At 66.0% G+C, this 94,936-nt stretch carries 72 protein-coding genes, 5 tRNA genes, 1 other RNA gene and 1 pseudogene (1 of these 79 running past the window's edge); 36 read left to right on the top strand and 43 right to left on the bottom strand.

Going from position 1 to position 94,936, the window contains the following annotated elements:
- The 3 genes from BKH32_RS01445 to BKH32_RS13845 form a co-directional block, all read right to left on the bottom strand.
- Positions 1-414, bottom strand: a 414-nt coding sequence (locus BKH32_RS01445) for a hypothetical protein (RefSeq protein ID WP_143222651.1), incomplete at its 3' end; no start/stop codon positions are given.
- Between the two features lie 311 nt (positions 415-725).
- On the bottom strand, positions 726-1,007 hold the full coding sequence (locus BKH32_RS13850; RefSeq protein ID WP_081376649.1) for a ribbon-helix-helix protein, CopG family: 282 nt from the start codon (positions 1,005-1,007) through the stop codon (positions 726-728).
- Positions 1,008-1,062: 55 nt separating this feature from the next.
- Positions 1,063-1,305 (bottom strand): hypothetical protein, encoded by a 243-nt coding sequence (locus tag BKH32_RS13845; RefSeq protein WP_081376648.1) that lies wholly within the window; start codon positions 1,303-1,305, stop codon positions 1,063-1,065.
- A gap of 153 nt (positions 1,306-1,458) precedes the next feature.
- Here BKH32_RS13845 and def point away from each other — a divergent pair, with 153 nt between their 5' ends.
- Positions 1,459-1,950, top strand: a complete 492-nt coding sequence (gene def, locus BKH32_RS01430) for a peptide deformylase (protein ID WP_075248285.1) — start codon at positions 1,459-1,461, stop codon at positions 1,948-1,950.
- Between the two features lie 99 nt (positions 1,951-2,049).
- Here the strand turns inward: def and BKH32_RS01425 are convergent, their stop codons facing one another.
- From BKH32_RS01425 to BKH32_RS01410, 4 genes are all read right to left on the bottom strand, one after another.
- Positions 2,050-2,550, bottom strand: a complete 501-nt coding sequence (locus BKH32_RS01425) for a DUF3145 domain-containing protein (protein ID WP_003783893.1) — start codon at positions 2,548-2,550, stop codon at positions 2,050-2,052.
- Positions 2,551-2,724: 174 nt separating this feature from the next.
- On the bottom strand, positions 2,725-3,978 hold the full coding sequence (locus BKH32_RS01420) for a beta-ketoacyl-[acyl-carrier-protein] synthase family protein (protein ID WP_075248284.1): 1,254 nt from the start codon (positions 3,976-3,978) through the stop codon (positions 2,725-2,727).
- Positions 3,979-3,986: 8 nt separating this feature from the next.
- The gene (locus tag BKH32_RS01415) at positions 3,987-4,238 is read right to left on the bottom strand and encodes an acyl carrier protein (RefSeq protein ID WP_075248283.1); all 252 of its coding nucleotides are present in this window, start codon (positions 4,236-4,238) and stop codon (positions 3,987-3,989) included.
- A gap of 261 nt (positions 4,239-4,499) precedes the next feature.
- Positions 4,500-5,702 carry a PucR family transcriptional regulator gene (locus BKH32_RS01410; protein WP_178384520.1) on the bottom strand — a complete coding sequence of 401 codons (1,203 nt, stop codon included), beginning with the start codon at positions 5,700-5,702 and terminating at the stop codon, positions 4,500-4,502.
- A 264-nt stretch (positions 5,703-5,966) separates the two neighbouring features.
- Here BKH32_RS01410 and aspA point away from each other — a divergent pair, with 264 nt between their 5' ends.
- The gene (aspA, locus tag BKH32_RS01405; protein ID WP_075248281.1) at positions 5,967-7,445 is read left to right on the top strand and encodes an aspartate ammonia-lyase; all 1,479 of its coding nucleotides are present in this window, start codon (positions 5,967-5,969) and stop codon (positions 7,443-7,445) included.
- A gap of 99 nt (positions 7,446-7,544) precedes the next feature.
- Here the strand turns inward: aspA and BKH32_RS01400 are convergent, their stop codons facing one another.
- Together BKH32_RS01400 and aceE are read right to left on the bottom strand one after the other, a co-directional pair.
- Complete coding sequence (locus tag BKH32_RS01400; RefSeq protein WP_075248280.1) at positions 7,545-8,189, bottom strand: DUF3060 domain-containing protein; 645 nt, start codon at positions 8,187-8,189, stop codon at positions 7,545-7,547.
- 108 nt (positions 8,190-8,297) lie between these two features.
- Positions 8,298-11,051: a pyruvate dehydrogenase (acetyl-transferring), homodimeric type gene (gene aceE, locus BKH32_RS01395; RefSeq protein ID WP_075248279.1), complete on the bottom strand. Its 2,754-nt coding sequence runs from the start codon at positions 11,049-11,051 to the stop codon at positions 8,298-8,300.
- Between the two features lie 397 nt (positions 11,052-11,448).
- Here aceE and BKH32_RS01390 point away from each other — a divergent pair, with 397 nt between their 5' ends.
- Positions 11,449-11,853 carry a DUF3052 domain-containing protein gene (locus tag BKH32_RS01390; protein WP_075248278.1) on the top strand — a complete coding sequence of 135 codons (405 nt, stop codon included), beginning with the start codon at positions 11,449-11,451 and terminating at the stop codon, positions 11,851-11,853.
- Positions 11,854-12,015: 162 nt separating this feature from the next.
- Positions 12,016-12,091 (top strand) — tRNA-Val (locus tag BKH32_RS01385).
- Between the two features lie 48 nt (positions 12,092-12,139).
- Here the strand turns inward: BKH32_RS01385 and BKH32_RS01380 are convergent.
- The 3 genes from BKH32_RS01380 to BKH32_RS01370 all read right to left on the bottom strand — a co-directional run bounded on the left by BKH32_RS01380 (position 12,140) and on the right by BKH32_RS01370 (position 14,651).
- Positions 12,140-13,180, bottom strand: a complete 1,041-nt coding sequence (locus BKH32_RS01380) for a DUF1266 domain-containing protein (protein ID WP_075248277.1) — start codon at positions 13,178-13,180, stop codon at positions 12,140-12,142.
- Positions 13,181-13,268: 88 nt separating this feature from the next.
- Positions 13,269-14,441: an aminotransferase class I/II-fold pyridoxal phosphate-dependent enzyme gene (locus BKH32_RS01375; protein ID WP_075248276.1), complete on the bottom strand. Its 1,173-nt coding sequence runs from the start codon at positions 14,439-14,441 to the stop codon at positions 13,269-13,271.
- A 125-nt stretch (positions 14,442-14,566) separates the two neighbouring features.
- Positions 14,567-14,651, bottom strand: a tRNA-Leu gene (locus BKH32_RS01370).
- 167 nt (positions 14,652-14,818) lie between these two features.
- Between BKH32_RS01370 and BKH32_RS01365 the strand changes: the two genes are divergently transcribed.
- Positions 14,819-15,277, top strand: a complete 459-nt coding sequence (locus BKH32_RS01365) for a helix-turn-helix domain-containing protein (protein ID WP_256690338.1) — start codon at positions 14,819-14,821, stop codon at positions 15,275-15,277.
- Positions 15,278-15,649: 372 nt separating this feature from the next.
- Here the strand turns inward: BKH32_RS01365 and BKH32_RS01360 are convergent, their stop codons facing one another.
- On the bottom strand, positions 15,650-16,066 hold the full coding sequence (locus BKH32_RS01360) for a hypothetical protein (RefSeq protein WP_075248274.1): 417 nt from the start codon (positions 16,064-16,066) through the stop codon (positions 15,650-15,652).
- A 237-nt stretch (positions 16,067-16,303) separates the two neighbouring features.
- Between BKH32_RS01360 and BKH32_RS13430 the strand changes: the two genes are divergently transcribed.
- Positions 16,304-20,074 (top strand): hypothetical protein, encoded by a 3,771-nt coding sequence (locus tag BKH32_RS13430; RefSeq protein ID WP_143222649.1) that lies wholly within the window; start codon positions 16,304-16,306, stop codon positions 20,072-20,074.
- Positions 20,075-20,140: 66 nt separating this feature from the next.
- Here the strand turns inward: BKH32_RS13430 and BKH32_RS01350 are convergent, their stop codons facing one another.
- Together BKH32_RS01350 and BKH32_RS01345 are read right to left on the bottom strand one after the other, a co-directional pair.
- On the bottom strand, positions 20,141-20,383 hold the full coding sequence (locus tag BKH32_RS01350; RefSeq protein ID WP_009233135.1) for a helix-turn-helix domain-containing protein: 243 nt from the start codon (positions 20,381-20,383) through the stop codon (positions 20,141-20,143).
- A 131-nt stretch (positions 20,384-20,514) separates the two neighbouring features.
- The gene (locus BKH32_RS01345; RefSeq protein ID WP_075248272.1) at positions 20,515-21,669 is read right to left on the bottom strand and encodes a hypothetical protein; all 1,155 of its coding nucleotides are present in this window, start codon (positions 21,667-21,669) and stop codon (positions 20,515-20,517) included.
- A 220-nt stretch (positions 21,670-21,889) separates the two neighbouring features.
- On the opposite strand from BKH32_RS01345, the gene BKH32_RS13425 reads away from it, so the two are divergent.
- Both BKH32_RS13425 and BKH32_RS13420 read left to right on the top strand, forming a co-directional pair.
- Positions 21,890-23,041, top strand: coding sequence for a helix-turn-helix domain-containing protein (locus BKH32_RS13425; protein ID WP_143222647.1), 1,152 nt, complete (start codon positions 21,890-21,892; stop codon positions 23,039-23,041).
- A gap of 75 nt (positions 23,042-23,116) precedes the next feature.
- The gene (locus BKH32_RS13420; protein ID WP_143222646.1) at positions 23,117-23,839 is read left to right on the top strand and encodes a hypothetical protein; all 723 of its coding nucleotides are present in this window, start codon (positions 23,117-23,119) and stop codon (positions 23,837-23,839) included.
- Between the two features lie 126 nt (positions 23,840-23,965).
- On the opposite strand, the gene BKH32_RS01335 is transcribed toward BKH32_RS13420, so the two are convergent.
- The 4 genes from BKH32_RS01335 to BKH32_RS01330 all read right to left on the bottom strand — a co-directional run bounded on the left by BKH32_RS01335 (position 23,966) and on the right by BKH32_RS01330 (position 30,723).
- Positions 23,966-25,450, bottom strand: coding sequence for a serine/threonine-protein kinase (locus BKH32_RS01335; protein WP_075248270.1), 1,485 nt, complete (start codon positions 25,448-25,450; stop codon positions 23,966-23,968).
- A 509-nt stretch (positions 25,451-25,959) separates the two neighbouring features.
- The gene (locus tag BKH32_RS13415; protein WP_143222644.1) at positions 25,960-26,196 is read right to left on the bottom strand and encodes a hypothetical protein; all 237 of its coding nucleotides are present in this window, start codon (positions 26,194-26,196) and stop codon (positions 25,960-25,962) included.
- A gap of 278 nt (positions 26,197-26,474) precedes the next feature.
- On the bottom strand, positions 26,475-28,457 hold the full coding sequence (locus BKH32_RS13410; protein WP_143222642.1) for a hypothetical protein: 1,983 nt from the start codon (positions 28,455-28,457) through the stop codon (positions 26,475-26,477).
- Positions 28,458-29,727: 1,270 nt separating this feature from the next.
- Positions 29,728-30,723, bottom strand: coding sequence for a hypothetical protein (locus BKH32_RS01330; RefSeq protein WP_075248269.1), 996 nt, complete (start codon positions 30,721-30,723; stop codon positions 29,728-29,730).
- Positions 30,724-31,291: 568 nt separating this feature from the next.
- On the opposite strand from BKH32_RS01330, the gene BKH32_RS01325 reads away from it, so the two are divergent.
- From BKH32_RS01325 to BKH32_RS14190, 8 genes and pseudogenes are all read left to right on the top strand, one after another.
- The gene (locus BKH32_RS01325) at positions 31,292-31,591 is read left to right on the top strand and encodes a hypothetical protein (protein WP_009233120.1); all 300 of its coding nucleotides are present in this window, start codon (positions 31,292-31,294) and stop codon (positions 31,589-31,591) included.
- Between the two features lie 89 nt (positions 31,592-31,680).
- Positions 31,681-32,319 (top strand): PepSY domain-containing protein, encoded by a 639-nt coding sequence (locus tag BKH32_RS01320; protein WP_256690316.1) that lies wholly within the window; start codon positions 31,681-31,683, stop codon positions 32,317-32,319.
- A 416-nt stretch (positions 32,320-32,735) separates the two neighbouring features.
- Complete coding sequence (locus BKH32_RS01315; protein ID WP_075248267.1) at positions 32,736-33,455, top strand: MT-A70 family methyltransferase; 720 nt, start codon at positions 32,736-32,738, stop codon at positions 33,453-33,455.
- A 54-nt stretch (positions 33,456-33,509) separates the two neighbouring features.
- Complete coding sequence (locus tag BKH32_RS01310) at positions 33,510-33,701, top strand: hypothetical protein (RefSeq protein WP_256690314.1); 192 nt, start codon at positions 33,510-33,512, stop codon at positions 33,699-33,701.
- Between the two features lie 387 nt (positions 33,702-34,088).
- Complete coding sequence (locus BKH32_RS01305; RefSeq protein ID WP_178384519.1) at positions 34,089-36,398, top strand: type IV secretory system conjugative DNA transfer family protein; 2,310 nt, start codon at positions 34,089-34,091, stop codon at positions 36,396-36,398.
- A 303-nt stretch (positions 36,399-36,701) separates the two neighbouring features.
- On the top strand, positions 36,702-37,679 hold the full coding sequence (locus tag BKH32_RS01300; protein ID WP_256690311.1) for a replication-relaxation family protein: 978 nt from the start codon (positions 36,702-36,704) through the stop codon (positions 37,677-37,679).
- A gap of 259 nt (positions 37,680-37,938) precedes the next feature.
- Positions 37,939-38,619 carry a hypothetical protein gene (locus BKH32_RS01295; protein WP_256690309.1) on the top strand — a complete coding sequence of 227 codons (681 nt, stop codon included), beginning with the start codon at positions 37,939-37,941 and terminating at the stop codon, positions 38,617-38,619.
- Positions 38,519-39,433, top strand: a pseudogene (locus BKH32_RS14190) (recombinase family protein); the annotation flags it as partial. The gene BKH32_RS01295 and the pseudogene BKH32_RS14190, both read left to right, overlap by 101 nt.
- 381 nt (positions 39,434-39,814) lie before the next feature.
- On the opposite strand, the gene BKH32_RS14185 reads toward BKH32_RS14190, so the two are convergent.
- Both BKH32_RS14185 and BKH32_RS01285 read right to left on the bottom strand, forming a co-directional pair.
- Complete coding sequence (locus tag BKH32_RS14185; RefSeq protein ID WP_256690307.1) at positions 39,815-40,399, bottom strand: hypothetical protein; 585 nt, start codon at positions 40,397-40,399, stop codon at positions 39,815-39,817.
- Between the two features lie 127 nt (positions 40,400-40,526).
- Positions 40,527-40,621, bottom strand: a tRNA-Ile gene (locus tag BKH32_RS01285).
- 205 nt (positions 40,622-40,826) lie between these two features.
- Between BKH32_RS01285 and BKH32_RS01280 the strand changes: the two genes are divergently transcribed.
- Together BKH32_RS01280 and BKH32_RS01275 are read left to right on the top strand one after the other, a co-directional pair.
- Positions 40,827-41,729, top strand: coding sequence for a Nif3-like dinuclear metal center hexameric protein (locus BKH32_RS01280; RefSeq protein WP_075248264.1), 903 nt, complete (start codon positions 40,827-40,829; stop codon positions 41,727-41,729).
- A 46-nt stretch (positions 41,730-41,775) separates the two neighbouring features.
- Positions 41,776-42,510 carry a zinc ribbon domain-containing protein gene (locus BKH32_RS01275; RefSeq protein WP_075248263.1) on the top strand — a complete coding sequence of 245 codons (735 nt, stop codon included), beginning with the start codon at positions 41,776-41,778 and terminating at the stop codon, positions 42,508-42,510.
- Between the two features lie 31 nt (positions 42,511-42,541).
- Here the strand turns inward: BKH32_RS01275 and BKH32_RS01270 are convergent, their stop codons facing one another.
- Complete coding sequence (locus tag BKH32_RS01270; protein ID WP_075248262.1) at positions 42,542-43,351, bottom strand: YaaA family protein; 810 nt, start codon at positions 43,349-43,351, stop codon at positions 42,542-42,544.
- A 94-nt stretch (positions 43,352-43,445) separates the two neighbouring features.
- Here BKH32_RS01270 and rnpB point away from each other — a divergent pair.
- Positions 43,446-43,837: RNase P RNA component class A (rnpB, locus tag BKH32_RS01265), an RNA gene on the top strand.
- 88 nt (positions 43,838-43,925) lie between these two features.
- Here the strand turns inward: rnpB and BKH32_RS01260 are convergent.
- From BKH32_RS01260 to panB, 3 genes are all read right to left on the bottom strand, one after another.
- A complete protein-coding gene (locus BKH32_RS01260) occupies positions 43,926-45,119 on the bottom strand; it encodes a hypothetical protein (protein WP_075248261.1) in 1,194 nt (397 codons plus the stop codon).
- 164 nt (positions 45,120-45,283) lie between these two features.
- The gene (gene map / locus BKH32_RS01255) at positions 45,284-46,189 is read right to left on the bottom strand and encodes a type I methionyl aminopeptidase (RefSeq protein WP_075248296.1); all 906 of its coding nucleotides are present in this window, start codon (positions 46,187-46,189) and stop codon (positions 45,284-45,286) included.
- Positions 46,190-46,293: 104 nt separating this feature from the next.
- Positions 46,294-47,139 (bottom strand): 3-methyl-2-oxobutanoate hydroxymethyltransferase, encoded by an 846-nt coding sequence (panB, locus tag BKH32_RS01250; protein WP_075248260.1) that lies wholly within the window; start codon positions 47,137-47,139, stop codon positions 46,294-46,296.
- Positions 47,140-47,342: 203 nt separating this feature from the next.
- Here panB and BKH32_RS01245 point away from each other — a divergent pair, with 203 nt between their 5' ends.
- The 3 genes from BKH32_RS01245 (at position 47,343) to BKH32_RS01235 (ending at position 53,041) form a co-directional block, all read left to right on the top strand.
- On the top strand, positions 47,343-48,674 hold the full coding sequence (locus tag BKH32_RS01245; protein WP_075248259.1) for a glutamine synthetase family protein: 1,332 nt from the start codon (positions 47,343-47,345) through the stop codon (positions 48,672-48,674).
- A gap of 18 nt (positions 48,675-48,692) precedes the next feature.
- On the top strand, positions 48,693-52,292 hold the full coding sequence (locus tag BKH32_RS01240; protein ID WP_075248258.1) for a bifunctional [glutamine synthetase] adenylyltransferase/[glutamine synthetase]-adenylyl-L-tyrosine phosphorylase: 3,600 nt from the start codon (positions 48,693-48,695) through the stop codon (positions 52,290-52,292).
- Between the two features lie 95 nt (positions 52,293-52,387).
- Positions 52,388-53,041, top strand: coding sequence for a histidine phosphatase family protein (locus BKH32_RS01235; protein WP_075248257.1), 654 nt, complete (start codon positions 52,388-52,390; stop codon positions 53,039-53,041).
- 10 nt (positions 53,042-53,051) lie between these two features.
- Here the strand turns inward: BKH32_RS01235 and BKH32_RS01230 are convergent, their stop codons facing one another.
- The 7 genes from BKH32_RS01230 to lipB all read right to left on the bottom strand — a co-directional run bounded on the left by BKH32_RS01230 (position 53,052) and on the right by lipB (position 60,162).
- Positions 53,052-53,852, bottom strand: coding sequence for an amino acid ABC transporter ATP-binding protein (locus BKH32_RS01230; protein ID WP_075248256.1), 801 nt, complete (start codon positions 53,850-53,852; stop codon positions 53,052-53,054).
- Positions 53,849-54,814, bottom strand: a complete 966-nt coding sequence (locus BKH32_RS01225; RefSeq protein WP_075248255.1) for an amino acid ABC transporter permease — start codon at positions 54,812-54,814, stop codon at positions 53,849-53,851. Before BKH32_RS01225 ends, BKH32_RS01230 begins: the two co-directional genes overlap by 4 nt.
- Before the next feature lie 3 nt (positions 54,815-54,817).
- Positions 54,818-55,738 (bottom strand): ABC transporter substrate-binding protein, encoded by a 921-nt coding sequence (locus BKH32_RS01220; RefSeq protein WP_075248254.1) that lies wholly within the window; start codon positions 55,736-55,738, stop codon positions 54,818-54,820.
- 155 nt (positions 55,739-55,893) lie between these two features.
- On the bottom strand, positions 55,894-57,318 hold the full coding sequence (gene glnA, locus BKH32_RS01215) for a type I glutamate--ammonia ligase (protein ID WP_075248253.1): 1,425 nt from the start codon (positions 57,316-57,318) through the stop codon (positions 55,894-55,896).
- A 191-nt stretch (positions 57,319-57,509) separates the two neighbouring features.
- A complete protein-coding gene (locus BKH32_RS01210; RefSeq protein ID WP_081376646.1) occupies positions 57,510-58,265 on the bottom strand; it encodes a DUF4191 domain-containing protein in 756 nt (251 codons plus the stop codon).
- A gap of 83 nt (positions 58,266-58,348) precedes the next feature.
- On the bottom strand, positions 58,349-59,380 hold the full coding sequence (locus BKH32_RS01205; protein WP_075248251.1) for a lipoyl synthase: 1,032 nt from the start codon (positions 59,378-59,380) through the stop codon (positions 58,349-58,351).
- Positions 59,381-59,460: 80 nt separating this feature from the next.
- Positions 59,461-60,162, bottom strand: coding sequence for a lipoyl(octanoyl) transferase LipB (gene lipB / locus BKH32_RS01200; protein WP_075248250.1), 702 nt, complete (start codon positions 60,160-60,162; stop codon positions 59,461-59,463).
- Between the two features lie 102 nt (positions 60,163-60,264).
- On the opposite strand from lipB, the gene BKH32_RS01195 reads away from it, so the two are divergent.
- Positions 60,265-61,995, top strand: coding sequence for a serine/threonine-protein kinase (locus BKH32_RS01195; protein ID WP_256690296.1), 1,731 nt, complete (start codon positions 60,265-60,267; stop codon positions 61,993-61,995).
- A 63-nt stretch (positions 61,996-62,058) separates the two neighbouring features.
- Here the strand turns inward: BKH32_RS01195 and BKH32_RS01190 are convergent, their stop codons facing one another.
- Positions 62,059-64,326 (bottom strand): FAD-dependent oxidoreductase, encoded by a 2,268-nt coding sequence (locus BKH32_RS01190; protein ID WP_075248248.1) that lies wholly within the window; start codon positions 64,324-64,326, stop codon positions 62,059-62,061.
- An 87-nt stretch (positions 64,327-64,413) separates the two neighbouring features.
- On the opposite strand from BKH32_RS01190, the gene BKH32_RS01185 reads away from it, so the two are divergent.
- The 3 genes from BKH32_RS01185 (at position 64,414) to BKH32_RS01175 (ending at position 66,388) form a co-directional block, all read left to right on the top strand.
- Entirely contained in the window at positions 64,414-65,034 is a 621-nt protein-coding gene (locus BKH32_RS01185; protein ID WP_075248247.1) for a TetR/AcrR family transcriptional regulator, read from the top strand.
- Positions 65,035-65,168: 134 nt separating this feature from the next.
- Positions 65,169-65,411: a hypothetical protein gene (locus tag BKH32_RS01180; protein WP_075248246.1), complete on the top strand. Its 243-nt coding sequence runs from the start codon at positions 65,169-65,171 to the stop codon at positions 65,409-65,411.
- A gap of 2 nt (positions 65,412-65,413) precedes the next feature.
- Positions 65,414-66,388, top strand: coding sequence for a Clp protease N-terminal domain-containing protein (locus tag BKH32_RS01175; RefSeq protein WP_075248245.1), 975 nt, complete (start codon positions 65,414-65,416; stop codon positions 66,386-66,388).
- Positions 66,389-66,523: 135 nt separating this feature from the next.
- Here BKH32_RS01175 and sucB read toward each other — a convergent pair whose 3' ends face one another.
- The 3 genes from sucB to BKH32_RS01160 form a co-directional block, all read right to left on the bottom strand.
- Positions 66,524-67,843, bottom strand: coding sequence for a 2-oxoglutarate dehydrogenase, E2 component, dihydrolipoamide succinyltransferase (sucB, locus tag BKH32_RS01170; protein WP_075248244.1), 1,320 nt, complete (start codon positions 67,841-67,843; stop codon positions 66,524-66,526).
- A gap of 30 nt (positions 67,844-67,873) precedes the next feature.
- Positions 67,874-69,247, bottom strand: a complete 1,374-nt coding sequence (gene lpdA / locus BKH32_RS01165; RefSeq protein WP_075248243.1) for a dihydrolipoyl dehydrogenase — start codon at positions 69,245-69,247, stop codon at positions 67,874-67,876.
- 237 nt (positions 69,248-69,484) lie between these two features.
- Positions 69,485-71,503: a leucyl aminopeptidase gene (locus tag BKH32_RS01160; RefSeq protein WP_081376645.1), complete on the bottom strand. Its 2,019-nt coding sequence runs from the start codon at positions 71,501-71,503 to the stop codon at positions 69,485-69,487.
- Positions 71,504-71,524: 21 nt separating this feature from the next.
- Here BKH32_RS01160 and BKH32_RS01155 point away from each other — a divergent pair, with 21 nt between their 5' ends.
- Positions 71,525-72,079, top strand: coding sequence for a hypothetical protein (locus tag BKH32_RS01155; RefSeq protein ID WP_075248242.1), 555 nt, complete (start codon positions 71,525-71,527; stop codon positions 72,077-72,079).
- Between the two features lie 58 nt (positions 72,080-72,137).
- Here the strand turns inward: BKH32_RS01155 and BKH32_RS01150 are convergent, their stop codons facing one another.
- Both BKH32_RS01150 and BKH32_RS01145 read right to left on the bottom strand, forming a co-directional pair.
- The gene (locus tag BKH32_RS01150; RefSeq protein WP_075248241.1) at positions 72,138-74,087 is read right to left on the bottom strand and encodes a chloride channel protein; all 1,950 of its coding nucleotides are present in this window, start codon (positions 74,085-74,087) and stop codon (positions 72,138-72,140) included.
- The gene (locus tag BKH32_RS01145; protein ID WP_075248240.1) at positions 74,087-76,114 is read right to left on the bottom strand and encodes an alpha/beta hydrolase family protein; all 2,028 of its coding nucleotides are present in this window, start codon (positions 76,112-76,114) and stop codon (positions 74,087-74,089) included. Before BKH32_RS01145 ends, BKH32_RS01150 begins: the two co-directional genes overlap by 1 nt.
- A gap of 351 nt (positions 76,115-76,465) precedes the next feature.
- Here BKH32_RS01145 and dxs point away from each other — a divergent pair, with 351 nt between their 5' ends.
- The 4 genes from dxs to pflA all read left to right on the top strand — a co-directional run bounded on the left by dxs (position 76,466) and on the right by pflA (position 82,235).
- Entirely contained in the window at positions 76,466-78,526 is a 2,061-nt protein-coding gene (gene dxs, locus BKH32_RS01140) for a 1-deoxy-D-xylulose-5-phosphate synthase (protein WP_075248239.1), read from the top strand.
- A 374-nt stretch (positions 78,527-78,900) separates the two neighbouring features.
- Complete coding sequence (gene pflB / locus BKH32_RS01135) at positions 78,901-81,015, top strand: formate C-acetyltransferase (RefSeq protein WP_075248238.1); 2,115 nt, start codon at positions 78,901-78,903, stop codon at positions 81,013-81,015.
- A gap of 75 nt (positions 81,016-81,090) precedes the next feature.
- The gene (gene grcA2 / locus BKH32_RS01130; RefSeq protein WP_003785767.1) at positions 81,091-81,336 is read left to right on the top strand and encodes an autonomous glycyl radical cofactor GrcA2; all 246 of its coding nucleotides are present in this window, start codon (positions 81,091-81,093) and stop codon (positions 81,334-81,336) included.
- A 23-nt stretch (positions 81,337-81,359) separates the two neighbouring features.
- On the top strand, positions 81,360-82,235 hold the full coding sequence (pflA, locus tag BKH32_RS01125) for a pyruvate formate-lyase-activating protein (protein WP_075248237.1): 876 nt from the start codon (positions 81,360-81,362) through the stop codon (positions 82,233-82,235).
- A gap of 108 nt (positions 82,236-82,343) precedes the next feature.
- On the opposite strand, the gene BKH32_RS01120 is transcribed toward pflA, so the two are convergent.
- From BKH32_RS01120 to glgX, 5 genes are all read right to left on the bottom strand, one after another.
- Entirely contained in the window at positions 82,344-83,618 is a 1,275-nt protein-coding gene (locus BKH32_RS01120) for an HRDC domain-containing protein (protein ID WP_178384523.1), read from the bottom strand.
- 44 nt (positions 83,619-83,662) lie between these two features.
- Positions 83,663-84,268 carry a DUF3000 domain-containing protein gene (locus BKH32_RS01115; RefSeq protein WP_430383778.1) on the bottom strand — a complete coding sequence of 202 codons (606 nt, stop codon included), beginning with the start codon at positions 84,266-84,268 and terminating at the stop codon, positions 83,663-83,665.
- A 151-nt stretch (positions 84,269-84,419) separates the two neighbouring features.
- Complete coding sequence (gene treZ / locus BKH32_RS01110) at positions 84,420-86,222, bottom strand: malto-oligosyltrehalose trehalohydrolase (protein WP_075248236.1); 1,803 nt, start codon at positions 86,220-86,222, stop codon at positions 84,420-84,422.
- Positions 86,219-88,846: a malto-oligosyltrehalose synthase gene (gene treY, locus BKH32_RS01105; RefSeq protein ID WP_075248235.1), complete on the bottom strand. Its 2,628-nt coding sequence runs from the start codon at positions 88,844-88,846 to the stop codon at positions 86,219-86,221. Before treY ends, treZ begins: the two co-directional genes overlap by 4 nt.
- Before the next feature lie 90 nt (positions 88,847-88,936).
- A complete protein-coding gene (glgX, locus tag BKH32_RS01100; RefSeq protein ID WP_075248234.1) occupies positions 88,937-91,144 on the bottom strand; it encodes a glycogen debranching protein GlgX in 2,208 nt (735 codons plus the stop codon).
- A 215-nt stretch (positions 91,145-91,359) separates the two neighbouring features.
- On the opposite strand from glgX, the gene BKH32_RS01095 reads away from it, so the two are divergent.
- The 5 genes from BKH32_RS01095 to thrS form a co-directional block, all read left to right on the top strand.
- Positions 91,360-91,432: transfer RNA gene (locus BKH32_RS01095), tRNA-Gly, on the top strand.
- 1 nt (position 91,433) lies between these two features.
- A tRNA-Val gene (locus BKH32_RS01090) sits at positions 91,434-91,508 on the top strand.
- A gap of 287 nt (positions 91,509-91,795) precedes the next feature.
- A complete protein-coding gene (locus tag BKH32_RS01080) occupies positions 91,796-93,037 on the top strand; it encodes a carboxylate--amine ligase (RefSeq protein WP_081376644.1) in 1,242 nt (413 codons plus the stop codon).
- Positions 93,038-94,351, top strand: a complete 1,314-nt coding sequence (locus BKH32_RS01075) for a lipid II:glycine glycyltransferase FemX (protein ID WP_075248232.1) — start codon at positions 93,038-93,040, stop codon at positions 94,349-94,351.
- A gap of 87 nt (positions 94,352-94,438) precedes the next feature.
- On the top strand, positions 94,439-94,936 hold the 5' end (the start) of the coding sequence (gene thrS, locus BKH32_RS01070) for a threonine--tRNA ligase (RefSeq protein WP_143222641.1). Its footprint extends 1,554 nt past the window's final position; only the first 498 of its 2,052 coding nucleotides appear in the window; the start codon lies at positions 94,439-94,441; its stop codon lies off the right edge, out of view.

Here is a 94,936-nt window from a genome sequence, read left to right as displayed (position 1 = left end):
ACCTACTGACGCGACCTCTAAGATGCCGGGGCCTGCGGTTGGTGCCGGTGCGGCAGGAGCGACCATTTCGCCGCGTTGGAGGCGCAGGATGGTATCGATGACACGGTCGGCGTCTCCGTGGTGGACCCGCATTGCGACATCGCCGCCGCTGGTGGTCAGGACGACCACGGTGTTCAGGCCCTTGCCTCGGCGCTTGGCCACGTGAGAGATCGAGCTGATTGGAATGATCTCACCGTCCTCATGACGGCGGATCCCCGTGGCGGCTAGGGACATGCCCATGGTCATGACTGCTAGGCCGGCCTTGGTTCCGGTGCCGATCCAACCTTTGCGTGACCACTCCACCCGGTCGGGGAAGATGGCCACGGTGGCGTTTTTGCCGGCGATGTGGGACTTGAACTGCAGAAGGGGTTCCATATCTGCTCCAGGATGGGTAGTTGGGGTGTGGTGCACAGTTTCGTCCCCAGTTTTGGAGCCTGTGTGGGCCGTTGGTCAGGTGAGTTTGCCCTGTCACCCGTACTGCCGTGGGGTGCATCGTGGGTGAGGTGGAAGTACCGCAACAAATCGGCTGTCGAATTCCTCTTGCAGGTCTTGTCTCCGGGAGCTTTTCGGCCACATAAGGAGACTTCCAACTAAGGTCGGGTGCACTGGCCCCCTCACACCATCAGGTGTGAGGGGGCCCAATCTTGTCAGCGTTGCCAGGCTCTGAGCGCGGTACGCTCGCGGGCTCAGGCGGTCGCGAGGATGTCGCGGACGTACTGGGATCGTGTCTTGCCGGCTGATGCCGCGTGCTGGTCGAGTGCCTTCAGGGTGGAGCGGGGCACCCGTACGTGGAGGTCGGTCATGGTCTCGTCGTACAGGCTCGGCCGTCCGCGCACGTGGTGGACGAGAGGTCCTTCCCAGGAGCCGTCCTCGTACTCGGCGGCCTTGGCGTCGAGCTCCTCGGTGGTGGTGCCGAAAAGGGCGTTGATCTCGTCCTCGCTCATCTGGCTGGGGGTGTAGGTGGTCATTGTGTCCTCCTTCGTACCGCCCTGATCTCGGTGGTGGTCTTCCTGGTCGGTGGTGTCATGCGTGGTAGATGAGCCACCCCTGGGGGAGGCTCTCAGCGACCATCTCGACCATGCGCCCGTCGGGCGCCGGGCCGATGGCGACCCACTGGTCCGTGCCTGGACGTTGGGCGGCATCGGTCGCGTGGTGCCAGGCGGCCAGGACGTCGCGCTCGGTCAGGTCCGGGTGCCTGCGGGTGACGCGAGAGTGAACCAGGACCCTGACCGGGCTTGTGCTGCTCGCAGGATTATTGTGACACATATGTTCTCCGTGCTTTGTCACGCGGTGGGCGATGGCGGCGCGCAGGGACCGGGCCGTCCGGCCTGCGCCGGATGTCGCCGGTGGCGGGCGAGCACCAGATCGCGCCATGGGCCGAACATGACCTCGTCGGTCCGGTCGTGGGAGGATGACGCCATGGCATACCGCGACATCCGCATCATTGGCGACCCGATCCTGCGCACCGAGTGCGACTGGATCACTGACATCGACGACTCCGTCAAGGCCCTGGTCGAGGACCTGCTCGAGACGGTCGACGAGGACGGCCGGGCCGGCCTGGCCGCCAATCAGATCGGGGTCGGTCTGCGCGCCTTCTCCTGGAACATCGACGGCGGGATCGGCTACGTCCTCAACCCCAAGATCGTTGAGGTCTCCAAGGACGAGTACCAGGATGGGGAGGAGGGCTGCCTGTCAGTGCCGGGCCTGTGGTTCCCCACGGAGCGGGCCTGGTACGCCCGGGCCGAGGGCGTGGACCTGGACGGCAAGGAGGTCGTCGTTGAGGGGGAGGAGCTGATGGCCCGCTGCATCCAGCACGAGTGCGACCACCTGGAGGGCCACCTCTACCTCGATCGCCTCGACCGGAAGAACCGGGCCAAGGCGATGAAGGAGCTGCGCGCGCAGGGACTCTAACGGCCCAAGGATGCAGGCCGGGTGGGGCAACAGGTCGCGAAACCTGTTGCCCCACCCGGTTTCCAGGAGGCGATGAGGTGTCCAGCGCGCGGCGTGCTCCTAGCCGACGCGGTGCAGCCACCGCACGGGCGCGCCGGCTCCGGCGTAGCGGAAGGGCTCGAGCTCGTCGTCCCAGGCCTGCCCCAGAGCCAGGTCGAGCTCGCGGCGCATCCTCTCAGGATCGGCCGCGTAGACGAGCGCGGCACGGATTCGGTCCTCAGGGACGACGACGTTGCCGTGAACATCCGTCTGGGCGTGGAAGATGCCCAGGTCGGGGGTGTGAGACCAGCGGCCGCCGTCGGTGCCGACGCTCGCCTCCTCAGTGACCTCATAGCGCAGGTTCGCCCAGCCGCGCAGGGCCGAGGCAAGGCTGGCTCCCGTTCCAGCGGGCCCCACCCAGCTGGTCTCGGCCCGCATCATGCCCCGAGCCGCAGGCTGCTCGGTCCAGTCCAGGTGGACACGCGAACCGAGCACCTCGGCCGCTGCCCACTCGATGTGGGGGCAGAGCGCCCGAGGTGCTGAATGCACGAAAAGTACACCGCGGGTGTAGGCACCGATCATGAGTATCGCCTCCTGGTTGGTTTCGAGATTCGCCTTCCCCAACGGTCTCGACCCGCAACCGGGCTCATGTCATGACGTACGCGGCATGCACGGCTATTGTGCCTGACCACACCGGCCGGGTCCAGCGCGGTGGGTCACAGGTGAGGCCTCGCGGCACCGCCTACCCGAGCACGACTACTGGCGGGTGAAGACCAGGGCGACGTTGTGCCCTCCGAAGCCGAAGGAGGTGCTGGCCGCCGCCGCCAGCCGGGGCAGGTCCCGGCCCCGTGGCCCAACGACGTCCAGGCCGAGCCGCACCAGCTCCGGATCCACCCCGGCCGGCAGCAGCGTGGGCGGGGCCCAGCGCTCCTGCAGCGCCATCACGGTCAGCACCGCCTCCAGCCCCCCGGCCCCGCCCAGGAGGTGACCGGTGGCGGACTTCGTGGCGCTGACGGCCGCATTCGGAACCGTCCTGGCCAGGACACCGGCCTCGACGACGTCGCCGGCCGGTGTCGAGGTGGCGTGGGCATTGACGTGCCCGACGGCACCGGCGTCAAGGCCCGCGCGCTCCAGAGCCAGCCTCAGGGCGCGTTCCTGCTCCGCGCCCGATGGCTCCGGTCGTGCGACGTCGTAGGCGTCGGCAGTGACCCCGGAGCCCGCCAGCGCGGCCAGGACCCGTGCGCCACGGGCGATGGCGTGCTCGGCGCGCTCCAGGACGAGGAGCCCGGCGCCCTCACCCAGGACGAAGCCGTCACGGTCCGGGGCGAAGGGGCGTGAGGCGGCCCGCGGGTCGGCGTTGCGCGTCGACAGGGCCCTCATGGCGCCGAAGGCGGCCACAGTCATCGGGTGGAGGGCCGCATCCGTGCCCCCGGCCACGACGACGTCGGCCCGCCCCAGAGCGATGAGGTCCGCGCCGTAGGAGATGGCCTCAGCCCCCGAGGCGCAGGCGGAGGCCGGAGCATGGATGCCGCCGTGCGCCCCCAGCTCGATCCCGACGGCCGCCGCCGGGGCGTTGGGCATGAGCGCGGGGACCGCCGTCGGCAGAACCTGCCGAGGTCCCTTGTCCCTCAGGGTGTCCCACGCCTCCATGACCGACAGGACCGGCCCCATGCCGGGGGAGACGGATACCGCCAGACGCTGAGAGGCGACCTGCGGGGCCCCTGCCTGCTCCCAGGCCTGGCGGGCGGCCAGCAGCGCGCACTGACTGGCTCGGTCGAGGCGGCGCAGCCGGCGGGGCGGGAGCATCTCGGCAGGATCGACTGCCAGGGGAGCGCCGATCCGCACGGGCAGGTCATGGTGGGCGACCCACTCGTGCTCAAGGGCGCGAACCGCGCAGGTGCCCTCGTGCAGGGCGCTCCAGGTGGACCCAACGTCTGCGCCCAGAGGATTGACGGTTCCCAGGCCGGTGACGACGACGTCGTCAGGGCGGCACGCGGCTTCCGGGCTCATGAGTGTCGTCAGGCCTTCTTGGAGGTCACCAGGTCGACCAGCGCCCCGACAGTGGGCAGGGTCGGGATGAGGGAGTCGTCAAGGGCCACGCCGAAGCGCTCCTCGACCTGGGTGGCGATGGTCAGCAGGCCCAGGGAGTCGACGTCGAGGTCCTGGGCGAAGGTGGTGTCCCGGGTGATGTCCTTGGCGGCGACGCCGGACTCCTCACTGACGATCTGGGTGATGACGGACAGGACGTCGTCGTTGCTCTGCTCGGCCATGGTGGCTCCTTCTGACGCGGTGACGGATCATCCAGGATCCGTCGCGGCGCAGTGACTCGATGATGGTTGTGGTTCACCGGCGGCGGCGCCGCAGGTCAGGCCATTGTCCCAGATGAGAAGGGGTGCTTCGGAACCGTGCGCCACCGGGGTCGGCTCACGGTCGCGGCGCGGTCATAGCGCCGCGACCGGACCAGTCCGAAGATGGCGGACGGTCCGGTCGCATAGGAGGGGGACGTGGACGCTCATCACGTCCGCGGTGCGTCAGGCCTCTCGGCTGACGGCCAGTCGGCCCACGATGATCGCCATGTGCAGCATGAGGCCGTCACGGGCGTTCGTCGCGTCCCAGCCGACCTGTTCACTGACCCGGCCCAGGCGGTAGCGCACCGTGTTGGCGTGCACGAACAGGTTGCGGGCAGTGGCCTCCAGGCTCCCGCCCAGGGCCAGGTAGGTGGCCACCGTGCTCTCGAAGGGGTCGCCCATCTCGTGGAGGGGGGCGTGCACCAGGCTGAGGATCTGCTCGCCGGCGAGCTCGTCGCCGGCCAGGAGCCGCTCGGGGAGGAGATCATCGGCGTGAACCGGGTTGGGCGCCTCGGCCCAGCCGGGCAGGGCGCGCAGCCCGGCCAGGGCTGAGCGCAGCGAACGGCCCGCGTGCGAGATCCCTGAAACCACCGGGCCGACGACGGCCGATCCTCCCAGGCCGCCGGCCACCTGCATGGCCGCCTGGTCCACCAGCTGCTCAGCAGTGGCTTCCCGAGCGGAGTGCTTGGACAGTGCCGGGCCCTGAGCGGCCGGGTTGTCGCCCAGGACGATGAGGACGGAGTCGCCGCGTACGGATACCAGGCAGTCACTGGCCAGGTTGCGGCACTCGTGGCGCAGCCTGGAGATGCCGAGCGCATCGAGAGTGGTCTTGGCTGCGATGGCCGCCACCGGCCCGGTTCCGTTCCAGCCGGCAGTTCCGGCCCGGGTCGCGGCGTCCTCGGGGGCGTCGTGAAGCATCGCGTCGACCGCTACGGACTCCAGCCGGGCGTCCCAGGCCCCTCGGGCCTCAGCCGCCCGGGCGTACACCTCGGCCGCGGCGAAGCCGACGTCACGCCCGAAGGTCAGGACGAGGATACGGACGGTGTCATGGTCCTCCTCCGGAACGGCGCGAGGAGCCTCGTCCACAACGACGTCGAGGACCGTGCGCACCAGAGCCAGGGTCTGCTCCAGCGTGATGACACCGGTCAGGGCCGCAGGGGCCACGGAGAAGATCTGGGAGGGGACCAGCGGGGTCGAGGGGTTCTCCGCCGAGTCGACGAACATGGTGACGCCCAGGCGGGCCACCGCTGCGATCTGGTCCCGCGAGCCTTCCGGAAGGGTTCGGTAGAAATCGTGGGCCGAACTGATGCGGTCCAGTGAGTGTTCAATAATTGTGTCCTGCGCCTGTCGCAGTGCAGACACTCCCGGAGCGCTCAACTCATCCATGCTGTGGATGCTACCGACTGGAATATCCTGAGGACAGTAGGTTCTCGATTGGCGCGGCGTGTGGTCCGACACGAGTTTGTGTTGAAAATACGGGGATAACTGAGGGTGGTGTGTCGCGGAGACGGAGCGGATTGCGCAGGTTACAATAGCGTAACCATTGTGGAAGCCACGGTATGTGAATCTGCAATGACTTGAATGTCTGTGTCGTATGCCAGCATGGACTCGCACGGGCAGGTGCCTAGCTAGACAACTCGGAGGCTCAGGATGACGAAGGCAACCCGCACAGAGGAAGATCTTCTTGGTGCACGGGAAGTTCCATTGGAAGCCTATTGGGGAATCCATACGCTACGTGCGATGGAGAACTTCCAGATCTCTGGATCTGTGGTCGGTGATGAAGAGGCCTTCGTCCGCGGCATGGTGCAGGTCAAGAAGGCGTCAGCGTTAGCGAACAGTGATCTGGGGGCTATTGACCCGGAGGTTGCTGGTGCGATTGTGTGGGCGTGTGACCAGGTACTGGTTGCCGAGCGCTGCCTTGACCAGTTCCCGGTCGACCAGTTCCAGGGGGGTGCCGGGACCAGTGTCAACATGAATACCAACGAGGTGATCGCCAACCTCGCGCTGGAGTACCTGGGATATGCCAAGGGCCGTTATGACATCATCAACCCCAATGATCATGTCAACAAGTCCCAGTCGACGAACGATGCCTACCCGACTGGATTCCGTTTAGGGCTGTTCGCCCTTGTCGGCTCGCTCATCGAGGAGCTCGAGCGACTCATCGCGTCCATGCGTGCTAAAGGACTGGAGTTCGTCAATGTTCTGAAGATGGGACGTACTCAGCTTCAGGATGCTGTTCCTATGAGCCTGGGGAAGGAGTTCGAGGCCTTCGCCGTTCTGCTGGAGGAGGAGGTCAGCCGGCTTCACAACAATGCCGCGCTGCTTCTGGAGGTGAACCTCGGGGCCACGGCGATCGGCACGGGGCTCAACACCCCGCCGGACTATCAGAGCACTGTTGTCGGGTATCTGCGGGAGATCACCGGTTTGGACGTTCGAGGAGCGCATGACCTGCTGGAAGCCACGAGTGACACGGGCGCCTACGTCTCGATGCACGCGGCGATCAAGCGCTTGGCGGTGAAGCTGTCCAAGATCTGCAACGACCTGCGACTGCTGTCCTCCGGGCCTCGTGCCGGGCTGGGGGAGATCAGGCTGCCTGAGCGCCAGGCCGGTTCCTCCATCATGCCGGCCAAGGTCAATCCGGTGATCCCGGAGGTGGTGAACCAGGTCTGCTTCAAGGTCATTGGAAACGATGTTGCGCTGACCTTCGCCGCGGAGGCGGGACAGCTCCAGCTCAATGTCATGGAACCGGTGATCGCCCAGGCCATCTTCGAGTCCATCAATCTGCTCACCCGCGGGATGTCGACCCTTCGGGAGCTGTGCGTCGTGGGGATCGAGGCCAATGAGGAGGTGTGTCGCCGCAACGTGCTGGACTCGATCGGAATCGTTACCTATCTCAACCCGGTGATCGGTCATCACAACGGCGACCTGGTGGGCCGTGAGTGCGCCCGTTCAGGACGCAGCGTGCGAGAGGTGGTTCTGGAGATGGGGCTGCTCGAGGAGTCTGTTCTTGACGAGATTCTCAGCCCCGAGAACCTTCTGCGTCCCCATTTCCGTGACTTGAAGGTCTACTCAGGATCCGATCCGTCAACTCCACCGGTTGTGTCCACGGCGCCTGACTCGCAGGAGTAGGGAGGGAATCGGCCTTCCGTGGGGTCGGCGGGCGGTCGGCGGCTTGCCGCATCGCCTGCCGACGTCGGAAGACCGAATCCAGTTCTGTCGCGAACGGCCTCAGGAGAAGGATCGGCAGGAACGGACAACAGGGGCGTGAACGTCCTTGCCGATGATGTTGAGACCTTGCGGATCCACCTTCGCCTGCGGAGGCCTGGAGTGCCAGAAGACGTAATTCTGGTTGTCTCCGTCGTTGGAACCGAATGTGACTTTGTTGGAGGCGTCGATCCAGACCGTGTTGTCAAAGCCGTTGACGGTCAGTGAATCGATCTCCCCTTCGATGATGACCACGAGACTTTGTGCGGTGATTGTTACGTCTCGTGCGCCCGCCGAGACCTTGACCACCTGATCGGCGGAGAGCTCGTTGGAGGTGACACTGACCTGGTCGGAGGCCGGCATCACCTTGGTGACCTGGGCCTCCGCCTGGGCCCGGGTGTCCTCCGCGTCGTTGTCGGTCAGCTCGTCGTCGTAGTCGCGGATGTCGGAGGACGTGCAGTTGCCGTACTCCAGCGGATCCATGGGGTTGGTGTCCTCCGGCTTCCCAGTGGGCTCCTCCTCGGCCTCCTGAGCGGCAGCATCGTGAGCCTGCTCCGGCGGAGCCGAGGACGTCCCCCTGGCGCCGGTCCAGCCGGCTGAGCAGCCGGACAGGGCCAGCAGGCACGCGGCTATGAAGGAGGTGGAGCACAGGAGCGGGGAGCGGGACAAGGGAGGACCTCATTCGGCAGACACGGTGGTGCCGGTGGAACACGGTCTTCCGTGTTCCACCGGCACCACAATTGGTCAGTGCGTCCAACTATAGGCGCACAGGGCGGATCAGGACTCCCCTCCCTGGGAGCCGGAGGTGCCTGCGTTGACGTTGGTCAGGTCGTAGCGGGCAACGGCCTGGGCCAGGACGGAGTGGGCGAGGCGCCCCTGCTCCACCAGCGCCTGGAGGGCACGGACCACCACTGACTGGGCGTCGATGAGGTAGTGGCGCCTGGCGGCGGCACGGGTGTCGGAGAATCCGAAGCCGTCGGCACCCAGGGTGTAGTAGTCGCCGGGGACCCAGGCCCGGATCTGGTCGGGGACCAGGTGGTCGTAGTCGCTGGTGGCGATGAAGGGGCCGGTGCTCTCGGAGAGCTTCTGCGTCAGGTAGGGGACCTGCCGCTGGGCGTCGGGAGCCAGGAAGCTGGCCTTCTCCACCTCCAGGGCCTGGCGCCGCAGCTCGTTCCAGCTGGTGACGGACCACGTGGCGGCACGCACGCCCCACTCCTCGGCCAGGATGCGGCGGGCCTCCTCGATCCAGGGCACTGCGACACCGGAGGCCAGGAGCTGGACCTCGGGGCCCTGGCCGTCGGGAGCCGTGCTGATGCGGTGAATACCGCGCAGGATCCCCTCGACGTCGACGCCGTCGGGCTCGGCGGGCTGGTGGATCGGCTCGTTGTAGACGGTCAGGTAGTACATGACGTCCCGGTTGCGGCCCGAGTCCGGTCCGTACCAGCGCTCCAGGGCGTCGCGCACGATGTGCCGGATCTCGTAGGCGTAGGCCGGGTCGTAGCTGATGACGGCGTCGTTGGTGGCCGCGATGATGGGGGAGTGGCCGTCCATGTGTTGGGTGCCCTCACCGGTCAGGGTGGTGCGCCCGGCGGTGGCCCCGATGATGAAGCCGCGCGTCAGCTGGTCCCCGGCGGCCCAGAACTGGTCGCCGGTGCGCTGGAAGCCGAACATCGAGTAGAAGATGTAGACCGGGATCATGGGCTCGCCGTGGGTGGCGTAGCTCGTGCCGGCCACCTGGAACAGGGAGACCGAACCGGCCTCGTTGATGCCTGTGTGCATGAGCTGACCGGAGGTGGACTCCCGGTAGGACAGCATCATGTCGGCGTCGACCGGCGTGTAGTTCTGGCCCTGGGTGTTGAAGATCTTCTTGGTGGGGAAGAGCGACTCCAGCCCGAAGGTGCGCGACTCATCCGGGATGATCGGGACGATGCGACGGCCGATGCCCTTGTCCTTGATGAGCTCCTTGAGCAGGCGGACGAAGGCCATCGTGGAGGCGACCTCCTGCTTGCCCGAACCGCCCTTGAGGATGTCGTAGGTCTTGTCATCGGGCAGCTCGAGCTCGACGCCCGCATCGCGGCGCTCGGGGATGAAGCCGCCGAGCTGGCGGCGCCGGTCCAGCATGTAGAGCAGCGAGGGGTCGTCGGCGGCCGGCCGGTAGTACGGCGGCATCTTCGGGTTGGCCTCGAGCTGCTCGTCGGTGATCGGGATGTGGAGCCGGTCGCGCAGGGCCTTGAGGTCGTCCAGCGTCAGCTTCTTCATCTGGTGGGTGGCGTTACGGCCGGCGAAGTGGCCGCCCAGGAGGTAGCCCTTGACCGTGTGCGCCAGGATGACGGTGGGCTGGCCCTTGTGCTCCATGGCCGCCTTGTAAGCGGCGTACATCTTGCGGTAGTCGTTGCCGCCGCGTTGCAGGGCCCAGATCTCGTCGTCGGTCCAGTCCTTGACGAGCTCGGCGGTGCGCGGGTCGCGGCCGAAGAAGTGCTCGCGGATGTAGGCGCCGTCGTTGGCCTTGAAGGTCTGGTAGTCGCCGTCGAGCGTCTCCATCATGAGGTGCTCGAGGGCGTGGTCCTTGTCCGCGGCGAGAAGCTGGTCCCAGCCACGGCCCCAGATCACCTTGATGACGTTCCAGCCCGCGCCCTTGAAGAAGGCCTCGAGCTCCTGGATGATCTTGCCGTTTCCGCGCACCGGGCCGTCGAGGCGCTGCAGGTTGCAGTTGACGACGAAGGTGAGGTTGTCCAGCTGCTGGCCGGCCGCCAGCTGCAGCATGCCGCGCGACTCGGGCTCGTCCATCTCGCCGTCACCCAGGAAGGCCCAGGTGTGCTGCTGAGAGGTGTCCTTGATGCCGGCGCCCTGAAGGTACTTGTCGAACCAGGCCTGGTAGATGGCCTCGGACGGGCCAAGTCCCATGGAGACGGTGGGGTACTCCCAGAAGTCCTCCATGCGACGCGGGTGGGGGTAGGAGGGCAGGCCGCGGCCACCGGCCGGGCGGGACTCCTCCTGACGGAAGCCGTCCAGGTCCGCCTCGGTGAGGCGGCCCTCGATGAAGGCGCGGGCGTAGTTGCCCGGTGAGGCGTGGCCCTGGAAGAAGACGTGGTCACCGCCGCCGGGGTGGTCCTTGCCGCGGAAGAAGTGGTTGAAACCGACCTCGTAGAGGGTCGCGGTCGAGGCGTAGGAGGAGATGTGTCCGCCGACCCCGACCCCGGGGCGCTGGGCGCGGGTGACCATGACGGCGGCGTTCCAGCGCAGCCAGCGCCGGTAGGTGCGCTCGGCGCTCTCGTCACCGGGGAAGTAGGGCTCGTTGGCGACGTCGATGGTGTTGATGTACGGCGTCGTCGTCTCGGTGGGAACCGTGACGTTCTTCTGCCGGGCCTGAGCCAGCATGCTCAGCAGGATGTAACGCGCCCGCTTGGCGCCCTTGTCCGCGATGAGGGCATCGAGGGACTCGTGCCACTCCTTGGTCTCCTCTGGGTCGTTGTCGGTCACCTTCGTCAGGAGGCCGTCAATGAGCGGCGTGGAGTCACTGGTGGGGCTCACGGAATCCTCTTTCCTCGCGTCTGTGCGGTCGGCCCGAGCCTCGTTGCGTGCCGTGGTGCCGATGGCGGCGTCGGCGTGCGCCTGAAGTCAGGCCGCTGTGGATGACGGCCCTAATCTACGACCTGCGACGGGGCGAACGCTGCACCAGGCGGGAAGAAAGTCCTACTTCACGTGTGATGTGGATGACATGTGATGGGGTGGTGTCGCTGCCGAGCGCTGACGGGTGTGGAGCCTCAAGGGGGTGGTCGCGTCAGAATCGATCTTCAAAGGAAAGTCCAAGGTAATCTGACATGCGTGTTCACTTGCGCGGCTGGTGCCGGGTGCGGTGGGCTAGTACCTGTCGCCCAGCAGCGGGCGAATGGTAGACGGGCCAGGCCCAGAAGGACGGTGTAAGGACGTGGCGAGTACAGCGGGTGGGGCTTTCGGCTTCGCCTCCGGTCTCATCATTCAGGAGTTCGGCTACGACGACGACGTCGACGAGACCTTGCGACAGGCCGCTGAGGCGGAGACCGGAACCACTCTGGTGGACGAGGACTACGAGGACGTGGCCGACTCGGCCATCGTGTGGTGGCGTGACGAAGACGGCGACGTCGACGACCTCACCGACCTCCTCGTGGACGCTCAGGCCAACCTCGACGGCGCAGGGCTCATCTGGGTGCTGACGCCCAAGGCGCGTACTACCGGCGCCGTCCAGGCCGCCGAGGTGGAGGAGGCCGCCGCAACAGCCGGCATGCACGCGACCTCCGCCGCCTCCATGGGGCAGCACTGGAGCGGCATCAGGGTCTCCAGCCGGGGACGCTGAGGCGACCCGATGGCTGCGCGGCGTGCTACGCCCTCAGCGGCGGAGATGATTGGTGGCCCGTCCGGTGGAGGCGGTAAAGTCTCCGGCTGAGGCGGCTCGCGCCGTCAGTCGCGTGTGCAGGCACCCGGCTCGGGCAATGTGCTCCCGGCAGCGTCAGCACCAGGACCTGTAGCTCAGTTGGTAGAGCAACGCGTTTACACCGCGTCGGTCGTCGGTTCGAGTCCGGCCGGGTCCACCACGAGCTCTCCATACCCGCCCTGTCGCGGAGCGCTGTTGGTGCGATTCCTCAGGCGCGCTTGGCGAACCGGTGGTGCTGGTCGGCGTGGGTGCCGAAGTGCTGAGGGCGGTGCTGCCCGCGGACAATGACCTGATCGTCGACCCAGCGCTCCCACCGTGTGGCGCGCTTCCTCTCGCCCGCACCCAGTGGCATGGCCGCACCGGCGTCGAGGAGGTCGTCGAGAATGAGGAAGGAGGGCTCGGGAGTCTCGACGTCCCAGCCGATGAGCCCCCATGGCCCGTCGGCGCTGAGGAGAACCAGCGAACGGTTGAGGTCGTGCAGGTCGTTGAAGTGCTCGTCCTTGCCGCTCGTGGAGTTCCAGTACCAGCGTGCCAGCCGGAACGATTCCGATACCTGCGTCCAGCTCCGATAACGCTCTCGCAGCCCCCGATCCAGGATCGCGAGCGTGTCCCAGGTCTCGTCCTCGGTCAGCCAGCCCAGCGCGAATCCGCAGCGTGTCAGCATGCCGGCACGGATCAGGTCCCAGGCGGAGAAGTCCACGTTACGGATGTCCCGATCATTGTTGAGCATGCGCTCGAGGCGCCACAGTGTCTCGGCCGCGTCTGAGGAGGACTCGGCAGTTTCTCGCAGCTCGTGGCGTTCGGCCTCCGCCAGGGAGGTGTCGACCCAGCGGGCGCGCTCGGCATCGAAACCGGTGCGGTGTCCGGAGGTGATGAGCCAGTGGACTCGGGAGAGGAGATCGGTGCGCGAGCACACTCCCCAGTCGAGGGAGAGCATGGTGCGCGTGCCGTCAAGATCGGCGCAGGTGAGCCGGTCCCACGGGTCCCTGCGGCACAGGGAGTACGGCGCGCAGATCGCCAGGAGCCGCTCATGCGGGCCGGCGGTGAACTTCTGGGGCTCGGAGTGTCTGATGGGCCGATGATGCTCAGTGAGCTCATTCCATGTGGACTCCTCACCCCGGTGCGGGGCGGAGGATGTCTTATCGCGGCGCAAGCGTATTTTCTGATGGATTGATTTGGAGATCTCGACGGTGGCGATCACTCCAAAAACTACTAGCGCGGCGGAGAGGAGCAGGGTCTGCATGGACATAACGAGAATTGTGCAACATGTGAACAGGTGAGCGCCACATTGATGCGCGCGACTCGATGCCGGAATATTGAGTTGAATGCCTGTTTATTTACAAACTGTTAATGAAAGTTTCGAGACGCTTCATTCCTTCGTGCAGCTCGTCGCGGGAGGCGGCGTAGGACAGTCGCACGTGGGAGTGGGCCGTGGTCGTGGAGAAGTCCTGCCCCGGCGTGAGCGCCACATGAGCCTCCTCCAGGGCGCGGTGACAGAACGTCTGGGCGTCAATCCCCGTGGAGGAGACGTCGAAGTAGACGTAGAAGGCGCCGTCGGGCAGGACCGGAACCGGGAGGCCGATGCGTTCCAGCCCGTCGAGCACGATGCTCCTGCGGGCGAGGAGCTCTTGGCGGCGCTGCTCGCACACGGAGACGGATTCGGGGGAGAAGGCTGCCAGCGCGGCGTGCTGGATGGGCGTCGAAGCGCACAGGAAGTAGTTGACCGCCAGGTTCTCCGCGGGGGCCACAAGCTCCTCGGGAAGGATCGCCCAGCCCAGCCGCCATCCCGTCATCCCGAAGTACTTGGAGAAGGAGCTGATCACGATCGCCTCAGGATCGGCCTCCAGGACGGTGCGCGCCGGCGTGCCGTCCTCGCCTGGATCAGCCAGACCCAGGTAGATCTCGTCGACGATCCGCCAAGCGCTGCGTTCACGGGCCAGCGCGCAGATCGACGCCAGCTCCTCGAAGGGGATGGACGTGCCCGTGGGGTTGGATGGGGTCGCCAGCATCACCGCGCTCGTCTGAGGAGTCCACGCCGCCTCGGCTGCGGCCCGGTCCATCTGGTATCGGCTGGCAGGACTGGTGGGTGCCAGAACGATCCGGCCGCCGTAGGTCTCCACCAGCTGCCGGTTGCAGGGGTAGGACGGATCGGCGATGACGACGTCGTCGCCGGGCTGTGTGGTGGCGGCGGCCACCAGCAGGAGCGCCGATGACGCACCCGTGGTCACGACGATCCGGGCAGGGTCGACCTCGACGCCGTGCCTGTCCCGGTAGAAGCCGGCAATGGCCTCACGCAGTGCGAGCAGGCCCAGGGTGGGGGAGTAGGGCAGAGGCCGGCCGTCCATGACGCGGCACATCTCCTCGCGGACCGCGGGAGGGGCGCCGAAGTCGGGCTCACCCAGGCTGAGCTTGGCGATCGAGTGGCCCTCCGCCTGGAGGATTCCAGCGCGTTCACCAATGCTCATCGCATAGAAGGGCTGAGCGGCTTTGGCCCGGGCGGCGATCTTCATGACGGCTCCTTGACTTGAGGCAGAACAGGGCCAGTGTCCCCCTTCCCGTAGCGGGAGGGCAAAGGTGTGTTGACGGGACGCCGACGTTTTGAGAACCGGAGGCGAGGGTTTGTATAGCGATGCTGTGGTGCCTCCGGCGGGACTCGAACCCGCACGCCCGTAGGCAGCGACTTTTAAGGTCGCGGTGTCTACCGATTCCACCACGGAGGCAAGACGCGCCCCAATGTTTGAGTAACTGGGGCGTCAGTACAACTCCGCACCATTGCTCCTAACAACCTAGCGGTGCTGCTGGACTTCCGAAGGAAGCTGGCCGCCGGTGAGGGCGGCCAGGTGTGTACCGGCCCCAATGTAGCGTATCTGACGGGTCGGATGGCGCGGTGGGCGATGCGGACGAGCCCGTGCCGTCTCACGGGGTAGATGTGGCAGGGCCAGAAGGTGAGTCCCCGCAGCGACGATGCGCCGCACCGGCCATCAGCGTGGGGGAGTGGCCGAACGATGAGAGTGATGCGCCCGACACCGCATCACGGTCGCCGCGCAAGGTTGGCCGCATCAAGCAGACGAAGTTCCGGCCCCTGACGCCGGAGCAGCGCCAGCAGGTGGTCGACCTGTACAGTGCTGGCGTCCCCGTCAAGGAGATCGTCCGGCAGACGGGCGTCAACCGCTCGACGGTCTACCGGCTGCGCCGGCAGGCAGGACTGGAACGCCACCACCGTTTCACCGACGACGACCGTGCCCAGGCGATCCTCCTCCGCCAGCAGGGCCTGACCATCGCTGAGATTGCCAAGCGGCTGGGCTTCAGTGACATGACCATCGGGCGTCACCTGGCGGCCGAGTGAGAGGAGTGACGGCAGTGGCGGTGAGAGTGGTGCCTCCATCGTCGAAGAGCGCCCAGAGCCATCTGGGACGCGGATAGTCTTTGCTACCGACCAGCTTAAGACTAGTGTGCCGTTGTGGGTGGGCATCCCATCACGGCCAGTAGAACTGGTGCCGGTCGCCAGGAAAGTGTTTTAGCACTCGTTGCTGGAAGGCTTGTGCAGCACGTGCCCATTCATTTTATTCTCGTAGTGTGACAAAATTGCTTAAAACTGTTGACATTTGGACTGAAAAGCATATAATCATAACCAGACACAGGCCAACACCGTGTCACCAAGAAATCTCCGGCGAGTGGTTTTCAGGTCACACTGCGGGAGATTTTTGTTTGATTTGAATTATTGCGGTTTTCGTGCAAATACCGACATGAAGTCTCTTCGGCTAGTCCGCTTGTCTTCCTTGACTTGGACGCAGAAGTGTTCACCGTCTTTCGTCATTCCATAGAAGCGATAGAGCACGATAGTTCTATCGTCTGCACTGAAGGAAACTTCTGGTACTTCTCGCGAGCTGCGCAGCAGTTCAATAGCCGCTTTGTAGAAGCGCAGCCGCTTCCGCCGCTCCTTTGGGTGCTTCTGCATCAGGTGCGTCCAAAACACGTCGAGAAAAATCTTGCTGCTATTGAAGTACTTCGACCGAACATACGGCTGCCGTTTGCTCGATTGTGCGACGACATGATACTCGGCTCGAGCCCGCTTTAATACTTCATCATAGGATGATCCAGGTAAACGCAGATATTTCGACGTATAGACATGCATTGCTCCAATCAGTATACAATGTTTGTGAAACTATGGGAAGTCGTTGAGTTTTAAATATACCGAACAGTGTCGATACTTCCAAGTGAAACCGGAACAATATTCGTGACTAAATTGAGATAAATAGCGGGCTAGGTAGTGGTAAGTAAGCGTATAATATGCGCAGGCGCTTTGGCTGTCTGGTGCACTTAAAAGTGGTCCAGACGCCGCGTTGTGCCTGCTTACTAAATTAGGAGAAACATGAAGAATCCAGAACTCATCACTGCCGATGATCTCAATTCCTGGCCAGATAATGACGCTCGCAATGCGCAGGAGAACTTTCCGCGACTTATCCGGAAGCTTTTACACGAGACTCCAGGCGTTTCAGCAGTGTCGGCACGCGCCGGTAACGGTGTGAACGTGCCTGGCTACGACGGAGCCGCTCAGTCGGACAAAACGGTCTCTGTTTTGCCGTCAGGATCCCTAATATTTGAGTTTGGCACCGATAAGAAGGTCGCTAGCAAAGCATCGGAGGACTTTCATAAGCGGGCCAATCAGAATGATGCCGCTGGCCATGTCTTCGTATTTGCCACACCTCGGCGATGGAGTGGCAAAGACAAGTGGCTAGAAGAGCGACGAAGTGAGGGAAAATTCGCTAATGTATGGGCACTTGACGCTGATGATCTAGAAGCGTGGCTGGAGATGTTGCCATCGTCGCATTACTGGATTTCTGAACACCTTGGCAAGCAGCCTGATGAGGCGCGAACGCTCGAGCAGTGGTGGGGTAGTTTTCATCAGGCGACTCAGCCGGAGTTACCGCTCAGCATGTTTATAGCTGGGCGAGAATCGACTCGAGACAAACTCCGAGAGTTGCTTGCCAAAGCACCGCGAACTATCACGATTCAAGCGGACTGGCGTAACGACTGCCTCGCCTTCATATACGCAAGTCTTGCGGCTGACGCCGAGGATGAACTGAGTGCTCTTGATCAATCGGTCATCATCGTTAAGTCTAGTGGCATTTGGAATCGGATCGCTCGGCAGGCAGGGAAGTCAATACTGATTCCGGCATTCGATGGTGCTGAAACGAAGCCAGCGATTGATAATGGCCATTACGTGATCAAAATCGTTGACCGTGAGCAAGTTGTGTATGGAAAGGTGGACGTAAAGCTGCCGCGTGTATCGCGACCTGACGTGCAGTCATTACTGAATGACTGTGAAATCAACTTCCAAAAGGCGAATCATCTTGCTGGGCTTGCCCGGCGGAATATGCCGTCGTTTGTCCGAGCATTAACGCGTGACGCCGCGATCCAGACGCCTATGTGGGCCACCGATACCTCCGCGTCAATGCTGGCGGCGCTGACGCTCGTTGGTGCGTGGAATGCTAATAATGACAAGGATACGCAGGCGATAGCGGAACTGGTCGGTAGTGACTACGATACGGTGACGTCGCTCTGCCAGCAGCGCGCTGGCGGAAACGACCCTGTGATGAGCCGATCTGGCTCGGCCTGGCGATTTGCTTCGCTCGAGGAAGCCTTTCGCTGCCTGTCATCGAAGATCACAGATGGCGTCGTTGAGCGGTGGAAGCAGTTGGTGCTTGACGTCTTGGGTGAGGCCAATCCGTCATACGGCTTGAACCCACTAGAAAAGGTTGAGCAGCAACTCAATCAGCTCACGTCGCAGGTGCAGTACTCGGAGGAGCTGAAGAGCGGCATTGTGCGAAGCCTTGCGATGGTTGGCTCTATGGATGGAGACGGCGTGCCGTCCGGAAAATTGAGGGATAGTGCTGTTGATATTGTCGACCTACTGCTTAGTCAAGCAGTAGGAGATGACTCCGGTCGTGTCTGGAACCTGATAGGGCCACGGCTTCGATATCTCGCAGAAGCCGCACCGCAGCAGTTCATTGATGTCACCATAAACAACCTGAGGCAAGACTCCTCCTCGTTGCTGCGGGCATATTATGCAGGTAGTAACGATATACTGTTTAGTGATCCTTGGTTCCATCCTCACTTGCTGTGGGCGCTCGAGGTGCTCGCTTGGTCTGAAGAATACTTCGATGATGTTATCGAGTGTCTCGCCTTGCTTGCCGTCAATCCGGCGGATGACAAGCAGCGTGGCAATCGGCCTGATGAGAGCCTCGCCGCAATACTATGCGGTTGGGCCAATTTCACGACGGTGCCGTCTGGTGAGAGGCTTGCCGCGCTTGATTCTGTTAAACGGATGTCGTCAAGTGTTGGGTGGGATCTTCTGTTCGCACTATGGCCCGATTGGACGACAATCACGCCGACTCGCACGCCACGTTTCCGTGCAGATTGGTGCCCGCTCACCGACGCACCAGTGTTGCAGTGCGATTGGGTTGAGTATCGGCATGGCCTCGTCGAGCGTGCGCTCAGCTGGCGCGGTATGACAGCGTCTAACCTTGAGCGATTGGTCAATCACATCAATCGGGGCATATTGTCGGAAGACAGGACGAAGATTATCGATCACCTCGGCAAGCTTTCGTCGTCCGAAGAGTTTGATGACGACGATCGCTACCATGTCTGGCGCGCAGTGCGAGAATTGGCTGCCAAGCATTCGCACCATAGGGCCGAGTGGTCGCTGCCGGAAGAGGAAGTCGATCGCCTTTTGGAGTTGTCTGACAGGTGGAAGCCCACCTCACCTGTCCTACGGCACCTCTACTTGTTCAATCATGATCCTGGTCTGCTCGATTGTGCACTGCACCGCGACATTGATGACTACGATCAAAAGGTGGAGGAGCGTCGGCAAGAGGCGCTCAGTGAGATACTCGCGGGGCCACAGGCTATCGACGACCTTGCTCTGCTTGCATCGAGGGCAGTTGCGTCATTGGTGCTGGGATGGATGCTGGCAGATCGGCAGGAGTTCAATTTCTGGGACATCGCGTACTGGGCGGACAGTTCTGACAGGAAACTGGTAACTGTCATGGATGGCTACTTGTGTCGATCACTAGACCAACGTGGTGCGTCTTGGCTGCAGGCTGTGCTTGACGATTCAAGGCTCACTGCCGCGCAGCGTGCTGCTGTCCTGCACTGCGTCCCAGCTAAGTGGGACTACTGGGAGGTTGTTGCGCGCAATCAAGACGATGACAACGCGTATTGGCAAACTGCTGAAATGCGTGTGTTGCCACCAGACCGCATGCGGTACGCTATCGAGCGGCTGGTTGCGTGTGGGCGGGCGTGGGATGCGATCGACAGCGTGTCGTTGTCGATTCGCTCCGCCAAGCAAGAGGGCGTTAAGACTGACTTGACGGCAGATGTATTAATCGGCCTGCTTCATGTCGCATGCACCCAAGAGTCGGTAAAGATCTCCTCGTTGTCATATGAGGTCGGTCAGGTGCTCGATCATATTGTTGAGCTAAAAGCTGATCAGGTGGACGTTGCAAGGCTAGAGATTTTGTTTTATCGGCTCATTGGCGATTATCGAGAGCCGATACTTCTCCATCGCACTCTCGCGACTGTGCCCCACTTGTTTGTCAGGCTTATGGAGGTGGCGCATCGGGGAGAAACTATGCTCGGGATGGATCGTAGTGCGTCATTTCGCATAGCTATGAGCGTGCTCGATGGCTGGCGTGGCTGCCCAGGTATGACGGCGGATGGGGAGATCGACACGGTGGTGATGCAGCAATGGGTCGAGGCTGCACGGCAAGGGCTGGCCGTTGCCGAGCTTTCGGATATAGGTGACTACGAAATCGGCAGACTCCTCGCCAACAGTCCGGAAGATGAGAATGGAACGTGGCCGTTGCCAGCTGTTTGTACACTCATCGACGAAGTCGGAAGCAAGAATCTTGACGAAGGCTTTATCGCTGGAACGTGCCGTGGCCTCATGTCGAGTGTGCGCGGCATCTACGACGGTGGACAACAAGAACATGAGAGCGCACAGCGCTACCGCGCGTTGAGTAGGCAGATCCGATTGACATCGCGGCACACAGCTCGACTACTGAAGAAGGCGGCTGACCGATACGAGGAGAGGGCGATTCAGGAAGACGAACAGGCCCTGGCACGGCAGGACGCGCTGTAGGGGCTCGCTGGTTGTCGTTCGTCGGGATCGGCGCAGTGCTGTAGGAGCGCTGCGCCGATCCTTCTCCTACACCTCCAACCCGCTCACCAGCCCACCGGCGTCGGTGTCGAGGGCGTGGGCGATGCGGAGGATGTTGTGGAGGCTGAGGTTGCGTTGGCCGCGTTCGACCTGGCCGATGTAGGACCAGTGCAGGGTGGTGCGCTCGGCCAGCTTCTCCTGCGACAGGCCCAGCTGCTCGCGGCGGGCGCGCACACGCCGGCCGAACTCACCAGTGGCTGGTGAGAGCGGCGGCTTGCGGTCGGTGGGCACGGCTCCATCTCAACCGGCCGAAGACTCCCAATCCAGAGACTATGTATCTCAGGACGATGTATCCTGTGGTTGTTCGTAGCGGTCGAGCAGGTAAGGAGGTGGTCATCATGGGTGGCGGCGAGTGACCAGAACTAGCCCGCTCGTCGAGCGGTTGCTGCCTCAGGCTGAGTGGTCTGGGGCAGCTCGTCTTGCAGTGCCCAAGTGAAGGCGAAGCCGGAGTGGGGCATGAGCCATCCGCATGCCTCGACAGTGACGGCCTTGCCTGGCACAGCGTCTGGCATACGGGTGACGCGAGCCGATTGAGCGGTGGCCACGGTGTCGCTGACGCGCAGGTCGGCGATGGTCGTATCGCTGTAGTCGAGGTGTACCGATAGGTCTCGGGTGGGTTGGGCAACCTCGAAGAAGAGACGGTGGCCCCATTGCGGCACTACTGTGCGGATCACTTGGCGGATACGGACTGGCTGACCTTGTACGGCGTCCTCATCCAGGCTGACGCTGTACGTCTGGCCTGTCTTGTGGGTGCTGCGACGAATCGTCTGTGAGCGTCCGTCTACCGTTAGCTCGAGGAGCTCGTAGGAGGATCGGCTGGCTGCGTCAACGCCTGGACGGTTCTGGAGAAGCCATGCTGCCGTGGCCGGCGTATCGGCGAGTAGCTCGTTGTACTCCTCCTGGTCAGACACACAAGCGAAGCGCCGGGTGGCACTGCTGGGTACGGTGGTGTACTCCCACTCCACGGTGACGTCTAGCAGAGGAGTACCTGCGGTACTCCTCTCTACTGCAGTAGAGAGCCGAACGCGCACTGCCACGTCGTACCACCGCTCGGCGGCGCGGATAGCTTGGTCGCGGATATCGCGGTAGATCTCTCGGGCGAACTGCTCGTCGCCCAAGCGTAGGGCCATCACGTTGGCGGCGATGTCGTCCAGCAGCTCCGGCGTCGCCACACGCTTCAAGTCATCAGGATGGATGGCGAAGCCCTCCACCACCGCATCACGCATCGCCGGAGCCTCCTCGCGGATGATCTGGCGGAAGCGGGCCAGCGTGTGCGCCTCCTGATCTCTCCGGAAGGTGTACTCGAAGAACGTCGACAGCAGCCCCGCACCAAACAGCGTTCCACCCAGCTCGCCCAGCGGCAGGGCATGCAGCCACTGCCAACTTCCCAGCTGCAGCGGAGTCAGCCAGGCGTTGAGCATCATGAGGAGGACGCCGGCCAGAGTGAAGGAGACGGCGAGTAGGGCGGCCTTGAGCCGACGGAGGCGATGGTGGGGAGAGGGGACGCTATCGGACATTACATTATTAATTTTAGCACTTTTATAATCCGGATAAAATATACTGGAACATAATTTCCTTTAGGTTGGGCTTCCTGGTTACTGGACAAGTTATACTGACTTGGAAGCGTGAGAGGGGTGCTCTGAGGTCGAAAAGGTACTTATTGCTCCTACAGCAAAGCGCCAACGTGAATCGCCAACACAGCTGGCAACAGCCGAGCTATCTGTCAAACGAGGAATTGTGAAACAGTTGAACGATAATGGATACTACTGTCCAATTGATCTCGACGCTCCTTTTGTATTAACCGACAAGCCTCCCGATTACAATTCAATTCCTTACTATTGGCGTCGTGTTGCAGGAGCAGGATACTGCAGGAAGGCCTATATTTCGACACTCGGCAAGCCGCGGAGCGCGATAAACTGTGGTCGAACTTCTGTAGCGTTCGAGGCGGTGCCGGAGCCTGATAATGCGTGGGATCCCTGTGCAGTCCGTCTCGACCTCAACGGCAAAAAGGCCGGATACGTCAATGCCAGTGCTGCACCAAGGTTATATTCGATCGCGTGCTATTGGGAGTTTCAAGGAAAGAGGCTCGTACTTCCTGGGGTGATCTGGTTCGATCTAAGTGAAGGAAGTGAAAACTATGATCTAAACTCCTGGGTAGCGCTTCCGACGGTCCAAGAGGTTAAGAATCACATTCCGGTGGATCTCATTATCCAAGAACTTGTCTCATGGTGGAAGAAGGCCCCGCAAGATATATGCGATGACCTTGAAGAATCTCACTTCCATCTGTCTCACAAGGTTCATCGTTATCTCGTCGATAATCATCATCTAATCCCGCACGTTCCTTTAGAAGGAGCGACTGAGGGGCCTTCGCCCTTGGTTGTCGACTGGGCACTTGCCGAAATCCGCAATATGTTCTACGAAGAAAAAGCAGAAAAACGAGCCTTGGAGCGACAGCAGTTCGAGGCGGATGTTGTGGAAAAAGTTCGTGCAGGCATGAGCTATACGGCCACGGCCAAGGCTCTGGGCGTCAGCCCATCAACGGTTTCTAAGATAGCAAAGAAACATGGAATCAAAAGCACCCGCAACACCACTGACGTTGCTCGGATAGTCGAGCGGCGCCGTACTGCGCTGTCGCTTCAGACGTCAGGCATGTCTGTTGCCGAAGTGGGGGAAGCGATGGGTGTCAGTGCCCGCTCGGCCGAGAAGTTACTCGGAGATGGCAGGTTTTACGCGTCACCCAGAGACTATCCGGAGCGGCTGCGCTTAGCGGAGCGCCAATTTCGTGAGCAACTAGCGAGTGACGGAAAGGTGTCAGAACGTCAGAAGCGGCAGGCGCGTCGAGATACGGCCGTTTTGGCGTATTTGAGAAAAGAGCAACCGCAGAACTAAGGTTGATGCAGGATGTAGTGAACCGAGCAAGAGAAACGTCGTCATTAAGAAAATAATACTAGAAATGAATATGATATGAGCAAAGAAACAACTCCACTGGGCGATGACGAGAGGGACAATGAAGCCTCTCGCGAAGACGATGAATCCGTCGATTCGATGATGGATGCTATAGAAGCGGATGAGGGTGATGGTGTTCGAATGACATTGCGAGAGATGCAAGAAGCAATCAATGACGAGTCTCATCCTCAGCATGAAGAAGCATTGAGACAGAGCAAGAAGCTTGCCGACGCCCTGAAGCCTGCTATGCGAGCACTTAATGAACGTGTGGCGGAGCAAATTTCACGAATTAGAGTGCCAGTAAGTTTTGATCCTAAAGTGGTCATACAAAACGAATCATTCAAGAAGATCGTTGAATCAGTGCCTCCGACGACAGATATACTTCCAAAAGTTTATGCAGACGATGCATCAATGATTCCAAGGTCGGCCATTGTTCAACCAGCTATTGAATCTCAATATCGGCGTAATTTTGAGGTGGAGCTAGACGGCATCGCAGAAGCTGTTCAGGAGCGCGATGAGCGGGCCGAGAGTCAGGTCGAAATGACTGCTGCTCAATTGGATGTACTGCAGGCGATGGCTGCCAATATTCAGCAACTCAACCAAAAGATGGAAAGTGTGGATCGAAGAATCTATGAGAGCAACAAAAGTGCAGGAAAGGCTTCCGCGTGGACAATCTGTATCGGAGCGTGGACTCTTGCTATCACGATTGTTGGCCTCATTGTAACAGTCGTTCGTGGTTAATCGCACTCGAAACAAGAGAACCAACTTTTTAACGTATACTGGACGCTGGGAGGTTAAAGGAACTCCTCGCGTTGTGTAGAGCGTGGGCTGGCAACTTCGTTGGTGATGACACCAACCTGCCAGGATTTAGGCTCCCCGCCAGTTGCGCTCAACAGGCTTCTCCGGCATGGTCGATGGCTTAAACAACTTGGAATTGCTCGCCTCTGCGAACCAGCCAATCCAGCGGTCAACAAACTCTTGCGGGTCTGCGCGGTCAAGTCGCTCGAGAGGCCAGGCAAGTTGTGCAGTACCAATTACTCTCTCGAAGGCTATTGAGATCTGTTCTGGCTGCGCAGCGTATGGCTCCATACGCTGCCGACCACCGAATAGCGGAGAATCCATAAACGCAAGTTCAAACCAGTCAAACCGCCCCTCATGCAGTGCGTCGCAGTACCATAGGGAATGTGAACGGCCAGGATAATCGTTGTGAGTCGAGGTTTGATCCAACTCGATACTGGCACAAGCGATCACCTCAAATGGCCCGTTCCATCGCTCTGGCTGGATTATTCGCGGACTCACAAACTCGAGACGCGCCGCAACCAATGTCACGATCGAGATCGTGATCTGGTCACCGAGATTTGTCTGCTCACGCCGCTCTTCGGTCTTTGCAAAAGGTGCGTTATCGACGATCGTGTCTTGTACCGTGGATCGGAGGTGTTCAAACGACCGACATGCGTCTTGGAATAATCTCTTACGTCGTTCTCGCAACATCCTGCGTTGCTCGTCTTCGGCTAGCGCTTGCGACCGCAGCGCCGAAAACTGTTGCGAAACTTGCTGTAGTTGCTGTATGCCAGGACTTGCAGGAGCGTCTGCAGCGTGGGCGAGTTGCTGCAGAACCCAATCGACGGTGGGGCGTGCTCCAGCCGCTTTGTAGAGACAGTGTCCGACCATGAGCTGTAGCTGAGGAACCTCGATGCTCAAATCTGGCGGAGCAGTGTTAAGGTGCATCTCTCGTAACTCTGCTGCGGTGTCTCCTTCGAACGGCAGGTGGCCTTCTAGCAGTTCGTAGGCCATCACCCCGAAGGCGTATATATCAGTGGATGGCGTTGCCCGTTCACTCTGCCACTGCTCTGGAGCCGCGTACAGCTTGGTGAAGCTATGCTTACGCGTCGCAGCAGATGTTGAGGCGTCTCGATAGCGGGCGATGCCAAAGTCGCATAACTTCCAGACGCCGTCCGTGTAGAGCACGTTCTCTGGCTTCAGGTCACGATGAACCAGACCTTTTTGCCCAATCTCATTCAACCCATGCGCGACATCGGAGAGGATAGCAATCTTTTCCTCGAGGCACAGATCATTGTCCGTAATGTACTGGCGGAGAGAATACTCGGCGCGCGGCATGATCAGGACGTACATGTTGTCATGCTCACCACTGTCCAGCACGGGCACCACATGGGGCAAGTTCGTTGAGGCTCCGATCAGGAGCTCACGCTGAGCGCCAGGCTCGATCGGGACGAACTTCGCCACCGCACGTTCGACGCCGTCCCGCCGCGCCTCTCGCACCGATCCATACCCACCAGCACCGAGCTCGTCTCCGACTTGCCACGTATGCTGCTCAAGCTTCACCGTCACCATGGCTGAATGTTACCTGAACAGAGCGTCGACGGCTCCGCGCAGGTGCTGCATGTGCCGCACGGCGCCTAACAGGTGGTGGAATGTGCCGACTTACGGCAGGTTGAGGCTACTACCCCTGATCGCCGGGACGATGACCCTACGGGCGGTGACTGTGAAGCACGGTGAGACGGGGTACGTACACTAGGATCCGTTGGGCTAGTTGGCGACGCTTCTGCCGTCGTATCGGGCATGGTCACACCGACCGCCGCCGTCACCTCCCAGTGGTTGGCTATGGCTGTGTGTGGGGGGCAAGGTTATTCATCCAAGTCTCGGAGGACGCCCGCAGGAGCGTCGTCTCGGAGATGAACATCCCCAGGTGTTGAGCTCTCAAGCCGGACAGTGCCAGGTAGGTGGTGCGCTCTTAAGAACTCCGCTAGGCTTGTGCGCCTATGCACCGACGCCCCCAGATCTGCTAGAGAACAAACAACCGCCTATCGACTTTTGCAGGCTCAGACAGTAAGCCAAATTATTCATTGGCCGTCTGCATCATCGTCTTGTTCTTGCTCTTCTGCATCAAAGGCTTTACGTAGCTCAGCCCGAGCAGTCTCCTGTGACTCAACGTTCACTTGCTTCTTTCGCTGATAGACCTTGTATGCAACTCCAACAATACCCGCGCCGACCGCAGTGAAAACTGCGCCCTGCACGCGCAACCCCATCGCCGCTCGTGATACGGCAGCTGATTCGAGGTTAGCGATCAGTTTCTCCACACCACCAGCTTCCTTTGCCGCCTTTGTCAACTGCCCGTATGCGCCAAGGATTTTCAATCCCGGCCGTTCCCATACTCCGTTCGATCTTGTGGACTTTAATTATAGCCCACGCAGAGAGCCTCTTCACAATCGAGAGTGTGACGAGAACTGACCTAGTTGTCGTCGCTCACTCTGCAGGAAGTCAATGGAGTCGGTTTGGGTATGTTGGTTGAGTAGTTGAGTTGCTCGTTTGGAGCGCCGTACTTGGGATCGGGTGGCACGCGATTAACAGAACCTGTTTAAATAAGCGATAGCCAAGAAAGTGCCTGCTCAACTATCGGCCAGAGTGTCTTACCGGCTACGCCTAGGAACCGGACAACAAACGAGTATGTAATGGCCGTGGCTTTAATGAGCAATAATAACAACAGGAGTTCTAACAGCAGTTTTCGTCGTGTCGTGGGATAGAGCTTGAGAGCCCACGTGGGTAGAATTTGTGCGTGGACATCGTGGAGTATATGTGTGTTGCCTTTGTGGTTAAACACCGCCATATTAAAAATTTTCCATTTTGCTTGGCGGGCGAGTCGTTTTGTTAGCTTGATTCTTCTATTTCGGTCATTCTCAGTCTTATATATTTCCGCTAACTGATCGTCAATGAGCTCATGATATTTTTGCGCTAGTTTCATACGCGTATCTTCGAAGGCGTCGGCTCTGAAATATTCGATCCTCACAATCTGAATGAGCGTGTGAAATATTGCCTTTAACCCTAAGAATATAGCTATGACGAATAGCGTAATCGAGTACTGATTTCTCCCCACTACCGCTAAACTGCAGGCTGTGATGACGAATATTACGGTGGCTTTGGCAACGGCAGAACGTACTTTTAATAGTGTCTGATAAAGCACAAGATGCTCTTCACCGACCACCAAAAATCCGAGCAGCAGAGGCAACCCAAGGGTACTGACTGATGACAAACTAATTCCGTAATCGGATTCCTTTGCTTTAAGTATGTTGACGGCGAGAGCATATATGCTACATACTAGCAGGCCTAATGTCGGGACCAAGAATCTTGATCGCCTGCTACTCATACTAAGACACACTTGCCACGTTGACGATGCGTTGTCAGCTCCCGTAGGTGACTGATCGGTACTTCCAATCGGCCATCGTGGCGGTAAACCGCAGTCATGAAGCTCTACATGTCTTCGATTATATATTACGTTCAGTGTGGCGGCCGACCCTGTAGTTTTAAGCGTTGGTTTCTTCTTACCTCCTTCATCAACATGTGCCATCGGTTCCATATAGCCATAGTTCGGTGACCAATGCTTCGGCGACTTACTTCCAAGGGGCCAACGGTATAGTGGAAAATTGTGTGTGCCGCAAAATATCCTAACACTATCGATAATCATACCTTTTGGACACACGAGTCGAGCGTGACATTCTTTAGCGTTGCGCCCGAATAAGGGCAGTCCTATCATGTACTCAGTTCCGGTAAAGACATTCGATAGTTTCCAGCCTGGACGGGATTTAGAGTCAGAGTGCCCCACAGAGTCATACTTTACCAATGTGATGGTGTCTATATCTTTTCCAGCTACCTCACTGTAGAATTCTCGACGCGCTTCTAATGGATTATTTGAGCACTCCATAGCGGCGAATAGAGTATAGTTGACTTTCAGCATTTGATAGGATTGAATGAATGGAGTGAAGAACTTATCCCCCAATTTGTATAACGCTTCGTCATAAACTCCGTCAGGTAGCAACTCAACAAGTTTTGCTTTTACCGCAATCGCTGTCTCTGCAACTTCCTGCTGATTGACGTGCGCCGTCGATTCAAGGATCCACTCAATTGTGTCCAGAACCCAGAGTTGATTGGTGTCTAATTGTACACTGTTGGTTAAGAGAGCTCGTATCAGTCTTCCCGTAAGGACAGCAGCATTGAGTATCTCGTTTTCATAGCTCTGTGCTAGTGTGACGTGATGGCTCTGTGAATTCCAAACTTCTGCGTTAAGCAGCGGGCGTCGGATCAGCCTCTCCTGCAGTGGAAGGAAGAACCTTTTGCTTGTTTGATTGTAGTCGTATCGAATTTGGTTGATGGCGTTGTAGTCAACGTCCAAGGCTACCGTTCGTTTTAGTGTTCGTTCGCTTTCAAACTCAATAGTCTCTATTTCGCTTCGCGTCCATTCTCTGCCAGAGAGAGTCTGATAGTATAGACAAACTTCCCAGAGTCTGCTTTCTTCTCCGAGTACGCTGATGATTGCGTTTCTAACATTTAGAAAAGTAGTGTTCATGCTCTTTATTCCAAAATGGACATTGGACGATTCTATGATGGCAATCTGCAGATTCGGCAATAGTCTGCGTTTTCTCGGGTTAGTACTGCTCGCTTCGCCTTATTGTATGTACTTAAACTAAGTAAAAATGCACCAAAATAGCGCCCCTATATGATGTGTAGAGACGCTAATTTGTGGTCGGCTGTAACCAGCAGTCAGTATTAGTTGGCTACACGCTGCTCATCGGAGCTAGACTGCGCCGAATTGACATTGGATACGAACATTCTATCGATACGATCATAGTATCCCGGTTCTTTCGCTTCCTCAATTAGTGCGCGCTGATCTTCGAGTAGTTCAGGTGTTGTTGGGTAAGCTAACGGAATGCTGACAAGTAGGTCGGAACTACTGTTCGGTAATCCATATGCGACCTGGTCGGCTACCGGGCCAATTACATTAATGTTTCGCGATTCAATTGTGTGCTTGTAGTTTTCTAGCTTCTGCACCGCTCGACGGACATAGTCTTGCATAAACAGTGGCATGGTTTTTGACTCCGTTACTCGTGAGGCTAGTGCCCCAATAGCGTGTTTTAGGCGTTCACGTAAAGTGTGCGTACTTACTTCTTGGCTCGAGGGATATTTTTCGCCAGCGGAGCCAAACTGGCCTGATTGTTGAGATAATCGTTCACACATAACACGTCTATCATACCATAGATTGGCTATGTGTGCCCAACGATTAATCAACTCGACCGATAAATTAAGGGATGGGTAACACCTTCATTCCCCAACGTCGTGGGGCGGTATTTATATCGTCCTGCCAAATCACTTCACAATCGATGCGTTTGCGGCAATGATCAAATGGCAACGACTGTGGCTTTGTAGTGCAGGCTGACGTGGTTATAGTAGGCATTCGGCAGCAGCGGAATATGGCGGTCAAGAGCATCCAGTAGGCAAGCAGTGTGCCTGTCTGGTGTGTAGGTGCCTTGGTGCTCATATCCTTCCGCCTTTGCGCTACTGCTGATGGATGATGGTGCCCCGATGCGGCGTGGCGTTCAACGCTGTTCCGCTGCGGTTATGTGTAAATCTTGGGGTCGATGCAGCCAATATACCGCTGTGGGTCGGTAGAAACAGTAGTCCACGCTGAGTCTGTTACATTAGCAGGAGGAAGGGGTTGGTGATGTCGCAACTTCGCAGGTCACGGGCAGTTTCGAGGTTCTTTGCATTGTAGGAGTGCACAACCGATTGTCACGCGATGGTAACGACGAAGGTGGGGCGCAACCTCGTGGATACTCTCTTCACCACTCCCACCCGAACCCGCTGAACAGCCCGCCGTGGACGTCGCGCTGGGTGAGGGTGGCACGCTGCTGGGCGTCCAGGTGTGTGCGGTTGTACTGGTTGGCGGCTTGGGGACGGGCGAAGGGGCTAGCCCCAGTGAACTGCCAGATGCTGGACGGCACCTCCCCGATGAAGCGTACCTGGATGGTGGCCAGCAGTGAGCGGGCGTGGAAGGCCCGGCTAGCCAAGGAGATCGGCGTGGTGGGCTCCTCACCCGGCAGGGGCTCGAGGCGGAAGGCGAGGTCGTAGCGCGTCGCGTCGTGCATCGGCGTGCGCCTACCGGTGGCCGGGTCGATGTGCCAGAAGTGGTCGTTCCACCCAGCCCCTTCGACGGGACGGCTGTTGACGCTGAACTCTCCGCCCGGCTGCGCCGTGACATGGGCGGGGTAGGAGCGCGAGATGGTGACGAAGTCCAGCTCGCCGGCCATGTTGGCCAGCCGGTAGTGCTCCACCGTGCCCCGCCACCGACGCTGCTCCACCACGATGAGGGTAGTGGTCTCCTCATAGACGATCCCACCGTGCATCTCCGGCACATCCAGCACCAGCGGTGCCTGGGCGTAACGCCCGGCCACCAGGCGGCTGTGCAGCAGGCGCAGGCCGGCCTCCTCCCGCGACGCGATCGTCTCCATGCTGCACCCCAAGCGGGTCGCCATGGCTCGTCGCCGCTCCAGCAGGCTGCCACTACCCGCCGTCTCAGGGCTGAGGGCGAAGGCTGCCAGCAGCACACCTACCAGCGGCTCATCCTGCTCACTCCCGCTCTCACTCAGGCTGTGAATAGCCGAGACAAAGCGGTGACGCAGCCGCTCAAAGGAGTCCTCCAGGCTACCCCGGAGCACCTCATCGACGATCGGGGCGTGCACCAGCCGCGCCGCCGTAAACCCACCGCGCTTGCGCAGCCACGCCAGCTCACGCAGCAAGGAAGCAGCGTCATCGGCATCGAGACGAGCGCGGGACATGAGCAAGCCTCCTTGAGGGGAGTACGGGCAGAGCTGGTGCGGGGATAGGCAGAGATGAAGTCGCTGGGGCGGGGCAGCGAGGAGCTGCCCGAGAGGTCGGTGCCGGTGCTGGTGAGGCGCCTGCCGCGACGGGCCAGTCATGGGTGGTAACTCAGTCGTCGGCAGACGGGACGGGCCGCAAGCCAGCCTAGACCGAGAGGTCGGAACAAACCAGGAGATATAGCGGGGGAGCCGAAGAACAGAGGCAAGCCGTCTGCTCCTGGCTTGGCGGACTGGCTCCTTGCCGCAGTCGCTGGCCTGCCGACCGCGAGGGGCCGACTCGTAGCTGCTCGGGTGCGTCAGTGGTGGATGCCTGAGTGAGCCCTCTTTTCCAACTTTCTTCCAACTTTGACGGCACTGCGGCGCGGCCTGCCTACCGTTCTAACCAACGCCACGAGCCCAGGGCCAGACCGGCAGAAAACGCTGGTCTAGCGCGGCTAGTGGCAGGTAGCGCGGCCCGCTCCGCCCAGAGCGGCAGCCCCGGCCGTCGTTCTCTCTTCCTTCCTCTCTTCTCGAAAGGACTCTTCTCATGGCTTCTACCAATCTCAGTCTCTTCTCGCCCCAGCGCACTCGGATGGGGGTGGTGCTGGGCAATGGCCAGGCCCGGGTGACCAGGCGGGAGATCGAGCAGGTCGCCGCCCAGGCAGAAGTAGCGGCCCAGGCCGAGCAGGCCCGGGCCTTCCTGACCTCTCAAGTCCTGACCAACATCGCCACGCTGGTCACCCAGGCCGAGGCCCAGACCCGCATCGCTCCCGGCGGTGCTCAGTTCTACGAAGCGATCATCACGGGATACGCCCTGGGCGCTGGGCAGCGGATCGGGCAGCTGTAGCCCCAGGGGCGCCGCTTCTTCTCCTCACGTTCTTCTCTCCGCTTCCTTCTCTTCTTCTCTCATCTCTTCTCATCTTCGGAGGTTTCATCATGACGGTCGTAATCGGGATCCTGGCCCTCATCGGTCTGGCGGTAGTGGGCGCAACCGGCTGGGCGTTCGCCCACGGGATGCGCGACGGCCTGGCAGCCTGGCGGGAGGTCCCACCCGGCGGAGCGAGTCAGCCGGTGCCCATGGGTGAGCCGCCGCTCTCGCTGTCCGCCGCGCTGCCGAGCAGCTACCAGGCTGGTCAGCTCGCCGGTGAGGTCGCAGCCAGCTGGCGCTCCGCACACCAGGCGGCCAGAGCAGCAGGAGCGCCAGGCGTACCGGCCAGCTCCTCCTGGGCAGCCGCCCTGGCCCTGGGCAGTGAGCTGAGCCAACAGCGCCAAGAAGCCGGCCGGGCCATGCAGGCAGCAATGGCCCAGGTGCTGCAGGACAACGAGCAGGCAGTGCGGGAGGCAGCGGCGTCTACATCCACCGGCAGAGCTCACGGCACCGACGGTGGTGATGACCGTGACGGCACGTCTCCTGGAGCGGTGCCGGATGCATCGGATGGTGACGGCAACAGTGGTCAGTCGGTGGCTGGTACGGCCCGTCCCACCTGGCCGGCTCACTCGCCCTCGCGTCGCCCGCCGCGGCCGCGCCCCACGCGGTGCACGCAGCAGCGACCGGCGCGGTCGGACGAGCGGTAGCCGTGAGCGTTCGTCTCCATTCTCCATCCACATGCTGCGTCGTTTCGCCCGCTTGTTGCAAAAACTACAGCACCGACTTTCGTGGCCACTAAATGGCGTGTGTGTCCATTTTGTGCGCTGGGGTGGCACCACAGAAACGGCTCAAGAACGGCACGTGTCGCGTCGCTTGGTAATAGTGAATCTGGAGGCCTTGCAACACGCGAGTGTTCGTGGAATGTATGGGATAAGGGCACCCGGCTGCCGAAGTGCGAAAAGCTGGCAGTGGGATAGTCCGGAGCAAATAGCACGTATGAACAAAAAGGAGGGGCATCATGCAGCAGACAAAACAGACAAGACGAGCGTGCACTGGGGGAGCGGGGGCTCGACGAGGTGCGGCGGCCAGACAGGCTGGCGCAGTGGTAAGTCAGAACGGTGGTGTGACGGCGACCAGTGCTGGCTCATCGCCCGCCATCCCTGGTCTGCCGCCTGGTGGCTTTGCCACCATCCTGGTCGATCCGCCCTGGCCACTGCAGAGTGGTGAGAAGCACTACCGGACGATGAGTCTGGCGCGGATCAAGGCGCTGCCGGTGGGGGCGTTGGCGGCCCGTGATGCCCACTTGTGGCTGTGGACGACGAATGCCTTGCTGCCGAGGGCGTATGAGGTGGCTGAGGCCTGGGGCTTTACGGTGCGCAGCCCACTGACCTGGGTGAAGTTCCGCCTTGGCCTGGGTGGTCGTTACCAGCTGCGCAATGCCACCGAGCAGCTGCTGTTCTGCACACGGGGGAGAGCCCCGCTGGGTTCGCGTTCCCAGCCGACCTGGTTCAACGCCCCCGTACAAGAGCACTCGCACAAGCCAGCGGAGCAGTTCGCCATTATCGAGCGGGTCAGCCCTGGGCCGTACCTGGAGCTGTTTGCCCGTAGGCGGCCTGAGTCGAACCAGCCCTGGGCGGTGTGGGGCGACCAAGTAGAGAGCGACATCCGTATCCCCGGCTTTGCCGTGCCGCGGTACAGCGAGCGGGCGTGCGAGGCAGAGGCCGAGACACCGACCACGGCAACGGAGCGGACGGAGTCGGTGCAGACGGTGGTGGCTGGTGCGTCCCGTGGTGATGACCGAGATGACAGCGCTGGCGGTAACGGCAAGGAGGTCCTGCGATGAGTCGGCCGTGGCGGGACAAGTACCCAATTCGCAGTCTTCGAGGAGATGGTGATGATGAGCGATTCGAGGCGTTCTTTGCCCGGCAGCCTGCTGCGATGCGGCGTCGGCCTGCTCCTGATCGCGATGGGGCTGAGGTGGATCGTCGTCATCGTGCAAAGCAGCTGGCCCTGGCTCGTCGGGCTGCTCGCCGTGAGCGCCGCCGCCTGGCTGGCAGTGCGCTGGTGGCGCAGCCGACGGGAGTGGTGAGGGAGCCCAGCACTCACGGTGGTCACAATCGGTCTGGCCAGCGTGAGCAGCGACGTCGGTCGGAGCGGGCTGAGCAGTGCTCGAGTTGGCCAGTTGACGACAAGACGCAGCGGACACGTTCCCGTCGGCGTCGCTCTCCTCATCCCACTGGCGGTGACCAGGGCGAACACCTTCCCGCCAGGAGGCAGCCATGATGGCCCTGCATCCTGGTGGTCGCCCAGGCTCATCGCGGCGAGTGCAGCTGGTGCCGGTGCGGCGAAGCGGCATGGATCACCGGGCGGTGGCGCGGATCGTGCTGGCACTGGCGCGGCAGATGGCGACGAAGGATGAAGCAACCAAGCCAGCGACTAACCCTGCTGTCTCCTCCGCGCCGGGAGGTGCCCCGTGATGGCCCGCTCCGCTCGCCCCCTGGTGTGGCACCAACTCCGCTTTGCTCTGCCGCTCGCTCAGGACACGGCGGTCGGGCTGGTGGAGCGCATTCTGGCGGACGGTTCGCTGGGTCGGGTGGTGCTGGAGCTGCGCGCCTCAAGCGGTCAGGCGGTCTGGGTGGTGGGCTCGAGCGCGGGTGAGCGGTTGGCGAGGGTGGTGCGTGAGCTGGTGCCGGGCTGCCGGGTGTCTCGTGGCTTCTCGCGGCGAGCGGTGGATCAGGCGGTGGTGGTGTCGGCCCGCCCGGTCGGGGCGGGACTGGCGGCGGAGCGCCTAAGCGCAGTGGTACGGGCCGTCCTAGCCGCCTTAGCAACCACGGCTAAAGACGAGGAGCTGGTGGTGCAGCTGCAGCTGGGGCGGCGCTTTAGCCCGGAGGCGTGTGGGCGGGTGGAGCCGCAGGGCTGGCTGGAGCTGCTCGGCCTCGTACCGATTCCATCTCTTAGTGGTGAGCGGGGTCGGCGACTAAAGGCACAGGTGGGGCGGCATCGAGCAGCAGTCTGTCTGCGCTTGGGGGTGCGGGCGGCCTCGCCGCTGCGCCAGCGGACGCTGCTGCAGGGGCTGCTGGGGGCGCTGCGCCTATTAGAGGGGCCGGGGGTGCGGCTGCGCGCCCGCACGGAGCACCCCGCCAAGCTTGACGGGGTGCGGCGGCCGTGGCGGCCCGGATTGGAGCTTGGTGCAGGAGAGATTATGGCGATGGCGGGCTGGCCGGTGGGTGAGGGGGTGCTTCCGGCGACGCCGTCGGCTCATCCGCGGGTGCTGGCGCTGCCTCAGGCGCGTGAGACGCAGCGGGCGTTTGCCACGGGGGTGGCAGATCAGGCGGGTGAGCGCCTTGGTATCTCGATTGGTGATGCGCTCTATCACACGGTGCTGCTGGGGCCGACGGGGGCTGGTAAGTCCACCGCCTTGGCGCATCTAGCGTTGGCGGACATTCACGCTGGTCGGGGTGTGCTGCTGATCGATCCGAAGACGGATCTGGTGGCGGACATTCTGGCGCGGATTCCTGAGCAGCGGCGCGATGACGTGGTGGTGATCGACCCGACCAGTAGCCGCCCGGTGGGGATCAACCCACTGGCCCGGGCGCAGACGACGCGTGGTGCGTCGTCATCAGGCGGCGGCGTGCTAGGTGGTGGTGCGTCGCCGGAGCTGGTGGCCGATACGGTGCTGGCGACGTTGAAGGGGGTGTTTGCTGAGTCCTGGGGTGTGCGGGTGGAGCAGGTGCTCTCTGCGGCGCTGGTGACGTTGGCCCGCACGCCGGGAGCGACCTTGGTCGATCTGCCCCTCTTGCTGACGAACACGGCTTACCGTCAGCGGCTCATTGCCGCCTCGGGGGCGGATCCGCTGGGGACGGGGCAGTTCTGGGCGGCCTATGAGGCGCTCAGTGAGGCGCAGCGTCAGCAGTGGGTCGGGCCGGTGCTGACGCGGCTGCAGCCTTTCCTGATCCGCCCGCACCTACGGGCCACGCTGGGGCAGGCCGCGCCGTCGTTCGACCTGGAGGAGGTGTTCACGCGGCGGCGCATTGTGCTGGTTAGTCTCAACAAGGGGGTGCTGGGGGCGGAGTCGGCTCGGCTGCTTGGGTCGCTGCTGGTGGGCCAGCTCTGGCCACTCATCCTGGCACGAGCAGCGGTGGAGCCATCACGGCGGCACGTGGTCAGTGTCTTCATTGATGAGGTACAGGACTACCTGTCGCTGCCGGGCAGCCTGGCCGACGCCCTGGCCCAGGCCCGGTCACTGGGGGTGGCCTTCCACCTGGCGCATCAGTACCGCGGGCAGCTGCCTGCGGTGCTCAAGGCGGGGATCGATGCCAATGCGCGCAACAAGATCATCTTCTCCCTGAGCGCGGCGGACGCGACCGAGCTGGCCCGTCAGGCAATTGACCTGGAGGCGGCCGACTTCCAGCTGCTGCCGCGCTTTGGTGTCTACGCGCGCACCCTGCACCACGGGCGGGAGAACCCCTGGTGCCAAGCCACCACCCTGCCACCAACCCAGGACGCCCTGGCACTGCGCGCGAGCAGCCAGGCGCGCTACGGCCAAGACGCCGCGCAGACTGAGGCCGCCCTGCTCGCGCGGCTCGGACAGAACGACAGTACCCCGGGCGATACCAGTGATGATGCGGCGGCTCGACCGACGCTGGCCGGTGCTACCGACGCCCCGGATGGCCGTGGGGGAGAAGTGACGGGCGGAGACAGCGGGCCAGTGAACGGCGTACCTGGCTCGACGGCTGGTGTGGTGTTTGGCCGTCGGCCAGATAGGCGGAGCGGAGGAACGGCATGACGGGCGGAGGGATCGAGAGTGCCCGCGGCGCGTCAGACCACCACTGGGGCTGCGAAGTTCGCTGCGAAGTATCGCCCCTATCTGGCCCCTGCGCTTGTCTCCACCACTGGCTTGCCAAGACGCGTCGGGAGACGAGCCGGTCGACGCATCGCTGCAGCGAGCAGGCGCGGCTGTCGGCGTCGTGGTGCGGCACCGGCGCGGTTACGGGAGGCGACTGATGGCCCCGTGTGGCCATCACACCCACCACTGACAACAGCCCCGGCCTCACAGCCGCTGTCTCGCAGCAGCGACTCGATCAACCACATGACGATCACGAAGGAGGAAACAGCAATGAACACAGCGATATCGACATTGGAATACGCGAGCGTCGGGACAGGCACCGGTCTGGTAGTGCCGACGTCCACAACGACACCAACGACGATGAAGGCAGCAGCGAAGACAGAGGCAGCGAAGTCTCAGCGCCAGGTTCCGGCCCGGATTGGCCGCGCCCAGCTGCAGGCGATCGCCGAGCAGCTTGATGCCACCGATCGCGAGCTGCTGGCGCTGCTGGCGGCTCATCGCTATGCCACAACCCGCCAGCTGGCGCAGATCACCGAGCTGTCGAGGCAGTACGGTTCGGCCCGTTCGGCGCTGCGCCAGACCAGTCGGCGGCTGCGACGCCAGCACGGACTGAGGCTGGTTGCTCATCTGGCGCGGCGGATTGGTGGCTCGCGGGCCGGCTCGGCGGGGTACGTCTGGTACCTGACAACAGCGGGGCAGCGCCTGACATGCGAGGGGCAAGGGCGTGGATCGCGGCGACGCTTTCAGGAGCCGTCGCCGCTGTTCCTCACTCATACGCTGGCGATCACGCAGGCGCGGGTCGTCATCGAGCAGGCCATCCACGCCGTCGGTGGGCACCTGGCTCGGCTGCGTACCGAGCCGGCCTGCTGGCGCTCCTGGCTGCGGCTCGGTGGGGCGCTGGGCTGGCTCAAGCCGGATCTGGAAGCAATCACGGCGACAGACACAGGCGCAGAAGATCACTGGCTCCTCGAGGTCGACCTAGACACCGAGCATCCAGCGCGGCTGCTGGCCAAGTGCCACGACTACCAGGCTCACCTGGCCAGCGGCACCTTCCAGGCCCAGCACGGCTACTACCCGCAGGTGGTCTGGCTGCTGACCAACCCCACCCGAGCCGGCCGCCTGGCCGAGCAGATCGCCGCCGACCAGACGCTCACCCCGGAGCTGTTCAAGATCACTGCCGCCCCCGAGCAGCTCGCCGCCCTGATCCAGCGCGGCCCATGACACGCTAAAAACAATCCACCCGCCCTGGCATTCTCAGTGCGCTTTTCTTCGCAAAGAGAACATCACCGCAGAAAAATGATGCAGCATCGGCAGAAAATGGCGCAATATCACGGAACAGTCGCTAGCGTGGGTGCGGTGGAATCGTTTCTCGGGGGAACATAAAACCGGACTGGACTTTTCCGTCTATCTGAGCGTCAATAGAAAGAGGAGAAACACAAAACAGTGAAATAGCAATATATATGACGAGAGGAGGACACCGATGACAACACAAACCAGAACGAACGCACAGGAGAAGCACCCGGCGGTGCGCTCCGCCGTACTCGCAACCGCGCTGGACAGCCAGGCGGGTACCGGGGCGATCGTCATCTTCTACGGCGCAGCCCATTACCCCTTCGAGCTGGCCCGCCAGCGGGAGCTGGTAGAGGACTATGCCGAAACGGCCGGCCTGAATCTGGTCACCGAGTTCCACGACCGACAGCAGCGCCAGTACGGGCTGGGCATGCTGCTTGATGCCTGCCAGCGCGGTGGGGTGGAGTACGTCATCACGGCGGGCTGGCCCACCCCCAACCTCACCACCACCGAAGCAGACGCGGTAACTGAACAGCTCGCAGCCAGCGGCACCCACCTGGTCTGCCTCAACAGCTGGCAGCCCGGCGACGGTGAGCCGCCTGTCTGGTGGAACGACGAAGAAGGCGCATGGATGCGCCAGTTCGATGAGCTCAGAGAGGAAGAACGCCAGCAGCGCGAGCAGACCAGTGAAACCGGTGAGATCGATCAGGTCGGAGAGCCCGGCCAGTCCAGCGACGTCGACCAGGCCGGTGAAGCAGGCGATGGCATAGATGCCCGCGGGACACGCACAACCAGTGCGGACGACCAGATTGGTCGAACCGGGAACCCCAGTGAACACACCGAAACCAGCAAGGAGGTGCACCATGCCTGACGCTGTTGCTCCCGATCCCTTCACCGCCATGGCCGCCCAGCTCACTCCCAAGCGCGCCGTCTCATACATCCGCGTCTCTACTCGGGAGCAGGCTCAGCGTGGTGGGTCAGAGGAGGGCTTCTCCTTGCCCGCTCAACGGGAGGCGAATAAGCGTAAGGCTCAGTCGATGGGTGCACTGGTCGTCAAGGAGTTTGCCGACCGGGGTGAGTCGGCCAGGTCTGCGAACCGCCCTGAGCTACAGAAGATGCTGGCGTACCTCAAGGAAGATGGTGGCATTGACTACGTCATCGTCCATAAACTGGACCGACTAGCCCGGAACCGGGCGGACGATGTGGAGATCAACCGGGCCTTCGAGGAGGCCGGTGTGCGGCTGGTGTCGACATCGGAGAACATCGACCAGACGCCTGGCGGCATGCTGCTGCACGGCATCATGAGCAGCATCGCTGAGTTCTACTCCCGTAACTTGGCCAACGAGGTCATCAAGGGGATGGGCGAGAAAGCCAGGAACGGCGGGACGCTGGGCAAGGCACCGCTCGGCTACCTCAACGTCCGTGCCAGAGACGAGCATGGGCGAGAAGTCCGCACCATCGCCCTCGATGAGGAGCGCGCACCACTCATCCGGCTGGCCTTCACGGAGTATGCGACAGGGAATTGGACGACCAAAAGGCTCGCTGCGCACCTGCACGATCGTGGGCTGACGACCGTGCCAACGGCCCGCAAGCCAGCCAAGGCAGTGACGGGCGCTCAGCTGCATCGCATGCTGCGCCACCCCTACTACAAGGGCGTCATCTCCTTCCAGGGCGTGGAGTACGCCGGGGCGCACGAGCCCTTGGTGGATGAAGAGACCTGGAGTCAGGTGCAGGCCGTGCTGGACTCCCATCGCTTCGGAGAACGCGAACGCCAACACAACCACCACCTCAAGACGACGGTGTACTGCGGCCTCTGCGGTGTCCGCCTGCTGGTGCAGAACACACGCAACAGCAAAGGCGACCTCTACCCCTACTTCATCTGCGCCAAGCGCCAACGAACCCACGACTGTGCCTTCCGCGCCGTCCTGATCGACGTCGTCGAAGAGCGGATGAACGCGCTGTACCGGACGATCCAGCTCAGCAGCCAGGATCGCCAGCTGGTGGAGCAGTACGTCCGGGAGGAGCTACGGCACCTTGAGCGCGACAAAGACCGGACAATCCGCTCCCTAACGACCAGGCGGACGAACATCGAAGACAAGCGCCGCCGCCTGATGCACGCCCACTACGAAGGAGCCATCCCCCTTGACCTCCTCAAAGAGGAACAAGCCAAGCTCTCCACCGAACTGAACCAGATCGAGCGCCAACTGACCGCCTACCAGGCCGACATAGCCGAGGTGCGGCAGCGCCTCATTCAAGCCCTTGACCTCCTCGAAGACTGCCACCGCCTCTACCAGGCAGCACCCGCCCACCTGAAGAAGCTGCTCAACCAGGTGTTCTTCCAGCGGGTGCTGGTCAATCCGGTGGTGGATGAGGACGGCCGAGTCATCCTGCCGGATAATGGAACGAATGATGGCAGAGGCAGGAGCGTGGCCGACGCAGCAGCTGGCGACTGCCCGATAGGGGAGAATGACGGGCCATTGCAGCGGGCCGCAGCACCGCGCCTGCTGGCCGACGCAAGCAGCGACGCGAACCTGGCAGCCGATCTGCGGCGGCCCTTCGACTGGCTGACCAGCCGACGAATACACAACGTCGCACGACAGCGCAGTGCGACCTTGTTGCAGGACAACACACGAGAAAACCGGGACAACCAAGTGGACTGCCCGGTCAACGACGCCGTCTGCAACGACGAAGCGCTCACCAGTGGTGGTGAGCGCTTCGCATCTTCATCAACCAACCCAGACCGTGTTACTCATGACCTAGGTTTGGGTAAGGCTATCGTGGTACCCCCACTGGGATTCGAACCCAGGACCTTGTGCTTATCAGGCACGACACGAGGTATAAGCTCGCTGCTCTAACCGCTGAGCTATGGGGGCGCGGCCACGACATCGACGGCGTCGAGGAGGCCGACGCTGCCGGCACCGGAGGGGCCCAGCAGCGCGGAAGTAGGTTACCCCAGATGGCGGCCGCGTCGGTCGTTTTCCTCACTGTGTTCCGTCAGGCATGCCCCCTCGCAGGCACCGCGGGCCTCCGAGCCCGTCACGCCTCAGGAACTGCCCGCCCTACCGCTAGCCTGGTCGCATGAGTCACACTCCCGAACCCGCATCTCCTGAGGCCGGACACGAGCCCTCGCCTAGCACCCCGGAAGGCCACCTGACCGTCGGCGACGTCGTCGCCCTCGTGGAGGCCGCCGCACCCCCCGGCCTGGCCGCCTCCTGGGACTCCAACGGGCTCATCTGCGGCGACCCCGCCGACCCGGTGCGCAGCATCCTCCTGGCCGTCGACCCGGTGGCGGCCGTCGTCGACGAGGCCATCAACGCCGGCGTCGACATGGTCATCACCCACCACCCCCTCTACCTGCGCGGAACCGACCACGTCGCGGCCACCGACCCCAAGGGCCGCTGCATCCACCGCCTCATCCGCGCAGGCATCGCCCTCCTCAACGCCCACACCAGTCTCGACGCCGCCCACGGGGGAGTGGCCGACGCCCTGGCCGAGCGGGTCGGACTCGTCTCCACCGTGCCGCTCGAGCCCGACCCCGCCTCCCCGGATCGGGGCATCGGGCGGATCGGCACGCTGCCGCAGCCCGTCACCCTGCGCCGGCTTGCTGACGACGTCGCCGCAGCCCTGCCCGACTCGGCCCCCGGCCTCCTCGTGGGAGGGGACCTCGACGCCGTCGTCGAGCGCATCGCCGTCTCAGGTGGGGCGGGCGACTCTCTCCTGCAACGGGTCCGCGAGGCCGGGGCCGACGTGTTCCTCACCGCCGACCTGCGCCACCACCCCGCCTCCGAGCACCTGGAGGGCGGCCGCCCCTACCTCCTGTGCGGAACCCACTGGGCCACCGAGTGGGTCGGCCTGGAGCCCCTGGCCCGCAGGCTCACAGACAACGCCTGCTCCCGCGGCGCCTCACTGTCCGTCCAGGTCTCCCGCATCGTCACGGACCCCTGGGCGCTGCGCCTGCCCACCGGACCAGACCGGGCATGAGAGGATTCGCAGCATCAACCCGCACACGCCTGAAGGAGCACCCGCCGTGACAAGCGCCCCCATCGCCCAGCAGCGCCTTCTCATCGACCTCCAGGACCTCGACTCCCGCCTGGCACGGCTGCGTCACGAGCGCAAGCACCTTCCGGTCCTCACCCGCATCGAGTCAGTCATCGAACGCCTCAAAGTCAACAAGCGGGCAGCCATCCAGGCCGAGGCCGCCCTCGACGAGGCCAAGAAGCAGGCCACCCGCAGTGAGGGCGAGGTCGAGCAGGTGGTGCGCCGCGCCGAGGTGCTGCGCGAGCGCCTCCACTCCGGCACCAGCGCAGCCCGCGACCTCTCCGCCATCCAAGGGGAGATCGACCAGCTCGGCCAACGCCAGTCAACCTTGGAGGAGGCGCAGATCCTGGCCATGGAGGAACTCGACTCCGCCCGGCAGGAGGCGGAGCGCCTCAGCCAGGAGGAGTCCGAGATCCGCACAGCCGGGCGGGAGCTCACCGCCAAGCGCGACGCCGAGTTCGCCCGACTCGATGAGGAGATCGAGTCCCTGGAGAACCAGCGGGCAGACCTCGCCGGCACCATCGAGACCCCCCTCCTGGCCGACTATGAGGCCGTCCGCGCCTCCACCGGCGGGCTGGGCGCAGTCGCCCTGAGGGGACGCACCATCGAGGGCGGCGCCGTCGAGATCAGCCCCCAGGAGCTGGCCCGCATCGTGGCCGCCCCGACCGAGGAGGTCATCCACGCCGAGGAGAACGACGTCATCATCGTACGGATGGACATCTAGCGGCCGCGTCTGAAGCCGGCCGCCACCGGCCTCAGCGAGTCACCAGGGTGAGTACTCGTCGCCCCTGCCGGTCCGGCTCGCAGACCTCGACGTCGTCGATACCCTCCAGACCCCCGGCGATACTCGCGAGGTCGTCCACCTGTACGTGCTCAGTCACGGCCCCGTCGGCAACGGTCCTGAGGAGCTCTCCGGTGAGCAGTCCGCGGGCGTGCTTGGCCATGTGGGAGACCACCTTGCGGGAACCGTCGTCGGCAGTGCGCACCACGCGCACGCTCACGACCTCGATGCCGTCACGCGCGGACGGCTTCCATGCGGCCGCGTAGTCCGCCGACCGACAATCCACCACCAGCCCCTGTGCAACCATGTCGGTGAGCGACGGCGTCAGGTGCGGTTTCCAGAACGCCGGCAGACGTCCCGGTCCGGGCAGGGACGTGCCCATCGACAGGCGGTGGTCGGGCACCAGGTCAGTGGGGGAGAGGATGCCCCACAGCCCCGAGAGAACAACGCAGTGGTGCTCCAGAGCGGCGCGGCCCGCCGGGCCCTCGGCGATCGAGCCCAGCCGTGCGGCCTCGTACAGGACCCCGGTGAACAGCTGATGGGCCGGGGCACAGGGCGCGGTCTCCAGCAGCAGATTCGTCCCCACCTGCTCGGCGCTGCGAGGCCCCAGCCCCAGGACGGAGGCACCCTCGGCGCTCCGACTCACCTCAGCCAGCGCGGACATCACCTCACGGCGCGCAGCGGTGAGCCTGTCCGCCTCCAGGAGCGAGTCGAGATCCAGGGACGGTCCACTGGTAGGAGCAGTCTTTCCCTCAGAGGGAGGAAGCAGGATCAGCACCCGCACATGATAGGGCCGGACACGCCTCCCGGCAGGTGGGGGCTGTCCGGTGGGCGCGAACCCCGACGACGCAGCATGTGGCTACACTGACCCGTGCGGACGAGCCGACCGGGCGGCCGCGGTACCGGCCACCGCCTTCATGGCGGTGGCGGGCTGAGGAACGTCCGGGCTCCACAGAGCAGGGCGGTGGCTAACGGCCACCCGGGGTGACCCGCGGGACAGTGCCACAGAGAGTAGACCGCCCATCGGATACCGGTGGGTAAGGGTGAAAGGGTGGGGTAAGAGCCCACCAGCGCGGCGGGTGACCGTTGCGGCTCGGTAAACCCCGCCCGGAGCAAGACCGCACAGCTGGCGCTTGAAGGCTGCTCGCCCGAGTCAGCGGGTAGGTCGCATGAGGCCGCTGGTAACAGCGGTCCAAGATGAATGGTCGCCACCGCCCAGGCCGGTAACGGCGGGCGGCAACAGAACCCGGCGTACAGGTCGGCTCGTCCGCCCTATCGAACGTGTTGAAACGGCTGTGGCCCGCCAGGATCCTGGCGGGCCACAGCCGACGTCGTATGAGGCGGATGGTGGCGTGGCGTTACTTCGCCGCCACGTAGACCTCATTCTTGTTGTCCACCTGGGAGAAAGCGCTCACCGCGAAGGCGCCCTTCTTCTCATTGGCGGCGGACTCGTCAACGAGGAAGACGAAATCGCCCTTCGCCTTGCCTCCGTCACGGGGCATGCTCTGCCGGTTGAAGAGCGACTGCCCGCCGATAATCAGCTCAGATTCTGCCGTGTTTCCTTCGTGGGTGAATCCGACCTTCAGGTCGTACTTATCGAACTGTCCTTGACCGTGGTAGGTGATCTCAACGGGAACGCGAATGTACACCTTGCCGGCAGGGGGCTCCTTGTAGCTGTACTGGCTCGTGACGGCCTTGATGGACTCGTTGGCGTTCCACTCGACATCCCCGAAGGTGACGTCAACCGAGGCGTTAGGGTCGTCGTCGTACTTGCCTGCATTCAGCGTGACCGCCCCGGCCTTCGGGTCGATGGGGTCCTTCTCGCTCGAGCCGTGGCTGTTATTGTTCGGATTGCTGGTCTTGGTGGGCTTCTTCGGATCCGGGTTGTCGGTTGGGTCCGGGTCATCGACATTCTTGCTGGGCTTAGGCTTCTTCGGGTTATCCGGCTCCGAGCTCGAGGTGCTGTCCGCCTTGTTGTCGCTGTCGCTGGAATCGCCCTTGAACATGAAGATTCCACCGATGACCAGGGCGACCACGACGACTGCGGCGATTCCGGTCCAGAACCACCACTGTTGGGTCAGCGGCTTGGAGCCATTGCCGGGGCCGGCTGGAACGGCGGCGTTGGGCTGCCATCCGCCGGTGGGAGGCTGCATCCCTCCCGCTGCCCCCTGGGGCTGGTAGGGCGTGGGCGACTGGGCGTAGTCCATGTTGGCCGCGTACGGGCTGGCGCCGACAGACGCGGGAGGCCCGGCGTAGTCACCGGAGGGGGCGGAGGCTGACATGCCCGTCGGGTCGGCAACCGGTGAGGAAGTGCTCAACGGGGCCGTCGGGGCGGTCGACACGGCCTGGGTCGGAGCCCACGCCGGGTCGGCCTCAGTAGCGGCACCTGCGGCCGAAGCAGCGGATGCGCCGGAGGCGGCGGAGTCATCGACCCAGATCTGCCAGCCCTCAGGAGCCGGCCCCCAGGCGGGGTCGGGCTGCCAGCCTGCAGGCGGCTCGAAACCCTCGGGTGGCGCGGGCCAGTTCGGCGGTGGATTGAAGCGCAAAGCCATGAGAACCTCCGGGAGGAAATAAGCTGGGAGAAACCCGCATGGGCTTCCTGGGCAGAATGCAGTAGATGTCCGCTAGCCAAGGACCTTACGTCGTCACCTTATCGTGAGGCAACGTGACGGTGCTCGATCATCGTGGACGTGGATGGGTAGCGATACCCGCTACCTCAAGGCAGGGTGAGCACCTCGGCACCTTCCTCGGTCACCACGAGCGTGTGCTCGAACTGCGCGGTGCGGGAACGGTCCTTGGTGACCACCGTCCAGCCGTCGTCCCACTGCTCCCACTCGATGCCGCCGAGTGTGAGCATCGGCTCGATGGTGAACACCATGCCGGTCTTGATGACGTCGTCGTGCAGAGGGGCGGCGTCGTAGTGGGGGATGATGAGCCCTGAGTGAAAGGCCTCCCCGACGCCGTGGCCCGTGTAGTCGCGCACCACCCCGTAGTCGAAGCGTTTGGCGTAGGCCTCGATGACGCGGCCGATGACATTGACCTCGCGTCCCGGCTTGACGGCCTTGATGCCCCGCTCCATCGCGGTGCGGGTACGTTCGATGAGCAGCTCCGTCTCACGGTCGACCTCGCCGACGGCGTAGGTGGCGTTCGTGTCGCCGTGGACCCCGCCGATGTAGGCGGTGACGTCAAGATTGATGAGGTCTCCCTCATTCAGGCGGGTCGAGTCCGGGATGCCGTGGCAGATGACCTCATTGATCGAGGTGCAGATCGATTTGGGGAAACCCATGTAACCCAGGCAGGAGGGGTAGGCACCGTGGTCGCACAGGTACTCGTGGGCGATCCGGTCCAGCTCATCGGTGCTCACCCCCGGGGCGATCGCCTTGGCGGCCTCGGCCAGGGCGCGGGCGGCCAGCCGCCCCGCCACCCGGATCCGCTCGATCGTCTCAGCATCCTTGACCTCCGAGGCCGTGACGCGCTCGGGACCGTCGTGGAACATGTACTCGGGACGTGCGATGGATGCCGGCACATGACGCTCAGGACTGAGTGTCCCGGGAGTGAGCGTGCCACGCGGAGCGCGGTCGGCCAGTGAGGCCGAGGACGCGGGGGAAGCCGAAGAACTCATGGTCTTAAGCATAGAAGGGGGCACCCGGTTCGCGGGACCTTCCCTCCAGCCAGTGGTCCAGGGCCTCCACAACACGCTGTGGGTCTTATCACTGTCAGGGGTCGTCAGGAGCTGAACCAGTGCTTCTCTGCAGGGAAGGACTCCTCGCGCACCGCGGTCCCGTAGTCGGCGGCCGCCTGCCTGAGGACCTCGCCGATCTGCCCGAACTGGTGGGCGAAGCGCGGTGACCAGTCCGTCATCCCGGCCATGTCCGTCCACACCAGGACCTGTCCGTCGCAGCGGGCGCCCGCGCCGATACCGATCGTGGGGATCGCAAGCGACTCGGTGACGCGGGCGGCCACAGGCTCGGGCACCATCTCCAGGACGAGGGCGATCGCCCCCGCCTCAGCCAGCGCCTGCGTGTCGGCCAGCAGCGCGTCCGCGGCCTCGCCGCGGCCCTGAACCCGGAAGCCACCGAGCATGTTGACGCTCTGCGGGGTGAATCCCAGGTGCCCCACCACCGGGATGCCCGCCTGGGTCAGCGCGCGCACGCTGGCTGCTCGGGGCCTGCCGCCTTCGAGCTTGACGGCGTTGGCCCCCGCCTTCATGAGGCGCACCGCGCTGGCCAGAGCCTGCTCGGGGCCGGCCTCGTAGGTGCCAAAGGGGAGGTCAGCCACGACCAGTGCGCGCTTGGTCGCCCTCGCCACCGAGCGGGTGGCCACCACCATCTCGTCGAGCTCCACCGGCAGCGTGGAGTCGTGCCCCAGCATGACATTGCCGATGGAGTCGCCCACCAGCAGCAGGTCGGTTCCCGCCGCGTCCAGGATCTGGGCGGTCACGGCGTCGTAGGCGGTGAGCATGACCAACTTGGTGCCGTCCTTCTTGGCGGCCGCCAGGTGATGAACGCGCACGGGCTTGCCGCCTCCGACGACGGTGGCGGACGTGCCGTAAGGGGACTCGGGTGTAGCCATGGCACGAGGCTACCTGAGGTGTCGCAGTGCGCTGGCACCTCGGACGGACCACTGACGTCCCTCTGACGTCCCCGCCGAGGCGGTTGTCCGAAACCTGCCTGACGCACCCGAGCACTAGGGTGGGCCCAGCAGAACGTCTCAGGCGCACGACCACCGGCCCCGTCGTCGGCCGGCTGCTGCGCCGCCATGCTGAGGAGGCCCCATTGGACAAGCAGCAGGAGTACGTGCTCCGAGCCATCGAGGAACGCGACATCAGCTTCATCCGCCTGTGGTTCACTGACGTCTCCGGACAGCTCAAGTCCGTGGCCATCGCACCGGCCGAGGTCGAGAGTGCCTTCGAGGAGGGCATCGGCTTCGACGGATCGGCCATCGAGGGCCTGACGCGCGTCTTCGAGTCCGACATGCTCCTGGCCCCCGATCCCTCCACCTTCCAGATGCTGCCCTGGCGGGACGGGGACAACGGTGTGGCCCGCATGTTCTGCGATGTCCTCACGCCCGACGGCGAGCCCGCCCGCACCGACCCGCGCTCCGTGCTCGAGCGTCAGCTCGCCCGGGTCGCCGAGGCCGGATTCACCTGCTACATCCACCCGGAGATCGAGTTCTACCTGGTCAACCGCGACGCCGACGGGCGTATCCGCCCCACTGACGACGCCGGTTACTTCGACCACGTGCCCGGGGGGACCGCCCACGACTTCCGACGCCACGCCATCCTCATGCTCGAGCAGATGGGGATCTCGGTGCAGTTCTCCCACCACGAGGGCGGCCCCGGCCAGAACGAGATCGACCTGCGCTTCGCCGACGCCCTGTCCATGGCGGACAACATCATGACCTTCCGCGCCGTCGTGGAGGAGGTCGCCCTGGAGGAGGGCTGCCTGGCGACCTTCATGCCCAAGCCCTTCCCCGATCAGTTCGGCTCGGGCATGCACACGCACTTCTCCCTGTTCGAGGGCGACCGCAACGCCTTCTTCGACCCCGCCGGCCAGTACCAGCTCTCCGCCACCGGCCGCTCCTTCATCGCCGGGCTGCTGCACCACGCCTCGGAGATCACCGCCGTCACCAACCAGCACGTCAACTCCTACAAGCGCCTGTGGGGAGGGGACGAGGCCCCCAGCTACGTGTGCTGGGGCCACAACAACCGCTCCGCCCTGGTACGCGTCCCCATGCACAAGCCCGGCAAGGCCCAGTCGACGCGGGTGGAGTTCCGCGGCATCGACTCCTCGGCCAACCCCTACCTGGCCTACGCGGTCATTCTGGCCGCGGGCCTCAAGGGCATCGAGGAGGGCTACGAGCTTCCCCCGGAGGCCGAGGACGATGTCTGGGCCCTGTCGGAGATGGAGCGCAGGGCGCTGGGCATCCACGCCCTGCCCACCTCCCTCAAGAGCGCGGTGGCCGCCATGGAGCGCTCCGACCTGGTGGCGGACACCTTCGGTGAGGACACCTTCGAGTTCTTCCTGCGCAACAAGCGCCGCGAGTACCGGGCCTACGACGCCCAGGTCACCGACTTCGAGATCGGCCAGTTCTTCCCGCGGGCCTGAGCGCAGCAGGAGACAGCTGTGAGAGACCGCAGCGAGAAGCGGGCGCCGATCGGGTCCCCCTCCCGGCACAGCTCCTCGCCCAGGACCCTGCTGCTGCGGGCCGGATTCCACAACGCCGCCCGCGCCGGGGCTCTCCTGAGCGACCCGGCGCTGCTGCCCTTCCTGCCAGCAGACGCTGAGGCCGACGACGTCGTCGAGGCGGGAGACCCCGGCGGACGCGCCTCAGCGGATCGCTCCAGGCGGCCGGGCGGCCGACCCGCCGACATACGACTCGGGCCGGCGCGTGAGGAGCTCATCGACTCCCTGGCGCTCACCGCCGATCCCGACATGGCTCTGCTCAGCCTCGTCAGGCTCGCTGAGGCCGCGGCCGCATCCGAGTCGGGTCACCTGGCATCGGCAGGCGGTGTCGAGCCCGGGTGCACGACGAGGCCGGCAGCACTCCTGCGCAGCATCATGAGTGATCCGGCCGCAGAGCCGCGTGAGCACAGGCACCGCCTGCTCGCGGTCCTGGGTGCCTCCCAGGCCCTGGGAGACTTCCTCGTGGCGCATCCCGAGCGCCTCACCGCGCTCGCCCCGCGCAGGGCGTGGAGCGCCCCGGAGGAGGCCGGTCCCGGCGAGGCGCTGCAACGGGCGGTCCACGACGCGCTGGGGCAGGCCGGCCCTGCGGACACCGGCCTCTCAGACTGCGATGAGAGACCCCCGCACCCGGCAGACTGCGCCGTCAGCCGGGCGACCGGGGCGCTGCGGCGCGCCTACCGGGACCGGCTCACGGCGATCGTCGCCGATGACCTCACCAGCGCCGACCCGATCGAGCACGTCCCCACCGTGTGTCGTCGCATGGCCGAGCTCGCCGATGCCGCCCTGGACGCGGCCCTGCTCGTCGCCCGCGCCGCCGTCGGACCGAAGGCCGATGAGGTGGCCCTCGCCGTGATCGCCATGGGGAAGACCGGGGCCCAGGAGCTCAACTACATCTCGGACGTCGACGTCGTCTACGTCGTCGGCCCCGCCCACGAGCTGCAGGGCGCTCACGAGCCGATCAGCGAGGAGCGCCTCGTGGAGATCGGCACGCACCTGGCCACTGAGCTCGCCCACGTCGTCTCCGCCACCGCCCCCGAGCCGCCTCTGTGGCCGCTGGACACGGCACTGCGTCCCGAGGGCAAGGACGGCGCGCTCGTGCGCACTCTTGACTCCCACCTGGCCTACTACCGCAGGTGGGCCGCTTCCTGGGAGTTCCAGGCCCTGCTCAAGGCCAGGGCCTGCGCCGGCCACGCCGAGCTCGGCGCCCGCTACGAGCAGGGCGTGGCGCCCTACGTGTGGGAGGCCAGCCGGCGGGAGCACTTCGTTGAGGACGCCCGTGCCATGCGGCTCCGGGTGGAGAAGGAGTCGGTGCCGCGTGACGGGGCGGACCGGCGCATCAAGCTCGGCCCCGGGGGCCTGCGAGATGTCGAGTTCACCGTCCAGCTCCTCCAGCTCGTCCACGGACGCTCCGACGAGAGCCTGCGCGTACGCGGCACCCTGGAGGCTCTCGACGCTCTCAGCGCGGGCGGATACGTCAGCCGCACCGACGCCGCGGCCTTGAGCGGCTGCTACAAGGCCCTGCGGCTGCTGGAGCATCGCAGCCAGCTCTTCCGGCTGCGCCGCACCCACAACCTTCCTGACAAGGAGGAGGACCTGCGCCGCATCGAGCGAGGCATCAGCGACTGCCTGGGCCGCGGCGACAGCCTGTGGGAGGACTTCAAGGACCTGCGCCGGCGGGTACGGGCCCTCCACCAGGAGATCTACTACCGTCCCCTGCTGGCCTTCGCGGCCGCCCTCAGCGCCGACGAGATGGCCCTGAGCCCTCAGGCGGCGCGCGAGCGCCTCGCCGCCGTCGGCTACACGGACCCCGACGGGGCCCTGCGCCACATCCAGGCCCTCACCGAGGGGGTCAGCCGTCGCGCCGCGATCCAGCGCCAGCTGCTGCCGGTCATCATCGGCTGGATCGGTGGGGGAGCCGACCCCGATTTCGGTCTGCTGTCCTTCAGGCGGCTGTCCGAGGCCATCGGAGGGTCGCACTGGTACCTGGCCATGCTGCGGGACTCACCGGTGGCGGCACGCAGGCTGTGCCAGGTCCTCTCCAGCGCCCACTGGGCCACCGAGCGCCTCGCGGAGTTCCCAGAGTCCATCGCCTGGCTCGACGACGACGGCGAGCTCGAGCCCCGCCGACCCGGCGCCCTGGCGGAGGAGGTCGCCGCCGTCCTGCGCCGTCGCAGCCTCACCGGCCCCGATGACGCGGCCCTTGCTGAGCAGGCGCTCGAGGCGGTCCAGGCGATTCTGAGAGTGCGCGCCCGTGAGGAGGTGCGCGCCTCACTGGCGGACTGCCTGGACGGCATCGACCCCGAACGCACCGCCTCCATCCTCTCCGACGCCACCGACGCGGTCCTGGACGGGACGCTGACCGTGGCCACCGGGCTGGTCATCGCCCAGCGCGACGGGGTGGAGGCGGTCTCCGCGGGGCCCGACGCAGGCGGGTGCTGGCAGGCCGCCCGCGCCCGCCACGCCATCATCGCCATGGGACGCCTGGGAGGTCACGAGATCGGATACGCCTCCGACGCGGATGTCCTCTTCGTCCACCAGGCCTGCGACGGGGCGGGGGAGGAGACCGCCGCTCAGGAGGCCGAGGCCGTCGCCAAGCAGGTCATGGGACTTCTGGCCTCGGCGCTCCCGCACCCCCTTGAGGTCGACTGCGACCTGCGGCCCGAGGGCCGCAACGGCGTCATGAGCCGTTCACTGGACGCCTACCGCGAGTACTACGGCCGCTGGTCCGCCCTGTGGGAGCGCCAGGCGCTGCTGCGGGCCCGCGCCTGCGCCGGAGACCATGACCTGGGGCGGCGTTTCGAGGAGCTCATCAACCCGCTGCGCTGGGCGCAGGAGGGGCTGGCTCCCCAGGACCTGCGGGAGATCCGCAGGATCAAGGCCCGGGTGGAGGCAGAGCGCCTACCCCGGGGCATTGACCCGGCCCGCCACCTCAAGCTCGGCCCCGGTGGGCTCAGCGACGTCGAATGGAGCGCCCAGGTGCTTCAGCTCGCTCACGCCGGCCGGATACCCCAGCTGCGGACCACCTCGACCGTCGCCGCCCTCCAGGCCGCGGTCCAGGCCGGGGTGCTGAGCGCGGACGATGGGGGAGAACTGGTTGCGGCCTGGATCCTGGCCAGCCGCCTGCGCTCGGCGATCGTCCTGGGAACCGGGCGCGCCTCGGGGCCGCGCTCCCAGGTCCTCCCCGTCCAGATCCGGGAGATCCACCTGGTGGGGCGCCTCATTGGCCTGGGTGCGGGCAGGGAGCGAGAGCTCGAGGACCTCTACCGTCGCAGCGCCCGCCACGCGCGCGCAGTGGCCGAGCGCATCGTCTTCACCGACGCCGCCGCCCACGGCTCCACCGCATCGACGCCGTCGAGCGCCGCGTCGGCGGCACAGCCGCACAGCTCGGAGTCACCGCCGCCGCGTTCAGCGGGCTCGGCCCGGAGCGCTCGCGCACAGTCCCGTCGGGGTACGGGGACAGCAGCCTCCGAGGGCTCCAGGCGGGCCAGCCGCCCCCGCACCACCAGAAGGCGACCGGAAGGGCCCTACCCCTGGAGCTGACCGGGCGCAGACGGCACCGGACACAGGCCCTTGGGCGATGAGGATCGCACCGTCGTCGAGGGCCGTTGCACTGCGAACCTGGCAGACTTGCCGCCGTGAGGCTCATTCTTGTACGCCACGGTCGCACCGAGGCCAATGTCATGCAGGCACTTGATACCGCCTTCCCCGGGCATCCCCTGGACGAGGTGGGACTGGGGCAGGCCGACGGACTGCCCGACCGTCTGGACAAGGCCGGCCTGCTCCAGGGACTGGGGTCGCTGTGGGTCTCCCCGATCCTGCGCGCCAGGCAGACCATCGCCCCCATCGAGGCCGCCACCGGCCTGAGCGCCACTGTTGACCCGGGACTGCGTGAGGTCCTGGCCGCCGACCTGGAGATGAACACCGACGCGCGCTCGGTGGCCTGCTACGTGGACACCACCCGGGCCTGGATGGCGGGGCGCCCCGCCTGCCGCATCCCCGGATCCCCGGAGGACGGGCACGACACGCTTCAGCGCTTCGACGAGACCGTCGGCCGCATCTGCGAGCAGGCCGCCCAGGCGGGAGGCTCAGCAGCCCTGCTCGTCTCCCACGGCACCGCGCTGCGCCTGTGGACCTCCCTGAGGGCCGCGGCCGGAGGCGGCGTGGACCCGCTGTGGATCGCCGACCACCCCATGCACAACACCGGGATCACCGTCGTCGACGGCGATCCCGGCGGCGGGTGGAGCCTGACCTCCTGGGATGACGGGGCCTGGGACCAGGCCGCCTCCTGACCGGTCCGCCCTACAGGACCGAGGAGAGGAAGGCCCGGGTGCGTTCGGCCTGGGGGTCGTCCAGGACCTTGACGGGGTCACCGGACTCGCAGATGACACCGCCGTCCATGAAGATCAGCTGGTCGCCGACCTCCCGGGCGAAGCCCATCTCGTGGGTGACCACGACCATCGTCATCCCGGAGGCGGCGAGGTCCTTCATCACCTGCAGGACCTCACCGACCAGCTCGGGGTCCAGGGCCGAGGTCGGCTCATCGAAGAGCATGAGCTCAGGGTCCATCGCCAGGGCCCGGGCGATCGCCACCCGCTGCTGCTGACCACCGGAGAGCTGGGAGGGGTAGTGGTCGAGGCGATCACCCAGCCCCACCCGCTCCAGCAGCTCGATGCCGCGTTCGCGGGCCTTGGCCTTCGGAGTCTTCTTGACCAGGACCGGTGCCTCCATGACGTTCTGCAGAGCCGTCATGTGGGGAAAGAGGTTGAAACGCTGGAAGACCATGCCGATCTTGGCGCGCTGAGCGGCACGGGCCTTGTCCGACAGGGCGTGCAGCTCGATGCGCCCCCCGCGCTCGACCTCTCGCATCCCGATGAGCTCGCCGTCGACCTTGATCCGGCCGGCGTCAATGGACTCCAGCTCATTGATGCAGCGCAGCAGCGTCGACTTCCCCGAGCCCGACGGACCGATGAGGACCGTCACCGAGCCGGGCGGGACGATCAGGTCGATGCCCCGCAGCACGTGCAGCTCACCGAAGAACTTGTGCAGGTCGCTGATCTCGACCTTGGGCGTCCCGGCTGCTGCGTGGGCGGTTGTGCTCATGGGGTGACCTCCAGGAAGGGATTGTCCTTGGTGGTGTGGGCATCGAGGATGGCCTGCTGACGGGCGGACAGGCCCCGGCCCGAGGAGCTGGAGGACTTGTCCGGGTCGAAGCCCTTGCCGTAGTAGCGCTCGATGTAGTGCTGTCCCACCATGAGGATCGAGGTGATGACGATGTACCAGATGGCCGCGACCAGGAGCAGCGGAATGATCTGGTAGGTCAGCGATGCGTAGGAGTTGGTGACGAAGGTCAGATCCAGGGTGAAGGGGACCGCCAGCACCAAGGAGGTCGTCTTGAGCATGGAGATCGTCTCGTTGCCGGTGGGCGGGACGATGACCCTCATCGCCTGCGGCAGGACGATCCTGCGCAGGATCTGGCTCTTGCTCATGCCCAGGGCACCGGCGGCCTCGCTCTGGCCCTTGTCCACCGAGTTCAGGCCCGAGCGGACGATCTCGGAGAGGTAGGCGCCCTCGTTGATGCCCAGCCCCAGGACCGCCGCGACGAAGGGGGTGAAGACCGTCGTCGTCTTGAAGGTCAGCAGCTCGGGGCCGAAGGGGATTCCCAGGCTCAGCTTCTGGTAGAGCGCGGACAGTGCTCCCCAGAAGACCAGCTGGGTGTAGATCGGGGTGCCGCGGAAGAACCACAGGTAGGCCAGCGCCACCCAGCGCAGGACCGGGTTGGAGGACTGACGCAGGATCGCCGTGGTGACCGCCAGCACGATACCGATGGCCATCGCCATGAAGGTCAGCAGCAGCGTCCATCCGACGGCCTTGACCACGTGGACCTCACGCAGGAAGAACCAGACCGTGGACCAGTGGAACTTCTCATTGGTGACCAGGCCGTGGATGAGCATGGCCCCCAGGACCGTGACGATCGCGGCACTGATCCACGTCCCCGGGCGGGGGACGGGCTTGGGGTTGTTGAGGACGACCTTGTCGTCCTCAGAGGCGGGGGAGGCGCTCACGGCTCACTCCTTCACTGCGGGATTGAGTTCTGCGGTGGTCAGGGCGGCGTCCTTCACGCCCCAGCTGTCCAGGATCTTCTGCCAGATGCCCTGGTCCATGAGGTACTGGACGGCGGCCTGGATCGCGGCGGTGAACTGCGGATCGGCCTTGGCGGTCACCACCCCCTGGGGGGCGGCGTCCTCTATCTCCCCGAGGGTGACGATCTGGCCATCGGTCAGCTCGACGGCGTATCCGGCCACGGTGGAGTCGGAGTAGGTGGCGTCGATGGTCCCGCCCACCAGGCCGGTGGTGGCCTCGGACTGCTTGGAGTAGGAACGCACGGACAGCACCGGCTTGCCCGCCTTGGCACACTTCTCGGCGGCGTCGCGCATGGTGGTCTCCTGGGCGGTTCCCACCTGGACGCCGATGCTCCGCCCGCACAGCTTGAGGTGGTCGGAGGTCTCAACGCCCTTGGGGTTGCCGGCCTGGACGTTGAACCGCGAGCCCACGTTGATGTAGGCGGTCATGTTGACCTCCGCGGTCCGTTCGGGGGTGACGGTGAAGGAGGAGATGCCGGCGTCGTACTTCGAGCCGATCGAGGCGATGATGGAGTCGAACTCGGCGGTGTGCACCTTGCCCTTGACACCCAGGACGGCGGCGATCGCGTTGGTCAGGTCGACGTCGTAGCCCACCGCCTTGCCCGAGGGATCGAGGAACTCGGCCGGTGCGTAGTCCGTGGAGGCGGCCACGTCGAGGACACCGTCCTCAAGGGCGCCTTGAGGGAGCTTGGCGATGATGTCGGGCTGCGCCTGGATCGACGAGGTGTCGAAGGAGTGGATCTGCGAGCTCCGGTTCGCGTTCCAGTCAGCGGCGTTGGTGCATGCGCTGAGGACCAGGCAGGCTGTGGCCGCCAGCCCGAGGGCGGCGTGTTGGCGGATCCTCATCGTGGGATCTCCTCTTCGGAGTGGATCAAAACAGAGAAACAATATCCGCAATGCAGTATAGATATGCAAGTAGGGAGGGTGGCGTACAGCACGACGGCGGCCCTGAGCCTCGTGCGTGGGAGGCTCAGGGCCGGCGTCTGGGCTGGGTCAGCAGCCTACAGGTCGTAGTAGAGCTGGAACTCGTAGGGGTGGGGGCGCAGCCGCAGAGGCTCGATCTCATTGGCGCGCTTGTACTCGATCCAGGTCTCGATGAGATCCGGGGTGAAGACGTCCCCCTCGGTGAGGAAGTCGTGGTCATCCTCAAGCGCCTCCAGGGCCAGGTCCAGGCTGTCGGGGAGCTTGTCGATGTCGAAGTACTCCTCGGGGGCGAGCTCGTAGAGGTCCTTGTCGATGGGCTCACGGGGCTCGATGCGGTTGCGGATGCCGTCGAGGCCTGCCATGAGGACGGCGGCGAAGCACAGGTAGGGGTTGGAGGAGGGGTCCGGCACCCGGTACTCCACCCGCTTGGCCTTGGGAGAGGAGCCGGTGACCGGGATGCGGATGCAGGCCGAGCGGTTACGGGCCGAGTAGACCAGGTTGACTGGTGCCTCGAAGCCGGGGACCAGGCGGTGGAAGGAGTTCACTGACGGGTTGGTGAAGGCCAGCAGCGCCGGGGCGTGAGCCAGGATTCCGCCGATGTACCAGCGGGCGAGGTCCGAGAGCTGGCCGTAGCCCCGCTCGTCGAAGAACAGCGGCTTGCCGTCCTTCCACAGCGAGTGGTGGGTGTGCATGCCCGAGCCGTTGTCGCCGAAGATCGGCTTGGGCATGAATGTGGCCGTCCTGCCGTTGCGCCAGGCCTCATTCTTGATGATGTACTTGAACTTCATCATGTCGTCGCCCGCGGCGAGCAGAGAGCTGAAGCGGTAGTTGATCTCCTGCTGTCCGGCAGTGCCGACCTCGTGATGGGCCCGTTCGATCTCCAGGCCGGAGGCGAGGCAGGTGCGGACCATGCGGTCCCGGATATCGGCCATCTGATCGTTGGGCGAGACGGGGAAGTATCCGCCTTTGAAAGCCGTCTTGTACCCCTTGTTGCCTCCCTCCTCCTCACGGCCGGTGTTCCAGGCCGCCTCGCAGGAGTCGATGGCGTAGAAGGACTCGGCCGGTGAGGACTCGTAGCGCACCGAGTCGAAGAGGTAGAACTCGGCCTCGGCTCCGATATAGCAGGTGTCGGCGATTCCGGTGGAGCGCAGGTAGTCCTCGGCCTTGGCGGCGATGGAGCGGGGGTCGCGGGAGTAGACCTCGTCCGTGAAGGGGTCGACGATCGAGAAGTTGACGACCAGGGTCCTCTCCTCGCGGAACGGGTCCAGGAAGGCGGTGGTCACATCGGGGACCAGCTTCATGTCCGACTCGTGGATCGCGGTGAAGCCCCGGATTGATGAGCCGTCGAACATGAGGCCGTCAGTGAGTGCCTCTTCCTTGAAGGCAGCCACAGGAATGGTGAAGTGCTGCATGACGCCGGGTAGGTCGCAGAATCGCACATCGACCAGCGCGACATTCTCCTTCTCGATGAACGTCAGTGCCTCGGATGCGTCCTTGAACATATCTCCTCCAGGTGGGAACGGCGCACATACTCCACACGTATGCACTGCGGCTGACAACGGCCACTATATTGACGCTACCGTGACAAAGGAGTGGCGTCAGTGTTGCCTGAGTGTTTCGCCCCTTCATGTCGAGCTCCTTGAGCCCGCTGGGCGCTGAGTGATGGGAGGTGGAGGTGACCTGGGGAGGTGATTCAGCGACCGCGCATGGCACGGCGGTCGGGCCGAACCCGATTGGGGTCAATGTGCTTGGGAATCGGCAGGTTCTTGCCCGCCATCGACGTCAGACGCTTGGAGACCTGCGTGATCTCGCTGTCAGTCAACGACGTGGGCTTGGTCGGGAGCTGACGCAGCGTCTTGGACAGGTCGGTCAGACGCACCTGCCCGGCGTCGGTGCCCACCTGAAGGGTGTGGATGGGGACGGTGGACAGCAGCCGGTGGACCTTGCGCTCCTCATCGGCCAGCATGCGGCGGGTGCGGGTGCTCGGCCCCTCGGAGATGAGAACGACTCCGGGGCGTCCCACCAGCCTCCACACGAGGTCCTGGTCCTTGTTGAAGGCCACAGGCTCGGACTCGACGTACCAGCCCCGACCGATCTGATCGAGGACGACCTTGGCGGCCCCCGGTCGACCTTCGAGCTGGCTGTAGGAGGCTCGGCGCACCAGGAACGTCAGGAGTCCCATGTTGATCACGAGTGCGAGCATGAGGCCCAGAACCAGCCAGTACCACAGGTGCAGGCCGTAGCCGAGGGCAATAGCGGCTCCCACGGCGAGGCCCGCGGCGAGTACCGCCAGCATCGCCCACCCGATCCACGGATAGCTTCGCCGCGAGACCGTGTAGGAGTCCTTGATGTTCTGAAGGTACTGAGCCAGCCGGCGCTTCTTCTTCGGCTGGGGGGACTGGGCACTGCTCACGGGCACACCATAGACGACGGCGGTGCGCCGGCACACATGGTCTCGCCGTCAGCGTGGCAGGCCCGGCAGGCCAGTGCCCTCCGGGAATCGGCCGGCTGCGTGGGACTCGTGCTGGGGCCTCAGCAGGCGGCGGCGAGGTGGGGGTGGGTCCCCAGCAGGGCCGACGCCTCCTGGCGGGCGGTGGCCGGCTCGGCGAGCTGCGAGAGGTGCTCGGGGATGGGGCGACCGCGTTTGACCATGGCCCGTCCCCACAGCATTCCTGCGCGGTAGGAGGAACGCACCATGGGCCCGCTCATGACGGCGGCGAATCCGATCTCCTCGGCCAGGCGGCTCAGGTCGACGAACTCCTGTGGCTTGACCCAGCGGTCGACGGGGTGGTGCAGCTTGGAGGGGCGCAGGTACTGGGTGATGGTGAGGATGTCGCAGCGCGCCTCCACCAGGGCGGCCATGGCCGCCTCGATCTCGTCGCGGGTCTCGCCCATGCCCAGGATGAGGTTGGACTTGGTGACCAGCCCCGCCTCCGCTGCGGCCGTGATGACGTCGAGACTGCCCTGGTAGGAGAAGGCCGGCCGGATCCGTTTGAAGATGCGCGGGACCGTCTCCAGGTTGTGGCCGAGAACCTCGGGGCGCGAGGAGAAGACGTCCTCCAGGGCCTCAGGGTTGCCTCGGAAGTCGGGGATGAGCAGCTCGACCCCGGTGCCCGGCGAGAGCTCGTGCACCTGGCGGGCGGTCTCGGCGTAGAGCCAGGCGCCGCCGTCGGGGCGGTCGTCGCGGGCCACCCCGGTAACGGTGGCGTAGCGCAGATCCATCTCCTTGATCGAGACCGCTACGCGCCTGGGCTCGTCGACGTCGTACTCGGTGGGACGCCCGGTGGCGATGTCGCAGAAGTCGCAGCGCCGGGTGCACATCTCGCCGCCCACCAGGAAGGTGGCCTCGCGGTCGTTCCAGCACTCGTAGATGTTGGGGCAGTTCGCCTCGGCGCACACCGTGTGCAGGCTCTTCTCCCTCACCAGACCGCGGACCTCCTGGTAGGTGTCGGAGACGATGGCGCGGGTGCGCAGCCAGTCGGGCTTGGACTCAATGGGTGTCTGGGCGTTGCGCGCCTCGACCCGCAGGAGCTTGCGTCCCTCAGGGGCCACGGTGGTGCTCACGTCTATCTCTCCTCGCCGACGACGGTTCCATCGGGAGTCTAGTACTTATAGGACCTCCGGCCTAGGAGTGGGGGCTGTTGTCACGTGGCATCCGCCACCAAGGGGGTCAGGTGACTCTCCAGGGCGCAGACCAGAGCCTCCGCGGGAGCGCCGGTCGCCAGGCGCCGGCCGGTCTCCGCTGCCAGTGAGGTCACTCCGGCGTCGTCGATCCCGCAGGGAATGATGCGATCCAAGGAGAAGGCCTCCAGGTCGGGGTCGACGTTCAGGCCGATCCCATGCATGGTCACGCCGCGGGCGACCCTCACCCCCAGGGCGCAGATCTTGCGCTCGGGGCGCGGGGGCCGGCCGGCCGGCCCCGCAGTCTCAGGGTCGGCCGGCAGCCAGACCCCGGAGCGCCCCTCGACGCGGACCGTCTCCAGGCCGTAGAGGCCGCACAGCTCGATGACCGCGGCTTCCAGCGCCCGCACGTAGCGGATGACGTCAATCGGCTGGGTCAGGCGCAGGATCGGGTAGACGGTCAGCTGGCCCGGCCCGTGCCAGGTGGTCTTGCCGCCGCGGTCCACGTCGACCACGGGTACGTGACCCGGCTCGACGACGTCGGCGCTGGGCCGCTCCCAGGAGTGGGTCCGTCTGCCGACGGTGTAGACCGGCTCGTGCTCCACGAGCAGGAGCGTGGATGGCCGCCGTCCCTCCACGACCTCGCTATGGATAACCCTCTGCCGCTGCCAGCCCTCACGGAAGGGGATGAGCCGGGAACCGAGCTCCATGTCCTCACGCAGCACGGGCGCAGTCTACGTGACCACAACCGGCAACGGAGCCCGAGTTATCCACAGGCCGGTCGAAAGGGCTGGTCATCGGCGAGCGCCGTGATGACCATGGAGTGCATGAGCCCGACGACGTGCCCCCGCCCCGCCGACCGCCCTGGAGAGGGTGCCTCCAACCGTGCCCGGCCCCGGCGCCGTCCCGTGCCTCGACATCGGCCCCGGCCTCGCCGCACCGGCTCCCCCCGCGCAGCCTCGCTGCCGCCCTCCGACGCGGAGCCGAGCATTCCCGACTCGGCTCTCAGCACCCTGTCGCAGCAGGGTTACACCATTGGTGAGGTCATGGGGCGCTCCACCGCCCCCGGTGCTCCTCGCCGCGGGCTCGACGCGCAGGGGCGTCATGTGGTCATCCGGGTCGTCGACCTGCCCCGCGGGCGTGCCGGAGCCTTAGTCCTGCGGCGCTTGGCCGATCTGCGCGTCCTGCGCCATCCCGGTCTGGTGACCGTGCGGGAGGTGGTCTCGCTGCCCGAGCACCGGGCGGGCGTCATCATGGACCTCGTCGAAGGGGCTGGGCTCGACGTGGTCCTGGGGGCGCGCGGACGGCTGAACGTCTCCTGGTTGGCCATGCTCCTGGACGTCCTGGGCTCGGCACTGGCCTACCTGCACGAGCACGGAGCGACCCACGGGGACGTATCGGCAGGCAACGTCCTGGTGACCACTGATGGGCATCCGGTCCTCGTCGACCTGCTGGGCTCCGTCATGGAGACGGGGACGCAGGAGTATGCGGCGCCGGAACGCCTCGCCGGTGCTCCGGCGTCCGCAGCCGGTGACGTCTACGCCCTGGCCCGCCTGCTGACCGAGTGCGCGGGACAGGGCGGCGCCGCCTGCCGGCGCCTGGCGGGAATCATGACTGACGCGCTGGCCGAGGAGCCCGCCGACCGTCCCACCGCCCGGGACCTTGCGGCCCGAGCGCCTCAGCTGGGGCAGGCCTCACCCATCGAGCTGCCCGACGGCGCCCGCCTGGCTGCCGGCTCCCTGCGGGCAGCGGCTCGCACCCCGACTCGCACGGTCGGCTCCAGGCTCAGGCCCAGAGTGAGGGCCGGGGCCCGGCCGAGGGCGAAGAGCGAGCTCCGAGAGGAACGCGGCGGCGCCGCCCGCACCGGACCGGTGCCCGCGGCCATACGCTGGGGGAGAAGGGCAGGGGCGGGGCGCAGACGCACCCGCACCTGGGTGCTCGTGGCGGTGGCGCTGGTGGCCATCTGCCTGGCTGCTTGGGGTCCGGCCAAAGCCCTGGTGGCGCACAGGCCCGCGTGGGCGCTCGGTGCAGCCGCGAGCCCGTCAGGCCCAGCGAGGCCGTCGGCGTCCGCCCGCGCCGGCGCCCTTCCTGCGGGCAGCCCGTCTCCCGCCGCCACCGGGAGCCCCGCCGCAACGACGTCGGCGCCGGGTCCTGGCAGGAGCGGGGGTGCCGACATGGCCAGTGTCGTCGTCGGACTGTCCGCGGCTCGAGACCGGGCCCTCATGGCCGGCGATGCCACCGCTCTGGCGGCCACGACGGTACCGGGGTCGCCCGCGGCGCAGGCCGACACTCAGGTTCTCACCGAGCTGCTCGACTCCGGTGAAGGCGTTAGGGAGCTGCACACCTCCGTCAGCCAGGTCACTGAGGTGGCGCTGCCTGACGACGCAGCGACTCAGTGGCCCGGCGCGAGAGCGCTGCAGGTGACGCTGTCTCAAAGCGCCTCAACGCGTTCGGGACCTGCGGGGACTCGGACTGTTCCGGCCCTCCAGCCCCGCCGGGTCGTGCTCATTGTCGTCCCGGAGCCGTGGCGTGTGGCCGATATTCGAGCCGTGGAGTGACCTGGAGGTGCACCACCCGCCAGGCACGGTCAATGGTCGGGGCGGATACGGACCTCGTGGGGCTCAGTAGGGCTCGGTCAGGACCGAGGTGTAGCCCTCGTGCTCGAGCACGTCTCGTGTGTCTGCCACCATCGCCGCCGAACCGCACAGGTAGACGTCCGTGCACTCGGGATCGAGCTGGAGGTCGTGAGCGAGCGCGGTGAGGGCCTGGGTGACTCGTCCGTGGAACGTGTCCGGAGCCTCCTGGCGGCTCAGGCAGCGCACGACGGTCCCCGGCAACGGAGAGCTGATCCTGGTGGTCAGGTCCTCCTCCTGGTGACGGCACCCGAAGAGCAGGGTGTCGTGCTCCAGGCCGGGAGCCTGAGCGAACATGGCCAGCATGGGTGCGATCCCCGTGCCGGTAGCGATGAACAGGCGGCTCCTGCCCGAGTCGGCGAGCCCGAAACCGCCCAGGGGCAGCTCCACCACTGTCTGCGCGCCCGTGTCCGCGTTCTCAATGAACTGGGATCCTCGGCCGCCTGTCCGGGTGGAGATGAGCAGACGAAGACGATCGGCCTCCAGCCCCGCGATCGAGTAGTCACGCCATGCGTCATCGCCCACGTGCAGACGGGCGAACTGCCCTGGCGCCCACGAGCCGATCCCACCGTCCAGCTGCAGCTCCGCCTCCCACACGCTGGGAGTCAGCCGCCGTTTGGAGACCAGGGTGGCGAGGTGCTTGCCCTCGGGCAGTGGGTGCACTGCTCGAGACTCAGGAGCCTCGGGCCTCTCTGGCAGGGCGGAGGCGATGGTGGGATACCCGCGGGGCCCAAGGACCTGGCACGCGGCTGCGACTCCGCCCATCATGGCTCCCATGATGCCGGTGCTCCCGGCATCCTGGCCGGAGAGGAACAGGCCGGGGACGGCTGTGCGCGGCCCCAGAGGGCGGGACCGGAACCTCAGCGGAGTGGCCGGAGGTCCGTAGAAGGCCCCGGCGGGATGAGCGGTGTAGTGCTCGTAGGTCAAAGGAGTGGAGGTCTCCACGTAGTCCACGAGCTCGGTCAGCCCCGGAGCCGCGCTCTCAGCCAGCTCCAGCATGCCTTGGGCGATGCGCTCCTTGAGAGCGAAGTACTCGGGGCCGCGGTTTTCTCGGGGCTGCTCGGCCCACTGCCGGAAGGCTCGCGCGTCACAGAAGGAGATGAGCTCGGCGGTATGCGGGGACTCGCCGGACTTCAGGGAGGGGAAGGAGACGAAGACGTCGTGAGGGCGCCCCTCGAGCAGCGAATCGCTGTACCGTTGTGCGCCCTCGTGATCGAGGTCCCGGTTCACCCAGATGTTTCCACCATCGATGCCGATGCTGCGCGGGTCATCACGCAAGCGCAGGAATACGGTGACCGCGGACGTGCCCGTACCCAGGTGCTCCAGCGAGCGGCGTGCGGGCCAGGTGCGTCGCCCGATCTCGCCGAATGTGGGCAACAGACGGTTGAAGGTGTTGGAGGCGCCGATGGCGGACACGATGACCGGGGCGCGGTAGACGCGTTCGCGTACCCGAGCGCCGCGGTGGTCCATGACTCGGACCCCGACCGCCTTCCCGTTCCCGGTGAGGATCTCGGTGACCTCCTGAGCGACGCGGACAGCGCCCCCGGCCTGCTCGATGCCCTTCTCGAAGGTGCGGGCGATCCGAGCACTGCCACCGCGGGGGAACCAGGCGCCCTCGAGGTAGTGGGAGACGATCAGCGCGTGCACGGCAAAGGCCGATCGGGACGGCGGCAGGCCGTAGTCCCCCCACTGACTGGCCAGGACGGCCTTGAGCCTGGGGGAGCGGAAGTGGGCATCCAGATACGCCTTCGTCGTCTGAGTGGCTCTTCGGCCTCCCAGGCGCTGGGCGGCCCTGAGCAGCGAGGCCGCAGGTCGGGGGACCATCCCCTGGACGAAGCCCAGCGTCACCCACCGTGTCACCCGGCGAACATCCTGGAAGTAACGGTGAATGGCTCTGGCCTCCTGGGGGAATGCGGCAATCAGATCACGCTCGTACCGAAGCGGATCGCTGCTGACGCGTAGGTCCACGCCCGGGTAGACGAATCTGTCGTAGGAGTCGGGCATGCGGTTCCACTCCAGCTCGCCGCCGGAGAGGTAGTCGAAGTAGGCGCGGCCCCGGCTTCCGGGACCGAGCTGACCGATGTAGTGCACCCCCACGTCCCAGGATGCGCCGTCACGTCGGAAGGTGTGAGTCAGTCCGCCCGGTTCCGTATGCCGCTCCAGGACCAGAACTCGCTTGCCGGCTGCGCGTGCCAGCAGGCCGGCAGTCGTCAGTCCTCCAATACCCGAACCGATCACGATGACGTCGTAGGACATCCCTTACCCCTCCAATGACTAGACAGTGTCAAGTCAGCATAGCAGTCAATTGGACACTGTCTAGCAACTCGGTTCTAGACTCCTTCCATGACCTCTGAAACGACAGGCGCCTCAGGGCGCCGCGACGGCCGGGACCTGCGCTCCGAGCTGCTGCGAACCAGCAGGCAGCTCCTCGATGAGGCCGGCCCCAGTGCCCTGAGCATGCGGGAGGTCGCGCGTCGCGCCGGCTGCACGCACCAGGCGCCCTACCACTACTTCGCCAATCGTGAGGCCATCCTGGCGGCCTTGGTGCGTGAGGGCTTCGATGAGCTCGCGGACAGGCTCGCTGTGGCGCACGAGGGGCTTGGGGGTGTGGATCTGCGTGAGGTCCTGATGGCCTCGGGAAACGCCTATGTCGAGTTCGCGCTACGCCACCCCGGGGTCTTTCGAGTGATGTTCCGACCCGACGTCTGCGATCCCGAGCGCTTCCCGGAGGTGGTGGAGGCTGGAGAGCGTGCGCGCCATGAGCTGGCCCGTCTGGCGAAGGCCGTCATGGGCGATGGCGCTCAGCTCGAGGCGGAGGTCCTGATCTGGTCCAGCGTGCACGGCCTGGCCTCCCTGCTGCTCGACGGCCCCTTGGTGGGCGAGTTCAGCTCCACTGAGGATCGCATCGACTTCGCTCGCGGCGTCGTCGGCCTTGCTGGGGTGCCCGAGGTTGGCAGGGGCTGAGGGGGCGGGAATCGGCATGGCGGCAGGTGTGTGACGGAAGCGGAAAGGTGTTCGGTCTCCTGACTGAATGTCGTTGTCGAAGGTGAATAGCAACAAAGGTTGACAAAGTAATTCTGTCAACCTATGTTGCTTGTATGGATGCGCTTACCGCAGCCACTGAGGCTGCTGACACCACTCGCCCCGAGGACGGGCTACGAGCCGTGGCGGCTCTGCGGCGACTGACGGACACTCTTGAGCTTGCGCAGGTCGAGGCGGCTCTGCGCTCGGAGATGGGATGGAGCGAGATCGCCTCCTGTCTTGGAGTCTCTCGTCAGGCGGTCCACAAGAAGTACGCCAAGCGAGTTCAGCCCGGTCTGGCCCCGACCAGGAGGAGATGACGATGCCCACCGTTGCCCACTACCTGACTTGGCTCAGCGCCATGCACGCGGAAGCCGCGCGCCTGCATCAACGGGAGATCGAGCCGGAGCACATGCTCCTTGGCCTCCTTGCCCAAGGCGGGACGGCTGCGGCCGTCTTGGCGGCTCAGGGCGTGACACTCACGCGAGCACGCGCTGCCATCGAGGAAATGGCTGATACGGATCTCGCGCGTGTCGGCATCATCCTTTCTGACGCCCTCAGGCCTGTGCCGATCTCAGCCGAAGAGCTGACCGCGAAGGCAGGAGGGGAGATTCCTCTTTCGGACGCTGCCGCCGAGTTCATCGACAACAAGGGGGCTTCGTTCAACACCAGCGCTCAGGCTCTGCAAGCCCTCATCTCTTCATCCGCCGCCTCGCTCCAGTCCCCGGTTGTCAGGCTTCTTGCCCACTGCGGTGTCGATGTCGACCACCTGCGCACTGAGCTCAGTGAGATAGTGGCCGACAAGGAATCGACCCGGGGACGATACCGAATGACTGACGACTACCGTGGGTATGGCCTGGACCGGGAACTGAGCCAGGAACGCTTCATCTCAGCGCCGGTGGCTCAGCTGGTCGCTCTGCTTAAGGACCCGGACCGGCTCACGTGGTGGGCCCTGCCCCGACAGCAGCTGACCGAGGTTCTTGCCGACGGCGCCGTGCAGAGGGTGGAGGGAAGCCGTCGAACCGCCTTCCTGAGATGGCGGCTGGAGACGTCCGTGGACACGAGGGTTACCTGGTCGTGCACCGTCGTCTCAGGGCGTCGCGACGGTGAGGTGGCCTTCGTGAAGGATCTGCACCTGATCGAGGCGCCAGGTGGCACTCGTGTCCGCCTGGTCCTGGCGCATCGCACATGGGGGCGGCTGGGAGCGCTGCTGTACCCGTTCTTCTGGCGAGGAACTCGTCTGGGGCTGGACAACACGCTCGCCGGTATCGCACGGGCTGCGGCGGAGGACTCGTGAGCCGAGGACCAAGGAACGTACTGGGGTAGTTGCCCCGTGACCGAGCACGGGAGCCGAGAGGCGGGTAAGACGAACGGGGCCCCGCACCGTGATGGTGCGGGGCCCCGTTGACGGCCTAGCGGGCCGAGCGCAGGCTCACAGACCCAGCTCGCCGCCGAAGTCGCCCTCCTCGAGGCGCTTCTTGACCGTCATGAGGTAGCGGGCCGCGTCCGCGCCGTCCACCAGTCGGTGGTCGTAGGACAGGGCCAGGTAGCACACCGAGCGGATGGCGATGACCTCGCCGCCGTCGGCGTCCTTGATGACGCGGGGCTGGCGCTGAATGGCGCCCAGGCCCAGGATCGCGACCTCCGGCTGGTTGATGATCGGGGTGTCGAACAGGGCACCGCCGCTGCCGGTGTTGGTGATCGTGAAGGTCGAGCCGCTGAGCTCGTCGGGGTTGACCTTGTTGTCCCGGGTACGGGCGGCCAGGTCGTTGATGCGCTTGGCCAGCCCGGGGATGTTGAGGTCCCCGGCGTTCTTGACCACCGGCACGAGCAGGCCGCGCGGAGTGTCCACCGCGATGCCGACGTGCTCGACGTCGTGGTAGGTGACGTTCTTGCCCTCGATGGAGGCGTTGATCTTCGGGTGGGCCTTGAGGGCCTCCGTGGCCGCCTGGACGAAGAAGGGCAGGAAGGTCAGCTTGGTACCGTTCTTGGCCAGGAAGTCGTTCTTCGCGCGGGCCCGCAGCGCGGCCACGCGAGTCACGTCCACCTCGACAACGGTGGTCAGCTGGGCGGAGGTCTGCAGGGAGTCGATCATGCGATCGGCGATGACCTGACGCAGTCGGCTCATCTTCTCCGTGCGGCCGCGCAGGGTGGTGTCCACCTCGGGCTTGGCCGAGGCCGACTTGGCCGCGGCGGTCGCCGGCGCCTCAGCAGCCGGAGCTGGGGCGGCCGCAGCAGTGCGGGCCTCCTCGGCGGCCTTGGCGGCGGCCTCCACGTCCTGCTTACGGATACGTCCGCCCACGCCCGTACCGGTGACGGTGGACAGGTCCACACCTTTGTCCTTGGCGAGCTTGCGCACGATCGGCGTGACGTAGGAGCCCGAGGCTCCAGAGCTCACCGGCGCCGGGGCGGCGGGTGCCGGAGCCTCAACGGCCGGGGCCGGGGCGGGAGCCGGGGGCTCGGGGACGGCCTGCGGTGCGGGGGCGGCCGGGGTCGGGGCGGAGCCCGCCTGAGAGGGGTCGCCGATGATGGCCAGGACGGTGCCGACCTCGACGGTCTCGTCCTCGGGGACGAGGATCTCCAGCAGGACGCCGGATGCGGGGGAGGGGACCTCGGTGTCGACCTTGTCGGTGGCGACCTCCAGCAGGGGCTCGTCGGCCTCGACGGTGTCTCCCACGGCCTTGAGCCAGGAGGAGACCGTCCCCTCAGTGACGGACTCACCCAGGGCGGGCATCTTCACGGACTCTGACATTGCTGTCTTCCTTACTCTCGTCTAGCTGAATCAGCCGTGGTTGTGCAGCGGCTTGCCGGCGAGGGCCATGGCGGCCTCGCCGAGGGTCTCGTTCTGGGTGGGGTGGGCGTGGACCAGGGAGGCGACGTCGTCGGCGTCGGCCTCCCAGGACACCATGAGCTGGCCCTCTCCGACCTGCTCGCCCATGCGGGCGCCGATGGCGTGGAAGCCCACGATGGGGCCGTCCTTGAGGGAGACGAGCTTGACGAAGCCCTGGGTCCCCAGGATCTGGCTCTTGGCGTTGCCGGCCACGTTGAACTCGGCGGAGGTGATGTTCTCCTTGCCGTGGATCTCGGCGGCCTTGGCCTCCGACAGTCCCACCGAGGCGATCTCGGGCTCGCAGAAGGTGACCTTGGGGACCAGGACGTCGTCGACCGGGGCCGGGTCCAGGCCCGCGATCCTCTCCGCCACGACGATTCCCTGGGCGAAGCCGCGATGGGCGAGCTGGACGCCGGGAACGATGTCACCCACGGCCCACACGCCGGGGACGTTGGTGCGGCCGTACTCGTCGGCCAGGACGAAGCCGCGGTCCATGGAGACCCCGACCTCCTCGTAGCCGAGGCTGGCGGTCGCCGGTCCGCGACCCACGGCGATGAGGAGGACCTCGGCCTCATGGGTCTTACCGTCCTGGGTGCGCACGGTCACCCCGCCGTCGTGGCGCTCGACCGACTCGAACATCGTGTTGGTGCGGAAGGTGATCTTGCGCTTGCGGAAGGCGCGCTCGAGCTGCTTGGAGATCGCCTCGTCCTCGTTGGGCACCAGGTGGGGCAGCCCCTCGATGATGGTGACCTGGCTGCCCATGGAGGCCCAGGCCGAGGCGAACTCCACCCCGATGACGCCGCCGCCCAGGATCACTGCCGAAGCGGGGACATGGTCCATCTCCAGGGCCTCCTCGGAGGTGATGACGCCTCCGGAGATCTCCTGTCCGATGGTCTTGGAGTAGGAGCCGGAGGCGAGGACCACGTTGCGGCCGGTGATGCGACGGCCGTCAACCTCGACGGCGTCGGCTGCCACCAGGCGTCCCCACCCCCGGATCAGATCGATGCCCCGCGAGGACACCAGACCCTCCAGACCCTTGTGCATCCGCGAGACGATGCTGTTCTTGTACTTCTGAACGCCAGGCATGTCCACGCCCTCGAAGGCGGCCTTGATGCCCACCGTGGCGGCCTCGCGCACGGCATCGGCGGTCTCGGCGGCGTGCAGCAGGGCCTTGGTGGGCACGCATCCGCGGTGGAGGCAGGTGCCCCCCAGCTTGTCCGCCTCGATGAGGGCAACCTTGAGGCCCAGCTGGGCGCCACGCAGGGCGGCGGCGTATCCCCCTGATCCCGCGCCCAGAATGACCATGTCGTAGACGGTCTCTGTCACGAACTCACTCCTTGTTGGTTGGTCATGTCGCCCACGGCGGGCGGCTCGGCACGGGGCCATTGTTCCATCTGAAGAGGACGTGTAGGAGCCACGAGGGTTGCTGTTGAGGGACCAGAGTCCTGAAAACAGGGTGAGACGCATCACTGCGTATGGGAGGCGCTGACAACGAGCCGTGCCGGGGCCGCTCACGCGAGGCCCCGGCACGGGTGTGTCCGCTCGTTTCCGACGGGTGAAGGCTCAGGAAAGGATGCTGACCTCGGCGGACAGCGAACGGAGCAGCTCCACCAGGGTGGAGACCCCCATGCCCGTCCCGCCGGTCGGGGTCAGTCCCCAGGGCGAGGAGTCGTTGTAGGCGGGGCCTGCGATGTCGAGGTGCGCCCACGGCCGGCGCCCGACGAACTCGCGCAGGAACAGCCCGGCCGAGAGCATCCCGCCGGCGCGCGATCCGACCTTGGTGTTGCGCAGGTCGGCGAAGGGCGAGTCCAGGGTGGCGCGCAGGTGTGCGGGCAGCGGCATCGGCCAGAAGGACTCTCCGGCCCGCTGCGCCGCGGCGACGACCTCCTCGCGAAGGTCCGGTGTCCCCATGACTGCGGCCACGTGGTCGCCCAGGGCCACGATCTGCGCCCCGGTGAGGGTGGCCACGTCCAGGACGGCATCGGGCTCCTCCGTGACGGCCCGAGCCAGGGCGTCGGCCATGACCAGGCGCCCCTCGGCGTCGGTGTTGGTCACCTCCACAGTGGTGCCGTCGAACATCGTGATGACGTCGCTGGGGCGCTGGGCGTCGGCGCCGGGCATGTTCTCAGCCAGCGCCAGCCACGCGGTGACGCGGATCGGCAGCGCCAGGCGCGCGGCCGTGACGATGGCGCCCAGGACGGTGGCGGCCCCTGCCATGTCGGACTTCATCTCCGGCATGGAGGAGGCCGGCTTGAGGGACAGGCCGCCGGAGTCGAAGGTGATGCCCTTGCCGATGAGAGCGACGTGCTTGGGGTGGCCGGCTGCGCCGTCGCCCTCGGCCTGTGAGCCCGCCGGCCCGCCGGCGGCCTCGGCGGCGCGCTCCGGCGACCACTCCAGACGGACCAGGCGCGCTGGGTGCACCGAGCCCTGGGCCACGCCGAGGATCCCTCCGAAGCCCTGCTCGACCAGTGCCGGGGCGTCCCAGATCTCAGCGCGGATACCGGCCTCCTGCCCGGCTGCGCGGGCCCTCTCGGCGAAGACCTCCGGAGTCAGTCGGTTCGGCGGCTCGTTGACCAGATCCCGGGTCAGGGCCGTGGCCTGGGCCAGCGCCAGGGCTCCCGTCAGCGCCTCCTGCCCCTCGGGGGTGTCGGCCAGGGGGGAGACGATGGAGATGCTCTTGAGCGGGGAGGTCGTCTTCGAGGCCGTCTCCTGTCCGGGGCGGTCCTCGTTCTTCGTCGCGCTCCAGCAGTAGGCGCCCAGGGCGGCTCCGTGCGCGACGGCGGCGACCTGCTCCTCACAGAGCGTGGGCAGCGCCAGGACGGCGGAGTCGGTCCCGGCCAGAGCCCGGGTGGCACGTCCGGCGGCCCGACGCAGGAGGCCGGTCTGGTCGTAGCCCAGCGCGGCCTCGTCGTCGGTGGTGACGGCGAGCGGGTCGGTGTCGGCCCAGCCTGTGCCGACACCGACCACAAGAATCGTCGCCGGCCCCCGGTAGCCCTGGGCGGTCACCGAGGAGGAGGGCAGGCGCACCACCGAGTCCTGGGCGCCAGAGAAGCCCAGAGTCGGCAGCAGGGTCGCAAGGGCATCGATGTCCAGGCCCTCCAGGGTGGTGCTCGAGGGCGGCTCGAGGCCCTCCAGGAGGATCTCGGGCGCCTCCTTCCCGTCCCGGCCCGGCGCTGCGGCCAGGACGAGCACATCGGCCCCGGCCTCGGCGCCGGAGGCAGCATCAGGCTCGACGTCGGACGCCTCATCGGCTCCACTGTCCGTGCCGGTGGCACCGTCGGTATCATCCTCCTGGGACTGGGAGGTCTCCTCGTCGCTGTCGGAGTCCTGCTTCAGGTCCTGCTCAGTGGCATCGGTGCCCGTCGAGCCGGCCTCGTCCTCGGCTACGGGAGCCTCGGCGCTCTCGGCGTCCTCAACCGTGTCGACCTCGGCCTGACTGCTGAGGTCGGTATCCTTGCGGTCATCCTCCGCCGAGGCGCGTGCGTTCAGGGATCTGGTCAACTTAATGGTGCTCACGCTGTGAATAGTAACGTTCTGGCGTTGGTTGGAGGTTGAACCGGTGCCGCGCGTGCCGAAGGTCATCACATGGAAAGGTCGTTCCTCATGGACGAGCGCTCATTGGTACGTCCGGTTCAGGACACCCGCCGTCCCGCATACGGGTGGGGGCGGATCCTGGTCGGCGTCTTCGCCGTCTTCGGGGCGATCGTTCTCGTCCCCTCCTTGACGACGCTGCTGAGAAGCCCTGATGAGGAGCCCGCGGTCTGGTCCCTCAACCTGCTGGGGGGCGGCCTGTACATCCTGCTGGCCGTCTGCGTGGCCCACAACGGGCGCCGGATGCGCAACATCGGCTGGATGTGCCTGGGGGCACTGGCCACCATGGCGGTGCTCATCGGCATCCTCACCCTGCCCACACCCTCGCCCGCCGAGCTCAGCGACTCGGTGTGGGCCCACTGGGGCCGGTCCCGGTGGTACCTGCCCACGGTCCTCCCGGTGGTTGCCGCCGCCTGGATGTGGATGTCAGACCCTCGGCGCATCGTGGCCAACGCCGAGCGCATCACCGAGCTGTCGGACACCCTCACCGAGAGCATCACCGAGAAGGCGCGAGCGGTCCAGGAGGGCCGGACCCACAAGACGCCCCGCAGCGGTCGGGGCCGGTGAGGGGCTCTGCGCCGTGCACTGAACGGCTTCTTGGTGCGTCGAGTCTCCCGGAGGACTCTCAACGACGCCGGGAACGGCGCGAGCTGCGCGAGCTGACTCGACTGATGCGGCTGATCCTTCTGATCCTGCGTGGGGGAACGGGGCGGGAGTGCCACTTGTCTTGCAGGCGCGAGCCCCAGGAGGTGTAGGTGGCGGCTGCCGCGCGGGCCCGCGCCTGGACCTCGTAGAGCCGTTCGACGACGACCCGCTGGGACACCCAGCCCACCAGCTCCTCCGCACCGGAGCCAGAGGGCCGGGCGACCACCGGAAGCCCCTCCAGGCGGGTAGCGGTCAGGGCCTGGAGCACATCGGTCGCCTCGTCCTCGCAGTCCAGACGGTCGCTGACCAGCGACAGATCCGCCACCGTCGCCGGCCGGGCGGAGGCGGTGGCGGACTCATCGCTCAGGAGCGCCCCGGCGAGCTGCGCGGCCGTCACGCAGCCGAGCAGCTCCCCGGTGCCGTCCTGTGCGCTTGCGACCACGGGCAGAACTGAGACACCACGCCGGCTCATCAGGGAGGCGGCCTCGCTGAGCGGCGCCGAGGCCTCGACCACTGCGGGCGGGTCCGCCATGAGCCGGGAGGCGCGGGTACGTCCCAGGAGCGTGGTGGACATCGGGTCCTCGACCTCCTCTCCGCGACGACGCAGCTCCTCGGTGAACAACGTGCCGCGTGACAGGAACCGGCTGATGAAGGTGGCCAGTACCGTGGCCAGCATGAGGGGGAGCAGCAGCGCGTGCTGTCCGGTCATCTCGATGATGAGCAGGACCGCCGTCATCGGGGCGCGAGCGGCACCGGCGAAGACCGCTCCCATGCCGATCACCCCGAAGACCCCGGCGGCCGGCGCGTAGCTGGGGGCCACGAGGGTCCCGAAGGCCGCACCGAGCGTCCCACCGATGAACAGGGACGGGGCGAAGACCCCGCCGACGAAACCCATCCCCAGGGTCAAGGAGGTCGCCAGCATCTTGGCCACGCACAGCACCAGCAGCAGCGTCAGGGCGTAGCGTCCCGCCAGCGCCCGGTTGAGGGCGGCTGACGACTCGCCGTACATCTCGGGCAGAACCAGGACAGTGGCGCCGACCGCGAGCCCGCCAATGCCCGGACGCGCCCAGATCGGAACGCCCAGCCGCTGCCAGGCGCGGGTCAGGGCGTCGAGCACGACGAAGCGAAGACGCATGAAGCCGATACCGACGCCCCCGCCCACGACTCCCAGCAGCGCGACCCAGCCCAGCTGGGCGTCACCGGACAGGTCCAGGTAGGGAAGCGACAGCGACAGCGTCGTTCCCAGCAGGTGGTGCGACAGGACCGTCGAGGACACGCAGGCCAGGACGATAATGATGAAGGCGTCGGCGCTGAAGCCCATGAGGACGACCTCCAGGGCGAAGAAGGCCCCCGCCAGGGGCGCGTTGAAGGCGGCGGCGATGCCTGCGGCCGTCCCCGCGGCTGCCAGGTGGCGGATCGAGAGCCTGGGCAGCCGCAGCCCCCGTCCGATGATGCTCGCCGTCGACGCGCCCAGCTCAGCGATCGGCCCCTCCGGACCGACCGAGCCCCCGCCGCCGATCGTCAGCGCGGCCGACGTCGTCGTGGCCAGAGCCGGCAGGGGCGCCATCGTTCCGTCGCCGTGGCGAGTCGACCAGATGACGCCGGCCACCCCGTGGCCCGTGGGCGTACGGCCCAGCCGGGACATCAGCGGCCCCATGAGGAGACCGGAGAGCACCGGGGCGACCAGGACGAACCAGGCCCCCAAAGGCGCCAGGAGCCCGACCGAGGGCCCCATCGACACGGTGTAGTCGTCGGCTCCGCTCAGCAGCTGGGACCAGGCGTCGATCCCCAGCCGGAACAGCACCGCACCCAGGCCCGAGGCGACCCCTACCAGCACCGCCAGGATGTAGAGGCCGAAGCGATGATGGCGGAAGAGGCTGCCTGCGCGCCGCGACAGGGGCTGAGACAGCCTCTTCCAGACGCGATCCATCAGTGCAGGTTCTCCACCTTGACCGTGAAGGTCTCCTCCTCGCCCGGAGCCTCGGCCTGGGAGGAGGCCGCGCCGATCCTCCACACCTGCCGGTAGAAGCTCAGCTCGGCCTCGTAACGCCGCCGGATGTTCGCCGCCAGACGGAAGCCGTGGCCCTCGCCCTGGAAGACCTCCAGGGCCACCGGTGCGCCGGCCTCCTTGAGGGCCTCATACATGGCGGTGGCCTGCTCGGCCGGGACGATCGGATCCTCCGAGCCCTGAATGAGCAGCAGCGGGACACTGATGTCCTCGATGTGGTTGATGGGGCTGCGCTCATCGAGAACCGGGTCGTCGATGTCCTGGGTGCCCATGAGCTGGCCGATGTAGTGCGACTCGAACTTGTGGGTGGTGCGCACCAGCCGCTTGAGATCGGTCACCCCGAAGCAGGAGCTGGCCGCCGTGAACACGGAGGAGCGGGTGATGGCCGACAGCACCGTGAAGCCCCCGGCCGAACCTCCACGGATCGCGATACGGCGTGGGTCCACGAGCCCGGCGTCGACCAGGTGCTGGGCCCCGTTGACACAGTCGTCGACGTCGTAGAGGCCCCACTTGCCCTCCAGGGCCTTGCGGTAGCCCGTCCCGTAGCCCATGGAGCCGCGGTAGTTGACGTCCAGGTAGCCGAAGCCCCGGCTGGTCCAGTACTGGATGCGCAGGTCGTAGCCGGGGACGGCCGTGGCCGTCGGGCCGCCGTGGACGTTGACGATCAGTGGCGCCAGCTCGCCGTCGGGGCCCGTGTGGGAGGCCGAGGTCGGCGGGTAGTAGAAGCCGTGGGCGGTGGCGCCGTCGCTGGTGGGCCAGGAGACCGGCTCGGGGAAGGACACTCCGGTGTCCTCGGGGACGAACTCACCCGAGCCGCGCAGCACCTGCACAGCGCCGTTCTTGACCTCCACGATGCTGGGCATCGACATCTCGTTGGAGGCCAGCATGACGACGCGACCCGCGTTGGAGGCGACGTTGCCGATCGGCTGCCACCCCACGTTCCACTCCTCGAGCTCCCCGTTGGCGAGCTTGATGGTCCCCAGGTGTGAGACCGCGTCACGGGCCCAGGAGGTGATGATGTGCTCGGAGTCGAGCACGTCGAAGGAGTGCGGCCCCAGCTGCCAGGCCGGGTTGGTGAAGGTGGCCTCGGCCGGGTGCAGCGGTCGGGTGCGCAGCTTCTCGGACCAGCCGGTGCGGTTGGTACCGCGCACCGGGAAGCCCTCGGTGCGGTAGAGGTTCCAGAAGCCCGAGGCGTTGGAGCCGTGCACCAGCTCGCACTCCTCGGTCCATCGGGGCTCGGAGACCGAGTGCCCGTTGCCGCCGTCCACCAGCGTCTGCTCGCCGATCGTTCCGTCCGGGCCGAGGTCCCCCACGTGCAGGCTGGCGTTGTCCCACGGCATCCCCGGGTGGTCCCAGGTGATCCAGGCCAGGTGCTCGCCGTCGGGGGACAGTGTCGGGGCGACCACGAAGTCGGTGCCCGACACCAGCGTGCGCACGCGGGAGTCATCGCGGGCGGCCGAGCCGTCCAGGGGAATCGCGACCAGGGTGTTCACGGCCTCGCCGCCGCCTCGGTGGTCCTCACGGACGGCGTAGACCAGCCCCCGGCCCGTGTCGATCTCCAGGTCGCCGTGACGCACGTCCCCGTAGATCGTGAGCGGGACCAGGCCGCGCATGCGGTGCGCCACGTCGTACCGGTAGAGGCGCCCGTCCCCGGCGTGCGAGACCACGATGATCCCGCTGTCGACGGCGTAGGCCCGCCCCCCGTACTCGTGCACCCGGGTGCGCACATCGACCAGCTCGTCGGCGGGTGTCAGCGGAAGCACCTCACCGATCTGGCCGTCGCCGTCGCGGCGAAGCAGCACGTTGCGGCCCGCCTGTGAGGCGCGCTGCTCCACCCAGTAGGTGTCTGCGCCATCCACACGGACCTGGGAGAGCAGGACCGTCCGGGTCGTGATGGTGCCTGGGGTGATGGGCGAGGGCCAGGTACCGAAAGGGGCTGTGGTGCTCATGGTTCCTCCTGGGGGCAGTCCTGAGGGGCGGTCGGGCGATCAGGAACGACGCCGTGGACCGGTGGGCGCGGACGGTTCGACGCCCAAGGCATACAGTACGTGCTCAGCCGTGACCCGTGTGACACGCGGCCGCACAGCGGTCGGGGCGGCTCTATGCTGAGCACCCTTGGACCGCTCAGGAGCGTCGGTCCGGGCAGCCATGCGGTCACCGTGCCCGGAGGCGGGGCATCCTCAGGAGACTCCTCCTCCGTGTCAACGGCTACCCTGTCCCGAGTGCCGCTTCGGCGACCCGCCGGCTCACTCATGAGCGACACGAACGACTCGTCACCACCTTCGACAAGGAGGCGCACCGTGCCAGCAGCTGCTGAGCGCCCTGGAGGGCCCACCGGACGGACCGGCAAGGCGCTTCTGCCCCGTGTGCGCAAGCCCGCCGACCTCGATCGGCTCACCAGCGAGCAGCTGGTGGCGCTCGCCTCCGAGATCCGCCAGCATCTCGTCGCCTCAGTGGCGCGCACCGGTGGACACCTCGGCCCCAACCTCGGTGTCGTCGAGCTGACGATCGCGCTGCACCGGACCTTCCGCTCACCGCGGGACACCATCGTGTTCGACACCGGCCACCAGGCCTACGTCCACAAGCTGCTCACCGGCCGTCAGGACTTCACCCATCTGCGGGAGCGGGGCGGCCTGTCCGGCTACCCCTCGCGGGCCGAGTCCGTCCACGACGTCGTGGAGAATTCCCACGCCTCCACCTCCCTGTCCTGGGCCGACGGCATCGCCCGGGCCAACCACCTGCAGGGCCACGACGAGCGCCATGTCGTCGCCGTCATCGGGGACGGGGCCATGACCGGGGGGATGGCCTGGGAGGCCCTGGACAACATCGCCGACTCCTCGGATCGCCACCTGGTCATCGTCGTCAACGACAACGGCCGCTCCTACGCCCCCACCATCGGGGGGCTGGCCCACCACCTCGACGCACTGCGCACCAATCCCGGCTACGAGCGCGTCCTGTCCGGGGTCAAGCGGACGCTCCTGTCGCAGGGCGCCCCCGGCCGAGCCGCCTTCGACGCCCTCCACGGCCTCAAACGAGGGCTCAAGGACGTCCTCGTCCCCTCGGCCTTCTTCGAGGACCTGGGGATCAAGTACACCGGACCGGTCGATGGCCACGACATCACGGCCGTCGAGTTCGCCCTCACCCGCGCCCGCGAGTACGCCGAACCGGTCATCGTCCACGTCATCACCGAGAAGGGACGGGGCTACACCCCGGCCGAGGAGCACGTCCCCGACCGCTTCCACGCCGTGGGGCGGATTCATCCCGAGACCGGGCTGCCGGTGGTGGCCGAGCGTTTCGGCTGGACCTCCGTCTTCGCCGAGGAGATCGTCTCCCTGGCGAGCGGAGATGACCGGATCGTCGGGGTCACCGCCGCCATGCAGGCCCCGGTGGGTCTCCAGCCCATGGCCGATGCGATGCCTACGCGGGTCATCGACGTCGGGATCGCCGAGCAGCACGCACTGACCTTCTCCGCCGGGCTCGCCTTCGCCGGCATGCACCCGGTGGTGGCCCTCTACGCGACCTTCCTCAACCGCGCCTTCGACCAGGTGCTCATGGACGTCGCCCTGCACCGGGCGGGAGTGACGATCGTCCTGGACCGGGCCGGAATCACGGGAACCGACGGGGCCAGCCACAACGGCATGTGGGACATGGCGCTGCTGGCGCACGTTCCGGGCCTGCGCCTGGCAGCCCCCCGCGATGAGGCGACGCTGCGCGAGAGCCTGCGCAGGGCCGTGAGCACTGACGATGCGCCCACCGTCGTGCGCTACCCCAAGGGCGCGCTGCCTGCGCCGCTCACGGTGGTGCGCCGCCTCGACTCGGAACGGGATGAGCCGGGACGCGGCCAGGAGCCTGCGCAGAAGGACATGTCGCCGTCCGCGAGCGCCTTCGACGTCGTCGATGTTCTTCTCGAGAGTCAGCAACCGGCCGGCGCCGCGCGGATCCTGCTGGTGGGGGTGGGCGCCATGGCCGCCGAGGCCTATGAGGCGGGCCGGATCCTTGAGCAGGAGGGCCGTGCCGTCACTGTGGTGCATCCGCACTGGGTCATCCCGACCCCGGCGCCTCTCGTGGCGGCCGCTGCCAACGCCGAGGTCGTCGTCGTGGTCGAGGACGGGCTGATCGACGGCGGTATCGGTTCCCAGCTGCGTGACGCGCTCGAGGAGCACCAGGCCGCCCACGGCGGTACAGGAGGCTCGCCGGTCTTCCGTCGCATCGGCATTCCCCGCCAGTTCGTCGACACGGCCACCCGTGCTCAGCTGATGGAGGACTTCGGCATGCGCGCGGTCGATATCGTCCAGGCGGCCCGGAGGGCGGCCGACGGCGTCGCAGGCGCCCGCACCGACCAGGACCTTGGGGCCGAGTAGGGCAGCGGAGGCGGCGTCTCGGCCCCGGTTCCCGGTCGGTGGGCCAGGTGCCGCTGGGACACCTGTCCTAATCGTCCCGGTCGGACGACGTGCGCAGAACGTGGCTCCAATCGTCTCCGTTGCCGAAGGCCGGACGGGGTTGTCGGCTGGGGATGCCCTTCCTTCCAGGGGGTCGATATGAGGACTTATGTCCTGGATTGCGATGGTGTTGATCGGCCTGTGAGTCATCTAACCGACTCTTCTTGGGACCAGTGGCCCACAAGGCAACCTATGAGTCCTAGTCTGAGACCGACGGCGCGCCGATGTGCCGCCTCGCCTCACAAGGGCGATCACAACCGGGTGGCTCTCCGGTCACCCACATGAGGAGGGCACGGATGACCACTGAGGTCACAACATCTGCCACCACGGCGAGCGGCAATGACGCCTGGGAGGGCTTCGTCACCGGACCGTGGACCGAGGACATTGACGTCCGCGACTTCATCCAGCGCAACTACACCCCCTACGACGGTGACGCCTCGTTCCTCGCCGGTGCCACCGACAAGACCCTGCGCCTGTGGGACACCCTGGAGAAGAACTACCTCTCCGAGGAGCGCAAGGTCCGCATCCTCGACGTCGATACCCACACCCCCGCCGACATCGACGCGTTCCCTGCTGGTTACATCAGCGAGGACGACGACGTCGTCGTTGGTCTGCAGACGGACTCCCCGCTGCGCCGCGCCATGATGCCCAACGGTGGCTGGCGCATGGTGGAGACCGCCATCAAGGAGGCGGGCAAGGAGGTCGACCCCGAGGTCAAGAAGATCTTCACCCGCTACCGGAAGACCCACAACGACGCGGTCTTCGACATCTACACCCCGCGCATCCGCGCGGCGCGCTCGAGCCACATCATCACCGGCCTGCCCGACGCCTACGGCCGTGGCCGCATCATCGGTGACTACCGCCGTGTGGCGCTCTACGGCGTCGACTTCCTCATCGAGGAGAAGCAGAAGGCCAAGGACGCCGTGGCCGACGAGCCCTTCTCCGAGCACTGGGCCCGCTACCGCGAGGAGCACTCCGAGCAGATCAAGGCGCTCAAGAAGCTCAAGGTCATGGCCGCCTCCTACGGCTACGACATCTCCGGCCCGGCCAAGAACGCCCACGAGGCGGTCCAGTGGACCTACTTCGCCTACCTGGCCTCCGTGAAGTCCCAGGACGGCGCCGCCATGAGCATCGGCCGCCTCTCCGGCTTCCTGGACATCTACTTCGAGCGCGACCTGCGCAACGGGGTCATCGACGAGACCCGCGCCCAGGAGCTCATCGACAACATCGTCATGAAGCTGCGCATCACCCGTTTCCTGCGCACCATCGACTACGACCAGATCTTCTCCGGCGACCCCTACTGGGCCACCTGGTCGGACGCCGGCTTCGGCGAGGACGGTCGTGCCCTGGTCACCAAGACCTCCTTCCGTCTGCTGCAGACCCTGCGCAACCTCGGTCCGGCCCCGGAGCCGAACATCACGATCTTCTGGGACGAGAACCTGCCGCAGGGCTACAAGGACTTCTGCGCCCTCATCTCGATCACGACCTCCTCCATCCAGTACGAGGCCGACGAGCAGATCCGTGAGCACTGGGGCGACGACGCCGCGATCGCCTGCTGCGTGTCCCCGATGCGCGTGGGCAAGCAGATGCAGTTCTTCGGCGCCCGCGTCAACTCCGCCAAGGCCCTGCTCTACGCCATCAACGGCGGCCGCGACGAGATGACCGGTAAGCAGGTCGTCACCGGTCTGCCCGGCATCGAGGGCGACGGCCCCCTCGACTTCGACGAGGTCTGGGACAAGTACGAGAAGATGCTCGACTGGGTGGTGGCCACCTACGTCGAGGCCCTCAACATCATCCACTACTGCCACGACCGCTATGCCTACGAGTCCATCGAGATGGCGCTGCACGACTCCGAGATCGTGCGCACCATGGGCTGCGGCATCGCCGGTCTGTCGATCGTGGCCGACTCCCTGAGCGCCATCAAGTACGCCAAGGTCACCCCGGTTCGCGACGAGACCGGCCTGGTGATCGACTACGTCACCGAGGGCGACTTCCCGATCTACGGCAACGACGACGACCGCGCTGACGACATCGCGGCCACGGTGGTCCACACGATCATGTCGAAGATCAAGGCCCAGCCCTTCTACCGGGACGCCATCCCGACGCAGTCGGTGCTGACGATCACCTCCAACGTGGTCTACGGCAAGGCGACCGGCTCCTTCCCCTCGGGGCACCGGAAGGGCACCCCCTTCTCGCCCGGAGCCAACCCGGAGAACGGGATGGACACCCACGGCATGGTCGCCTCGATGCTCAGCGTCGGCAAGCTCGACTACAACGACGCCCTCGACGGCATCTCGCTGACCAACACGATCACCCCGCAGGGACTGGGCCGCACTCTCGACGAGCGCGTCGCCAACCTCGTGGGCATTCTCGACGCCGGCTTCGTCCCCGACGACTGCGCCGAGATCTGATCGAGTCGCTCACCGGCCGATCGCACCGCAGCAATTTCTCACACATCGGTAACATCACCTCAGAAAGGGGCCACCATGGCCACGTACGAAGAGCGCCTCGCCTCCATGAAGGCGCAGCGTCAGGACAACGGCGGCGTCAAGGGCCTGTACCACGCCAACATCAACGTCCTGGACCGCAACACCCTCGAGGACGCGATGGAGCACCCGGAGAACTACCCGAACCTCACTGTTCGTGTCTCCGGCTACGCCGTCAACTTCGTCAAGCTGACTCGCGAGCAGCAGCTTGACGTTCTCCACCGCACCTTCCACGCCCAGGCCTGAGCCCTGGAGCACGGCGAGCGGTCATGACGCAGACCACGACGACCGTGCGCGACGGCGGTCGGGACCAGGACTTCCTGGCCCCGGCCGCCCGCTTGCGCGGGGCGGGTATCGGCGGGCTCGAGGAGCTGACGGACCTTCAGCGCTCGGAGCGCCTGGCCCGGATGCGCGATGGTGAGCTGGGCTCGATCCACTCCTGGGAGCTCGTGACCGCGGTGGACGGTCCCGGTACCCGGATGACGGTCTTCCTCAACGGATGTCCCCTGCGGTGCCAGTACTGCCACAATCCCGACACCTTCCTCATGAAGGACGGGGAGCCGGTGGAGGCATCGGAGCTTCTCCGCCGCATGCGCCGCTACCGGGGGGTGTTCCGCGCGTCCAAGGGCGGGATCACGCTGTCGGGCGGTGAGGTCCTCATGCAGCCGGCCTTCGCGGGCAAGCTCCTGGCCGGCGCCAAGAAGATGGGTATCCACACCTGCATCGACACCTCAGGGTTCCTGGGGGCCAATGCCAGCGATGAGATGCTCGATGACATCGACCTGGTCCTGCTCGACGTCAAGAGCGGCGACGAGGAGACCTACAAGAAGGTGACGGGGCGGTCCCTGGCCCCGACCATTACCTTCGGTGACCGTCTGGCGGCCAAGGGGATCGAGATCTGGGCCCGGTTCGTGCTGGTTCCAGACCTGACGGACGACCCTGAGAACGTCCACAATGTCGCCCGGATAATCGAGCGCTGGGGCTCGGTCAGCCGTGTCGAGGTGCTGCCCTTCCACCAGATGGGCGCCGACAAGTGGGACGCTCTGGGACTGACGTACCAGCTGCGCGACACCAGGCCTCCTGAGCCGGAGCTGGTGGAGTCCACTCGCGCGATCTTCCGCTCCTACGGCTTCGAGGTTCACTGAGGCCCGCGGAGGCCACTGCTCTGTCGAGCCGAGCTCGTGGCGAGACTCCCGTCGTGCGCCGTCCACCTCACGGTGGGCGGCGCACTGCCGTATGCGCTTCGTGGTCGTTCAGCTCAGGGCTGTGGCAAGGGCGGGGGCGGCCTGCTCGATCTGCCAGGGCCTGGCCCCCATGGCGGCCAGGCGCTCACCGATCTCCTGAGCAGTGATCCTGCTGGTCCGTCCGGCCTCGATCTCCTCGCCGAGGTCCCAGGCCAGATGACGTTGGCACTCGGGGCTCAGAAGGAGCTCCTGGGGCACGCGGATCTCCTCGGCGTGCTGCCTGACGGCCCCGCGTACGTTGGTGAGCATCTCGGCGGCCGCGGCGTGGTGGCGCTGCCACGTGCGCGGGTGGGGGAGCTCGCCGGGCGCCAGTGGCGCCCGGGTGGGGGGAAGCTCGTCGTCGGGCAGCTCCAGGGCGTGTTCGATGGCTCTCCACCAGCGTTCCTGGTTCTGGCGGGCCTGGCGGGAGGAGAACTCCTTGAGGGCGCTCATCTTGCGTCGTGAGCGGGGCCGGGCGACGGCGGCGGCGACGAGTGCCTGGTGGGACAGGACCTTGGAGGGGGTACGGTCGAGCTCCGCGGCCAGCTGCTCGCGCGAGTTCCACAGCTCGCGCAGGATGGCCAGTGAGCGGGGGGAGCGCACGGCGCTTCCTGCTCGTGGGGTCTTGCGCCACGGGTCGACCTTGGCCGGTCTGGCCGGTTTGGTGCGCACGTGCTCGAACTCCTGGGCGGCCCACTGGTCCTTGCCGGCTGCCTCGAGCTCGGTGGCCAGGGCGCCGCGCAGGTCGATGAGCAGCTCGACGTCGAGGGCGGCGTATATGAGCCAGGAGGTGGGCAGGGGCCTGGTGGACCAGTCCGCTGCCGCGTGGTCCTTGGCCAGGCGCAGTCCCAGGGTCTCCGCGATGACGGCGCCCAGCCCGACGTGCTGGCGGCCCAGGAGGCGGGCTGCCAGCACGGTGTCGAACAGGGAGGCGGCTCTCAGGCCGAGCTCGGTCAGGCAGGGGATGTCCTGGTCGGCGGCGTGGAGGATCCACTCGGGTCCGTCGAGGGCTGTGGCCAGCTCGGTCAGGGGGCCGGTGGTGACCGGGTCGATGAGCAGGGTGCCGGCGCCGTCTCGGCGCAGCTGGATGAGGTAGGCGTCCTGCCCGTAGCGGAAGCCGGAGGCTCGTTCGGCGTCAACGGCGACGGGGCCCTGGCCGCCCGCGAGGAGCTGAGCGGCTCGGCTCAGCTGGGTGGGGGTCGCGGTGATCTCGGGGAGACCGTCCTTTGGGTGGGGGTAGTCGACGATGTCGTGCGGGTTGATGGGATGGTCCGTCGTCCCGGGGAGGGCGGCTGGGCGGGGCACGGCTGAGGAAGCGGTTGGGCGGGGCACGCCGGTGCGACGGGGCGTCACCTTCCGGCTCCGGCGAGGGTGAGGGGGTGGACTGCGGCTGGTTCATGGCCGGAGGCGACCAGCAGCAGCTCGTGCCAGGCGGTGAGGTGGGGGCCGAGCTGAGGGGTCGTGGGGGACCAGGACGCCCGGATTTCGGCGTGTGCGCAGGAGTCGGTGAGGGTGAGTCCGCCGAAGGTCTCGGACAGGACCCTGGTGACGGTTCCGACCAGCGCGTGGTACCCGGCGCGGGAGTCCTCCAGGCCGTCGGTGAGCCAGCTCCAGGCCGCGGACTCGAAGACGGGGTCCATGCCGATCTCGTCGTCGATGCGGGCGCGCACCTGGACCACGATGCGGAAGTCTCCGTTCCAGGCCTCCTGGCCGTCGGGGGCGTGGAGGACGACGAAGCGTCCGGTGGCCACGGGGGTGGTGCCGACTGTCTCAATGGTCTCGGCGCTCAGGGCGGCGGAGTAGGGGGCCAGCTTCTTGGGGGCGGGCACCTCCTCCATGAGGAGCCCTCGGGGGCGGGGCGCGTCACGAAGGGACAGGAGCGCTTCCTCGAATCGTTCGGGGATGCCACCTGCCTCGTTCTGACGCGGCCTACCGTTGACAGTCACGGATGCCACGCTAGTGCGCCACCGCAGCGGGCCCATGAAGCCACGCCGCACAGAGGGGTGCATTGTGTCAACAAGGTGCCTGCCTTTCTGAGCGGATGTGCAATGGTCGCCTCCGGTGCGGTGACATCCGGTCGGCCGGGATACCACCTGGTGGGGCCCGTCAGCGTCGGGCGACGAGCGTCTGCCCAGCAGACAGACAGGACGGGTCGGAGCCGACCGGGTCCCAGGACAGGATCACCTCGCTCAGTTCGGGAGTGGGCCTTTGCCGGCCCGAGACGTTGGTGACGACGACGATGTCCTCGTAGGTCACGGTGACGACGTCGTCGATCTCATCGACCTGCGGCCACGCGGTGCGCTGGGACCATCCCAGCTCGCGACGCAGGGCGGTCAGTGACCGGTACCAGGACAGCATGCGGGCGTGCTCGGTCTCCTCCAGCTCCGACCAGTCCAGGCGCGAGGCCTCGATAGTTCCGGAGTCCTGGGGGTCGGGGATCTCGTCGGCGTCCCAGCCGAAGCCGGCGAACTCCCGTATGCGCCCCTCGCTGACGCTGCGGGCCAGGTCCTCTTCCTCGTGGTCGGTGAAGAACTGGAAGGGAGTGCGGGTTCCCCACTCCTCGCCCATGAAGAGCATGGGCGTGTAGGGGGACAGGAGCACCAGGGCTGCAGTGGCGGCCAGGGCGGCATCATCGAGGCCGGCCGAGGGCCGGTCCCCGACGGCCCGGTTGCCGACCTGGTCGTGGTCGGAGCCGAAGACGACGAAGCGTCTGGGGTCGGTGTCCTCGGGCACGGGGGCGCCCCAGACCCGGTCCCGGAAGGTGGACCAGGTGCCGTTGTGAAGGAAGGCGCCGCCGTAGGCCTTGGTCCACGCACCGGGCTCGGCGAAGTCTCCGTAGTAGCCCTGATCCTCCCCGGTGAGCCGTGCGTGCAGGGCGTGGTGGACGTCGTCGGCCCATTGGGCGGTCATACCCAGGCTGGGTGCCGTGGCGGGGGGCTCCTGGTCGGTGGGGGTGATGACCCCGACGTCGTTGAGGTCGGCCTCGGCCACGAGGCTCAGGGGGCGGTCCAGCTCGGCGGACAGGGAGGCCACGGCGTCGGAGAGCTCGGCCAGGACGTGCGCCTGCGGCGGGTCGGCGGCCTCGGCGTCGTCCTTGATCTCGTGGATGGCGTCCAGGCGCAGGGCATCGATGTGGAAGTCGCGCAGCCAGCGCAGGGCCGAGTCGATGACGAAGGCGCGTACCTGATGGCTGCCGTCGTGGTCGTAGTTGACTGCCTCGCCCCAGGGCGTGTGATGGGCGGGGGTGAAGTAGGGCCCGAAGACGCTGAGGTAGTTGCCCGATGGGCCCAGGTGGTTGTAGACGACGTCGAGGCACACGCCGATGCCTGCGCGGTGGGCGGCGTCGACGAAGCGCATGAGGGCCTCGGGGCCCCCGTAGGCCTCGTGGACGGCCCACAGGCCCACTCCGTCGTAGCCCCAGCCGGCTCTGCCGGGGAAGGCGGCCAGCGGCATGAGCTCAACGATGTCGACGCCCAGCTCAGCGAGGTGGCTCAGCCGGGAGATGGCGCCGTCCAGGGTGCCCTCGGGGGTGAAGGTGCCCACGTGAAGCTCGTAGATGACCGAGCCGAGCAGGTCCTTACCCGTCCAGTCCTGGTCGGTCCAGCGCCAGGCGGTCGGGTCCACGGTTCGTGAGGGGCCGTGGACGCCGTGGGGCTGGAGGGCGCTGCGGGGGTCTGGGCGGTCGGGGGAGCCGTCGACGCGGAAGGCGTAGTCGGTGCCCGGCTCCAGGTCGAAGGGAGCGGTCCACCAGCCGTCCGGGGCCGGGACCATGTCGACCAGCCGGTCATCCAGCCTCTCATCGCCGGGCAGGTGCAGCTCGACCCTTTTCGCCGCGGGGGCCCACACGGGCACGCGGGGGCCCACGGGCAGGGCCGGGGAGCTCCAGGTCCGGGGGGCCGCCGGGCTCATCGGGCGGTCCCCTCGGTGCTGTGGGCGGAGTCGGTCTCGGAGTCGGGGGAGACGACCCTGGCCAGGACGACGACGGGATCGTCCCCGACCACCTCGGCCAGAGGCCGGCTGCCTCCCTCCACGCTGCCGCTGCGCAGGACGTGCTCCCAGGTCCCCTCCGGCAGCACGATGCTCTCCTCGCGCCATCCGCCCAGCTGCTCGAGCCGCCGGGACAGGCGCCTGGCGATGACGACGACGTCGGGGACCTCGTCGAGCAGACGGGTGTAGGCGAAGGCGAAGGAGGTGGTCACCGGTATCGTGCGGTAGCCCGAGCGGGGACCGACGAAGGTGTGGGGGCGGCAGGCGCGCAGGCGCGCCAGGCGCGAGGTGAGGAAGAGCTTGTCCTCATCGAGGCTGCGCGGTGCGGCTCCGGAGTCGAGGCGCTCCAGAGCGCTGATGAGGCCCGAGGGCCCGGTGTAGTCGACCGTGCGGCGGTTGTCGGGGTCCACCAGTGAGGTGCGGGTGGTCTCGCTGCCCTGATAGATGTCGCTCACGCCCATCCAGGTCAGGGCCAGAGCCTTGCCGGCGAGGATCGCGGTGCGCACGGACCTGGCCGTCAGGGTCGCGAAGGCCTCGAGCTCGTCGCAGACCTCCTCGCTGGTGAGCAGATGGGTGGCGTAGTCGGTCAGGGCCTGCTCCCGAGCCAGGTCCGGGGCGGTCCAGGTGGTCCAGATCTTCTGCTCCCGGGAGGCCTTGATGAGGTAGGCGCTCAGCCGCTCGGGGGTCATGGGGTCGTCGCTGTCGGGCGCCCAGGTTCCCCACAGGGTCTGCCACAGCAGGTTCTCGCTGCGTCCGTCGAGGTCCAGGGGGCGGGCCTGCGCGGTCATGGCGCGCAGCCGGTGGATGAGGTCGCTCCACTCCTCGGCGTAGGAGGCCAGCACGTCCAGGCGGGCGCGCACGTCCTCACCGCGCTTGGTGTCGTGGGTGGTGGAGGTGACCATCGTGTCGGGCCAGGTGTTCTGGACCCGGTCGGCCCAGGCGTGGGCCTCGTCGGCACTCAGCGCGAAGCCGGCCGGGTTGCCGCCGACCTCGGTGAGACTGGTCAGGTGGGTCCAACGGTAGAAGGCCGTGTCCTCCACGCCCTTGGCGGTGACGGCCCCGCACACCTGCTGGAAGCGGATGACGGCCTCGGCACGCTCGGGGGACTCCGACAGGCCCTCGGAGCCGACGGGCTCACCCAGGAGGATGGCGACCACGAGGTCGAGGGTCTCTCCCTGGTCCGGTTCGAGGCGCTGGCGGGCCCGTTCGGCGTCGGCCTGGAGGACGGCGGCCGTCTCCGGGCCGGGGGGCGTGCCGGGAACGACATAGACCCGGTACTGGTCAGCGGCCACGAGCAGCTCGACGACGCAGGCCCGCAGGTCACGCAGGGTGTGGTCGCGCAGTCGCACGTCCTGTGAGGTCAGGGAGTCCAGGATACGGGCCAGACGGTCGACCTCCGAGGCCAGTGAGCCGGCGATGACCTCGCGCTTGGCCTCCTCGACGATGCGGTGGTAGTCCACCGGCGCGTCCCCGGTGAGCTCCTGCATGAGGGCGCCCAGGCGGGCCGCGCCGGCAGGGTCCACCTGGAGCTGGTCGATCCGCCAGGCGGCGTCGTAGCCGGTAGTCCCGGCCACCGGCCAGGAGGTGGGCAGGGACTCGCCGGGCGCCAGGATCTTCTCCGCGGCGATCCACGCCCCGCCAGTGGCCTCGGCCAGCTGGGTGAGGTAGCCACCGGGGTTGGCCAGGCCGTCGGGATGGTCGACTCGTAGGGCGCTGATGACCCCGTCTCTCATGAGCTTGAGGATGAGGCCGTGGCTTCCGGCGAAGACGTCGGGCTCCTCGACCCGGATCGCGGCCAGGGTGCCGACGTCGAAGAATCGCCGATAGTTGATCTCCTCGTCGCCGACCTTCCAGTAGGCCAGGCGGTAGTGCTGGCGCTCGACGAGGACGTGCATCGGCAGCGACTCGGTGCCCTGGGCGACGGGGAAGGCGTGGTCGTAGTAGCGCAGGACCCACTGCTCGCCCAGGTCCTCCTGACCCGGAACCACCATCTGCTCCAGGGTGAGCTCATCGTCGGCCAGGACGGCGCCGATGCGCTTGCCCAGGACCGGCATGAGGATGGGCTCGTCCAGGGAGAGGTCGAACCAGTCGGCGTAGGGGGAGTCCGGCCCCTCGCGCAGCACCGACCACAGGGGCAGGTTGTGCCAGCCGGGGGTGGGCACGGCCATGTGGTTGGGAACGATGTCCACCACGACGCCCATCCCGTGGGCGTCGGCCTCGGCGGCCAGGGCCTCGAGCTGCTCCCTTCCGCCCATGACGGCCGAGACCCTGCGGTGATCGACGACGTCATAGCCGTGGGTGGAGCCCGGCGCGGCGGTGAGGATCGGGGAGAGGTAGAGGTCGGTGACTCCCAGGTCGGCCAGGTAGGGGACCAGGGCCTTGGCGTCGGCGAAGGTGAGGTCCTCACCGAGCTGGAGGCGGTAGGTGGTCACCGGCGTGCGGTGCTCCGGAGCCGGCACGTGCCCCGACCAGGGCGCGTAGGCGGGTGTCTCCGCAGAATCCGCTGAACCGGCCCTCTCCACTGCTGCGTCCACTGCGTCGGTCATGTCACTTCCTGAAGCTCGTCTGGTCTGCGTCGGGTGGTGCTGCTGATGGATGATGTGTCCGCTTGCGCGCCGCAGGGCCGCGGAGAGCCCCTACCTCGGGTGCCGCTCCGTGGTGGCGTCGGAGTCGGGGGCGTCGATGAGGAAGAGCATGGAGCGGGCCTCGACCACGACGGTGTCGTCAGCGGCGAGAACCGGGTCGGAGTCCCCGTCCACCGCGGGAGCCGTGTCCAGCGCGACCTTCCAGGTGGGGGCGTAGCCCTCGCCGGGGAGGGTGAAGGTGATGTCCTCGTTGGAGGCGTTGATGAGCACGAGGAAGGAGTCGTCCACGATCCTCTGACCCCGCTCATCGGGCTCGGCGATCGCCTCCCCGTTGAGGAAGACCATCATGGCCCGGGCGTACCAGGTGGTCCAGTCCTGTTCGGTCATGGACTCACCGGCCGGAGTGAGCCACTCGATCTCGCCGAGCTCGCTCTCCCCGCCGTGGCCGGCGTCCCCGGTGAAGAAGCGCCGACGCCGCAGCACCGGGTGGTCGCGACGCAGCCACATCATGGTGCGGGTGAACTCCAGCAGGTCTTTGTCCTGCTCACTGAGGTCCCAGTTGACCCAGCAGATCTCGTTGTCCTGGCAGTAGGCGTTGTTGTTGCCCCCCTGGGTGCGCCCCAGCTCATCGCCGTGGCAGATCATGGGCACGCCCTGACTGAACAGGACAGTGGCCAGGAAGTTGCGGATCTGGCGCTGACGCAGCTCGATGATCGTCGGATCGTCGGTGGGCCCCTCGGCGCCGCAGTTCCAGGACCGGTTGTTGTTGCTACCGTCGGCGTTGCCCTCGAGGTTGGCCTCATTGTGCTTCTCGTTGTAGGAGACCAGGTCACGCATCGTGAAGCCGTCATGGGCGGTGACGAAGTTGATGCTGGCCACAGGGGTGCGTCCGGCGTGCTGGTAGAGGTCGGAGGAGCCGGTGATGCGGGAGGCGAACTCACCCAGGGTGGAGGGCTCCCCACGCCAGAAGTCGCGCACGGTGTCGCGGTACTGCCCGTTCCACTCGCTCCACAGGGCCGGGAAGCCGCCCACGTTGTAGCCGCCGTCGCCCACGTCCCACGGCTCGGCGATGAGCTTGACCTGGGAGAGCACCGGATCCTGGTGGATGATGTCGAAGAAGGCGCTGAGCTTGTCCACCTCATGGAACTGGCGGGCCAGGGTGGAGGCCAGGTCGAAGCGGAACCCGTCGACGTGCATCTCGGTGACCCAGTAGCGCAGCGAGTCCATGATGAGCTGGAGGACCGCCGGCGAGCGCATGAGCAGCGAGTTGCCGGTGCCGGTGGTGTCGAAGTAGTGGCTGGCCGAGCCGTCGACGAGCCGGTAGTAGGAGCTGTTGTCGATGCCGCGGAAGGACAGGGTGGGGCCCAGGTGGTTGCCCTCGGCCGTGTGGTTGTAGACCACGTCCAGGATGACCTCGATGCCGGCCTCGTGGAAGGCCTTGACCATGGACTTGAACTCCTGGACCTGCTCGCCCTCGGTGCCGTAGGCGGCGTAGGTGTTGTGCGGGGCGAAGAACCCGATCGTGTTGTAGCCCCAGTAGTTCGACAGACCCTTCTCCTGCAGATGGGTGTCGTTGACGAACTGGTGGACCGGCATGAGCTCGATGGCCGTGACACCCAGGTTCTTGAGGTGGTCGATAACGGCGGGCTGGGCCAGACCGGCGTAGGTGCCCCGCAGGCTCTCGGGAACCAGCGGGTGCAGCTGGGTCATGCCCTTGACGTGGGCCTCGTAGATGATCGTCTCGTGGTACTCGTGGCCCGGGGGGCGGTCGTGGCCCCAGTCGAAGTAGGGGTTGATGACCACCGAGCGCATCGTGTGGCCCGCCGAGTCCTCCTCGTTGCGCACCTCCGGGTTGTCGAAGGAGTAGGAGTACAGCGTCTGGGACGGGGTCACCTCGCCGGAGATCGCCTTGGCGTAGGGGTCCAGCAGCAGCTTGGAGGGGTCGCAGCGGTGACCGGAGGCCGGGTCGTAAGGGCCCGCCACCCGGTAGCCGTACTTCTGGCCCGGCGAGATCCCGGGCAGGTAGGCGTGCCAGACGTCGCCGTCGACCTCCTTGAGCGCCACCCGCTCCTCACGGCCCTCGCCGTCGAACAGGCACAGGTCGACACCGCTGGCGGCCGAGGAGTAGAGGGCGAAGTTCGTTCCCGAGCCGTCGTAGGTCGCCCCGAGTGGGTAGGGGTAGCCCGGCCAGATCTGGCGCTGGGGGACTTCCTGAGGTTCCTGTGCGGCCTGAGGCGTTGGTGTCGTCGGCGTGGTCATGGGGACTACCCTGCCACGACTGAGGTGCGAAGGCAGGAGAGTAGGAGAAAGACATGTCACGTCGGAGCGTCTCCTGAGAAGTCCCCGGGCGCTGCCCGGTGATCGAGGCGGGTCGGCGGGACGTGAGACACCTCATGAGGACACGGGCTCGGGTACGTTTTGCCTCCGAGGGACACCTCTGCTAACTTTCTTCCCGCACCCCACAAGGGTGTCACGCGGATGTGGCTCAGTTGGTAGAGCATCACCTTGCCAAGGTGAGGGTCGCGGGTTCGAGTCCCGTCATCCGCTCGGGCGATTGGCGCAGCGGGAGCGCGCTTCCCTGACACGGAAGAGGTCACTGGTTCGATCCCAGTATCGCCCACCAGAGTCCGACGATTGAATCGAGCCCGGAGCCCAGTGCTCCGGGCTCCCGTCGTTCCGCGGGGCGGTGGTTGCCGGCCGGGTGGCATGTGTCACCGACAGACCGCGACACCGTCGTCGAGTTGCGGACAATCGCCTGGAATCCTGCTGGATTACGGGTGTGGGGCGGTGGGGTTCGGGGGAGGTCCCGTGTCCGGATCGTGACGTTCCTGGAGCGGCCGGGAACGGGGCGTCCCGGCGTGCTCTACCATCTGGGGAGGAGTTGGTCCCTGCGGCAAGAAACGGATGGTTATGACGCAACGCTTCAGGCACCTGCTGCCCGTGGTCCTCGGCGGCGATATCGGCGCCTACGCCCTGGCACGGCAGCTTCACGAGGTCACCGGCACTTCGGTGACGGTCGTGGCCTCGGATCCGATCGTCGCGATCTCCGAGTCGGTCTACATCACCGTGGTCCACCAGGAGGCCGGGGCCCCGCCGGAGCGGACCATCGCGCTGCTGCGGAGGCTGACCCGGGGCAGAGGGCCCCGCAGCGCCGTGCTCATGGCCAACACCGACGCCGCGGCCGCCATGATCTCCGCCCACCGCAGCGAGCTCGAACCCACCTACGTCCTGCCCTTCCCGGACATCGACGTGCTCGACGCCGTCAGCGACAAGGCCTCCTTCTCCCGTCTGTGCGCCGAGGTGGGGGTACTCACGCCCCGGGAGGTCGTCGTCGACCTGGCCGACCCCGACTGCGAGCCGCCGACCAGCGCCAGCGAGCTCGGCATGGAGTTCCCGCTCGTGGCCAAGGCGGCCATCGGCGCCGACTACGACCGCATCTCCTTCCCCGGCAAGCGCAAGATCTGGTTCATCGACGACGCCGCCGAGCTGGCCGGCATGTGGAGGAGCCTGAAGGAGGCAGGCTACCGCTCCACCTTCCTGGTTCAGGAGTGCATCCCCGGTGACGACACCGCCATGCGCTCGGTGACCGCCTACATGGACTCCACCGGCCAGCTGCGCCTCATCGGCTCGGCGCGCGTCCTGCTGCAGGACCACGCGCCCACCATGATCGGCAACCCGGTGGCCATGATCACCGAGGCCTTCCCCGACCTGTGGGAGGCCACCGGCCGCCTGCTGCGTCACGCCGGCTACCGGGGCTTCGCCAACCTCGACATCAAGGTCGACCCCCGCGACGGGCGAGAGTTCTTCTTCGAGGTCAACCCCCGCATCGGCCGCAACTCCTTCTACCTGACCGCCGCCGGCGCCAACCCCATGGCCGTCATGCTCAAGGACCTGGTCCTGGACCAGCGCGACGAGCCCATCGAGGTCACCCGGCAGGTCCTCTACTCCCTGGTCCCCGACGGCGTCATCGCACGCTACGTGTCCGATGAGGCGCTGCGCCGCAAGGCCAAGGGCCTGGGACGGGGCGTCGACCCGCTGCGCGACCCGGCCGAGCGCTCGCTTCGCCGTCGCGTGACGATCGAGCTCCAGCGCCTCAACCACTACCGCAAGTTCGCCCGCAACTATCCGCAACGAGTCGACAGGTCCCGCTGAATGCCCGAGAACGAGAACATGCCCGACAGCACCACTCCCGACACCACGACTGATTCCGCGACTGACTCGGCGACTGACGCCAAGGTCGAGGTCGGCGCACCGACCCCCGAGAAGGCTCAGACGACTCAACCCAAGGAGAAGGGGCACCAGGCCGGAGAGCCCGAGCAGCCCGAGCAGAAGGTCGACACGGCCGACAAGCCTGCCAAGGCCACCAAGGCCTCCAAGGCTGACAAGCCCAAGGCGCCTCGGCCCACGCACCCCGAGCCGGTGCACTCCACTCCGGACCGCTCCGAGACCCTGCGGCGGGTCGACGGGCGCGAGATGCGCCTGGCCGTGGGCAACAGCCCCTTCCCGGTTGAGCAGACCGAGGCCTGGGAGCGCTTCGAGGAGGCCATGGGCCGCCCCCTGTGGGGCCGCTACCTCTATGAGGACGAGGGCAAGCCCGTGGCCGCCATCGCCCTGTACCGCTACGAGATGGGCGGTCAGACCTTCCTGTGGGCCAAGCACGGCCCGGTCTGGCTCAAGGAGCAGTCGCCCGAGCGCGAGGCCCACCTGCGCCGCCTGCTGCGTTCCGTGGTCAAGGAGCGCAGCCGCTCGGTGCGCTTCATCCGCATGCACGCCCGCTACCGCGACACCGACCTGCGCGAGCTGCTGTCCACCATCACCTACGACCGCACCTACGTCATCGACCTGGTGCCCAAGACACCGGAGAAGATGGCCGCGGTCATGCCCAAGGACGGGCGCCGCGCGGTCAAGCGCGCCGAGCGCGTGGCCCGGGAGGCCGGCTGCACCATCAGCGACGAGACCGGCCTGAGCCGCGAGGAGTTCGACCGGGTCTACGAGGTCCTGCGCGAGACCGCCGAGCGCGACGGCTTCAAGCCCCACGACGCCGAGGTCTACTGGACCATGCTGACGTCCCTGGGGGAGGGCAACGCCCGCCTGTTCGTCCTGCGCAAGGACGGCGTGCCCCACGCCTGGGACCTCATCCTCACCTCAGGCAAGGACGCCGTGGCCTACTACGGCGCCTCCTCCAACGAGTCGCGCACCTTCCGTGGGGCCGAGGCCCTGGACTGGTGGGCCGCCTGCACCCTGGCCCAGGAGGGCTACCGAGGCCTCGATCTCATGGGCGCCGGCTCCACCCGCGTCCCCTCGCTCTACACGGTGGGCCAGTACAAGAAGCGCTACGCCCAGCACGTCACCGAGGTGGACGGGGCCTGGGACGTCCCGGTCTCCCGCGTCATCTACTCCGGGATGTCCACCGCCAAGCGTCTGCGTGACGCACTGCGCGCGCGGCGTGGCTCACGGGAGGACTGAGCCCGCCCGACCACGACGTAGACTCGCGGCCGAGCCGGGGTGCACCAGTACAGCGCCCCGCACCGATTCAGTGGAGGAGACGAGCCCGTGTCAGACCAGCCCATGATTGAGATCACCCTCGACGGTGCGCCCTGCACCATTGAGGCGGGCAGCACGGGGGCGCTCCTCCTGCAGGACGCCGTCAAGAAGGACGGCGTCGTCGCCATGCGCGTCAACGGCGAGCCCTGGGACCTGGAGCGCCAGGTCCCGGCCGGTGCCGTCGTCGAGCCGATCGCCCTGTCCAGTGAGGACGGACTCAACATCCTGCGCCACAGCGCCACCCACGTCATGGCCCAGGCCGTCCAGGAGATGTTCCCGGACGTCAACCTCGGTATCGGCCCCTTCATCACGGACGGCTTCTACTACGACTTCGGAGCCATCGACGCCGTCACCCCCGAGATGCTGCGCGAGATCGAGAAGCGCATGAAGCGGATCGTCAAGGAGGGGCAGCGCTTCGTGCGCCGCGACATCACCGAGGCCGAGGGCCGTGAGGAGCTGGCCGACCAGCCCTACAAGCTCGAGCTCATCACCACTAAGGGCGCGGGC

The organism is Actinomyces oris, from assembly GCF_001929375.1.
In the GTDB taxonomy this organism is placed as follows: Bacteria; Actinomycetota; Actinomycetes; order Actinomycetales; family Actinomycetaceae; genus Actinomyces; species Actinomyces oris_B.
Note: the sequence above shows the minus strand (reverse complement) of the source record. Positions and strands in the feature narration are given on the sequence as shown.

Bases quoted from the DNA above. Each gene is read 5' to 3' on its own strand.
- BKH32_RS13850 (WP_081376649.1), bottom strand. From the start codon at position 1,007: ATGACCACCTACACCCCCAGCCAGATGAGCGAGGACGAGATCAACGCC.
- BKH32_RS13845 (WP_081376648.1), bottom strand. From the start codon at position 1,305: ATGTGTCACAATAATCCTGCGAGCAGCACAAGCCCGGTCAGGGTCCTG.
- def (WP_075248285.1), top strand. From the start codon at position 1,459: ATGGCATACCGCGACATCCGCATCATTGGCGACCCGATCCTGCGCACC.
- BKH32_RS01425 (WP_003783893.1), bottom strand. From the start codon at position 2,550: ATGATCGGTGCCTACACCCGCGGTGTACTTTTCGTGCATTCAGCACCT.
- BKH32_RS01420 (WP_075248284.1), bottom strand. From the start codon at position 3,978: ATGAGCCCGGAAGCCGCGTGCCGCCCTGACGACGTCGTCGTCACCGGC.
- BKH32_RS01415 (WP_075248283.1), bottom strand. From the start codon at position 4,238: ATGGCCGAGCAGAGCAACGACGACGTCCTGTCCGTCATCACCCAGATC.
- BKH32_RS01410 (WP_178384520.1), bottom strand. From the start codon at position 5,702: ATGGATGAGTTGAGCGCTCCGGGAGTGTCTGCACTGCGACAGGCGCAG.
- aspA (WP_075248281.1), top strand. From the start codon at position 5,967: ATGACGAAGGCAACCCGCACAGAGGAAGATCTTCTTGGTGCACGGGAA.
- BKH32_RS01380 (WP_075248277.1), bottom strand. From the start codon at position 13,180: ATGTCCATGCAGACCCTGCTCCTCTCCGCCGCGCTAGTAGTTTTTGGA.
- BKH32_RS01375 (WP_075248276.1), bottom strand. From the start codon at position 14,441: ATGAAGATCGCCGCCCGGGCCAAAGCCGCTCAGCCCTTCTATGCGATG.
- BKH32_RS01360 (WP_075248274.1), bottom strand. From the start codon at position 16,066: ATGCATGTCTATACGTCGAAATATCTGCGTTTACCTGGATCATCCTAT.
- BKH32_RS13430 (WP_143222649.1), top strand. From the start codon at position 16,304: ATGAAGAATCCAGAACTCATCACTGCCGATGATCTCAATTCCTGGCCA.
- BKH32_RS01345 (WP_075248272.1), bottom strand. From the start codon at position 21,669: ATGTCCGATAGCGTCCCCTCTCCCCACCATCGCCTCCGTCGGCTCAAG.
- BKH32_RS13420 (WP_143222646.1), top strand. From the start codon at position 23,117: ATGAGCAAAGAAACAACTCCACTGGGCGATGACGAGAGGGACAATGAA.
- BKH32_RS01335 (WP_075248270.1), bottom strand. From the start codon at position 25,450: ATGGTGACGGTGAAGCTTGAGCAGCATACGTGGCAAGTCGGAGACGAG.
- BKH32_RS13410 (WP_143222642.1), bottom strand. From the start codon at position 28,457: ATGAACACTACTTTTCTAAATGTTAGAAACGCAATCATCAGCGTACTC.
- BKH32_RS01330 (WP_075248269.1), bottom strand. From the start codon at position 30,723: ATGTCCCGCGCTCGTCTCGATGCCGATGACGCTGCTTCCTTGCTGCGT.
- BKH32_RS01325 (WP_009233120.1), top strand. From the start codon at position 31,292: ATGGCTTCTACCAATCTCAGTCTCTTCTCGCCCCAGCGCACTCGGATG.
- BKH32_RS01320 (WP_256690316.1), top strand. From the start codon at position 31,681: ATGACGGTCGTAATCGGGATCCTGGCCCTCATCGGTCTGGCGGTAGTG.
- BKH32_RS01310 (WP_256690314.1), top strand. From the start codon at position 33,510: ATGAGCGATTCGAGGCGTTCTTTGCCCGGCAGCCTGCTGCGATGCGGC.
- BKH32_RS01305 (WP_178384519.1), top strand. From the start codon at position 34,089: ATGGCCCGCTCCGCTCGCCCCCTGGTGTGGCACCAACTCCGCTTTGCT.
- BKH32_RS01300 (WP_256690311.1), top strand. From the start codon at position 36,702: ATGACGATCACGAAGGAGGAAACAGCAATGAACACAGCGATATCGACA.
- BKH32_RS01295 (WP_256690309.1), top strand. From the start codon at position 37,939: ATGACAACACAAACCAGAACGAACGCACAGGAGAAGCACCCGGCGGTG.
- BKH32_RS01280 (WP_075248264.1), top strand. From the start codon at position 40,827: ATGAGTCACACTCCCGAACCCGCATCTCCTGAGGCCGGACACGAGCCC.
- BKH32_RS01260 (WP_075248261.1), bottom strand. From the start codon at position 45,119: ATGGCTTTGCGCTTCAATCCACCGCCGAACTGGCCCGCGCCACCCGAG.
- map (WP_075248296.1), bottom strand. From the start codon at position 46,189: ATGAGTTCTTCGGCTTCCCCCGCGTCCTCGGCCTCACTGGCCGACCGC.
- panB (WP_075248260.1), bottom strand. From the start codon at position 47,139: ATGGCTACACCCGAGTCCCCTTACGGCACGTCCGCCACCGTCGTCGGA.
- BKH32_RS01230 (WP_075248256.1), bottom strand. From the start codon at position 53,852: ATGAGCACAACCGCCCACGCAGCAGCCGGGACGCCCAAGGTCGAGATC.
- BKH32_RS01220 (WP_075248254.1), bottom strand. From the start codon at position 55,738: ATGAGGATCCGCCAACACGCCGCCCTCGGGCTGGCGGCCACAGCCTGC.
- glnA (WP_075248253.1), bottom strand. From the start codon at position 57,318: ATGTTCAAGGACGCATCCGAGGCACTGACGTTCATCGAGAAGGAGAAT.
- BKH32_RS01195 (WP_256690296.1), top strand. From the start codon at position 60,265: ATGAGCCCGACGACGTGCCCCCGCCCCGCCGACCGCCCTGGAGAGGGT.
- BKH32_RS01190 (WP_075248248.1), bottom strand. From the start codon at position 64,326: ATGTCCTACGACGTCATCGTGATCGGTTCGGGTATTGGAGGACTGACG.
- BKH32_RS01185 (WP_075248247.1), top strand. From the start codon at position 64,414: ATGACCTCTGAAACGACAGGCGCCTCAGGGCGCCGCGACGGCCGGGAC.
- BKH32_RS01180 (WP_075248246.1), top strand. From the start codon at position 65,169: ATGGATGCGCTTACCGCAGCCACTGAGGCTGCTGACACCACTCGCCCC.
- BKH32_RS01175 (WP_075248245.1), top strand. From the start codon at position 65,414: ATGCCCACCGTTGCCCACTACCTGACTTGGCTCAGCGCCATGCACGCG.
- sucB (WP_075248244.1), bottom strand. From the start codon at position 67,843: ATGTCAGAGTCCGTGAAGATGCCCGCCCTGGGTGAGTCCGTCACTGAG.
- BKH32_RS01160 (WP_081376645.1), bottom strand. From the start codon at position 71,503: ATGACCTTCGGCACGCGCGGCACCGGTTCAACCTCCAACCAACGCCAG.
- BKH32_RS01155 (WP_075248242.1), top strand. From the start codon at position 71,525: ATGGACGAGCGCTCATTGGTACGTCCGGTTCAGGACACCCGCCGTCCC.
- BKH32_RS01150 (WP_075248241.1), bottom strand. From the start codon at position 74,087: ATGGATCGCGTCTGGAAGAGGCTGTCTCAGCCCCTGTCGCGGCGCGCA.
- BKH32_RS01145 (WP_075248240.1), bottom strand. From the start codon at position 76,114: ATGAGCACCACAGCCCCTTTCGGTACCTGGCCCTCGCCCATCACCCCA.
- pflB (WP_075248238.1), top strand. From the start codon at position 78,901: ATGACCACTGAGGTCACAACATCTGCCACCACGGCGAGCGGCAATGAC.
- grcA2 (WP_003785767.1), top strand. From the start codon at position 81,091: ATGGCCACGTACGAAGAGCGCCTCGCCTCCATGAAGGCGCAGCGTCAG.
- pflA (WP_075248237.1), top strand. From the start codon at position 81,360: ATGACGCAGACCACGACGACCGTGCGCGACGGCGGTCGGGACCAGGAC.
- treZ (WP_075248236.1), bottom strand. From the start codon at position 86,222: ATGAGCCCGGCGGCCCCCCGGACCTGGAGCTCCCCGGCCCTGCCCGTG.
- treY (WP_075248235.1), bottom strand. From the start codon at position 88,846: ATGACCGACGCAGTGGACGCAGCAGTGGAGAGGGCCGGTTCAGCGGAT.
- glgX (WP_075248234.1), bottom strand. From the start codon at position 91,144: ATGACCACGCCGACGACACCAACGCCTCAGGCCGCACAGGAACCTCAG.
- BKH32_RS01080 (WP_081376644.1), top strand. From the start codon at position 91,796: ATGACGCAACGCTTCAGGCACCTGCTGCCCGTGGTCCTCGGCGGCGAT.
- BKH32_RS01075 (WP_075248232.1), top strand. From the start codon at position 93,038: ATGCCCGAGAACGAGAACATGCCCGACAGCACCACTCCCGACACCACG.